Genomic DNA, 115343 nt, shown 5'->3' on the forward strand with positions numbered 1-115343 from the left:
CTCCGGTGGACGTGGTGGTTCCGGAGTGGGCTCCGGGGTGGGGACCGGGATCGGCGGCTCCGGTGGAGGCTCGGGGATGGGCTCCGGCGCCGGGGTCGGCTCCGGAGGTGGAGGCGGGGGAGGAACGGGTTGGCCCATCGCACAACTCCTTTCGCGCCGAGTCATCGCGAGCGGTGCTCGACTCATCGCGTCCGGGCCACGAATGCGCGGCCCGGATCCCAGCTGTACTGCCGACGGCCGACGGACTCGGGCCGTACCACCGACACTACGCCTGAAACCCGATGCCCGACGTTTGGTCGGAACCACGCGTCGACCCGTGCGCCCGTGGCGCGTGCCAGTCGGATGGTCACTGGCGATAGTTCGCCAGGAACTTTCCGATCCGACCGATGATCGCTTCGAGATCGTCGGCGTGCGGCAGCGTGACGATCCGGAAGTGGTCGGGTCGTGGCCAGTTGAACCCGGTTCCCTGCACGATGTGCAGCTTCTCCTGCAGCAGCAGGTCGAGGACGAACTTCTCGTCGTCGTGAATACGGTAGTGCTCCAGGTCGATACGAGGGAACACGTAGAGCGCTCCCTTCGGTTTCACGCAGGTGATACCCGGGATCGCGTTGAGTGACTCCCACGCACGGGTGCTCTGCTCGTAGAGCCGACCACCAGGTGCGGTCAGCTCGAAGATGCTCTGACGCCCGCCGATGGCGACCGGGATGGCCTGTTGAGCCGGGACATTCGCGCACAGCCGGAGTCCGGCCAGCATGGTCAGGCCCTCGATGTAGCTCGCGGCGCCCGAGGTCGGCCCCGACAAGACCATCCAACCGGCCCGTAGTCCGGCGCTGCGGTAGACCTTGGACAGCCCGGAGAAGGTCACGCACAACACGTCCGGCGCGAGGGCAGCGGTGCTGGTGTGGGTCGCGCCGTCGTAGAGGATCTTGTCGTAGATCTCGTCGGAGAACACCACGAGCTCGTGTCGCCGGGCGATCTCGAGGATCTGTTCGAGCACCTCGGTGGGGTAGACGGCCCCGGTCGGATTGTTGGGGTTGATCAGCACGATGGCCCGGGTGCGATCGGTGATCTTGGCGGTGATGTCGTCGAGGTCGGGGTACCAATCCGACTGCTCATCGCACAGGTAGTGCACCGCCCGACCGCCGTTCAGCGCGGTGGCGGCCGTCCAGAGGGGGAAGTCGGGGGCGGGTACGAGTACCTCGTCACCGTTCTCGAGCAGTGCGGTCATCGCCATCATGACCAGCTCCGACACCCCGTTGCCGAGGAAGACGTTCTCGACGTCGACGTCGGAGACCCCGCGCGTCTCGTAGTACTGCACGACGGCCCGACGGGAGTGGAGCAACCCCTTGGACGTCGAGTAGCCGGTGGAGGCCGGCAGCGAGCGCACCATGTCGGAGAGGATCTCCTGTGGGGCCTCGAGTCCGAACTCCAGCGGGTTGCCGGTGTTGAGCTTGACGACGTGATGCCCCTCGGCCTCGAGTCGGGCAGCCTGCTCGGCCACCGGGCCACGGATCTCATACGAGACTCCAGAGAGCTTGCTCGACTGTGTGACCTGCATTGTCGTTCCTTCCGAGGGTGTCGCTGACGCAAGAGTACTTGGAGTCTCCAAGCATATACTTGGAATTTCCAAGTGTCCGTCTACGATGGTGAGCATGCCACGTCGGAGCTATCAGCACTACTGCGCCATCGGTCGGGCGCTCGATGTCGTCGGCGACCGGTGGAGCCTGCTGATCGTCCGGGAGCTGTGCGGAGGCGCGCGCCGCTACAGCGACCTCTTCGCAGATCTGCCCGGGATCAGCACCGACGTGCTGGCCACGCGCTTGCGTGAACTCGAGGGCGACGGACTCGTGGTGCGGCGGAAGATCGGCCCGCGGGCGGGGGCGTCGGTCTACGAGCTGACGCACGAGGGTCGCTCACTGCGTCCGGTACTCGCGTCGCTCGGGGATTGGGGAGCGCACCGACTCGGTGAGCGGGGTGATCAGGATGCGGTTCGCGCGCACTGGCTGGCGTTTCCGCTCGGTGGTCGAATCGCGGAGCAGATCGGTGCCGGGACGGTCAACGTGCGCATCGGCGCCGAGCAGCCGTTCCATGTGGTGGTCGGCGACGGTGCTGTGGAACACCGTGACGGTGAGATCGACACCGCCGATGTGGATCTCGAGCTCGACCTCGACGCCGCCATCGCCGTCGTCCGCGGTGAGCGATCCATCGACTCCGCTCGAAGCGGTGGTACGGAACGACTGTGAGAGCGGTCTCGCGCTACGAATCCGGCCGGGCGAGCGCCCGCATCTGCTGCACCACCTGATCTCGACGGGCAGCGGGATCGGAGGTCCCGAGCACCGACTCGGCGATACCGCCGAGTGTCCACGCGCCGACGACCACCGTGATGGCGGTCAGCAGGAGATGCTGTGCCGCTTCGTGATCCAAGCCGGACACCGCGCTCTCGAGCCGGGTGACCTGCGCTGCGCACATCGACTGCCGACGATCGAGCGCGACGGCATGCCCGACCTCGAGGCTCTCCCAGGCCAGTAGTCGGGGGAGTGTCGGCTGCCGACGGCATCGGTCGAACAGGTCGCCGGTGAACCGTCCGGCCGCGTCGGGATCGGCGAGGCTGCCCTCGAGTCCGTCGAGCAGCGTCCCCAGTTCGCGCGAGAGCACCGCATCGAAGAACCCCTGCTTGTCGCCGAAGTACTTGTAGACGCGCTCCTTGTTCACGCCCGCATCGCGGCCGATGGCGTCCATCCGGGTCCCGGCGAACCCGTGCTCCGCGAACTGCCGGGCGCCGGCATCCAGCAGTCGCTGTCGCGTGCCCTCGGTGTCCCAGGCCATCCTGCGATCGTAGTCGATCTCCAAACAAATGGTTGCAATTGCCCGCGGACGCTGCGTAGCCTCAATTCCAACCGAACGTTTGGAGTTTCTGATGAAGAGTCTGGTGCTGGGCGCGCGAGGAGCCGTCGGGCGAGTGGTCGTCGACCGGCTGCGCAGCGACGGGGTCGAGGTGGTGCCCGCGGGTCGCACCCCTCCCTCGGGCGGTGTGCGGGTGGATCTCGGCGCATCCGACGGCCTGTCCGCTCTGGCACGGGCAGCGCGCGGGGTCGATGTGGTCGTCAACGCGTCGGGTGTCGAGGACCCACGGATCGGCATGCACGTCGGATCGACGCCGCTCGTGGAGATCTCGGCCACCGCGGCGTACCTCGACGCGCTCGCCACCGACGCCGCGGCCGACGCGACCGTCGTGCTGGGAGCCGGGCTCGCGCCCGGCCTGAGCACGGCGATGATCGATGCACTCGCCGTCGAACCAGGTGACGAGGTCGACATGCTGATCTCACTCGGGTCAGGTGAAGCACACGGAGCCGCGGCCGTGGAGTGGACCGCGCGGCTGATCGGTGCGGATCTCCACGACCCGCCCGAGAGACGTCCGGTCCGCAATTTGATCGACGTGCACCGCGGTGAGGATCCCGGCGGACGGCGACGTCGGTACCTGCGCGCCGACTTCCCCGACCACCTGTTGCTGGGCAGGTCGCGAGACGTCACGGTCCGTAGCCATCTCGCGTTGAGCTCCCCGCTCGCGACGGCGTCGCTGGGGCTGGTCGCCCGCGTGCCCCGGCTCGCCCCGCTCGTCGCCCGATCACCACACATCGGAGGTGCCGACTGGCATCTGGTCGCCGACGCTCGGCGCAGCGGCGAGCGGGTCGTCGCGACGGGGGTGGGTCAGTCGATCGCCACGGGTGTGCTCACGGCGTTGGCCGCCCAGCGGATCGCCGATCGCCCCGGTGCAGGACTGGTCACCATGGCCGACGTCCTCACGCTCGCCGAGATCGCAGGGCAGGCCGCCGACGCCGTGGCACTCGAGCCGGCGGTGAACCGGTCGCGCCCGATGCGCTGACCGCGCTCAGCGGTGCGCGACGACGAAGGTGCGCTGGAACGGCAACACGGTGCCGAACTCGCGCCGCGGATAGGCCTGCTGCAACTCCGCGGACACCTCGAAGGCGTATTCCTCGCGGAGGTCGTCGTCGAGAGCCTGCAGGAAGGGGCGTGCACCCGTCCCCGACAGCCACTCGAACACGGGGTTGTTGTCGCCCTGCAGCACATGGAGATACGTCGTCGACCACGCGTCGACCGACCATCCGCGGGTCGCGAAGAACTCCAGATAGTCGGCCGGCCCGCTCCGCGGCAGGCGACGGACGCCCGACAGGAACTGCTCGAACCGTGGACGTGCTGCGACGTCCGAGAGGATGCGATGAGTCGGGGACTCGGCGTTGTCGGGGACCTGGATCGCGAACGCGCCGGCGTCGGCGATGCTCGTCGCGAGTCGTTCGATGACGGTGAACTGATCGTCCACCCACTGGAACATCGCATTCGAGACCAGCAGGTCGATCGGACCGTCGGGGTGCCAGGTCGCGGCGTCGCCCGCGACATACGACGCCCGCGGGTCCTGGTTGTCTGCCTGAGCACGCGCGATCATGTCGGGCGAGGAGTCGACACCGAGGATCTCGGCATCCGACCACCGTGCGCGCAGGTGCTGCGTCAGATGTCCAGGACCGCAACCGAGATCGACGATCGTCGACGGATGGGTGGGCACCCGCGCGATCAGATCGAGGAACGGACGCGAGCGGTCGTCGGAGAACTGCAGATACCGGCTCGGGTCCCACGAGGTCATGACCTCAGCCTACGACCGTGTCCGGCCGCTGCAGTAGCCTTCGATCCGTGACGGATGTGGCGAACGAAGCGGCGGCCGACCCCGCCGACGATCTCGTGGAGATATCCACCGACGGCGCGTGCCTGGGTAATCCTGGGCCGGGCGGTTGGGGTGCCGTGCTGCGCTATCGCGGCAAGGAGAAGGAGATCTCCGGCTCGGATCCGCAGACCACAAACAACAAGATGGAGCTCACCGCCGCCATCGAGGCGCTCGCGGCACTGAACCGGCCGTCGACCGTGATCCTCTACACCGACTCGAGCTACGTGCGGAACGGGATCATGAAGTGGGTCGCGGGATGGCAGTCGAACGGCTGGCAGACCCGCGACAAGAAGCCCGTCAAGAACGTCGACCTGTGGCAGCGCCTCCTCGAGGAGGAGAAGCGCCACACCGTCGAGTGGCGGTGGGTCAAGGGGCACGCGGGGGACCACTACAACGAGATCGCCGACACCCTGGCGACGTCTGCCGCGCGCGAGGTCGCGTCGGGATCGGTGAGCCGATGACCACCCCTTCCACGCCTGAGCTGACCGTCGCAGTCGAGCCCGAGCACGAACCGCATCTCGTCGAGGCGGTCCGCGCGGCCGGCGGCGCGATCACCGGCCTGGCCGATGCCCGGGCCCTCGTCTGGGTCGGCGGCGGCACCGACTTCCCGGCCCTCCCCGACACTGTCGAATGGGTGGCTCTCAAAACCGCAGGCATCGAGGAGTTCGTGACTGCCGGCGTCATCGACGACAAGCGGCTGTGGACCAACGCGTCGGGCTTCTACGCCGACAACGTCGCCGAGCACGCGCTCGCGCTGTTGCTCGCCGGGTTGCGGCAGATCAACACCTCGGTGCTGCGTCATTGGGACAAAGAACGGATCGATGCGTCGGTGCGGTCGCTGCACGGATCGACAGTCACCATCATCGGTGCGGGTGGCATCGCCACCTCGTTGATCCCGCGGCTGGATGCCGCAGGTGCGAAGGTGATCGCGGTGAACCGCTCCGGCCGCGAGGTCCCCGGTGCGGCTCTGACCCTGCCGTCGGCACGCATGGCAGAGGTGTGGACGGCCACCGATCATGTGGTGCTCGCCGCACCCTCGACGCCGGAGACCCGCCACCTGATCAATGGCGACACCCTCGCCGCGCTGCCCGAACACGCCTGGATCGTCAACGTCGCGCGGGGGCCGCTGATTGATCAGGCGGCGTTGATCACCGCGCTTCGGGAGGGTCAGATCGCCGGTGCCGCACTCGATGTCACCGACCCGGAACCACCGGACCCAGACGACGAGATCTGGTCGCTGCCGAACGTCATCATCACCCCGCACGTCGCCAACCCGGCGTCGGGACTGACACGCACCATGGCGCCGTGGCTGGCCGAGAACGTGCGTCGGTTCCGTGCCGGTGAGCAGATGTTGTCGGTCGTGGCAGCCGGCCGCGACTACTGAGCATGATGTCCGACGACCAGGCGAGCGGGATGTTCCCGCCGATCGTCGTGATGGGGGTGTCCGGCAGCGGTAAGTCGTCGGTCGGGGCGTTGTTGGCCCAGTACCTCGAGGTCCCGTTCGTCGACGGCGACGACCTGCACTCGGCAGCCGACATCGCGTCGATGGCCGCGGGCCACCCCCTCGATGACGCGGCCAGGGAGCCGTGGCTCGATCGGTGCGCCGACTGGCTCGCCGAACACCGGGCCACCGGAGCAGTGCTGCCCTGTTCGGCACTTCGGCGGTCGTATCGCGATCGCATCCGCCGAGGCTGTCCGACAGCCGAATTCGTGCACCTGGTCGGCAGTCGGGACCTGATCGCATCGCGGATGGTCGACCGCACCGACCACTTCATGCCCGTCGAGCTGCTCGAATCGCAGTTCGAGACCCTCGAGCCGCTGGAAGCCGACGAGCGAGGTATCGAGATCACCATCGACCGTCCCGTCACCGCGATCGTCGAGCGGATCGTGGAGCAGCTGATCCCGTAGTCGGTATCCACGTCGGCCCGCCTGCCGAAATCCGTGCTTGCCTTGGAGTGCGCTCAAAGGCCTAGCGTTTGTGCCATGAGTACCGATCACCTCATGGAGAAGGCCCTCGCCGCACTCGGCGAGGTCGACGGTCCGCTGTCGGTCGAGGTCATCCACAAACTGGTGGACGCCGAGGACTACGACACCCCGATGGGTGTCGCCGAGCTCGCCGACCTCCTCGACGTCTCCCCGCACACGCTCCGCTACTACGAGCGGATCGGTCTCATCACAGTGGCCCGGGACAGCCACGGTGCACGCAGCTACGACGCCGACGCTGTCCGTCGACTCGTCTTCCTCACCCGGATGCGGCTGTCGGGCATGGCGATCCGCGACCTTCAGCACTACGTCGAACTCGTCGACCAGGGCGAGATCACAGTGCCGGAGCGGCTGGAGATGCTGCTCGAACACCGTGACACCATCCGGCGGCAGATCGCCGAGCTGACGCTGTCGCTGGCCGCCACCGAATACAAGATCTCGACCTACGGAGGGAACACGCAACCATGACAACACCATCCTCGACCCCCGTCGTGCCGCGCCGCCGCATCGGAGATCTCGAGGTCTCCGCCCTCGGGCTCGGATGCATGGGCATGAGCTTCGCGTACGGCCCGGCCGATCAGACCGAGGCGGTCGCGACCCTGAACCAGGCCATCGACTCCGGTGTCGACTTCCTCGACACCGCAGACATCTATGGCGCGGGCGCCAACGAGGAACTGCTGGCGCAGGTCCTGGCCGACCGTCGCGACGAGGTGGTGCTGGCGACGAAATTCGGCATCCTGCTCGACGAGGAGACCGGCCGGCCCAACGGGCAGGTGGACGGCTCGCCCGAGTACGTCCGCGCCGCCGTCGATGCCTCGCTGCGCCGTCTGGATGTCGACGTCATCGACCTGTACTACGTGCACCGCGTCGATCCGAACCGGCCGATCGAGGAGACGGTCGGGGCGCTGGGCGAGCTGGTGCAGGCAGGCAAGGTGCGCAATCTGGGACTGTCGGAGGCGAACGCGGCGACACTGCGCCGTGCCGCGGCCGTGCATCCGATCGCGGCACTGCAGTCGGAATGGTCGATCTTCAGCCGCGATGTCGAGATGGGTGCGGTCGACGCGGCACGCGAGGTCGGGGCGACGGTGGTCCCCTACAGTCCACTCGGACGCGGACTGCTGACCGGCTCGTCGTCGGCAACCGATCTGGCCGACAACGACTTCCGTCGGACGCTGCCGCGCTGGCAGGGCGAGAACCTGGACCGCAACCTGGAACTCGTGGCCCGGGTCCGGACGATCGCCGAGGAGGTCGACGCGACGCCGGGGCAGGTGGCGCTCGCGTGGCTTCTCGCGCAGGGCGACGACGTGGTGCCGATCCCGGGCACGAAGCGGCGGAAGTATCTCGTCGAGAACATCGGCGCGGTCGCGGTCGAGTTGACCCCGGCGCAGCTGGATTCGCTCTCGGAACTCGAGGCGGTCGGCGACCGCTATCCCGACATGGACTGGGTGGCCGGCCGCTCCGCGTAACTCGTATCCAACGGGTACAGACACTCGCTCGTCTCGGACCCCGGCGCCCGTACCGTGCCGGGGTCGCGACGCGTTTTTAGAACATGTTCTCGTTTTGCGGCGATCCATGGCAGAGTTCGAAGCGTGATCCTGGACAGATTCCGCATCGACGACACGGTCGCCATCGTCACCGGCGCCGGACGAGGGCTGGGTGCGGCGATCGCCGTTGCCTTCGCCGAGGCCGGTGCCGACGTCGTGATCTCCGCACGCAGCGAGGATCAGCTCGACGAGGTCGCCGCCCGGGTGCGAGAGGTGGGTCGGCGCGCCCATGTGGTCGCGGCCGACCTGGCCGATCCCGATGCTGCGGCCTCGCTCGCCGAGACCGCGGTGTCGACGTTCGGCCGGCTCGACACCGTGGTCAACAATGTCGGAGGAGCGCTGCCGCGCCCGCTGATGGACACCAAGCCGAAGCACCTGACCGCGGCCTTCGACTTCAACGTGACCAACGCCCACGCCCTCGTGCTGGCCGCGGTCCCCCGGATCCTCGAGACGGCCGACGGCGGTTCGATCATCAACATCACCTCGGCGGTCGGCCGGTTGCCCGGGCGCGCGTTCGCGGCGTACGGAACGGCCAAGGCCGCGCTCGCCCACTACACGCGGATCGCGTCGCTCGACCTGAATCCGCGTATCCGCGTCAACGGCATCGCTCCCGGATCGATCCTGACGTCGGCACTCGACATCGTCGCCGCCGACGACGGCATGCGGTCGGCGGTCGAGTCCGCGACCCCGCTGCGCCGCCTCGGCGACCCGGAGGACATCGCAGCCGCCGCGCTGTACCTCGCCTCACCGGCCGGGGCCTATGTCACCGGCAAGGTGCTCGAGGTCGACGGCGGACTGATCGCGCCGAACCTCGAGATGCCGATCCCCGACCTGTAACCGAGGTCGTCGGTCACGGGCGCTCGTCGCGTGCAGCTTTCGCGACGAGGTCTGCGATGCGCTTGGTCTTGGTCTCCGGCTTCTTGGCGAACGCGAGCTGGCTGAGGCCGAACTTGCGTGCGCTGGGTGGGAAGGCGTCCCAATTGCGCCGGGCGTCGGGGACCGCATCGAGGGCCGCCGCGAGCTCCGGAGACTCGATCAGTGCCTCGGCGTCGTCGAGCAGGTTCCAGAGTCCGCGCGCCTTGGCGTCGTCGATGACCGCCTGTCCGGCCGGTTGCATCCGTCCCTGGTCGAGGAGTTCGGCGACGCGGGCCTTGTTCGACGCCGCCCACGCACTCGTCCGCCCGCGACGGGTGAACCACATGCCGCGACGGTCGTCGTCGATGGTGCGCGTGTGACCGTCGATCCAGCCCCAGCACAACGCCTCGCGGACGGCCTCGTCGTAGTCCTGCGGGCCGAGCCCGGGTCGGTCGTCGTCGACGGCCGTCCGCCAGAAGACGAGCCACACACCGGCCGATGAGTCGTGATGGTCGGCGAGCCAGCGGTGCCACTCCGGGTGATCCGCGGGGTGTACCCGTGGTGCATCGGGGTCGGCCATCTGCGCAGCGTAGCCGCTGTGGCGATCGGCTCGGTAGCATTCTGGTGTGGGCGAAGTGCTGGATTGGTTGTCGCACAACTGGTGGGTGATCTTCCCCGTCGGTGGCGTCGTCGGCGGCTGGTTCGGCAGCATCGCCAAGTACAACGAGAAACGTCGTCGCGACAAGATCGAGCTGGCACGGGTGAAAGCCGGCGCCGAGACCGAGCAGCTGCGGATCACCCAGACCGGTCGGGAGCAGATCCGCAAGCAGCTCGCCACGCACGACGACCTCGATCAGCGCTGGTTCGACTACGAGCTGGATCTCGCGACGCTCATCGACTTCCCGCTGATGACCGACATGCGGGAGCCGCTGACCCTGGCATTCCACAAGGCGCGGGTCCGAGCCGACGATCTCCGGCCGAGTGATCCCGACGAGCTGCTCGACCCGGTGCGCTTCGCCGACTACCGCGAGGCCGTCCAGGACTACGCCGCAGCCTTCGACGCCGCCGAGCGCGAATCGCGCCGGCGCAAGCAGTCGAACTTCTCGCCGGTGGAGCGTGAGGCGTTGGCCCGCGCCCGCAAGCTGGTGTCGGTGGCACTCGACGAGGCCGCGACCCCGGCCGAGCGGCAGTCGGCGTACCGGCGAGCCCGCCGCGAACTCGACGGTCTCATCGACGTGCCCGCCCCGGCGTCGGCGCAGCTCGAGGGTCGGATCGCTGCCGCCCTCGAACCCGGGCAGGGTGGGGCTTAGGGGCGTTTGCGAGCAGAACTCCCATCTGCGAGCAAAGCTCTGCTCGCAAACGGTAGTTCTGCTCGCGTCGGCGGCCGGTAATCACGCGGCGATTCCGAGTCGGCCCAGCCACTCGGCGATCATCGGGACGACCAGACCTCGACGAAGCGCATCCCACGTCCAGCGGACGACCATGATGCCCATCCGTCGGAGCGCGTCCTCGCGGTTCTTCTCGCGACGCATCGCGTCGAAGGATGTCTCACCCGGTGAGAGGTGTCGCTGGTACTTGGCCCATCCGTCGAACTCGCCGACGAGCCGACCGTCCCAGTCGTAATCGCTGCGAGCGACGAATACGCCCGTGCCATCGACGAACTCATGCTGCAGACGAGGGACCGGCAACCCTGCCTCGATCATCTGCGCGCGACCCCACGACTCGCCGGCGTTCTCCGACAGCGGGTCGGCATGGCCAAGGGCTCGTCGTGCCCGCGCGACCCCGGTCCTGGTGCCGACCAACTTCTCGGCGATCACCTCGGGATCGGCTCCGAGACGCAACGCCGAGTCGAGCACGGCGAGAGCCTGAGCGAAGGTCCCTGCGCAGGCGATGTCGGCCGCGGTGCGCTCCATCGACGTCACGGCGATCCCGTCCACGACCACGATCTCGCTCTCATCGAGGAAGCCCGCATGGAGGTGGCGGCGCTTCTCGACGCGGCCGCCACTGGCCAGTCCGGTGCTGAAGTGGACGCGATCCATGGCGGGCTCGAGCATCGACAGTCCCAGCATCATCCCCGACGATTGGTGGCTCAGGGTGTTGGCCCCGTCACCGAGTTCCGCCGCTGCGATCGACTGCAGACGGTACCGCTGTTGAGGCGAAAGCTCTTCGGTTGCGGAGACGGAGGCGCCGGGCCAGATCCGGATGAGATCCCCGGATCTGTGCGCTCGCGCGAGCTGATTGTCGGAGAAGCCGGCGTCGACGGCAGAGCGGCGGAAGACAAGGCCGTGGCGGTCCGTGGGGTATTCGATCATGTGCGTTGGACGCACCCGACCTCGAAACGGTCTCACTGCGAGCAGAACTCCCATCCGCGAGCGAAACTCTGCTCGCGAATGGGAGTTCTGCTCGCAAATGAGCGAGGACAGCTGAACGATCTACGCGCGCCACTCCGGGGCACGCTCGGGAGAGGCCTCGGCGAGAGCCGCCTTCGTCTTCTCGACGTCGAAGTCCTTGCCGTAGACCGGGGTTCCCGGCTGCTGGCGCCAGGACTCGGCGAGCGGGCCTGCGTCGACCGGGTCGAAGCCCAGCTCGTCTACCAGGTCGGAGACGATCTTCTTGCCCGCGGCGTCGTCACCGGCGATGGGCAGCGCGATCCGACCGTCGGTGCCGCCGGGAACACCCTTCTCCAGCAGGTGCTTCCAGTAGATCCCGTTGAAGATCTTGTAGACCGGGACGCCCAGCAGATCCGACACCCAGACGCTCTCCGGCGTCCCGTTCTCGATCGCGTCGATCTTGCCGTCGCGCTGCTGTGGGTAATAGTTGTTGGTCTCGATGACCGGTGCGCCCGGCTTACGCGCGGCGAGGATGCCCGCGGCCAGGTCCGGGGTGTTCTTCTGCGGGATGCTGACGATCACGACATCGGCATCCTCGGCCGCATCGGCGGCCCATACCGCGGTGGCGCCGGTCTCGGCGGCCAGGTCGGCCAAGGTCTCCGGTGCGCGCGAGTTGGCGACGCGGACGTCGTGGCCCAGCGAAGTGAGGCGTCGGGTCAACGTCCCACCGATGTATCCAGCTCCGATGATCCCGATCTTCACGATGTGTACCTCCAAACGACGCTGTTGACCTTCGGCGCAACCTCGGGGCGTCGGGGAGCATTCCCGGACGTCGCGTACGTCACGCGGCCGCGCCCCTGTCAGGTCACGTCCGCGTCGACCTCCGCCGGCCCGACGAACTGACTGTTGTAGAGCCGGAAGTACGCGCCCCGCGCGGCGAGCAGCTCGTCGTGGTCGCCCTGCTCGACGATCCGACCGTCCTCCATCACGACGATGACGTCGGCGTCGCGCACGGTCGACAACCGGTGTGCGATGACGAAACTTGTGCGGTCCGTCCGCAACGCGGCCATAGCCTTCTGGATGAGCAACTCGGTGCGTGTGTCCACCGAACTGGTCGCCTCGTCGAGGATCAGGATCGTCGGGCGCGCGAGGAATGCGCGGGCGATCGTGATGAGTTGTCGCTCACCGGCACTCACGCCGCCGCCCTCTTCGTCCAGTACGGTGTCGTAGCCATCGGGCAGGATGCGCACGAAGTGGTCGACGTGGCTCAGGCGCGCGGCCTCGATGACCTCGTCGCGGCTCGCGGTGGGGTCGCCGTAGGCGATGTTGTCGAAGATGGTCCCGCCGAACAGCCACGAGTCCTGCAGCACCATCCCGGTGCGTTCGCGCAGGTCGTCGCGGGTCATCGCGCGGGAGGGGACACCGTCGACGCGGATGGTGCCGGAGTCGACGTCGTAGAACCGCATGATCAGGTTGACCAGCGTGGTCTTACCCGCTCCCGTCGGCCCGACGATCGCGACCATGTGACCAGGCCGGGCCACCAGGGACAGGTCCTCGATGAGCGGCTTGTCCTCGCGATAGCGGAACGAGACGTCGTCGAACTCGATGTGGCCGCGATCGGAGTCGGGCGTGCGGGGCCGGGCCGGGTCCGCCGACTCCTCGCCGGCGTCGAGGATGGTGAAGATGCGCTCGGCCGACGCGACTCCGCTCTGCATCAGGTTGATCATCGAACCGATCTGGGTGAGCGGCTGCGTGAACTGGCGCGAGTACTGGATGAAGGCCTGGACCTCGCCGAGGCTCAGCGAGCCCGACGCGACCTTGAGCCCACCGACGACGGCGACGGCCACGTAGTTCAGGTTGCCCAGGAACATGATGACCGGCATGACGATCCCGGAGATGAACTGTGCGCGCCAGCTCGACTCGTAGAGCTTCTCGTTGCGCGCGTCGAACGCTGCCTCGACCTCGGCCTGCCGCCCGAATGCGGTCACCAGCTCGTGGCCGGTGAAAGCCTCCTCGACCTGGGCGTTGAGAGCACCGGTGGACGACCACTGCGCCATGAAGTGCGGCTTCGACCGTCGGGCGATGAGGGTCGTCGCGCCGAATGCCAGCGGCACGGTGACGACTGCGATCAGCGCGAGCAGCGGCGAGATCCACAACATCATCACGAGCAGGGCGATGACGGTCAGCACCGAGTTCACGAACTGCGAGATGGTCTGCTGCAGACTCTGCGAAAGATTGTCGAGGTCGTTGGTGACCCGACTGAGGAGGTCTCCGCGCGCGGCCGCGTCGTAGTAGCTCAGGGGCAGACGGTGGATCTTCTCCTCGACCTCGGCGCGCAGCGACTCGATGGTCCCCACCACGACGATGTTCAGCAGGTAGGCGCCGAGCCAGCCGAGTGCCGCCGACGCCAGGTAGACCACCAGCGTCAGGATCAGCACCTCTCCCACCGCCCCGAAGTCGACGCCCACGCCGGGCGTGAGATCCATCGACGCGACCATGTCGGCGAAGGTGTCCTGCCCACGCTCACGGAGTCCGTCGACGGCCTCTGCCTTGCTGATGCCCGCGGGCAAGGTGCTGCCTATGACACCGTCGAAGATGAGGTCGGTGGCGTGTCCGAGCAACCTTGGTGCGATGGCGAGCAGGATCACCGACCCGACCACCGACGCCAGGGTGACGGTCATGTGCAGGCGGTATCCGAACAGCAGCCGCAGGAGCCTGCGCAGCGACGGCAGGAATATCGTCGCCTTCTCCAGCGGCATCGCCGGTGCGCCTCCGGGGCGGGTCATGACGCATCCACCGAGAGCTGCGATTCGGCGATCTCGGCGTAGGTGCCGCAGGTCGCCAGGAGTTCGTCGTGTCGGCCGATGCCGGTGATCCGTCCCTTGTCGAGGACGATGATCTGGTCGGCCTCGATGATCGTCGAGATACGTTGTGCCACGACGATGGTCGCCGCCTCGGTGGTGGCGGGTCGGAGAGCTGCGCGCAGGCGGGCGTCGGTGGTGAGATCCAGTGCCGAGAAGGAGTCGTCGAAGAGGTAGACCGATGGTCGCCGGATCAGGGCGCGAGCGATGGCCACTCGTTGACGCTGACCACCCGACACCGTCGTGCCGCCCTGCGAGATCGGTGATTCGAGCCCCTCTGGCATCCGGGCTACGAACTCCTCGGCCTGGGCGACACGCAGGGCTTCCCAGATCTCCTCGTCGGTCGCGTCCGGCCGACCGTGCCGGATGTTGGAGGCGACGGTGCCGGAGAAGAGATATGGCCGCTGCGGCACCAGTCCGATCGCCGACCGCAGCCGCGACGGATCGAGCTCGCGGACGTCGGTGCCCCCGACGAGCACCTGTCCGCCGGTCACGTCGATGAGTCGCGGGACGAGTCCGAGCAGCGTGGTCTTGCCCGATCCGGTGGACCCGACGATGGCGGTGGTGGTGCCGGGCGCCACGCGGAAGTCGATGTCGCACAGGACCGGATCGTCGGCACCGGGGTATCGGAACTCGCCGCCCGAGAACTCGACGTTCGCCGGGTCGGTGCGGAAGTCGACGGGATGAACCGGTGGGGCGACCGAACTCTCGGTGTCGAGGACCTCGCAGATGCGCTCGGCGCACACCGCGGCCCGAGGTGCCATCATCGCGAGGAAGGAGGCCATCATCACCGACATCAGGATCTGCATGACGTAACTCATCATCGCGGTGAGCGCGCCGACCTCCAGAGTGCCGTCGGCGACCTGATGTCCGCCGATCCAGACGATCGCCACGATGCTGACGTTGGAGATGAACAGCATCGTCGGGAACATCAGCGCCATCATCCGACCGACGCGCCGGGTCGCATCGGCGAGATCGGTGTTGGCCGTGGAGAAGCGGGCGATCTCGTGCCGTTCGCGGACGAATGCGCGCACCACGCGGATGCCGGTGATCTGCTCGCGCAGGACCCGGTTGACGTTGTCGATACGCTCCTGCATGACCCGGAAGCCGGGGATCATCCGCGCGATGATGGCACCCATCGCACCACCCAGGACCGGGACCGCGATCACCAGCACCCAGGAGAGTCCGGGTGCCACGTGGACACCCATCGCGATGCCGCCGATGCACATGATCGGGGCCATCACGAGGATCGCCGTGCTCGTCACCAGCAGCATCTGGACCTGCTGGACGTCGTTGGTGGTGCGGGTGATCAGCGACGGGGCCCCGAACGTACCGACCTCGCGCGCCGAGAACGTGTCCACCCGGTGCAGGAGGTCGTGGCGGATGTCGCGGCCGACGGCCAGCGCGGCCCGCGCCCCGAACCAGTAGGCGATGACGGTGCTGACCACCTGGGCGACCGACACCGCCAGCATCCATCCGCCGGCGCGGAGGATGTAACCGGTGTCGCCCTGGGCGACGCCCTTGTCGATGATGTCGGCGTTCAGGGTGGGCAGGTACAGCATCGCGCCGGTGCCCACCAATTGCAGCACGATGACCGCGACGACGGAGGAACGGTATCGGCCGATGTAGCCGCGGACGAGCCGGATCAACATGAGCGATTCACGCCAGCCACGCTAGCAACAGTCGGTGACAGCGGCGATTGCATTTCCGCTGTGACCTGCAGAGAATCGGACCTATCGGTCAGAGGCGCTGCTCCAGTGAGACGGCAGCCTCGGCGGTGTAGGTCAAGAAGGTGAAGGACTCCTGGAAGTAGAGGTTCACCGCGTCGCCGTCGTGTGAGTCGTAGCCGATCGACACGTCCTGGCCGATGGTGAGCTCGAAGTCGCCGCCACGGGTGCTCAGCACGAACGCGCCGGAGATCGCCGGTGCCCACACGATCTCGCCGTCGAGCAGGCGCTGCAGGTGCTGGCGGATCGGGTAACCGTGGTTCGACGTCTCGTTGACCAGTGAGAAGACCTCGGCCGACAACGCGATCGAATACGGACCGTCGACCGAGGCGAGACGCAGGGTGCTCAGTGCCTGACTCAGCGCCTCCGGGTAGTCGCGGACGTCCTCGGGAAGCGGGATGGGGGTCGCCGACGACTCGGCGCGGATGCCGGCGATCCCGGCGGCCTGGTAGCCCTCGAAGATCGCGCGGTCCTCAGCGAGCGCGAGTTCACGTGCGGCATCGACCACCGGATCCCAATCGGAATCCTGTGCGCCGCGGTCGACGTCGTCGATGGCCTCACGCGTGACGGTGAACGGCACCTTGAGTTCCACCAGCGGTTGGGTGTGTCGGGTGAAAGCCTGGATGCCGTCTGCGGGCGAGTCGATCTTGCTGCGGTGGCCCAGCGTCACCGACGACGTCGCGTCGCCCAGTGGTCCCTTGACGTCGACCAGGCGACGTCCGGCGACGTTGCGTTTGAACGACCGGGACGCCTCCTGTTCGATCTCGGCCCAGGCGGCCTCCGAGATGGGCGCGAGTTCGCGATGCAGGTTGCTCATGTCGGTCTCCTCGATCGGTCGGTGCGGGGCGGTCGCGTGTCGGTGGTGGTCGGTTCAGTCGGGGTCGGTGCAGTCGGCTCGGCTCAGTGCAGGGAGCCGATGCCCAGCGAGCCGTCGGCGGCGCGCGTGGCGGTCTCGGTTCCGGGCGCCGTCGAGGACTCACCGTCGGCGGGCGCCGGCGGTGGGTCCTCGAGGAACTCGACAGTCGGGGCGAAGAACTGGGAGCCCGTCACCGCGGTGGTGAAGTCGAGCAGGCGATCGTGGTTGCCGGGCGGGTCGCCGATGAACATCTTGCGCAGCATCTCCTCGACGACGTCGGGCGCCGACGAGTAGGCGATGTAGAAGGTCCCGCTCTCGCCGGTACCCGACACGTCGCCGTACGGCATGTTGTCGCGCACGATGTCGATCTCCTCGCCGTCCGCATCCTCGACGACGTTCAGGGCGATGTGGGAGTTCGAGGGTTTCACATCGTCGTCCATCTCGATGTTCTCGAGCTTGGTCCGCCCGATTGCGGCCTCCTGGTCCTCGACGGTCAGCGAGTTCCAGGCCGACATGTCGTGAACGTAGCGCTGGATCGCGACGTAGCTCCCGCCGGCGAACCCGGGGTCCTCGTCGCCGACGGTCACCGCGTCGATGGCCGCCTGACCCACGGGGTTCTCGGTGCCGTCGACGAATCCGATCAGGTCGCGTAGGTCGAAGTAGCGGAACCCGTGCACCTCGTCGACCACCGTGACGGAGTCGCCGAATGCTCGGGTGAGCGCGGTACCGAGCTCGAAGCAGAGGTCGAGCTGGTCGGCTTTCAGGTGCAGGAGCAGGTCACCCGGCGTTGCCGGAGCCGTGTGCGTCTCGCCGTCGACCTCGGTGAACGGGCGCAGGCCCTGAGGACGCGGACCGTCGAAGAGCTGATCCCAAGCCTGCGAACCGATTCCGACGATCCCGGCCAGGGCCGCATCCGGTGCGCGGGACGACACCGATCGGGTGAGTCCGGGCAGGCCCGACACCACGTCGCGTACCCGATCGACCCCACCGTCGGTGATCGTGAGGACGAGGAAGATCGCGTATCGGGTCTTGCGGGTGAGGATGGTCTGCGGTGTCACCACCGGTACACCCTAACCGCGTTCGGTGCTGCCGCGTGCGACCGCGCGGCCCGCCGCCCGACCGGAGAAGATGCAGCCGCCCAGGAACGTTCCCTCCAGCGCGTTGTAACCGTGCACCCCGCCACCACCGAATCCGGCGACCTCACCCGCGGCGAACAGCCCGTCGAAGGCGCTGCCGTCCGGTCGCATGACCCGTGAGTTCAGGTCGGTCTCGATGCCGCCCAGAGTCTTCCGGGTGAGGATGTTGAGTCGGACGGCGATCAGCGGACCGTGCTCGGGGTCGAGCAGGCGATGCGGCTTGGCCACGCGCACGAGTTTGTCACCCAGGTACTGGCGCGCGTTGGTGATGGCCATCAACTGCGCGTCCTTGGAGTACTTGTTCTCGATCTCGGCATCGCGTGCCGAGATGATCCGCTCCACGTGTGCGAGGTCGAGTTTGGGGCCGCGGGTGATCTCGTTCATGCCGGCCACCAGGTCGGGCAGGTTGGACCGCACCACGAAGTCGACGCCGTGTTCGGCGAACTTCGCCACCGGGCCCGGTGCCCCCTTGGCGAAGCGGCTCTTGGCGGCGAACTTCAGGTCCTTGCTGGTGATGTCCGGGTTCTGCTCGGACCCGGACAGCGCGAACTCCTTCTCGATGATGCTCTGCGTCAACACAAACCACGAGTAGTCGTACCCGGTCGCGAGGATCGCCTTCATCGTGGAGTTGGTGTCGAAGCCGGGGAAGTTGGGTGGCGCGAGTCGGTTGCCCTCGGCGTCGAGCCACAGCGAGGACGGTCCCGGGATGATGCGGATGGCGTGGTCGGGCCAGATCGGGTCCCAGTTGTTGATGCCCTCGGTGTAGTGCCACATGCGATCCCGGTTGACCAGGTTCGCCCCCGCCTCCTCGGTGATGGAGAGCATCCGACCGTCGACGTATGCGGGTACGCCCGAGATCATCGTCTTGGGCGGCTCGCCGAGGCGGTCGACCGGCCAGTTCGCGCGGATCAGGTCATGGTTGTGCCCGATGCCGCCGGTGGTGACGATCACCGCGTCGGCGTGGATCTCGAAGTCACCCACGATGTCTCGTGAGCTCGCCACCCCGCGTTCGGCGTCGTCCGGCGCCAGTACGGCACCCCGGATGCCGGTGGCGGCACCGTCATCGACGATGATCTCGTCGACGCGGTGACGGAACCGGAACTCCACGAGGCCCTGACGCTCGGCCTCCAGCACCGGCTCGGCGAAGACCCGGACGACCTCCGGCCCGGTTCCCCAGGTCAGGTGGAAGCGTGGGACCGAGTTGCCGTGACCGTCGGCGAACCCGCCACCTCGCTCGGCCCAACCGACCACCGGCGTGATGCGGAGTCCGAGGTCGTGCAGGTACTGACGCTTCTCACCGGCCGCGAACTCGACGTACGCGCGCGCCCACTGACGAGGCCAGAAGTCCTCGTCGTCGCGGTCGAAGCCGGCCGACCCCATCCAGTCCTGCAACGCCAGTTCGGCGGAGTCGCGGATGCCGAGGCGACGCTGTTCCGGGGTGTCGACCAGGAAGAGACCGCCCAACGACCAGAACGCCTGACCGCCGAGATTGGCGCGGTTCTCCTGATCGACGACGATGACCCGACGCCCCGCCTTGGTGAGTTCGTAGGTGGCGACCAGGCCCGCGAGCCCGGACCCGACCACGACCGCATCTGCCTGTTGGGTCATGTTCGCTCCTCGCAGCCGCACCCGGTGATGCACACCACAGTAGTTGCCGTGGTGACGGTCCCGCGAGGTGCCGTCACACGCGGACGTCGGCGTAGCGGTGGAACCACGGCGCGGCCTCCTCCAGCTGTGCCGCGAGCGCGAGGAGCTGACCGTCGGCGCCCAGTCGGCCGACGAACTGGACGCCGAGAGGCAGGCCGGCCTCGGTCCAGTGCAGCGGCACGCTGATGGCCGGACGTCCGGTGAGGTTGGCGAGCTGGGTGTAGGGCACCCAGCCCAGGCTCTGGACGATCAGGTCGTCGAGGATTCCGGTGCGGCCCAGTAGCTTTCCGCCGTGGACCTTCGCGATCACCCGCGACCCGCGCTGGAGCGCCGGAGGAGTGCGGGTGGCGAACACCTCCAGCGGCGGGGTCGCGAGGGTCGGGGTGAGGAACAGGTCGAAGCGCGAATGGAAGTCGTCGATCTGCTGGACATAGGAGTTGACGTTGTTCGCAGCGGTCACGAAGGGCACCACACCCGCCGACCGTCCCAGCTCGGCAACCGCGAGGGTGTCGGATTCGAAGTCGGCATCGGTGGCGCCGGTCGCCACCCGCGCCGCCTCGACCTGGGCGGCCAGCGAGCCGAACCAGATGGTCAGGAAGTCCCGCGACAACGCAGCATCGTCATACGGCGTCGGCACCTCCTCGACCCGGTGACCGAGCTCGGTGAGCAGTGTGGCCGCGCGCTCGACCGCGGCGATGGCCTCCGGGTGCGGGTTCGGGTTGATGGTCGACGCCGTGGAGTACCCGATGCGCAGCGCCGTCGGTGCGGTGCGGATCTGTTCGACGAACGGGGTGTCGGGGACCGAGGTCGGATAGGTCGACGACGGGGTCGGCCCGACGATGGCGTCGTAGATCGCCGCGGCGTCACGCACCGTGCGGGTCACCGCACCCTCGACGGCCATCCCCAGGGTCGATTCGCCCTCCTGCGGGCCGAACGGGGTGATGCCCCGGGTGGCCTTGAGTCCGACCAGGCCGTTGCACGCGGCCGGGATGCGGATGGAGCCACCGCCGTCATTGGCGCCCGCGGCCGGGACGATGCCCGCGGCGACCGCCGCGCCGGAGCCGCCGGACGAGCCGCCCGGTGTGTGGTCGGTGTTCCACGGGCTGCGGGCCGGTCCCCAGAAGTCGGACTCGGTGATGCCCTTGGCGCCGAACTCGGGGGTGTTCGTCTTGCCGAAGACGACCAGCCCCGCGTCGAGGAAGCGCTGGGTGATGGTCGCGTGCTCGGTGGCGATGTGGCGGGCGAGGGACTTGGAACCACTCGCTGTCGGGTAGCCCTTGAGCTCCTGGCCGAGGTCCTTGATCAGAAACGGGACACCTGCGAGCGGCCCCTGGGGACCGGCTGCGATCTGATCTCGGGCGAACCCGTCCGTCGGCACGACGATGGCGTTGAGGCGGTGGTTGACGGCTGCAGCCCGCGCCTGGGCGAGTTCGAGTAGTTCGGTCGCGGTGACCTCCCCGGTTCGGACCAGCCCGGCCAGTGCGGTGGCGTCGTGACGGAGGTACTCGCTGAGATCCACCGGCTCAGACTAGGTGGGCGTGCTGCCCGGGTGGAAGAGCAGTGGGCGGTCGGTCACCGGCAGCTGAGCAAACGCATAACGGGCAGATATCGGACGCTCAGTCGGGCCGCACGGAATTCTCAGACATGACGACGGTCACACCCGGAGTCGGTCATCTGCCCAGGTAGTCGGCGTGAGCCGGGGCGGTATGCCGGTTTGCCTGCGCGGGGGCGCCGCGTCTGTGCCTTTGCCGGTGTGTTATCGAGCCGTTACACTGCCAACCGATGGGGATCGACCAGGTCATCGCACCTTAGAATCCCGTAGGAATGCCATCGGAACGCGGCGATGTCGCGGGTCACTGTCGTAAGGAAAACCTGAATGCTCACACGCGCCCGTAAGCGCATGGTCGCGGGGATGGTCGCCCTCGTCGCCGCAACCAGCGCCACCCTGGTCGCCGCCCCGTCAGCCCAGGCGGCCGGAACGACCGAATACGTCTACTCCGCCTCGATGGGACGCAACATCCCCGTCCGCATCGTCGACGGCGGCGGCAGCGGCCCCAAGCCGACGCTGTACCTGCTCGACGGACTGCGTGCGCCGAACAACACCAGCGGCTGGCTGCAGAACACCCGCGTCGACGACTTCATGGTCGGCAAGGGCACCAACGTGGCGATCCCGTTCGGTGGCGGCGGCAGCTTCTATGCCGACTGGGAGCGCGTCGACCCCAAGCTGGGTAAGAACCGCTGGGAGACCTTCCTGACCCGCGAACTGCCGCGCTACATGAAGGCACGCCACAACAGCGACAACCGTCGCAACGGCATCGCCGGTCTCTCGATGTCGGGAACCGCGGCCCTGAACCTGGCATCGCGGCATCCCAACTTCTACAAGGCCGTCGCCTCCTACAGCGGCTACCCGACCGTCACCTTCCCCGGCTTCAACCAGGGCATCCAGGCATCGGTCATCGAGATGGGCGGTAACCCCATCAACATGTGGGGCATCTACCCCGCGGGCCAGTGGGCCGCCAACGATCCGTTCCTGCTCGCCGGCAACCTGGTCGGCAAGCGCGTCTACGTGTCCTCGGGCACCGGCGTCGGCAGCAAGTACGACGCGTCGGTGAACCCGGCCAGCGCGTCCTTCAACCCGGTCCGCTTCTCACAGATGGTGCCGCTCGAGGTCGCCGCGTCCACCTCCAGCCAGCTCTACATCGCACGTCTGCGGACCCTGCCGGTCCAGCTGACCACGCACATCAGCCGTGACGGTGTGCACTGGTGGGACTACTGGCAGGAGCGTTTCAAGGAGTCCTGGCGCACCACCTTCGCGCCGGCGTTCTTCTGAGTCGCTCGCTCGACAGCCTCTGATCACCGCGGCCGGTGACCTTCGGGTCACCGGCCGCGGTGTTTTTGTTGGCGGGGCTTGGGTTCGGGCCGGCCGGGGGCGCCGGAGTTTGGTCAGAATCTGCCGTGGAGCGGGGAGTGGCGTGGATATTGCACGCGGCTCGCTGCTGGGGAGCAGTTTTTGGTCACGGGAGCCGGCCCAGGGTGCGGAGGCGGGGGAGCAGGGGCTAGGGGTGCGGTGGCCGGTGCGCGGGTCTGGTCACAATCTGCTGTGGAGCGGCCTGCCGCGTGGATAGTGCACACGGCTCCCTGCTGGTCGGCAGTTTTTGGTCAGCTGGAAACGGTCCGGGCGCAGAGAGAGCACGCCCGACCCGAAACCCGAACCCGGAAACAACTCCGCCCCGACCTCATCCGTCGCCTGTGGCGAGCGGACGAGACCGGGGCGGAGCCGACAACCGAAAGCCGACAACCGAAAGCCGACAACCGACGGCCGACAAACCGTCGGCGAGAGCGACTACCTCCGGGGTGAGTCCGGACCGTCGGGACGCTCGAACTGAGTCGTCTCACGCGAGAGCGGCTCGAAGCCGTCGGCGCGAGGCGGGTCCTCGACCCGGGGGATCTGTTCGGTCGGGCGCTCCCACGGATTCGCCGACCGATTGCCGACGTACGCCGTCGGCGCATCGTCGACCGGTCCGAGATCCCGACGGGTGGCATCCTGGTCCGGATCGGGTCCGTCGTACGGATCGTCCGGGTAGCCCCCATCGTCACCCCGACCACCCTCGGAACGTCGTGTGCGCCAGAACAAGACGGCCCACAGCGCGAGCAGCAGGACGCCGATGACGCCGAGGATGATCGGCAGCCAGAGGTTGCCGAGCTTCAGTTGGCTGTCGTAGTCCTTGGCCTTGGCGGCCTGGTTCGCGATTGTCTGATCCGACCACTGGAACGTGCCCTTGAGCGCGTCGAGGCGGAAGTCCCGCACCGGTGCGGGCGTGTCCTCGCTCTGGTCGGGCGACTGGAAGTACTGGTGCTGCTCCTCGCGACCGTTGATGACGGTGCCGGTCTTCGGCTCCACCCACACGTGCCGCTTCGCCGACGCGTAGCGATGCATCGTGATCGACGACTTCGGCGAGATGCCCCGACCGCTGATGCCCCACCAGCTCGCCGGCTGGGTGAGCATCGTGCCGAGGGCTGCCTCGCCCTGTGCGTTGGGCAGGCTCGACAGATCGGTCTCAGGGACCTCGCTGACGAACTCGTAGGTCTGGACGCCGTCGATCGTCTTCTCGCCGACGTATTTCGCCGGCAGGTCCTGGCGCGTGTTGCTGTCGAAGTAGAGGTAGTCGCGCTTCTTGACGTTGAAGCCGAACTTGTACTGGAAGCCCTTACGGTCGGGCAGGTCCACCGAGACGTCCTTGACGTCGACGCCCTCGGGCGCCGCCTCGAGCTGCAGCGAGCTGACCGTGCCGTTGGGCACCGACGTCTTGCGGTTGAGCGAGACGCGGTCGATGGTCGCGCTCAGCAGACCGTCGGAGCACTCGCGCTCGGCACCGACGTCGCCGACGCTCGGCTCGGTCTCCTTGCCGGCGGCGTCCCGGGTGCGGTCGATCTTCACGGTCTGCGCCGACTGCACGGTCGCCTGGCGTCGATCGGACGGGTCGACGACCACCGAACGGCGCTGCTGGGTCAGGTTCGCCTGCAAGGTGCGTGCCTTGGACTGGCGGATGGAGCACCGGTCGAAGATGGTGGCGGGGTAGCGATCACCCGCGGACCCGTCGGGTCCCTGCGTGCTGGCCACCGACGTGATGTCGAGATCCAGTGGCACCACCCGCAGCTGGGGGACCAGATAGGCGGGAACGGCGATGGCCGCAGTGATGGCTGCAACGCCGAGGAAGGCCGGCAGTGCCAGCCAGACTCGTCTCATTCTCGACTCCTGTGATTGCTCGACGCCCCACCCCGGTGCCTCCCCATGGAGACACCCTCGGCGATCACGGCGCCCATTCGGGACCTTCCGGACACGGTACCTGCCGGTATCCCCCCAGCTGCAGCAGATCGGTCCCGGGCGGCTCGAGTGGCGTCAGCCGATTGCGACGCGGCGTGCCCGACGGTCGCGTTCGGCCTCCTTCATGATCCCGGCCATGTAGCCGAAGATCTCGCGGTCGGCCATCGCCTTCCAGCGCGGGGCCAGCAGTTTCATGTACTTCTCGACGTAGAGGAGCTGCTTGCCGACGAGCACCAGCTCACGCGGGAGCCGAGCGTCGTGCGCACGTGCGACGGCGGCCATCTGCCTCCCGAGGTCTGCATACGACATCGAGCCCAGTTCGGCGCTGCCCAGCGGCATGGTGACCTTCTTCAGGTCGGCCGCACCCCGGTCGGTCGACCCCGGCTTGTGCACGGCGCCGAGCAGGAAGATCGCGCGACCTGCCGACTCGTAGTCGCCCTTCACCATCAGGTCGACGACGAGTTGGCGGAGGATGCGCCGCGTGCGGGTGTCGAAGCGACCGACGATGCCGAAGTCGATGAGGACGAGCGTGCCGGTGTTGTCGACGAGCACGTTGCCGGCATGGAGGTCGCCGTGGAAGAGGCCGCCGTGGAAGGCGGAGTCCAGCAACGAGAGCAGGAGGTTGCGGCAGAGTGCGACACCGTCGTGGCCGGCCGCGCGGACGGCTCGGGCATCGTCGATGCGGACGCCATGGATGCGCTCCATGGTGAGGACGCGGGCGGTGGTGTGGTCGTCGTACACGTCCGGCACGCGGACCCGACTGGCGTACGGGCCCTCGGCGAGACAGGCGTACCACTCACGCATGGTCGCGGCCTCGTTACGGAAGTCCAGCTCGGCGTCGAGGCCGTCGGCGAAGTCCTCGACGACGTGTCGGGCGCTGAGCATCCGCCCGTACTCCGACACCTCCGCCAATCCGGCGAAGCGTTCGAGCAGTGCGACGTCGGGGGACAAGCGGTCGGTGATGCCGGGACGCTGGATCTTCACCACGACGTCGGTGCCGTCGTGCAGCCGGGCGGTGTGCACCTGCGCGATGGAGGCCGATGCGATGGGTGTCGGGTCGAACTCGGCGAAGACCTCCTCGGGCGGCCGCCCGAAGTCGTCGACGATCACCTGACGGATGGCAGCCGGATCGGCCGGGGCCACACGATCGAGCAGCGACTCGAACTCGGTGGCCAGGCTCTCGCTGAACACTCCGGGACTCGAGGCGATCAGCTGGCCGAGCTTCACATAGGTCGGGCCCAGGTGCTCGAAGGTGTCACGGATCTCGCGCGCGATGTCGCCGGCCGTCGGAGGACGGCCGCGCACCAGCTCACCGGCGGAATGCAGGAGGAAACGTCCGACGCCGGCGGCCGCATGCGCCGACGTCGTGCCGAATCGGGTGATCTCGGCGAACGTCGACACCGACGGCAGCTGCGAGCGTCGAACCTGGTCTACGCGTTGCTGGGTCGTCGTCACCATTGCGGATAGTAACGATCCGGGCGCGTCAGGTCTCCCCTTGCGAGCCCGACAACGTGCTCAGATGGCCGGCTGGACCTCTCGCCGCGATGCGAATGCCCTGCTCAGCAGGCCATTGCGAGGGGCGAACAGATAGATGGCGGCAAACATCACACCTTGGGTGACGACCACCATCCCGCCGGGCGAGACGTCGGCGCCGTAGCTGATGTAGATGCCCGCGACGGTCGCCACCAGGGCCAGGGCGGGTGCGATGAGCAGCATCCGGTCGAAGCGGTCGGTCAGCAGATGGGCGCTGGCCCCGGGGATGATCAGCATCGCCACCACCAGGATCACGCCGACCACCTGCAGGGCGACCACACAGGTCAGCGCGAGCAGACCGAGGAGGATCGCGCCCAGCAGGCGTCGGGACATACCGATGGCGTGGGCGTGGATCGGGTCGAAGGCGTAGAGCGTCAGGTCCCGACGTTTGATCGCGAGCACCAGGACGACCAGCGCCGCGAGTGCCAGCAACTGCCAGAGGTCGGCACCCGACACACCGAGGACGTTGCCGAAGAGGATGTGGTTGAGGTCGGTCTGGCTCGGTGTCGCCGACACCAGCACCAGGCCGAGCGCGAACAGCGTCGTGAAGACGATGCCGATCGCGGCGTCTTCCTTGACCCGGCTGGTGTCGCGGATGGTGCCGATCAGGGTGACCGCGAGGAAGCCGAAGATCACCGCGCCGATCGCGAACGGAACGCCGACGATGTAGGAGAGGACGACGCCCGGGAGCACGGCGTGGGAGACCGCGTCACCCATGAGCGACCAGCCGATCAGCACGATCCAGCAGCTGATGAGCGCGCAGACCACGGCGGCGACCCCGCTGGCGAGGAACGCATCGCGCATGAACGACAACGACCACGGTTCGACGAGGAAGTCGATCATCGGGCGGCCTCCGCATCGGAGCCGGCGCCGCTCGGAGGCGACGTCGTCAGTGGTTCGTCCGCGCCGAGGCCGAACGCGAGCGCCAGCTGTTCGGGCCGGAGCGCCTCATCGGCGCTGCCGTGGACCAGTATTCGCCGCATCAGCAGGACCGCCTCGTCGGCGAAGTCGGGCAGCGCGGAGAGGTCGTGGGTGGAGATGAGCACCGTGGTGCCCTGGTCGGCGAGGTCGCGGAGAAGGGCGAGGATGGTTGCCTCGGAGCGCTTGTCGACGCCCGCGAACGGCTCGTCGAGCAGCAGGATGTCGGCGCCCTGGGCGATGCCGCGGGCGACGAACGCGCGTTTCCGTTGTCCACCTGACAGTTTGCCGATCTGACGGTCGGCGAGGTCGGTGAGCCCGACCCGCTCCAGCGCGGAGTCCACTGCCGCGCGGTCCTGGGAGCGGATGCGTCGGAAGAAGTTCTGCCGACCGTAGCGGCCGGTCATCGCGACCTCGCGCACCGAGATGGGGAAGTCCCAGTCCACGTCCTCCGACTGTGGGACATACGACACGATGCCCCGCGAACGCGCCCGAGCCGGGTCGAGCCCATGGATGGACACCGAGCCGGAGGTCGGAGTCACGAGGCCCATGATCGACTTGAAGAGGGTCGACTTGCCGGAGCCGTTCATCCCGATGAGTCCGCAGATGCGGCCGGGCAGCAACTCGAGGTCGACGCCGTCGAGGGCGACAACGGACCCGTACCGCACCGACAGGTCGCTGATGCGGATGGCCGGAACCTGCTGCGGGGCAGTATTCCCCGGTGGTCGGGCAGCCTCGGCGGACCCGGTTGTCTCTGCTGCCACCGGCTCACTCCGTGCCACTGTGCTGCTCCTTCCCGGTGAGGCCGTCGATGATGGTCGCGATGTCGTGTCGGATCAGTCCGAGGTACGTCGGCACCGGTCCGTCGGGCTCGGAGAGCGAGTCGACGTAGAGCGTGCCGCCCATGCGTGCCCCGGTCGCGCGGTGCACCTGCTGCATGGGGGCGTCGGAGACGGTGGACTCACAGAAGACCGCGGGCACCCGACGTTCGTCGACGAAGTCGATGGTGCGGCGCATCTGCTGCGGTGTCGCCTGCTGTTCGGCGTTCACCGGCCAGATGTAGCGCTCGGTGAGTCCGGCGTCGCGCGCCAAGTAGCTGAATGCGCCCTCACAGCTGACCAATGCCCGCTGGTCGGGGGCGAGGCTGTCGACCGCTGCGCGCAGCCGCGCGTCCTCGGCGTCGAGCTCGTCGGTGTACCGCTGGGCGTTTCGCCGGTACTCGGCGGCGTGTGCCGGGTCGAGCCGGGTGAAGGCTGCGCGGATGTTCTCGACGTACACGCGCGCCGACCGCGGCGACATCCACGCGTGCGGGTTCGGCTTGCCCGCGTAGGCGTCCTCGGTGATCGACATCGGGGCGACTCCGTCGCTGAGCGTCACGCGCGGCACGTCGATGTCGCGGATGAAGCGTTCGAACCAGGCTTCCAGGTTCAGTCCGTTGACCAGGATGACGTCGGCATCGACGGCCTTGTGGAGGTCGCCCGGTGTCGGCTCGTAGCCGTGGATCTCGGCGCCGACCTTGGTGATCGACCGGACGTCGACGTGTGAGCCGCCGACGTTGCGGGCCATGTCGGCCAGCACGGTGAAGGTCGTCAAGGCCTGCAGCTTGCCGTCGTCGCGGCCCGTCGAACTGCACCCGGTGAGCATCGACGCGCCGACCGCCAACGTCACGGCAGTCGAGATCAGCGCAGCGATGCGTCGACGACGGGCCTGGCGAACCATGAACCGAGCGTAGTTTCGGGCGACCGAACTTTCAAGTTCTTGATGGCGAAAACAGACTGAGGGCGGTGATCAGCCGGAGTCCGTGTCGCCGAGCGCGCCGGTCTGATAGGCCACCGCATCGGCGAGGAACGGTCGGCGGAACCGGTGTCCGGCATCGAGGAGTTCCGTCGGCCGGGTGCCTGCCGGGTCCCAGGGGCTCTCGCGCTGCCGGCGAGGATCTAGTCCACCGAGCCGCCGCAGACCCGCGGCCGACGAGCGGATCACCGCTTCGATCTCGTCCCCCGAGGCAGGTGCCGGCGCCGCGGCCACCACGTCACCGGAGAGGTGGGGGTCGCCGATGGCCCGGACGACGACGTCGAGCAGGTCGTCGAGGTCGATCCACGGCAGGACACCTTTGCCCGAGACGCGCGGCGGTGGGCCGTCGGTGACCACCCATCCGGTCTGCAGACGGACGCGGCGGGTGCTGCCCGACGGCAGGGTGCTCACCGCATGCGAACCGCCACGGGACACGGAGACGATGACGCGCACGCCAGGCGACGCCTCTGCGGCGGTGACGAGGTCGGAGAGTCGCCCGGGTTCGCCGAGGACGACCACCGCGACGTCCGGTCGGCCGGATGCGACGGCATCGAGTGGGTCGTCGACCACCTCGACGCCCGAGGTGGTCAGGTGCGCCCGCAGCATCGCGGCGACCGCCGACGTCGGGTCGGCGGCGGCGATGGTCACCGTGGTCGGCGGTTCGGCGAGATCAGCCCACCGGGCGCGCGCATCGAGGTCGTCGGCGAGCTGCTGGTGGCGATAGGCGAGCGCCGGCAGCAACGCGGTCGCCGGGAGCGGTGCATCGATGTCGTCGATGAGCCTGGTGTGTCCGTCGTCGAGGGCCTCGAAGCGATGCGTGTGCCGCCACGGCATCACCGACGTCGGCAGCGATCGCACTCCGCCGCGGGAGACCTCGTCGACGAACCGGCTCGGCGGGTCGTAGGCGTCGGGGTCGTGCCGGGCGACCCATCGCAGCCCGCCGGGCAGGGCGAACACCGCGGTCCCGTCGGCCAGCGACGCGGCTTCGTCGACGATCCGGAAGGGCATCCACAAAGGCATCAGTCGGCGGACCGCGCCCGGTCGGGCGTGCCAGGCGAAGACCTCGTCGCGAGGATGGGCGACGACGAACGTGCGGTGCAGCGACATCGGTTCCAGCGTAGGCCGATCGCCGGCGGCCGGCCGTCATCCGCGCCGACGCTCATCCGCCGACCGTGCGCTCGAACGCGTCGACTGTGCGCTCGAACGCGTCGATCGTGCGCTGCTCGACCGCTGTCCGCGCCGTGCGGGGACCTAGAACGCACGGTCGACGGTCTGAAGCGCACGATCGACGGATCAGAGCGCACGATCGACGACTCTCGCGACCGCCCATGCATGCACGCGCATACGGCTGGCAGACTCGATTCCGGAGGACGCCCGACATGAGTCGGCGTCTCGATCCGGCGCCCCCACCCGGTGCGGCCGGATCGCCGCACCCCGAGAAGGAGTCGATCATTCCTGCTGCAGTACACGCCTACATCGCCACCGCGGCCGACCAGCCGCTGGTGCCGACCACCATCGAGCGTCGCGAACTCGGTCCCAACGACGTGTCCATCGACATCGCCTTCGCGGGGATCTGTCACTCCGACATCCACACTGCCCGCGGCGAATGGGGACGCACCGCGTACCCGGTGGTGCCCGGACACGAGATCGCCGGAGTCGTCGGCGCCGTCGGGCCGGAGGTGACCAAGTACAAGGTCGGTGACCGTGTCGGCGTCGGTTGCTTCGTCGACTCCTGCCGCGAGTGCGACGCCTGCCTCGCCGGCGAGGAGCAGCACTGCGTCAAGGGCATGACCGGCACCTACAACGCCGTCGGTCGCGACGGTCAGCCGACCCACGGTGGGTACAGCACCGCGATCGTGGTCGACGAGAACTACGTCTGCGGCATCCCCGAGGGCATCGGTCTCGACGAGGCCGCCCCGCTGCTCTGCGCGGGCATCACCCTCTACTCGCCGCTGAAGCACTGGAAGGCCGGACCCGGGACCAAGGTCGCGATCATCGGCCTCGGCGGACTGGGTCACGTCGGCGTGAAGATCGCCCATGCGCTGGGCGCCGAGGTGACGGTGCTCTCGCAGTCGCTGAAGAAGCTCGAGGACGGTCTGCGTCTGGGCGCCGACCACTACTACGCCACCAGTGATCCCGAGACGTTCACGAAGCTGCGCAACGAGTTCGACCTGATCATCAACACGGTGTCGGCGAACCTCCCCATCAAGAAGTACCTCGGTCTGCTGGCGCTGAACGGCACCCTCGTCGAGCTGGGGCTGCCCGAGCACCCGATCGAGGTCCCGGCCTTCGCGCTGACCTTCAACCGTCGCAGTTTCGCCGGTTCCAACATCGGCGGTATCGCCGAGACGCAGGAGATGCTGGAGTTCTGCGCGGAGCACGGCATCGGCGCCGAGATCGAGGTGATCTCCGCGGATCAGATCAACGAGGCCTACGAGCGCGTCGTCGCCAGCGATGTCCGCTACCGCTTCGTCATCGACACAGCGACCCTGACCGGCGCGTGAGGCGCAGAACGGGACCGGACGTGTCGTGACCCCAGCCTTCCGGTTCGCCGACATCCGCGGGACCCGGCTCGCCTGGAACTCCACCGGGCGGGGCCGGCCCGCGGTGTGGGCTCACGGGATGAGCGCGAACGCGTACCTGCAGGAGAGCGGCGGCCAGTTCGATTGGCGCCCGGTCAGTTCCGGTGGTCATCGACTGATCCGGTACGACGCCCGAGGCCACGGTCGATCGGATGGTGGCCGCACGCCCGCGGAGTACACGTGGCCGGAACTGGCCCTCGATCTCCTCGCCTTGCTCGACGACGTGGGTGTCGACGATCCCGTGGACGCGATCGGGTCGTCGATGGGTACGGCCACGATCCTGACCGCAGCGCTCGACCGGCCCCGGCGGTTCCGTCGGCTGGTGCTCACCACGCCGCCGACCATCTGGGAGACCCGCCGCGCCCAGGTGCCGATCCGCGAATCGACCGCCGTCTTCGTGGAACGTCGCGGAGTGCGTGCCCTGGAGCGGTTGTCGGTCGATGCTCCGGCCTCGCCCGCGCTGGCCGACGCCCGGCGCTTCGTCAACCCGATCGCGGTCAGCTCGGCGCGGTACCCGGCGGTACTGCGCGGATCGGCGGTCTCCGATCTGCCTGCCGCGGAGCGACTCTCGGCCGTCGGTCACCCCACCCTGATCCTCGCCTGGACAGGCGACGAGACCCATCCGGTGAGCAGTGCCGAGGCGCTCGCGGCCGCGCTGCCGAACGCCGACGTCCGGGTCGCGGCCACTCCCACCGAGCTGGCGACGTGGTCGGGCCTCACCCGCGACTTCCTCGCGTAGTCGCCGACCGCCCGGTGTGACGCGCAGGACCCGGCCCGTGCGGCCCCGGCGGCGAAAGCCTCTCGACCCGCCTGCGGTCTCGGCGTACGCTCGCTCTCGAGGTTTTCGACTGGGAATCGAAAACGGGGCGCGATGGTTGTGCCAGGTGAACAGCCGCTCGTGAGAGGCACTGCGATGAACGACGGAGTGATGGACGACGTGACCAGGGCCGACCTGGTGGTGGTCGGCGCAGGCGTGGCCGGGCTGACGGCGGCGATCCGTGCCGCAGAACTAGGCCTTAGCGTCGTGATCCTGAACAAGGGCCCACAGTGGGACGCGCACCGCGTCGAGCAGTCGACGTCGACCTTCTACGCGCAGGGCGGTATCGCGGTGGTCGACCCGCGATCGGACACCGACACCGTCGCCGATCACCTCGACGACACCGTTGCGGCCGGCGCCGGACTCACCGTCCCCGACGCCGCCGCATCGATCCTGGCCGGCGGCTGGTCGGCGGTCGCAACGCTGATCGATTGGGGCGCTCGGTTCGACCGCGACGCCGACGGTCGACTGTTGCGCACACTCGAGGGTGGGCACCACGCCCGTCGGGTCATCCATGCCGGCGGTGACGCCACCGGGGCAGAGGTTGCGCGCACGCTCGGTCGACGACTCGGAACCGCGGTCCGCGACCTCGGCGTGGTCTGTGTCGACGACGCGGTGGTCACCTCGATCCTGCTCGCCGACGGTCGAGCGGCGGGTGTCGCCTATCGCACCGGAGGTCGCACCGCGGCCGTGACCGCACCGTCGGTCCTCCTCGCGACGGGCGGCGTGGGGCACCTCTACGTGGCCACGACGAATCCGGCCGGCGCCACCGGCGACGGGATCGCACTGGCGCTGCGTGCAGGCGCCGACGTCGCCGACCTCGAGTTCATCCAGTTCCACCCGACGATGCTCCACGTGCCCGGCGCCCGTGGTCGGCGGATGTTGATCACCGAGGCGGTCCGCGGTGAGGGCGGTCGGCTCATCGCCGTCGACGGCCGGTCGGTGACCGACGGTGTCCACCCGCTCGGCGATCTGGCGCCGCGCGACATCGTCGCCGATGCCGTGACCGACGCGATGGCGCGCACCGGCCACCCGTGTGTCTACCTCGACGTCTCCGCTGTCGACGACTTCGCGCGGCGCTTCCCGACGGTCGCCGCCGGTGTGACCGCCCTCGGCGCGGCGACCCCGGACGGCCGGATCCCGGTGGTCCCCGGAGCCCACTATCTGTGCGGCGGAGTGCGTACCGACGCCTTCGGTGCGACCACCGTGCCAGGACTGCTCGCCGCGGGTGAGGTCGCGCGGACCGGTCTGCACGGCGCCAACCGACTCGCGTCGAACAGCCTGCTCGAAGGTCTCGTCGTCGGGTGCCGTGTCGCCGATCATGCCGCCGCCCACCGTCGGGACGGGATCAGCACGACGGTCGGCGTGCCGGTGCACGGTCACCGAGACGTCGGCCGACCGATGATGGCGCGCGCCGAACTGCAGGACCTGATGACCGCGCTCGTCGCACTCCGCCGGGATGGCGAAGGCCTGGCCGCCGCGGCCCGTCGGCTCGACGCCGCGCCGCGCCGAGTCGCCGACGGGCCGTCCGCGCTCGAGGACGTGAACCTCACCCTCGGCGCGCGGGCCGTGGTCGCCGCGGCAGCCGACCGCGACGAGTCGCGGGGCAGCCACACGCGGATCGACCATCCGCGGACCGAGTCGGTCGGGTCGTCGACGACATACCGTCTGATCGACGACGAGATCGTCGGCGTCGGTGTGGAAAGCCCGGTGACGCAGGAGGTCCTGGCGGTAAGCTGACCGCCGATGACCGCGCCGACCCACCAGACCATCGATCTCGGCCACATCCGACTCCAGGCACTGACGTGGGGACCCGACGACGGTCCCCTGGCCCTGTGTCTGCACGGCTTCCCCGACTCGGCGTGGACCTGGCGTCACCTGGGGCCGGTACTGGCCGACGCCGGCTACCGCGTGGTGGCGCCGTTCACCCGTGGGTACGCGCCGTCGGAGATCCCGGTCGACCGCGACTACCACGTCGAGGCGCTGATGTACGACGCGCTGGCGTTGCACCATGCGCTCGGCGGCGGTGACGACGCCGTACTCATCGGCCATGACTGGGGGGCGCTCACCGCCCACGGGGTCGGCTTCCACGCCGGCACGCCGTTCCGGGCGATGGTCGCGATGGCGGTACCGCCGGTCCCGGCGCTCCGGCGTGCGGCGCGTGGCCGTGGCCGGGTTCGGATCTTCGCCCGGCAGGCGCTGATGAGCTGGTACATGGTGTTCAACCAGTTACCGCTCGTCGCCGAGTTGAGCATCCGACGACTGATCCCGCTGCTGTGGCGGCGATGGTCCCCGCGAGGTGCGATCGACGAGCTCCGGCCCGACGTCGAGAACGCGCTGGCTGCCGTGCCGGGCCGCGAACACGCGTCGGCGGTTCTCGGGTACTACCGCGCGACCCTGCGCTCGCCGCGGCCGGGCCGACGGTACGAGCACCTGGCGGGAGAGTGGTTGCAGGCACCTCGGGTTCCCACGCTCTATCTGCACGGTTCCGACGACGGCTGCATGCAGGCCCGCTTCGTCGACACCGTCCGCGAGGTGCTTCCACCCGACGGGCGGGCCGTGGTCGTCGCCGGGGCCGGACATTTCGCACACCTCGATCGTCACGACGAGGTCGCGGCTCTGATCACCGACTTCCTCGGCCCGGTCTGACCTCGCCGGTCGCCGACACACCCGACACGCGGTCGGTAGCGTGGTCGGTGCCGTGTGCGGTGGAAGTCGACGTCTTCGATCCCTAGACTCACCGGCAGGGAAGTGTGCCGCGGGGGAATGGTTCGGCCGGTCGAGGCGTGCCGTCGGCGGTTGCACCCGACCTCTCGTGGCGTCGGATGGGTTCGTCGACGTCCGATGCGACACGAGACGACGGGTGTGTTCGGGTACCGACTCGCTGAGGAGGCCAGATGGACGGCGCGGGATGTTGGTCGACTGTCGTGTGCACTGCGCAGGAGCGCGCAGCCCTGGGTCTGACCTCCGATTCCGAGTGGTTGCTCACCTGTCGCCTGGGTGCCGGCCACCGCGGCAACCACGCAACCGACGCGAGCTCCCGTCCCCGTGCTGATCGCCGACTGTGGTTGGAGTGGAACGACTTCGACGATCACGCGCAGTCGTTGATCGAGCGCAACCCCTGCTCGATCCGCAACCCCTCCGGTGCCGCCTGCCTGTACTTCGAGGGGCACGGCGGGCCGCACTTCTACGCGCCGACCAACGGGCACGCCCCGACCGCGGTGCGTCCGCCCTCGCAGGGAACCGGACCGGTACCGCCGCAGGCCGGACCCCCGATGCCGCAGCACCAGAACTTCACGCCGCCGAACCATCCGCCGCAGAACGCGCCGAACCCGGCCGGGCAGCCGCAGTACTTCCAGTCGGCACCCGGGCAGCCGCAACCGTTCGGGCAACCCGGCTCCCATCAGCCGTACCCCCAGCAACAGCCCGGCCCCCAGCAGCCCTTCCAGCCGCACATCTCCCAGCCCCATGTGGCCCAACCGCACATCTCGGCACCGCAGCCCGCCGCGCCGATGCCGTCCGTCCGGCCGGCTCACTCACTGCCGCCCGAGGCTGCCCCGCCGACACCCGCACCGCGGCCCGCGGAACTCCCGCAGCAGGCGACGGTCGGTGCCGGCGCCGGACACCACCGCCATCCCGGCGTGACCGGACCGGGCATCATCGCGCCCGGTGACACGCCCGGAGGCGGTATCCCCGCCGATTCCGACACTTACCGCGGCGGTCGGCGCTCGACCAATGTCGAGCCGCCGTCGACCACCATCCCGCGATCGTCGCGGCGGCATCGGCTGCCGGAGTCTGACTCCGGTGCGGGATCACCCCCGGAGTTGCCGCAGCCTGCCGACCGGTCCGCGACCCCGTCCGACTCATCGGCCCATCAGCCGACCCCGTCGCGTGACGACGCACGCGTCGCCCAGGCACTGACCGAGCTCGCGGCCGCGGTCGCCAAGCTCGCCGAAGCGCTCCGCCCGCCTCGCTGAACGGGATGACCCCCGCCTCTGTCGGATGCTCCCATCAATACCCCATGGGGGTAGCGGTATCCCTCGCTGAAGGGTATACCGGTAGGGGGTATCACGACGCCACGAGAGGTCCGGCATGGAACACGCACAACACGGGTACATCGGTAACAAGGACGACTACCTGAAGCGACTCCGTCGGATCGAGGGGCAGGCCCGCGGTCTGCAACGGATGGTCGAGGAGGAGTCGTACTGCATCGACATCCTGACCCAGGTGTCGGCCATGACCAAGGCATTGCAGGCGGTGAGTCTCGGGCTGCTGTCCGAGCACATGAACCACTGCGTGGTGAACGCCGCGCAAGAGAGTGACGCCGCAGGTCAGGAGAAGGTCGACGAGGCGATGCAGGCCATCGCACGTCTGGTGCGATCCTGATCGCACCACCCATCTCCCGTGTGGGACACGGGAATTCCACGATCGAGAGGACAACACCATGAGCTCAACCGCCGAATTCACCGTCTCGGGTATGACCTGCGGACACTGCGCGGCATCGGTTCGCGAGGAGATCGGTGAGATCGCTGGCGTCGAGAAGGTCGACGTCGATGTCGTCACCGGTCGCGTCGAGGTGATCAGCGCGTCGCCGGTCGATGCGGGCGCGGTGGCCGCGGCGGTCACCGAAGCCGGCTACTCACTGGCATGACCGTAGCCGTTCGGCTCGGCGGCGCACTCGCCGCACTCGTGCTGGTGTTCGTCGTCGCCTTCGGGGTCGGTCGGGCGGTCGGCCCGATCGGCACCGACCAGCCGACCAACGGTGGCACCGAGGTCGTGCACCAACCGGGTCACCACGGACAGCACTGATCGGAGGGCGGGCGGATGACCGTCGACACCCAGTCCATCGATTTCGACATCGGTGGCATGACCTGCGCCTCGTGCGCCAATCGCATCGAGCGCAAGCTCAACAAGTTGGACGGTGTGACGGCCTCGGTCAACTATGCGACCGAGCAGGCGCATGTGCGGTTCCCCGATGCGATCGACACCGACACCCTCGTCGGTGTGGTGCGCGACGCCGGCTACGCGGCCACACCCGTACCGGACCCGACAGCATCGGGTGACCCGGAGGGTGCGAACGGGGCAGCCTCGACGGACTCCGACCCCGAGGTCGAGGCGCTGCGGCAACGCCTGATCGTCTCGGCGGTCCTGTCGGTGCCGGTAATCGTTCTCGCCATGGTCCCGCCCTGGCAGTTCACGTACTGGCAGTGGCTGTCGCTGACATTGGCTGCGCCCGTGGTGGTCTGGGGCGGGTTACCCTTCCACCGCGCAGCGTGGGTCAACCTGAGGCACGGCGCGACCACCATGGACACCCTGGTGTCGGTGGGCACGCTGGCGGCGTTCGGCTGGTCGCTGTACGCACTCTTCCTCGGCACCGCGGGCACTCCGGGATTGCGTCACGGATTCGACCTCATCCCGCAACGTTCCGACGGCACGGCGCACATCTACCTGGAGGCGGCCGCGGGCGTCACCACCTTCTTGCTGGCCGGTCGCTACTTCGAGAAGCGTTCCAAACGTCGTGCCGGAGAAGCGCTCCGTGCGCTGCTGGACGTCGGCGCGAAGGATGTCGCGGTCCGGCGCGACGGTGGCGAGGTGCGCATCCCGGTCGGTGAACTCGTGGTCGGCGACGAGTTCGTCGTACGCCCCGGCGAGAAGATCGCCACCGACGGCGTGATCGTGTCCGGCGCCTCCGCCGTCGACGCCTCGATGATCACCGGCGAGTCCGTCCCGGTCGAGGTGACCGCGGGTGACGAGGTGATCGGCGCGACCGTGAACAGCAACGGACGACTCGTGGTGCGTGCCACCAAGGTCGGAGCCGACACCGCATTGGCGCAGATGGCACGACTGGTCGCCGCCGCACAGTCGGGCAAGGCAGATGCGCAACGCCTGGCCGATCGCATCTCGGCCTTCTTCGTGCCCGCGGTGATCACCGTCGCGATCGCGACGCTGGGCTTCTGGCTGGGCTCCGGTAGCGCGGCCGGCGGTTCCGGGGGTGGCGTCACCCTCGCGTTCACCGCAGCGGTCGCGGTGCTGATCATCGCCTGCCCGTGCGCCCTCGGGCTGGCCACGCCCACCGCGCTGATGGTCGGTACCGGGCGTGGGGCTCAGCTCGGAATCCTGCTGCGCGGCCCCGAGATCCTCGAGACCACCCGACGCGTCGACACGATCGTGCTCGACAAGACGGGCACCGTTACCACCGGCGAGATGTCGGTGAGGTCAGTGCACGCGGCCGACGGGCAGGATCGCGATCGGGTGCTCCGGATGGCGGCTGCGGTCGAGGCGGCGTCCGAACACCCGGTGGGGTCTGCGATCGTCGCGGCCGCGCGTGCGGCCGCCGACGCCGACCTGCTCGACGTCGAGGAGTTCCGCTCGACGCGCGGTGCGGGAGTGTCGGGAACCGTTGACGGCACCGAGGTCTCGGTGGGTCGGCCGGAGAGCCCCGATTCACTGCCCGCAGAGTTGGCCGAGGCACTGACCGCAGCGCACGCTGACGGCGCGACCGCGGTGGTCGTCGCCCTGGATGGGAAACCGGCCGGACTGATCGTCGTCGCCGACGAGGTGAAGGCGACATCGGCAGAAGCCATCGCCGAACTCCGGGAGATGGGTCTGAACCCCGTGCTGCTGACCGGTGACAATCGAGCGGCCGCCGACCGCGTTGCCCGTGAGGTCGGTATCGAGACGGTCATCGCCGACGTCCGCCCCGAGGGCAAGGTCGACGCGATCACCGAACTACGCAGCGCCGGTAAGTCGGTCGCGATGGTCGGCGACGGTGTCAACGATGCCGCGGCGCTGGCAACCGCGGATCTCGGCATCGCCATGGGCACGGGTAGTGACGTCGCCATCGAGGCCGCCGACGTGACGGTCGTCAGCGGCGACCTGCTCGCCGTCGTCGACGCGGTCCGGCTCGCGCGTCGCACTCTGTCGACCATCAAGGGCAACCTGTTCTGGGCATTCGCGTACAACGTGGCGGCCCTGCCCTTGGCCGCAGCCGCGTTGCTCAACCCGATGATCGCCGGCGCGGCGATGGCTCTGTCGTCGGTGTTCGTCGTCGCCAACAGTCTGCGGCTGCGGCGGTTCCGGCCACGCCGACGCTGACGGCGATCGCGTCGACCGTGCGCTCGAGATCGGCGACCGTGCGCTGCAACTCGTCGATCGTGCGCCCGAAACCGTTGATCGTGCGTTCTGACTCGTCGACTGTGCGTCCTCGGTAGTCAGCCGCGCACGGTCGACGATCTGGGGCGCACGATCGACGATCTGGGGCGCACGGTCGACGATCTGGGGCGCACGGTCGACGGGTCAGGTGCGACCGAGTGGTTCGGGCGCCCAGGACGGAAGCCACGTGGACTCGGGGACGCGCGGCTGTCGATGGAAGTGGTCGACGATCGCGTCGAGCCCGGCGTGCGGATCCGAGCTAGGCATGATGATCGAGATCGGGTAGGCCAACGGGGGATCGGCGATCGGTATCCGCCGGAGATCATGGGTCGACGGCCAGACGTACCGATCGCGACTTCCGACCAGGGTTGCGACGTCCGGTGATTCGGCGAGTTCGTCGATGAGCACCTCGGTCCCGAAGTTCGGTCCCGCTGCATCGATCGACAGATCGAACGCCTCGGTCAGCTCGTCGTAGAACTCCGACCATTCGGTGCGGGGTGCCATACCCGGTATCCAGATCCGTTGGCCGCGGAGCTGTTCCGGTGTCACGACCCGGACGGCGGCCAGCGGATGCCGCGGGCCCACCAGCAATTCGAGTGGTGAATCATAGGCGCGCACCATCCGGAGTCCGTCGGGTAGCCGACCGCGGTCGGTGACCGTGCGAAAGGCGGCGTCCACCTCACCGGCTCGAACCGCGGCCGCGACCTCGAGCGGGTCGTCGACCCGGATGCTGACGACGTCGAGGTCGATACCTGGAGTGCTGCGCCAGAACTCGTGCAGGATCACCGCCTGGGCCGTGCGCAGGCCGAGTACGTCGACGCGCAGCGTGCGAGAACCGGGCCGGACGGCAGCGACCGCGCGATCGAGATGAGCGACCACGGTGCGCGCGTGTGCGAGGAAGGCCTGACCGTCGAGCGTCGGCTCCACACCTCGTGCGGTGCGCCGGAAGAGGCGGACGCCGAGCTCTCGCTCGAGTCCCGTGATGCGCTTCGACACCCCCTGCTGAGTGACGCCGAGTTCGTCGGCCGCGTGCTGCAGACGGCCGAGATCGGCGGCGAGGACGAACGAGCGGATCGCGTTGGTGTCCACCCGGCGATGGTACCGAGACCCAACCATCGGTTGTGGCTGCTGATCGTCGCGTTGTTGGACCCGGTGGTCGACGGCCTGGTGTCATCTCTGCACCGTGACGGGGAGTGGGGGAGCCTGGTGACCGAGTTTGGGCGCGATGTCGATCGACTCTGGTCGGCGTACGCGATCAGCACCTATGGGACCTGGATCGCCTTCGGCGCGTTCCCCTTGATCGCGGTGGGAACACTGCAGACCTCCGCATGCGCGGTGTCGCTCCTCGAGTCGGTCGGGCTCGCGGCCGCGGCCATCTGCGCGGTCGCGATCGGTCCCCGAATCGCATGGCACCGAAAGCGACCGGCGATGATCGGTGCCGACTGTGCACGATTCGTCGCGATGGCCTCGATCCCGCCCGCCTACCTCGCGGGGGTGTTGACCTACGGCCAACTACTCGTTGTGTCGATCATCGGCGGCACCGCGAGCATCGCCTCCACTGCGGCGTCGGGCGCCTATCTCAAGCACATCGTCCCGGCGGGACGTCTGCTCGCCGCCAACGGCAGGTTCGAGGGTGCCATGTGGATCGCGACGGCGACCGGACCTCCACTCGGTGGACTGGCGATCGCCGTACTCGGGCCGGTCGTCACCGTCGCCGCCGACGCGGCCAGTTATGCGGTCTCGGCGCTCACCGTCGGGCGGATCCGCGGCGCCGACGTGGCCACACCGTCGGCGAGGGGTGATCGGCGATGGGCGGCCGAGCTCATCCGGGGATGGAGCGTCATCGCCACTGATCGGGTCTTGCGCCGGCTCTTCGTGAACCAGATGGCCGTCAACGGGCTGATCATGGCCACCGGTCCACTGCTCGCCGTCCTACTGATCGGGGAGTATCACTACGCGGCCTGGGAGTACGGCCTCGCGTTCGGTCTTCCCGGCGTCGCAGGTTTCGTCGGTGCCCGACTGTCGGCACACCTCGTCGAACGCCATGGTCGGGACCGCGTGCTGACCATCTCGGGATGGTTGCGCTCGGTCGTGCCGCTCGGTCTCGCCGCGGTGCAGCCGGGGGTGCCGGGACTCGTCACGGTCATCGTCGTGGAGGCTCTCCTCATCGGCTGCATGGGCGTCTTCAACCCGATCGGCGCAACCGAGCGTCTCCGGCGGGTGCGCGCGGAGGACGTACCCCAGGTCCTGGCTGCGTGGAGCATCACCAGCAGGCTGAGCCAGGCCACGTTGATCGCACTGTGGGGAGCTCTGGCGACCCTCGCCGACCCGCTGTCGGCGATCACCGCGTCGGGGGTGCTGCTCCTCGCCACGCCGCTGCTGCTCCCGCGTCGACGGCAGTTGGGACAGTCGCGGACCGAACCCGAGTCCGACCAGAACTAGAACAGGTTCTAGTGCGTCCGCTACTCTGACGCCATGGCTACCGCAGACGTCCCGGGCACCGTCGCACTCGACTCGGTGGACGATTTCACCGACGAGGTCGACGTGCTGGTGGTCGGCTGTGGGATCGGTGGAGGGTGCGCCGCGGTGGAAGCCGCCGCAGCAGGGGCGCGCGTGCTCGTCCTGGAGCGAGCCGCCGACGCAGGCGGCACCACCTGCATGGCAGGCGGGCACTTCTACCTCGGTGGCGGCACGGCCGTGCAGAAGGCGACCGGTCACGAGGACTCCGCCGAGGAGATGGAAAAGTACATCACCGCGGTCTCCCGCGAGCCCGAGCCCGACAAGATCCACGCGTACTGCCAGGACAGTGTCGAGCACTTCGATTGGCTCGAGGCGCTGGGATTCGAGTTCGAGCGCAGCTTCTATCCGGAGAAGGCGGTCATCCAGCCGCAGACCCAGGGCTTGATGTTCACCGGCAACGAGAAGGTGTGGCCCTTCAAGGACATCGCGAAGCCCGCACCGCGCGGTCACAAGGTGCCGGTCCCGGGCGACACCGGCGGCGCCGCGATGGTCATCGGATTGCTGGTCGACCGCATCGCCGAGCTCGGTGGCGAGATCCGCTACGAGACCGGCGCGCGACAACTGGTCGTCGACGATGCCGGACACGTGGTCGGGGCGACATGGAAGAGCCTCGACGGGGCCGGCGCGATCCGTGCCCGCTCGGTCGTCATCGCCGCGGGCGGGTTCGTGATGAACGAGGAGATGGTCGCCGCCCACGTCCCGCAGATGTCGGAGAAGCCGTTCGTCCTCGGCAACACCTACGACGACGGTCTCGGTATCCGACTCGGACAGTCGGTCGGCGCGGCACTCAAGCACATGGATCAGGCCTTCGTCACCGCACCGGTCTACCCGCCGAGCATCCTGTTGACCGGAATCGCGGTGAACAAGAACGGCGAACGCTTTGTCGCCGAGGACTCCTATCATTCGCGCACATCGGGTTTCGTGATGGATCAGCCCGACGCCGCCGCCTTCCTGATCGTCGACGAGGCCCACATGGAGCGGCCCGAGTTCCCCCTCGTGCCGTTCATCGACGGCTGGGAGACGGTCGCCGAGATGGAGACCGATCTGGGCATCCCGGCGGGCAACCTGCAGCGAACGCTGAACCGCTACAACGAGAACGCCGCCCACGGCGAGGATCCGGACTTTCACAAGTCGGTCGAATACCTTGCGCCGCAATCGAACGGACCCTGGGCAGCCTTCGACATGAGTCTCGGCAAGGCGATGTACGCAGGGTTCACGATCGGCGGCATGGCGACGTCGGTGGACGGTCAGGTGCTCGACGAGTCGGGTGCGCCGATCGACGGTCTCTACGCCGCCGGTGCCTGCGCGGCCAACCTCGCGCAGGACGGCAAGGGCTACGCGAGTGGGACCCAGCTCGGCGAGGGGTCGTACTTCGGTCGGCGCGCCGGCCGGCATGCGGCCCGGCACGCCACCGCGGGCGCGGCAGCCGCGAGCTAGTCGGTCCGACCGAGGGGCGTCGTCCGTCGCGGTCCGCTCCGAAACCACACCGCATCGACATTTCGAGCCCGATCCGCGGCCTTTCGAGCGAAATCTGTGTGGTTTCGGTCGACCACGGTCCACCCGCCCGCCACTCGCCGGGCCTGTAACCGACAACCAGTGAGACACCGTCCGGTCACCGGTCGCCCACCGGGTGTCTCATCCGCCGCCAGGTGCCCGACCATCCGGCGAGAACCCTGCTCCCAACCGAGGCTTCCCGGTCGGTCATTTGTCCCACATCGCCTCGCCCCGTTCGCGATCGGCGGGCCGCTGCTAACGATCGTTCTTCCGACGACGACTCATGTGTGGGCTGGTTAGACTCAGCTCGCCGATTCGTGAACAAGGGAGAACCAGGGTGCGTCGAATCCTGCTGTCGCTGACCGTCTTCGTCGTAGCCCTAGGACTGTTCTTCCAACCCGGGTTCATGTCGGGCACCGCGCACGCACTGCAGATCGGACCGATCAAATTCCCGGACATCGATCCGCCGGTCACGGTCAGTCCCCGACCGACAATCGTCGAACGTCCGCAGTGGATGCCCGAGCTGTCGGCCGCCCGCGGCGACACCGTGGTGCTGATCCCGGGCACCACCGACTACGACGGTGAAGATCAGTTGAATCGCACACGCGACATCGGCATGTTCGGTAAGGAGACCACCGACCGTCCGGCCATCAAGGTCGTCGACTACCCGGCAGCGTTCGGGTTCACCATCGGTGACTTCCCGATCTACCTCGCCGGCGACGGCACCTTCAACGACTCGGTCGAGATCGGCACCGCCAAGGGTGTGGCCGCAGCCGAGGCCGCCTACGACCCGAACAAGCCGGGGCAGAAGATCGTGATCAACGGCTACTCGCAGAGCGCGCCGATCGCGATGAACGTCGCCTACATGCTCAAGCAGCGCGGGACCATCCCCGAAGATCAGATCGTGGTCGTCACCGGCGCCGACTCCCGGTTCCCGAACACCGGTGTGGAGAACGTCGTGCCGAGCTTCATCCCCGGCATGTACACCAACGGCGACCGCAACCCCGCCGACACCGGCGACATCCGGGTCGAGTCCTACTGCGTGCGCGGTGACGCCACCTGCGGGGTCGGCAACCCGTTCGCCGACCCGTTCTCGACCTTCTTCTACCTGGTCCCCGGCTTCTACGTGCACGCATTCCTGACGTACCGGATCAACGAGTACGACATCGAGAAGCAGTGGATGAGCGACACGGGCAACACGCAGTACACCGTGTACAACGGCGGTAACCCGTGGGGGATGATGCTGCGCGACATCGGCATCCCGATCCCGACCGAGTTCGACGACATCCTCGATGAGCTGGTGCCGGTCCCGATGCCGGGCGAGAAGACGACCAAGACCATCGGCGGTCGCCCGATCCCGACGCCGCGCGAGCTGCAGGACATCATCTTCGACCGGCTCGGCTGGACCGTCCCCACATTCGACCCGGATGTCAACCAGGACACCCTGGATCGGCTGCTGGACGACACGTCCGAGGACGACTCGACGACCGCGCCGCCGACCGATGAGGACGATTCGACGACCGGCGGGAAGAAGGCCGCTGCCGTCGCGACGTCGGCTGCCGAGACGACCGCAGCGGAGACGACTGCCGCCGGGACCACGGCCACCGAACCGACCGCCACCGTGACGAGCCCGGCATCGGACTCGACACTCGCTGAGCCGACCACCGGCGAGCCCGTCGCGCCGGCCGCCACCGAGTCGGCGCCGACCGAGCAACCGGCGACCGAGCAGCAGGAGACCGAGCAGCAGGAGACCGCGGCACCCGGCGGCGAGGTGCCCACCGCGACCGGGCCGTCGAACACCGACGACTCCGATTCCGACACCACCGACAGCAAGGGCTCCGAGAGCAAGGACACCGGCAGCAAGGGCACCGGCAGCAAGGGGTCGGACAGCTCGAGTTCGGGTAGCAAGGACTCGACCGCGAGCGATTCCTCCGACCGGGGTTCGGGCGCCTCCGACAGCTCGTCCGGCAGCGGCGATTCCGGACGCCGTTCGTCGTCGGATTCGAGCCGCTCGGCGGATACCACCAGCGGGTCGTCAAGTGATAGTGAGCAATCTGACTGATCGGTGGTCGAAAACTGAGGGCATGCTATGTTCCCTTCAGTTTTGTGACCGGGGCGACAGCGTCGAGCTGTGCCACACGCACCGCCAGAAGACCGGGTGACCTGCGATTTCGCTGAGCCGTCACCCCGGTAGGGCGGCGTGACCAGACAAGGTGAAGACATGAGTGTGGGTGTCGTGCGCGAAACGGCCGATGGGGAGCGCCGCGTGGCGCTGGTCCCCAAGGTGGTCGCTTCGCTCGTGTCCAAGGGCGTGGATGTGGTGGTCGAGTCCGGTGCCGGCCTCGGGGCGTTGATCCCCGATGACGAGTACACCGCGGCCGGCGCCACCATCGGCGACCCGTATTCGGCCGATGCGGTGGTGCGGGTGGCACCTCCGTCGGACGCCGAGGTAGGCAAGCTGCGTGACGGGCAGAAGCTCATCGGCTTCCTGGCCCCGCGCAACGCGGAGAACCAGATCGGTGCGCTGAAGTCGGCGGGCGTCGAGGCCTACGCGGTCGAGGCGATCCCCCGCATCTCGCGTGCCCAGGTGATGGACGCGCTGAGTTCGCAGGCGAACGTCGCGGGCTACAAGGCGGTCATCGTGGCCGCCGACAACGCCACCCGCTTCTTCCCGATGCTGACGACCGCCGCGGGCACCGTGAAGCCGGCGACCGTATTGGTCCTGGGTGTCGGCGTGGCCGGGCTGCAGGCGCTGGCGACCGCCAAGCGTCTCGGTGGTCGCACCACCGGTTACGACGTGCGTCCCGAGGTCGCCGAGCAGGTGAAGTCGGTGGGTGGACAGTGGCTCGATCTGGGCATCGATGCGGCCGGTGAGGGCGGGTATGCCCGCGAGCTCACCGAGGACGAACGCGCCCAGCAGCAGAAGGCCCTGGAAGAGGCGATCAAGAGCTTCGACGTGGTGATCACCACCGCGCTCGTGCCCGGTCGCCCGGCACCTCGCCTGGTGACCGCCGCCGCGGTCGAGGGCATGAAGCCCGGCAGCGTGGTCGTCGACCTCGCCGGCGAGACCGGCGGCAACTGCGAGCTGACCGAGCCGGGCGAGATCGTGGTCAAACACGACGTCACCATCGTGTCGCCGCTGAACCTGCCGGCCACGATGCCCGAGCACGCCAGCGAGCTCTACGCGAAGAACCTGTTGGCGCTGATCGAGCTCATGCTCGACGAGAACGGCGCCATCGCACCGGATTTCAGCGACGAAGTGCTGGCCTCCGCGTGCGTCACCCGAGAAGAGGTGTCTGCCTGATGTACACCGGACTGCTGGCGAACATCGCGATCCTGGTCCTGGCCGGGTTCGTGGGTTTCGCCGTGATCTCCAAGGTGCCCAACACCTTGCACACCCCGCTGATGTCGGGGACCAACGCCATCCACGGCATCGTCGTGCTCGGCGCGCTCGTCGTGCTGGGCAAGCTGCCCGCCGACGCGAACTGGGGCGTGCGCATCATCGCCTTCGTCGCGCTGGTCTTCGGCACGCTCAACGTGATCGGTGGCTTCGCGGTCACCGACCGCATGCTGGGCATGTTCAAGGGTAAGAAAGAGGCCGCCAAGTGAACCTCACGACCACTGTCCTGGCCGCGGGGGCGCACACGCCCAGCCAGGGGCTGTCCTACCTGGTGATCGCGCTGTACATCCTGGCGTTCTCGCTCTTCATCTATGGGTTGATGGGCCTGACCGGCCCCAAGACCGCCGTCCGCGGCAACTGGATCGCCGCGGTCGGCATGGCCGTCGCGGTCGCCGCGACCCTGCTCTACGTCTACAACGCCGGTGCCGCGGGTGACGACGGACATTCAACCGTCGGCGTCCCGACGATCAACTGGATCCTCATCGCGGTCGGCCTGATCCTCGGTGTGGTGCTGGGCATCCCGCCGGCGCTCAAGACCAAGATGACCGCCATGCCGCAGCTCGTCGCGCTGTTCAACGGTGTCGGCGGCGGCACGGTCGCGCTGATCGCCTGGGCCGAGTTCATCGAGACCTCGGGCTTCTCGACCTTCCACAACACCGAGCCCGCATCGCCTCTGGTGGTCGGTTCGCTGATCGCGGCGATCATCGGCTCGATCTCGTTCTGGGGCTCGCTGGTCGCGTTCTCCAAGTTGCAGGAGATCCTGCCCAAGGGCCTGGAGAAGGCGTTCGTGGCGAACGCGAAGATCTTCCAGGCAGCCAACATCCTGCTGCTCGTCGGTTCGCTCGCTGTCGCGGTGTACCTGGGCATCGATGCTGCCAACGGCGGCGGGGCCAGCGGATGGTGGATGGTCGGACTGCTCATCGCCGCGGGCATCATGGGACTGTTCGTGGTGTTCCCGATCGGTGGCGCCGACATGCCGGTGGTCATCTCGCTGCTGAACGCGATGACCGGATTGTCGGCTGCCGCAGCGGGTATCGCGCTGGACAACACGGCGCTGATCGTCGCCGGCATGATCGTCGGTGCGTCGGGCTCGATCCTGACCAACCTGATGGCCAAGGCCATGAACCGTTCGATCCCGGCGATCGTCTTCGGCTCCTTCGGCGGCGGCGATGCGGGTCCGGCGGGTGCCGCAGGCGCCGACGGCGGCACGGTGAAGTCGACCTCGGCTGCCGACGCCGCGATCCAGATGGCCTACGCCAACCAGGTGATCGTGGTGCCCGGCTACGGTCTCGCGGTCGCGCAGGCACAGCACGCGGTCAAGGAGATGGCGACGCTGCTCGAGTCGAAGGGTGTGGAGGTCAAGTACGCGATCCACCCGGTCGCCGGTCGTATGCCTGGACACATGAACGTGCTGCTGGCCGAAGCCGACGTCGCCTACGACGCCATGAAGGAGATGGACGACATCAACGGTGAGTTCAACCGCACCGATGTCGCGATCGTCATCGGCGCCAACGACGTCACCAACCCGGCGGCGCGCAACGATCCCAGTTCGCCCATCCACGGCATGCCGATCCTCAACGTCGACGAGGCGCGATCGACCATCGTGCTGAAGCGCTCGATGAGCTCCGGCTACGCCGGCATCGAGAACCCGCTCTTCTTCGCCGACGGCACCAGCATGCTGTTCGGCGACGCCAAGAAGTCGGTCGACAGTGTCATCGAGGAACTCAAGGCGCTGTAGCCACCTCTCCACGCTGAATCTGTCTCCGTTGCTCCCGCTTGCCGGGAACAACGGAGACAGATCTCTTTGTGGGGACGATCCGGTCAGGAATCGAGAAGCCCCCCCGGGGCGCTGCGGCATTCCGTGATCGCAGAACGTCCGACGAGAGAGGAAGACGATGTCGCTGTCACTCTGGTTCCAACGAAAGATGAACGCCCGCACGACCACTCGCATTCGACGCAAGGGTGGTTCGATGATGGGGATGGAGGTGCTCATCCTGCACACGGTCGGCCGCCGCTCGGGTGAACGCCGCGAGACGCCGGTGAGCTGGTTCGCCGATGGCGCGGACCGCGTACTGGTCGCATCGGGGGGCGGTGATCGGAATCCCGACTGGTACGCCAACCTCATCGCCAACCCGGCGGATGCTGCCGTCGAACTGCACGGAGCCGGCCCGGTGTCGGTGACCCCGGTGGCGCTCACCGGAGACGAGCGCGCGGCGGCGTGGGATCGGATCACCGATGCCCAGCCTCGCTACGCCAAGTACCAGGCGAAGTCCGATCGAGAGTATCCGCTGGTCAAGCTTGTTTCTCGATGAGATGACCGTCCGCCGATGAGTTTTCCGCGGATGCGCTGTCTATACCGGCACAACCGCTTCGACTCATCCACCCGGAGGACATCATGGCCGCTTCGACCGCCCCCGCATCCACCACCGACACCATCGACGCACGTCCGGCCCGCAACTGGCGCCACATCGCAGGCGTGGTCATCAGCGTCGTGGTCGGCGCATTCCTGCTCTTCGACGTCATCGGCAAGCTCACCCGACCCGAGGCCGTGGTCGAGGGCGTCGAGAAGCTCGGCTTCCCGGTCGGGCAGGCCACTGTCATGGGTGTCGTGCTGCTGATCTGCCTGGTGGTCTTCGCCATCCCTCGTACCGCCGTCCTCGGGGCAGTCGGCATCACCGCGTACCTCGGTGGTGCAGTCACCGCGAACATGCGCATCGAGTCGCCGCTGTTCGACACCACGTTGTTCGCCGTGTACTTCGGAGTGGTCCTCTGGGTCGGCCTGATCCTGCGTCGGCCGGAGTTGCTGAAGGTCGCGGGTATCCGCCGCTGACAACCGATCTCGCGTTCGCCACTCGACGCCACCGCGCCCCAGGGTCGCGGTGGCGTCGGCCTGCGGGGTCTGGTTCTGAGTGGCTTTCCTTGGGCTTCGCTCGCGGCCCCGGGTTTTCGGATTTCTGACACGTGACAGCTGGACGGTGTGGATATCGGGAAGCGCGGCTCGCTGTGGTGTCAGAAATCCGAGGATCGACGGTCGTCGACGTGGCCGGCTCGGGTGGGCAGTCCTCCGGATTTCTGACACCCGGCAGCTCGACGGTGTGGATATCGGGAAGCGCGGCTCGCTGTGGTGTCAGAAATCCGAGGGAGCCGCGGATCGATGGCTCGGTTCTGCCGAGGTGCCCGCGGTCGGTGCTTCCGGATTTCTGACACGTGACAGCTGTGCGGTGTGGATATCGGTGAGCGCGATCCGCTCTGGTGTCGGAAATCTGGCGGAGACCCCAAGCGTCCGGGGATCAGGCACTCACAAGACCGCGCTCCGCGGCGTCGACAGTATTCGAGATCAGGACCGCGATCGTCATTGGTCCCACGCCGCCGGGCACCGGTGTGATGAGGCGTGCACGTTCGGCCGCAGTCGCGGTCTCGACGTCTCCGAGTCCGCCGGGGTGGTATCCGGCGTCGACAACCACGGCCCCGGCGCGAATCCACTCGCCGCGGATGAGTTGCGGTCGACCGACCGCCGCGATGAGGACGTCGGCCCGCCCGATCTGAGTGGGTAGGTCTTGAGTGTGCGAATGGCAGTAAGTGACCGTGGCATCGGCACAGAGTGACAGCAGCCCCACCGGCAGACCGAGAATCTCGCTGCGTCCGACGACCACGACATGCAGTCCGGAAAGAGCTACGGCATAGGAGTCCAAGAGGCGGAGTATGCCTGCGGGTGTGCATGATCGATGCGTCGGCGTTCCAAGCGCCATCGCTGCCAAGCTCGCGCTGGTGACGCCGTCGACGTCCTTCGCGTGACTGATCGTCTCGAACACCGCGCGTTCATCGACGGGAACGGGCACCGGATGCTGCACCAAGATTCCGTCGACCATCGGATCAGCGTCGAGGCTGCGCACCGCGGCGGTGACCTCTGCGGTCGTAGATGACGCGGGCAGCGTAACGGCCCGCGAGTCGACGCCGTTCTCGGCACATCGGCGTTGCTTCATCCGGACGTACGTCGCCGACGCAGGGTCGTCGCCGACCAGGACCGTTGCCAGACAGGGCCGATGACCGCGGTTCAGGGTGACAGCGTCCGCGCGTCGACGCGTCTCGGCGTGCAGTTGCTGTGCGAGTCGGGTGCCGTCCATCAACTGTGCGTTCAAAGGCTCTCTCCCCTCGATGGAGAGGGCACCCAGGCGGTCGATGCGCTCGTTGAGACTTCCCGGTGGTGGCCCACCCGCGCCAGTCGTCGGGTCCATTCTGGCAGAGCTCCGCTGATCGGGTAGGGATGAGGCGCCGGTGGGGCTGCCCGCTGCGAAGTCGGTTGAAGTGCGCGGGAGTTTCGACAGCCTTCTGGGCCGGTTCATCGGATTTCTGACACCTGACAGCTGCGCACCGTGGAGAGCGCACAGCACGACCCGCTCACGTGTCAGGAATCCGCCGAGCCGCGCCGGCGACCCGCTCACGTGCCAGGAATCCGTAGCCCGACACGACCGCGCACCGCGACACACTCCACCCTCGACCGCCCGAGACGTCGTTATCGATCCGCAACTGCACAGGTGTGGCGCTGTAGCAGAACCCGCTTACTGTTACGCGAGTGACAATTGGGGTCAGAGTTACTCGGATGCGCGCTCTCGCCATCGCTGCTGTCGCCACGGCGGCTGTCGGTGGGGCGGCGGTGGCGGCACTGCCTGTCATCGACCATTCGCACGTGCAGACGGTGGCGACCACCATCGACCCGGCGGAGCTCTACAACGCGGCGCAGAAGAAGTTCGCCTCCGGCGATGTGACCGGCGGTCTGGACGGAATCCGCCAGACACTCGCCGTCGCGCCCGCCGACGGTGACGCGCTCGCGCTGCAGGCGATCTGGTCCGAGCAGGCCGAAGACGCGACCACCAGGGACGCTGCCCTCCGACGCCTGGGACTGGTCAACCCCAAGCTCGCAGCGACGGCACGCGCGGTGATCTCCGGCGTGACCGCAGGCGCGGCCATCGTTCCCGACACCACGCCCAAGGATGTGCGCGGCAAGGTCGCGGTGGTGGTGCTCGGCTTCGGGCTCGGCAAAAACGGCACGATGGCGGCCGAACTCGTCAACCGTGTGACCGCCGGACGTGCGCAGGCGCAGGCGACCCCGACTCTTCCGATCGTGGTGTCGGGCGGCGTGCCCCGGGCGGGGATCACCGAGGCGGCCGCGATGCAGAAATGGCTGGTCAGCAACGGGGTCGAGGCCAATCGCATCGTCGCAGAGGGTAAGTCCGGATCGACGGTCGCCAACGCGCAGAACACCGCCGAGATCCTCGGGGCGAAGGGGATCAACGACATCGTGCTCATCACGTCACCGAGTCACATCCGCCGCGCCGCAGCGGATTTCGGCGCGACGGGTCTCCGTATCGTGGGTACCGTGACCACGGCGACCGAGCTCGACAAATACGCAACGCCGCTGAAGCTCAGCCAGCAGAAGGGGATTCGACTCGAAGCGACGCGCACCGCGCGAATCCCGGCCACCCATCAGGTGGGAGTCGCGGTGCCCGACCCGCTCCCCGATCCTGGTCCGGGCATCATCGGTGAGTACGTCGGCCCGCTGCTGCAACAGTTGCTCGGCAGTGGTTCTGCGACCGAAGAGTCACCGTGACGGTTTGCCATCCGCAGACCTGATTGTGGGATCGCTTGACGAATGACCATGCGCGGAGCCATATTTGAGATGATAAGCGCAATTGGGTGACTTGCGTAACATGTCTGAATTGTCGTTGTTGTTCTCACAGAACCGCGTCGTCGTATGTAAGCCGCCCTTAACAACCCGTGGGTACGTTCGTGAACATGCAGATGTCACTCGCGTCACCACAGATCAACGCCCGAGACATCCTCCGCTATGACGTCCCGGCGTCGTTGGTGGTCTTCCTCGTGGCACTCCCGTTGTCCCTCGGCATAGCGATCGCGTCCGATGCGCCCGTGATGGCGGGCCTGATCGCCGCCGTGGTCGGTGGCATCGTCGCCGGTCTCCTGGGGGGCAGTCCGCTCCAGGTGTCCGGACCGGCGGCCGGACTCACCGTCGTGGTCGCCGAACTCGTCGCCAATTTCGGTTGGCAGCTCACATGTTTCATCACCGCATGTGCCGGTGTGTTGCAGATCCTCTTCGGGCTCAGTCGCAAAGCCGGTGCGGCGTTGGCGATAGCGCCGACCGTGGTACACGCGATGCTGGCCGGTATCGGGATCACCATCGCGCTCCAGCAGATCCATGTGCTGCTCGGTGGCGAGTCGGGCAGTTCGGCCTGGGAGAACGTGACGCAACTGCCGCAGAACATCGTCGACATCACCTGGCCCAGCGCGCTGATCGGCGCACTGGTGATCGTGATGATGCTGACGTGGACCAACCTGCCGGTCGCTGTGCGCAAGGTGCCCGGACCGCTGGTCGCGATCGTGGCCGCCACCGCCCTCACCGTCGTCCTCGGGTTGAACATCGAGCGGATCTCGCTGGACGGCAACTTCTTCGAGTCGATCTCGCTGCCGGCGCTACCGACCGGCAACTGGGGTGCGGTCATCATGGGTGTGCTGACGGTCGCGCTGATCGCGAGTGTCGAGTCGCTGCTGTCCGCGGTCGCGGTCGACAAGATGCACACCGGTCCCCGCAGCAACTTCAACCGCGAGATGCTGGGCCAGGGTGGCGCGAACATCACTTCCGGTCTGCTGGGCGGACTTCCGGTCACTGGCGTCATCGTCCGTAGCACCACGAACGTCGCGAGCGGCGCACGGACGCGGGCATCGGCCATCCTGCACGGCGTGTGGGTCCTGGTGTTCGCGGTCCTGCTGACGGCACTGGTGGAGCAGATCCCGACAGCGGCACTCGCCGGCCTGCTCGTGGTCATCGGCATCCAGTTGGTCAAGCTCGCCCACATGAAGAAGGCCCTCAAGACCGGCGATCTCTGGGTCTATGCGGTCACGGTGGGATCGGTCGTGTTCCTCAACCTCCTCGAGGGTGTCGCGATCGGACTCGCGCTCGCGGTCGCCCTGGTGGTGTGGCGGGTCGTCCGCGCCGACATCACGTCCGAGCCGTTCGGGACGGAGGGCTCGCGACAGTGGGTCGTGCGTATCCGCGGTTCGCTGAGCTTCCTCGCACTGCCCAAGCTGAACAAGGCGCTGACCGCGGTCCCCGAGGGAGCCCACGTCACGCTCGAGATCGACACCGACTTCCTCGACCACGCGGCCTCGGAGGCCATCGAGGACTGGAAGTGGGCTCATGAGGCGGCGGGTGGCACCGTGCTGGTGCACGAGCGTGGCAAGGCCCGGCTCGCCGATGCTCCCGAGGCGCCGCCGCGTCGACACACCAATCCGCTGATCGGTGTCACCCCGTGGCGTAGCCGGCGTCCCGCGGAGGCGGCACCGGAAGCGGAGACGACCCCCGCGACACTGCGCTCGATCATGGGCGGCGTGCAGGAGTACCACCGCGACCACGTGGACACGCTGCGTGCGGTGACCGCCGACATCACCCATCAGCAGGATCCCGACTCGGTCTTCCTCACCTGCGCCGACTCCCGGCTGATGCCCAACATCATCACGGCCAGCGGGCCCGGTGATCTGTTCACCGTCCGCAACGTCGGCAACCTCGTCCCGGGCGAGGACTCGACCGACACGTCCGTCGGGGCCGCGCTCGAGTTCGCGATAGGCGAGATCGGTGTGAGTTCGGTTGTGGTGTGCGGACACTCGTCGTGTGGCGCGATGAAGGCGATGATGGCCGGACCCGAGTCGATCGAGGGCAGCATCGGATCGTGGCTGGGCCATGCCATCCCGAGTGTGGTCGCCTACCGCGCGGGACATCCCGCCGGACGCAGTGCTGCGGAGGCAGGTTTCCCCGAGGTCGACCAGTTGGCAGTCGTCAACGTCGCCAAGCAGGTCGAGAACCTGTCACGGCATCCGGTTGTCGGCCGGGCCGTCGCCGATGGGCAGCTGCGAGTGGTCGGGCTGTTCTTCGACATCCCGACGGCCGAGGTCTACGAGGTCACGGCCACCGGTGTCCGCAAGGCGGGCGGCGACCAGCCGACCACGTCCGAACTGGATGTCCCGACCGTCCGCTGATCTGCGGGCGACTGTCGTTCCGTTCCTCCGCCCCGAACCTCTTCTTCCGCGCACTGCAGCCGGCGGAAGAAGCAGTTCGGGGCGGAAGAACGAGCGCGGGCCTACGGAAGATACGCGCGGGCCGCGGAAGAACGAGCGCGGGCCGTTGAAGAACGACTGAGCTAACCGACCACGGACCGGAAGTGGGTTGTGAACCGCGGACCGTCGAGGACGTGGAAGGCGAGACCGGGCGGCTGACCCTCGTTGATCACGTCCTCGCCCTCGAAAGGCAGGTTCAACGTCGACGAGACGCCGGGCGCCGTGCACAGCGGGCGGTCGGCGAATCGGGTCACCGCGGGCGTGTGGGCATGTCCGCACAGGAAGGCGGTGATGTTCGGGTGCCGTGTCACGAGTTCGGCCAGACGGTCCTCACCGGTCTGCCGAATGCTGTCCATGAACGGCATGGCGAGGCTCACGGGTGGGTGGTGGAACGCCACCAGCACCGGCGCATCCGCGGGGGCTCGGTCGATCTCGTCGGACATCCACGCCAGCGTCTCGTCGGTCAGGTAGCCGTCGTTGCTGCCGGGGATCGAGCTGTCGGCGACCAGCAGGAGCACATCACCGACGGTGCGGGCGGTGTTGACCGGGGCCGCGCCGTCACGCCCGAGCAGATGTCGCTGGAGCGGTGCGCGGTCGTCGTGATTGCCGGCGGTGACCAGCATCGGCAACGGACTGCGGAGCACCTCGGCCGCCTCGCGGTACTCCGACTCCAGGCCCTCGTCGCCGATGTCCCCGGTCACGAGCAGCGCATCGATGCCTGCGGCGCGGTCGTTGATGTACTGCAGCGTCGACTCGATACGGCCGCGGTTGTGCGTGGTGCCGTTGAAGTGGAGATCGCTGATGTGGGCGACGACGAACACGAAGCTCTCCTCAGGCGTCCTGGTTCTCACCGAGGCTAGTCGGGTCGAGGTACCCCGCGCCGACGGGGGTTGCCCGGCGCCGACGCCTGTCGTCCGGTGCCGTCGCCGGTGATCCGGCACGGCGCCCGGTCGCCACCGACGTCAGCGCGGCACCCACCGGGTCATCGTCACGCAGCCGCACACACTGCTGTGGCCGCCCCGGTTGTTCTCGACTGTCGTGACGTACTCGCCGCACTGACCACACCGGATCGGTTTCGGGTCGGGCGTCCACCCGATCAGCATCGCCGAGTGTCGGGGGCAACTGCGGTAGAGGATGCCCTCCCGCAGATTGCACGGACCGTGGCACAGGTTGTCGCGCCCCTCGGGTAGATGCGCCAGTTCGCCCGCCACGTAGGGGTGGTCGAGGGCGAACACGATCCGATCCTCCGACGGAGAGGTCATCGGTCACCCGCGGGACAGTGTCCGCGCGAACAGTGCCCGGAGGTCGGTGAAGTGCTGTTCGGTCGCCTCCGGATGGAACGCTGCCGTGTCGGACATGGTGTAGCCGTGCGCGGCATCCGGGTAGACCGACGCGTGATGAACGACGCCCGCGGAGGTGAGCGCGTGCTCGAACTCGGCGACCGCCGCGGGCGGCAGGGAGTGGTCGTTGTCGGCGTGTTGCGCCAGCAGTTCGGCCCGGACCTCGGACAGTCGTCGGTGCGGGCTGGTGGGTTCCTCGGTGACCAGACCGCCGGTGTGGAACAGGCCGATGGCGCCGACGTCGTCCGGCCTGGTGGCCGCGGCGAGAAGTGCGAGTCTCCCGCCCATGCAGTAGCCGGTGGCACCGAGGTCGCCCGGCGCGACGTCAGGGAGTCCGCGGAGCGCATCGAGGTACGCCGACAGATCAGGGGTCACCAGGTCGTCGGTCAGCGCCCGCACCCGTGGCATCACGTCCGCGAAGAACGCCTCACGCGCCTCCGGGGTGGTGAGCGGCTCTGAGGGGGCGAGATCGGCTGCCGTTCCGTCCCGGTAGAAGAGGTTCGGTGCCAGCACGACGTACCCCCACGATGCGATGCGGTCGGCCATCTCCTCGATACGGGGCCGGAGCCCGATGGCATCGATCAGGAACAGCACGCCGGGCCAGGGCCCGTTGCCGGAATCGGGGTGGGCGAGGAACGCCTCGGCCGATCCGGCGGAGGCATCGATGGTGATGTTCTCGTGGGTCACAGGATTCCTTTGTACGCCCCGGGGCGCGTGAGGGGTGGGTACGCCCCGGGGGTCGCGTCAGAGGTCTCCGGGGAGTTTGTCGCGGCGGATCCCACGCCACGACGGATGGCGCAGGTGGCCGGTGGTCGTCCAGTCCATGAAGCGCACCTCGCCGACGAGCTTGGGCAGCACCCAGACGGCACTGGACGCGACCGGACGGTCGAGCTTGTCCAGGAACGGGCAGGTACGGATGACCAGTGGCTCGAGTTCCTCGGCCAAGGCGCGTAACTGCGCATCGGTGAATCCGGTGCCGACCCGTCCGACGTAACGCAGTCCCGTCTCCTCGGGGAGTCCGAGTAGCAGAGATCCGATGGTCGACGATCGGTTGCCCCGCCCCGGTCGGTAGCCGCCGATGACCACCTCGATGTCGGACCAGTTCTTGTGCTTACGCCAGTTCGCCGACCGGCGACCCTGCTGATACGTCGACGAACGCCGCTTGGCGACAACGCCTTCCAGGTTCCTCTCGGTGCTCTGCTCGACCGCCCTGCGTCCCGGTCCGTCGAGCAGCGGAGGGATCTCGGCGTAGTCGGAGTCGCGGAAGGCGGGCGCGAGTTCGTCGAGGAGTTCGCGACGCTGTGCCCACGGTGTCCGGATGAGGGAGCTGCCGTTGAGGTAGAGGATGTCGAAGAGCAGCAGTTTGAGTGCGTAGTCCTCATCGGCGTGATTGCGCGCGGCCAACAGGGTGAAGTTGGTCCGGCCGGTCGAGTCGACCGCCACCACCTCGCCGTCGAGCACCACGTCGAGCAGTCCGAGTTCGTCGGCAACCGAGCGGAGTTCCGGGAAGTCGGCGGTCATGTCGATACCCGACCGGGAGGTGAGCCGGAAGTCGCCGCCGATGTACCGCAACAGGATCCGGTAACCGTCCCACTTGCCCTCGAACGCCCAGTCGCGTCCGTCGAGGTTGTCGATGGTGTCGTCGGTGGCCAGCATCGGACGTGGGTCCTTGAGACTATCGGGCAGGATCGGTCGCGGCTCGTCGCTCATCAGGTGCGCCAGCCAGTTCTTGTCGCCGGTGCGGATCAACGCGTAGCGCCCTTGGATACGCTCACCGTGCAGGCGGACGATTATCTCCTTGTCGCGCCACTTCTCGGTCTCGTACGTTCCGCGATCCCAGATCTCCACGTGCCCACCGCCGTATTCCCCTGCGGGGATATCGCCGGCGAACTCGGCGTAGTCCATCGGGTGGTCTTCGGTTTGTACTGCGAGCCGGTTCTGGGCCGGGTCGTCGGGCAGGTTCTTGGGGACTGCCCACGACACCAGCACGCCGTCACGTTCGAGCCGGAAGTCGTAGTGCAGCCGACGTGCGTGGTGTTCCTGGATGACGAAGATCGGTGTGCCAGGCGCAGAACCGTCGCGCGTCCCACCGCCGTCGGAGTCGTCGACGTCACCCCGACTCCGTCGCCGATGCTGCTCGTCGCCGAACGGCTCCGGGGTCTTCGACGAGTCACGCTTGCGGCGGTACTCGTGCAGGTCGACGACCGCGCGTGAGGGGGACGCGATCACCTCGACACCCGTTTGATCGGACTTCTCCTCGGCCTCGGCGACGAGCGCCGGTTCGGTGTTGACTTCGTGGCCGTCGTCGGTGTCGAGTGGATCGTCGTACGGGTCGTCGAGTCCGTCGAGGAGGTCACCGTCGGCGTCGACCCGCTCGAGCACCTCGGTGAACAGCAACTGCTCGATGTCGGGGTCGGCGAGTTCGTCCCAGCTGCGCGGCGCAGCGACCCACGGCTGTTCCCGGCCGCGTAGCGAGTACGGCGACAACGTGGTCTTCGATCCGCTGTTCTGACTCCAGTCGATGAACACGCGCTGGTCCCGCACCGACTTCGACATCGACGCGGTGATCTCGTCGGGATGCGCCTTCGCCAGGGTGGTGGCGATCTGTCGGGCGACGGTACGGGCCGAATCCGGCGAGACCGGGCGTGGGAAGCGGGCGTACACGTGCAGGCCCTTGCCGCCGCTGGTCACCGGCCAGGACTCGAGCCCGGCTGCGGCCAGCATGTCGCGGATCATCAGCGCGACCTCGGCGCAGCGGTGCAACGGCACACCCGGTCCGGGGTCGAGATCCAATACGAGGCGGTTCGCCTGGCCCCGCCATCGACCCGTCTTCTGATCGGTGCGCTGCTCGTCGGCGCCGTCGTCGGCGATCGGCACGGCGTCGTCGCCGTCGGTGGCGTCCTGCACCGGCACACGCCACTGCGGCGTGTGCAGTTCCAGTGCGGCCATCTGCGCCATCCAGACGAGGTCGGCGCGCGACCGGGCCAAGGGGTAGGTGATCACCCGACTCGTGTGCTCGATCCCGTAGCGGGCGATCCATGCGGGCGAGCTGTCGGGCAGATCCTTCTCGAAGAACGGGGTCGACTCGATGCCGTTCGGCCATCGCTTACGGGTGATCAGTCGGCCGGCGAGGTGCGGGAGCATCGTGTCGGCGATGCGGCTGTAATAGTCGATGACCTCGAACTTGCGGGTCCCGGACGCAGGGTAGAGGACCTTGCTCAGATTCGTTATCGAGATCCGATGCCCGTCCACCTCCAGGCTGTCACCGCCACCCATGCGCCCATTGTCCACGCTCGAGAACCTGGTTGTACCCCGACGAGGGACGTCGGCAATGGCAGAATGACGGCATGCGCTCGATCTGGAAAGGCGATCTGAGCTTTGGGTTGGTCAACGTGCCGGTCAAGGTCTATTCGGCGACGGAGAGTCACGACCGGAAGTCGTATCAGGTCGACTCGAAGGACGGCACCCGCATCCGCTATCGGCGCGTCCGGGAGGGCACCGACTCCGAGGTCGACTACTCCGACATCGCCAACGCCTACGAGTCCGACAACGGCGAGACGGTCATCCTGACCAAGGAGGACCTGGCGACGCTGCCGGTCCAGAAGAGTCCGGAGATCTCGATCCTGGAGTTCGTACCCGTCGAGCAGGTCGACCCGATCTACTTCGACAAGCCGTACTACCTCGAGCCCGCTTCCAAATCGCCCAAGGCGTACGCGTTGTTGGCCAAGGCGCTCGACGAGACCGATCGCCTGGCCATCGCGACGTTCACGCTCCGCAACCGCACCCGGTTGGCGGCGCTGCGCGTCGTCGACAACGTGATGACCTTGCAGACATTGCTGTGGCCCGACGAGGTGCGCAAGGCCGACTTCTCGTTCCTCGACGACGACCTCACCATCCGACCGCAGGAACTCGAGATGGCGTCGTCGCTCATCGACACCATGGCCAAGGACTTCGACCCGAGCGAGTTCGAGGACACCTATCAGTTGGAGTTGTCGAAGCTGGTGGAGGCCAAGGCCGATGGGGCCGAGGCCTTCCCGGAGGAGGAGGAAGAGGACTCCGACACCGACGACGATTCCGAGGTCGCTGATCTCCTCGCCGCGCTCCGGGCGTCGGTGAAGGACAAGGACTCCGGCGATTCGGGTTCGGCCCCGGCGAAGAAGACCGCGGCGAAGAAGGCGCCCGCCAAGAAGGCCCCGGCGAAGAAGGCGCCCGCCAGGAAGACCGCAGCCAAGAAGGCGCCCGCCAAGAAGACCGCCCGCAAGAAGGCGAGCTGACCGCGATCTCGTAGTACGAAACGACCTCAGGAGCCGCGTCGTACTACCGAATCGGCACGATAATCGGTGGCCGAGCACTCCCGGGATCGGGCATCCTCGGAAGGTGACCGCCCCGCTCGACACCCGTCTGCCCACAGCGCTGAAGCCTTTCGCGCTGCGGCAGTACCGGCTGCTGGCGGCCGGGTTGGTGCTGGCGATGTTCGCCGATGGCGTGTGGACCGTCGGCGTGGTGTGGCAGGTCATCGCGATGGACGGCGGACCGGTCCAGGTGTCGATGGTGACCGGTGTCGCGGCCGTCGCGATGGTCGCGTCGACTCTCGTCGGTGGCGTACTCGCCGACCGTGTGTCGCAGCGACTGATCATGATCGCGCTCGAGGTGGTAAAGCTGCTCGCCTTCGTGATCGTCGGGATCACTGCTCTCGCAGGTTCTCTCACGTTCTGGCATCTGATCCTGGCTGCGGTGGCAGGCGGCATCACCACCGGCATGTACTACCCGGCATATTCGGCGATCCTGCCCAGCATCGTGCACGCGACGCAACTGCAGGCGGCCAACGGGATCGAAGGGTTCCTGCGTCCGGTCGTCTTCCAGGCGGTCGGCCCGATGGTGGCCGGTGGTGTCATCTCGGTGGCGGCCCCCGGTCTGGCAATCGCCCTGGCCGGAATCGCGAGTCTCGCCTCGGCGCTGTTCTACGTGGCGATGTCGCCGGTGGCGGTCCGTCGGGACACCTCAGGACTCGCCGCGCATCCACTCCGGTCGGCGATGACCGACCTGGTGGAGGGGTTCGTCTACATGTGGCGCACGCCGTGGTTGTGGGCGACGCTCTTCTACGCCTGCATCCTGGTGCTCGCCACCATGGGACCGATCGAGGTGTTGGTGCCGTTCGCACTTCGCGAACGGGTCGACGGCGGGGCCGGCGACCACTCGCTGGTGCTCGCCGGATTCGGCATCGGAGCCGCGCTCGGCTCGCTGGCGTTCGCCTCGTTCCCGATGCCGCGGCGCTACCTGTCGGTGATGTTCGCGATCTGGGGGTGTTCGAGTGTGCCGCTGGTGATCATGGGGCTCGCCGGTCAGACCTGGATGTTCGTCGCGGCCGGATTCCTGATGGGCATCTTGTTCGACGGTCCGATGGTGCTGTGGGGAACGCTCTTACAGCGTCGTGTGCCTCCTGCGTTGCTCGGCCGGATCGCAAGCCTCGACTTCTTCGTCTCGGTGGCGCTGATGCCGGTGTCGATGGCGATCGCGGCGCCGGTCAGCGAGGCCATCGGACTGACCGCGACCTTCGTGCTCGCAGGCGTGCTCCCGGTGCCGGTGGCGGTCGCGTTCTACCTCGCCGCGCGGCTCTGGCGCGACGAGATCGCCAACTCGCTCGACGATGCGTCGGTGATCACGGAGCCGGTGACTGCGGCCTGACAGTGTGGTCCGACCGTGGGTGATCGTCAGATCTGGACCAGCTCACGCCGAGCCGCGTCGACGACCGCAGTCGTGAGAGCGGCCAGCAACGGTGAGCTGAGCGTCCAGAACTGCCAGTGCAGCGGGACGTCGACGTGGCTGTCGACGATCGGGACCAGCGAGCCGTCGGCCAGGGCGTCGGGGACCTGGGCGATCGGTACCGCGCCCCAGCCCATTCCGGCTGCGATGGCGCGATGGTATTCGGTCGACGCCGGGATGTAGACGATCGGTGGGTCGATCGTCCCCGCCGTGACGGTCCGCAACGTGTCGCGCTGCAGGTAGTCGTTGCGGTCGAACATCACCATCGGGGCGCGGGCGAGGTCTCGGTCGGTCGGGCCGTCGGGGAGCCAGGTCTCCACGAACTCCGGTGTCGCGACCGGCAGGTATCGCATCGCACCGAGTGGGACGATGGTGCACCCGCGGATCGCGATCGGATCGGAGGTGATGGCGCCCAACACCTCTCCTGACCGGAGCAGCAGGCTGTTCTGACTCTCGTCGTCGCGCATGACCTCCACCGCCATCGGGTGGTCGCGGTGCGCCTGTGCCAGGACCGGTAGCAGCCAGGTCGCGAGGGAGTCGGCGTTCGCGGCGATCGGCACGTGGACCCGAGGTCGGTCGCGGGGGTCGGAGGCCGACGAGTCGGGCAGGCCGACCAACTGCGACTGCGCCTCGTCGACCAACAGGGTCCACTGTTCGGCCAAGCGGACCAACACCTCTCCGTCCGGCGTGGCGGTCGCCGGCTTGGTGCGGCGCACGACGATCCGGCCGACCGCGGTCTCGAGCGCCTTGATCCGTTGGCTGACGGCGGACGGCGTGATGTGGAGGGCCTTCGCCGCGGCGTCGAAGGTGCCCTCACGGAGGACCACGGCCAGGGTCACGACTCCGTCGTGCGAGATGTCCATGAAGTCATGCTAATGATTCATGAAAAACATTCGCTGGCCTGATGGCGGATCGGCTCGTAGCGTCGTGCCTCGTGACCACGTACTTCTTCGCCGCGATGGCCGGACTGCTGACCGGCGCCGGACTGATCATCGCGATCGGACCACAGAACGTCTTCGTGCTCCGACAGGGTGTCGCCCGCGCCCACATCACGCCGGTGATCGTGGTGTGCGTGGTCAGCGACGTCCTGCTCATCGCCGCAGGCGTCGCCGGGCTCGGCGCGTTGGTGGCCGCGCACCCGGGCGCAGTCACCGTCGCGAAGATCCTCGGCGGCGCATACGTCATCGTGCTGGGACTGATGGCTGCACGCCGAAGCCTGCGGTCATCGGAGGCGCTGACGGTCGGCGCGCCCTCCTCGGCGACGGCGAGCCGGTGGGCAGCCGTCGGTGCGGCATTGGCGCTGACCTGACTGAACCCGCACGTCTATCTCGACACCGTGGTGACCATGGGTGCCATCGCGAATGGACACGGCAGTGCTCGATGGGCGTTCGCGATCGGTGCCTGCGTGGCAAGCGTGCTGTGGTTCGCCGCGCTCGGACACGGCGCCCAACGTCTCGCGCCGCTGTTCGCTGCACCGCGGGCATGGAAGATCCTCGACGGCGTGGTCGCCGTCGTCATGCTGACGATGGGCGGGATCCTGATCGCGTCGGTGTGAGCGCGAACGAAAGCCGAGCCCGGCCACACGTTCCTCCGCCCCGAACTTCTTCCTCCGCTACCTGCAGGCGGCGGAAGAAGGAGTTCGGGGCGGAAGAGTGCGCGGGTCGGGGTCAGGCGCCGGCCGGCACCGGATCGCGCTTGTCGTCGGTGTCGTCGATCGGGATCTCGCGAATCCGGGTTCCCTCGATGTCGACGTTCGGCACGATCTTGTCGAGCCACTTCGGCAGCTTCCACGCTGCGTCGCCCAGCAGGGTGATCACTGCGGGAACGACGATCATGCGGATGACGAAGGCGTCGAAGAACACCGCGGCCGCCAGCGCGAAGCCCATCATCCGGGCGATGGTGTCCGGGGCGAGCATGAACGCGGCGAACACCGAGATCATGATGACCGCGGCCGATGCGACGACGCGGGCGCCGTGTTGGTACCCGACGACGATCGCCTCCTTGGCCGGTACGCCGTGGACGTACTCCTCGCGCATCCGCGTCACCAGGAACACCTGGTAGTCCATCGCGAGGCCGAACACCACGCCGATCAGGAAGATCGGCAGGAACGAGATGATCGGCTTGGTGTGCTCGATCAAGCCCAGGTGGCCCTCCTGGAAGATCCACACCGTCGCGCCGAACGTGGCGAGCACCGAGAACAGGAACCCGATCGTCGCGATGAGCGGGACCAGGATGGACCGGAACACGATCACCAGGATGATGAACGCCAGACCGACCACCAGGATCAGGAACGGGATCAGCGCCGAGCTGAGCTTCGACGAGATGTCGGACATGATCGCGGTCTGACCGCCGACGTTCACCTGGGCCCCGTCGACCGACCGTGAGTAGTCGCGGATCTGTTCCATCAGATCGTGCGTCGCCGGTCCGCTCGGGGACTGCTCCGGTGTCACGGTGATCAGGGCCGCGGTGGCGCCTTGCTGCGGCTGGGCCGGGTTCGACCCATTGCCCACCCACACGATCTGGTCGGGGGTCGCGACGTTGCCGAGCGTCTTGACGTGCTCGACGACCGCGTTCGCCGCGGGCGCCACGTCCTGACCGTCGGACGACTTGACGGTCACCAGCAGCGGTCCGTTGACGCCCTCGCCGAAGCCCCGCTTGAGCAGCTGCGATGCCGCGTATTCGCGGTCGGTGGTCGACTCCAGGCCGAGCTGCAGGTTGGTGACCGGGATGGCCGCGATCACCAGGACCGCGAGACCGACGAGGGCCACCGGGAGTGGGAAGCGCGTCACGAATCGCGCGAAGCGCAGACCGTTGGACGGCTGCTCGTCGGGTTCGTCGCCGTGACGGATGCCCGGGATACGCGGGCTGAAGGCGAAGCGGCCGAAGACGCCGAGCAGGGCGGGGATCAGGGTGATGGCGCCGAGGACCGCGACCAGGACGGCGACCGCCGCAGCCACACCCATCTGGGTGATGAACGGGATGCCGACCACGGCCAGCGCGGCCACCGCGATCATCACGGTCAGGCCGGCGAAGACGACCGCGGAACCCGCCGTCCCGACGGCTCTGCCCGCGGCGGCCTCCCTGCTGCCGCCCAGGTTCAGCTCGGACCGGTACCGCGACACGATGAAGAGTGCGTAGTCGATCGAGACCGCGATGCCGAGCATCGTGATGATCGCCGTCGCGCTCTGCTGGACGTTCATGAACTCGGAGCTCAGTGTGACCAGCATGATGGTGATGCCGACGCCGAAAATGCCGGTGACCAGCGGGATGAAGGCCGCGACGAGCGCGCCGAAGGCGACGATCATGATGACGAAGGCGACGGCGAATCCGAGAAGTTCGGCGGCTCCGCCCTGTTCGAACACCTGCATCAGCGAACCGGTGCCCTCGACCTCGAGCCCGTTGCCGCGATGGTCCGCGAGCAGCTTCTCGAACTGCTCCATGTCCGGCGCAGTCAGGTCCTCGACCGGGATGTTCTGCCGGATCTGGATCAGGCCGACCTTCCCGTTGTCGCCCAGCACCTTCGATGCCAGCGCGGGCTGGGCCTGGGCTGCGGTCACCGGGTTGAGGATCAGCTGCGGGTCGACCACCTTGGGCAGCGTCTTCGCCTGTGCGACGAGGGCGTCGATCTGCTGCTGATGCGCGGCCAGTCCGTCGTCGGCGGACAGGACGATGCTCGTGGACGCGGTCAGCTGCTGCTTGTTCGCATCCGGGAACTCTTCCTGCAGAACGGACATCGCGCGGTCGGAGTCGGTCCCCGGCAACTCGAAGTCGGTGGCGAACTTGGGTTGGAGCGCACCGACGAGGGCGCCCAGTGCGATGAGGATCGCGACCCAGACCGACACGAACCACCACTTGCGGCGGAACGCGAAACGGCCCAGTCGATAGAGCGCGAGTGCCATGGCAGACCTTCCGTCGTGATACCCGGTCAGGGTAGCCGGTCGATGTCCGACTCGACGTGGCGCAGGCCACTCCATCCCTAAGATGGCCCGTATGGACGACGCTGCTCCGCTTCCCACGCCCGGCGCCGGGCGAATCCGCCAGAACGACATCTACACCGCCGGTATTCACGGTCGAACGCCGCGTGTGCCAACCGATTTCGCCGAGTTGGAGCGGCGTGCGCACGATGCGATGTCCGATCGGGCTTGGGCGTACATCGCCGGTGGGGCCGGTGAGGGCACGACGATGACATCCAACCGTGCGGCGCTCGACAGATGGGCGATCGTGCCGCGTGTCCTGCGCGACGTGTCGGTGCGGTCGCTGGGGATCGAGTTGTTCGGGCGGCGCCTCCCGGCGCCGGTCCTCATCTCCCCGGTGGGTGCGGGCGGTCTGGTCCGACGACGCGCCGACGTCGAGATCGGCCGCGCAGCAGCCGAACTCGGCGTGCCCTACATCTTCTCCAACCAGGGGAGTGCGCCGATGGAAGACGTCGCCGCCGAGATGGACCGGGTTCGAACCGGCGCGCCACGCTGGTTCCAGCTCTACTGGTCCACCGACGACGACCTGGTCGACAGTTTTCTCGGACGAGCGTCCGCGGTCGGGGCCGACGCGGTGGTGGTCACCCTGGACACCACGATGCTCGGTTGGCGGCCGCAGGATCTCAACATCGGCTCGCTGCCGTTCGCGCGGGGCGAGGGCATCGACCAGTACACATCCGACCCCCGGTTCCGGGAGATCGTCGCCGAGCGGCTGCGATCCGCGGTCGGAGGGGATCGGCCGGAGGTCTCACTCGGGGCGATCCGGACGCTCGGCTCCATCGCGCGCAACGCGCCGGGGCGGTTCCTGCGCAACCTGACCGCACCCGAGCCGCGGGCATCCGTGCAGACCTTCCTCGACATCTATTCGCGTCCGTCGCTGAACTGGGACGACCTCGCCGGCCTGCGCGACCGCACGTCACTGCCCATCGTCCTCAAGGGAGTCCTGCACCCCGACGACGCACGGCGAGCCGTCGATGCCGGCGTCGACGGCATCGTCGTGTCCAACCACGGCGGGCGCCAGGTCGACGGGGCGATCGGTTCGATCGACGCGCTGGCCGAGATCGCACCTGCGGTCGACGGTCGGGCAAAGGTTCTCGTCGACTCCGGTATCCGGACCGGTGCCGACGTGCTGAAGGCGCTGGCACTCGGTGCTGACGCCGCCTGCATCGGGCGTCCGCACATGTACGGGCTGGCGCTGGCAGGGGCCGACGGTGCCCGAGACGTGGTCGCCAACATCATCGCCGAACTCGACCTGACGCTGGGGTTGTCGGGGTACACCGCCGTCGCCGACCTGGACACGGACGTACTGCGCAAGATCGGGTGAGTGCGTCGATCGTGCGCTCTGATGCGTTGATCGTGCGCTGTGATCCGTCGACTGTGCGCCGAGAGTCGTTCGCCGCCCGCGCACCGACACTGTGCGGGCGGCGGCTGGTTCCCGGAGGCGCACGGTCGATGATCTGGAGCGCACGGTCGACGGTTTGGCGCGCACGGTCGAAGAGGGAACTCAGACCAGGGGACGCCCGGTCCGCATGCGCCACCGGACGTCGGTCAGGAGCACGTTGTACGGGAACTCCGCCAACGGTTTCGGCAGGTATCGCGCCACGAAGCGGGCGATCCGGTTGTGCGCCGTGAACAGCAGTCGTTGCCAGGGGCGGAACGTGTAGTCCATCTTGTCGCGGAACTCCGGTGGCAGGAACCCGATGGTCAGGATCTCGAACCACCATCCGAAGAGTCGGGTGAACAACGGCCCCATGAACTCGGCGCGGCCGATGCTCTTGAGGTGGTCGCGGATGACGGGATCGATCTCGAGTGATGCGACGGTCTCCTGCCAGTACTCCTCGAAGTCCGCTCTGGTCGCCGGCCACATCTCGAGCGGCATCTGCAGGGTGGTGCCCATCAGCGCGCCCTGGCGATAAAGATCTTCGGTGATGGCGGACTCGTCACCGTAGGTCCGGGCGATGTCCTCGAGCCCCTTGTACATGCAGGCCGCGACCCAGAGCTGCAGCTTGGGGTCGAAGGCGTTGTACTCGACCGGGCTGGACTCGGTGCTGCGCACCTGAGCGTGTGCCCGACCCACAGCTCGGCGGTACGCCTTGCGATCCTCCGGCGAGCCCATCGTCGCGACCGCGATGTAGGTCAGCGTGGTGCGGGTCCGCTTGATCGGGTGCTTGAAGAGGTTGCCGGAGTCGACCCGACTCTCGTAGACCCCGTACCCGACCGCAGGCAGAGCGAGCTGCATGACGACATTGGCCGACCCGGCGGTCAGCCCGATGCCGTGGATGTCGCCCGTCCAGCGCAGCGCATCGAGTTCGGCGCGGCTGGTCCGCGCGGCGCGCGGAAGGTACTCGGTGTCGGGCTGCGGCGCGTCGTACACGGCCGCGTCGGCGGCGGTGAGCGCGACGCCGCGGGCGCCTTCATCTGCGTCGACCGCGGTGTCGGCGTCTGCACTGATCGGTTCGGTGGTCACCATCGACTCCATCTGACAACGGCTGTTTCCCCTTTCATTCAACGTCGCCGACGGGTGGGGTGTCAAGATTGGAGTCGTGACACCTCCGTCCGAATCGCCGCGCGCCACGTCGAGCGCGCTCAGCGCCGCCGCGCGCAGCGGGGTGGAGACGCTGCGTTCGTATGGCGGCGAGGAGGGCGACGCGCGGATCGCGCGCCGTCGGGCAGCGCTCATCGACGCGGCCCTCGCCCTGCTGGGCGCCGACGACGGGGGAGCGATCTCGGTCCGCGGGGTCTGCCGGCAGGCCGGTCTCACCGCGCGGTACTTCTACGAGAGCTTCGCCTCCGTGGACGATCTGGTCGCGGACACCTTCGACGAGGTCATCCGCGAGATCTCCGATGCAGGCCTCGCGGCCTTCGACCATGGCGCGGACGTCGAGCAGAAGGTCGCGCTGGCGGTCGGTGCGATCGTCGACGTGATCGACGCCGATCGGCGCAAGGGGCGGCTCCTCTTCTCCCAGTCGCTACTCAGCCCGACCGTCGCGGCCAAGCGGATGGAGTCGACCGAACTCTTCGCATCGTTGACGCTGCAGACCGCATCGGGCGTGCTCGATGTGGAGACCGGACCCGACGCTCTGGCCGCCGCGCATTTCCAGGTCGGAGGTCTGGGTAGGGTGCTCGCGGCCTGGCTCGACGGCCACCTCGACCTCGACCGCGACTCGGTCGTGTCGGTCAGTGTGGGCCTGATGGTCTCGCTCGGCGAGGGTCTGAGCCGCGCGCATGCCTCACGCGCCGACGAGTCCGAGGGGCGCTGAGGCTATGTTGGAAGCCATGAGCGGCGGGGCTGGAGAGGCAGAGATCCGTTCGCGAGCGCTCGGCAGCTGGCGCGACTACGGCGAGCCCGAGTTGCCCGTGCCGTTGGCGGCTGCCCTGGCGGCCTTCGCCGAACACGGCTATCACGGCACATCGGTGCGGGAGATCGCCGCGCGGGCCAACCTGTCGGTGCCGGGGCTCTATCACCATTACCCGTCCAAGCAGTCGCTGCTGCAGGGTTTGCTCGAGCGCACGATGACCGACCTCCTGCACCGCTCCGAACTCGCGGTCCGGGAGGCCGGGGATCAGCCGGTCGATCAATTCGACGCGGTCGTCGAGTCGCTGCTGCGTTTCCACATGTACCGCCGCGAGCAGGCGTTCGTCGGGTCGACCGAGATCCGCAGTCTCGACGACGGCTATCGCGACACCTACATCGGACACCGTGATCGGCAGCAGCGGATGGTCGACGAGATCGTCTTCGCCGGCGTCGCTGCGGGTGACTTCACGACGCAGTACCCCAAGGACGCCAGCCGCGCAGTGGCGACGATGTGTGTCGGTGTGTCGACCTGGTTCAAGCTCGACGGCGAACTCGCGGCGGACGAGCTGATCGCGCGGAACCGTCAGATCGCGCGTGACGCGATCGGGTACACCGCGCCCTGAACGCCCGGTCGACACACATCCGCGCTGACTTGACCCCGTGCCCCCTGGTCTGACACTCTGCGTTATGCCGAACGATCGCTCGGTCGGCATCGTTGATCACGGTCACCCGTGGACCTGATCCAGAGGAGGGAATCAGTGCCGATCGATCTGAGCTACGGCCCCGAGGTCGAGGATCTCGTTGCGCGGACCCGTGAGTTCGTGCGCACCGAGGTGTTGCCCGTCGAGGACCGATTCGGCGGCGACATCACCGCGGCGGGAGGCGACGACCTCCGGCGAGAACTCAACGCAAAGGCCAAGGCCGCGGGGGTGTTCGCGCCGCACGCGCCCGTCGAGTTCGGCGGACACGGGCTCGACATGTCCGATCGCGCACCGGTGTTCGAGGCCGCCGGATACTCGACCTTCGGCCCCGTCGCACTCCACATCGGCGCCCCCGACGAGGGCAACGTGCACATGCTGGCGCACATTGCGAGCGACGAGCAGAAGCAGAAGTATCTCGCTCCGCTGGCGACCGGTGAAGTCCGGTCGGCATTTGCGATGACCGAGCCGTCGCCCGGTGCGGGCTCGGACCCGTCGGCACTGCGCACGGCCGCCACCAAGGTCGACGGTGGCTGGAAGATCAACGGCGAGAAGCGGTTCATCACCGGAGCCGACGGCGCCGGCTTCTACATCATCATGGCGCGCACCGCGGGTGAGCCCGGCGATCGCGGCGGCGCGACGATGTTCCTGGCGCCGGCCGACACCGCAGGCATCTCGGTCGACCGCCACATCGTCACCACCGACCGTTCGATGATCGGCGGACACTGCGAGGTCAGCTTCACCGACGTGTTCGTCCCGGACGAGGACATCCTCGGCGAGGTCGACGAGGGCTACCGCTATGCGCAGGTCCGCCTGGGCCCCGCTCGGATGACCCACGTGATGCGGTGGCTGGGCGCGGCGACCCGTGCACACGACGTCGCCGTCGACTATGTCTCGCAGCGAGAGGGATTCGGCGGTCGCCTCGGTGATCTCGGGATGATCCAGCAGATGGTCGCCGACAACGTGATCGACCTGTCGGCGACGCGTGCGCTCCTGGTCCGGGCCTGCTACGAGCTCGATCACGGTAACCACGCGAGCACAGAGACGTCGGTTGCCAAGACGTATGCCGCAGAGGCGTATTCGCGCATCGTCGATCGCAGCATCCAGATGTGTGGTGGTCTCGGCGTGTCCGACGACCTGCCGTTGGCGCGGCTGCAGCGTGAGCTCCGTCCGTTCCGCATCTACGACGGCCCGTCCGAGGTCCATCGCTGGGCGATCGCCCGTCGCGAGATCGGACGAGCCACCAAGGCACGTCGTGCCCAGGGCGGCGATGGGAACGCTCGATGAGCCGGACTGGCGGGCATCCGGCGATGGATGCCGGGCTGCTGCGCGGGTTCCTGGTCGACCGAGGTGTTGACGTCGCAGGCGATCTCACGGTCGAGCTGATCAGCGGCGGCAAGTCGAATCTGACCTTCACGGTGACCGACGGCGTGCATCACTGGGTGGTTCGACGGCCACCGACGAGCGGACTGACACCGTCGGCGCACGACATGAACCGGGAATGGGCCGTCACGAGTGCCCTGCAGGACACCGACGTCCCCGTCGCGCCGACCATCGCGATCGACTCCGAGGGCGAGCTTCTGGGTGCTCCGTTCACCGTCGTCGGATTCGTCGACGGTCAGGTCATCCGTGATCGTGGCGATCTGGAGTCGTTGTCGGACAATGATGTCCAGCGCAACTTCGACGCTCTGGTCGACACGCTCGCGAAACTGCACGCGGTGGACCATGAGGCCGTCGGGTTGGGCGAGTTCGGTCGTCCGGAAGGGTTCGCGGCACGCCAGGTCAAGCTGTGGGCGCGACAGTGGGGTCACGTGAAGACGCGGGAACTCGACGACGTCGACCGGCTCGTCGCCGCACTCTCCGAACGCATCCCGACCTCCGCCCGGGCCACGATCGTGCACGGCGACTACCGGGTCGACAACACCATCGTCGATTCCGACGACCCCGCGATCGTCCGCGCGGTGGTCGACTGGGAGCTGTCGACCCTGGGTGACCCCATCACCGACGTCGCCCTGATGTGCACGTATCGCCAACCGTTCTTCGACACGGTGCTGGGCTTCTCTGGGGCATGGACGAGCGAGCGATACCCGGCACCCGACGAGATCGCACAGCGCTACGCCGCCGCGACCGGAAGTGATCTGGGCGACTGGGACTTCTACCTCGGGCTGGCGAACCTCAAGCTCGGCGTGATCGGCGAGGGCATCACGCACCGCGCACTGTCCGGGTCGTCGGCGGGTGCCGGCGCCGAGAAGGCAGCTGAGGCGACCGCCGAGTTCATCGCGGCCGGACTGCGGCACGTGAACGGGGGCAAGTGATGTCCGATCGGCGAGTGGCCTTGGTGACCGGTGCGTCCCGCGGCATCGGAGCCGCCATCGCAGAGCGGTTCGCCCGCACCGGGTGGGACCTCACCATCAGCGCGCGAGGTCGGGAGGCGCTGGACGACCGCGCCGAGCAACTCCGTGCGCACGGTGGTCGGGTCGAGGTGGTGACCGCCGACATGAGCGACGACGACGCGATCGGCTCCCTGGCACAGGCGCATGTGGCGGCATTCGGTCGATGCGACGCGTTGATCATCAATGCCGGTATGGGACAACGGGGTCGGATCGAGGACTTTCCGGCGCGGCGCTTCGACAAGCTCTATGCTGTCAACGTCCGGGCCCCGTTCCTGCTGTTGCAGCAATTGTTGCCGACGTTGCGGGCGACGGCCCGGGAGCACTCCGCGGCCAAGGTCGTCGCGCTGGCATCGAGTACCGGCGTATACCCCGAGCCGGGATACACCGCGTACGGCGCCACCAAGGCGGCGCTGATCAACCTGTGCGAGACGTTCAATCTCGAGGAGTCCGAGAACGGCATCAGTGCAACGACTCTCGCGCCCGGCTACGTCGACACCGACATGACCGAATGGACCAAGGACGCCATCCCGGCCGAGGAGATGATCTCCGCGAACGACATCGCGGTGCTGGTCTCGTCGATCACCGACCTGTCGAGGTTCGCGGTGGTGCCGAACATCGTGGTGACCCGACCGGGGACCTACCTGCATCGGGCCTGATCCGGCCTGGCCGTGGCGCCGGTCCGACGGCGCGGCCGGCGGGCTCCTCCCTGTGCAAAATCTGTACGTGGGAGGCCCGTGGGCGGCACTACGTCGTTGGCGGCCTTGAGGCGTACAGATTTTGCCCGGACGGCCGCCGAAGGGGAGCAGCAGTAGTCGCCGGAACCAGCCTCGACTCAGCGGAAAGTCGCGACGCCGCCTTCGCGGTCAGAGAGGTGGGCGTGCTCGTTGACCGACACCACGGTCGCACCGCCGCGACCGATCAACACCTTGGTCACCGACGCGTTGATCATCGTGCGGGCCAAGACCGGCCACCGTGCCGGTGGGACGTCCCACAGTTGGGAGATCCACTGCGTGATCGTGCCCGCTGACGAGACCACGACCACGGTCTGACCTGATCCGGCCAGTTCTCGGGCACGTTGGGACGCCGCCACGACGCGATCGCGGAAGCATCCGAAGGCCTCGCCTCCGGGGTCTGCACTCTCGGCGGTGATCCACGCCGTCAGGCCGGCGTCGAGTTTCTGCTGGTAGGCACGGCCGTCGCGGTATTCGTCGGCGGTCGCGACACCGACCGACGGAGGCAGCGCGTACTCGTTCCACCCGGCATCGACGATCGGCTCGGGTGCGGTGTCGAACTGGTCGAGGATGGTCGCCAGGGTCTGCGACTGTCGGGGCAGGTCACCGCTGATGGCCGCGGTCACCTTCTCGACCTGACCCGCGAGCATCGTCCCGGTCAGCGTCGCCTGCATCACACCGAGGCTCGTCAGACCGCCCGGACCATGCGGTGCGGCCGCTGCATCCGCATCCACGATCCCGTAGGCGCCGGCATCGGCCTGACCGTGTCGGACCAGGTAGATCACTCCCATGTCGATCAGCCTATGCGGCGCGATGATCGACCCGACACCCGGACGCCGCCGGTCGAGATGTCGCTCTCCTCCGTCGATGGCCTCCCCCGATGCCGATCCCACGTGCCTCGCACCGATGAGTTCCCGACACCTGGTCGGTCAGTATCTCGGTGGGGGCTCCCCGGGTCGCCGTCTCCGCACTGATCGCCGACCAACCGTCGGTTCCGTCGCACCCCTGAGCGTCGACGAGCCGGCCCGAATGCCGAGGAGGTCGTGACGTGCTGCCGATGATGTTCGTCAACCTCGCCGTCGCCGACGTCGACAAGGCCCGCGACTTCTTCACGCGCGCCGGATTCAGCTTCGACGAGATGTTCTGCGATCCCGGCACGCTGTGTATGACGATCAACGAGAAGACCAAGGTCATGCTGCTGCATCGACGCCGGTTCGCGGGCTACTCGGCTGGGCCGGTCGCCGATCCGGATGACGGCCGGGAGGTGTTGCTGGCCCTCGAGGCCGGCTCGCGGGCCGAGGTCGACCGACGGGTCGATGCCGCGCTCGAAGCCGGGGCCACCGAGCTGCGCCCGGGCGAGGACCTGGGGTTTCTCTACACCCGTACCTTCCGTGACCTCGACGGTCACGGATGGGAGGTCCTCTTCATGGACCCGGGTGCCATTCCGCAAGACGCCGACAGCTGAGGCCGACGCGCACGACCTCTCAGTGCCAGGGACTCGGCGCCGTGCGCGGCTCCGCCTCGTAGGGCGTGGCCGGGAGACCGAAGCGGGCGAAGTCGGCTTCGAGATCGTCGCTGAAGAAGGCGACGACGTAGGACACCTTGCCGTCGGCGCCGAAATCCACCACCTGCAGCTGGAACGGACGGTGCACACCGTCGGGCTCGCGCATATAGAGGCCGAATGCCGGCTGGCCGTTGGCCACCGTCGGTAGCAGGATCTGGTCGCCGGGTCCCTCGGCCGGGCAGTTCTTGCGGATGAGCGCACCGATGGCGTCGGGGCCCTGATACCAACCGGTGAAGGGCGGCATCTCCCAGATCGCCTTGTCGGTGAACAGTTCGACGATCGCATCGACGTCGTAGCGCTCGAACGCTGAAACGTACTTGCCGAGCAGTTCGCGCTTCGCGTCGTCGTCGAGGTCGGTCGGCGAGTCCTCGTGCGGTGAGGCGTTCTTCAACTGTTCGCGAGCACGCTGCAGCAGACTGTTCACCGTGGCGGTCGTGACGCCGATGGTGTCGGCGACCTCGGCCGCCTTCCACTGCAGGACGTCGCGCAGGATCAACACTGCGCGTTGCCGCTCGGGCAGGTGCTGCAACGCGGCGATGAACGCCAGGCGGATCGATTCGCGAGCACCGACGACGTAGGCCGGATCGGCGTCGGCGCCCGGTGAGATCTCGTCGACAGTGCCCGAGTACGGCTCGAGCCACGGCACCTCGTGGTCCTGCAGCAGATCGTCGGCCGGATCGAAGGCATCGCCGCCGAGCCCGGACGGCAGCGGACGACGCTGACGACTCTGCAGCGCGGTCAAGCAGGTGTTGGTGGCGATCTTGTGCAGCCACGTCCGCACCGACGCTCGCTGGTCGAACTTCCCGTACCCGCGCCACGCGCGCAGGTACGTTTCCTGCATCAGGTCCTCGGCGTCGTGATGCGACCCCATCATGCGATAGCAGTGGGCGAGGATCTCGCGCCGGAACGGCTCGGATACCTCGAGGAATTCTGCGTCCGAGCTGGTGTCCGCCGCGATGGTCATGTGTCCCAGATTACGTCACGGGTCCGACATGATCAGCGCTTCTCCACCGCCTGCGCCACCCGTCGTGGGCGGACAAGCGGGTCGGCGACCTCAGGAGGCGCCGGCCGGGGTCACCGACGAGAGGAAAGCACTCCGCACGGGCTCGTCGGAGGTCGCGCCCTGTTCGGCGAGCCCCAGACGCTCGAGGCGTGGCCGGACCCCCTCGCCGAAGTGGTAGGCCTCCTCGACGTGCGGATACCCGGACAGGATGAAGTGGTCGAGTCCGAGCGCCGCGTACTCCGCGATCCGCTCGGCGACCTCGTCGTAGGAGCCGACCAGCGCGGTCCCCGCACCCCCGCGTACCAGTCCGACCCCGCTCCACAGGTTGGGATAGATCTCCAGGGCGCGGGCGTCGGCGGCGTTCTCGAAGGCGGCGCCGCTGCCGTGCAGCGCGCGCATCCGACGCTGGCCCTCGCTCTCCGAACGTGCGAGGTTCTCCTGCGCACCTGCCACGACCGCGGGATCGAGGGCCTTGAGCAGACGGTCGGCCTCGGCCCACGCCTGCTCGGACGTCTCCCGTGCGATGACATGGAGGCGGATGCCGTAGGTGAGCGATCGTCCTGTGCCGGCCGCCAGCCCGCGGACCCAGTCCAGCTTCTCGGCGACCTGCGCGGGCGGCTCGCCCCACGTGAGGTAGGTGTCGGCGAAGTTTGCGGCGACCGTGCCGGCGGCCGGCGACGACCCGCCGAAGAAGATCGGCGGCAGCGGATCGGGGATCCGTGCGAGGGTCGCCCCCTCCACCCGAAGGTGCCGTCCGGTGAAGTCGACCGGGCCCTCATCCGCCCAGAGCCGACGGATGATGTCGAGATATTCGCCACACCTCTCGTAGCGCCCCTCCTTGGTGAGGAAGTCGCCGAAGGCTCGCTGTTCGCTCGATTCGCCTCCGGTGACGACGTTGAGGAGGAGTCGTCCCTTGGACTGCCACTGGAAGGTCGACGCCATCTGGGCGGCCAGGGTCGGACTCGTCAGACCGGGTCGGAGAGCGACGAGGAACTTCAGCGTCTCCGTCGTCTCGATCAGCGCGGCGGTGCTCAGCCACGCATCCTCGCACCACAGGCCGGTTGGCGTGAGCACGGCCTCGAACCCGTTGATCTCGGCCGCGCCCGCCAGCTGATTGAGATACCGCAGGTCAGCGGGCCGGTCGCCATTCATGTTGCTGCCGTGACCACCGGCGATGAGATTGCGTGAATCACCATAGGTCGGCAGGAACCAATGGAAGTGGACGGACACGGTTGGCATCTCCTCGACGACGATCGGCCACGGCTGCGAACTCGCTGCCGCGACGACGGACTGTGGGCATCACGCTAGTGCGGTCGCGCTCCGCCCTGTCAACGCGACGAGTCGGCGTCGGGCGCCGTTGGGATCAGGCTGAGTGCAACCCGCGCGGTGAGCGCTGAACGGACCTATAGTCGCCGGTGAACGCCCCTGACCATGCAGGTCAGCGGGGTGCGAAGCGGTACTGCGCCACCCGTCACCGGGTTGCGGCCCCGTCCGCGACGTTGCTAGCTTCATCGACATGACGAGCAGCCGGTCCTACATCCCGGAGGTCACCTATGTGACCACCGCGCTGGGATGTCGCCTGCCGCTCGCTCGTGTGCTGTGTTGCTGTCGAATGCGCTGAGCCAACTCGTTCTGCCGGCCCCTTTCTGGCCGATGCCCGCATTCCACGCTGCCGCCCGTATGTCGGGCCGCTGTGGCACATTCGACTGAGAGACACCCATGACCACCACGCTCGATCTCCGTTCCGCCACGTCCACCCGCCCCCAGGGCGCGCGATTGTCGAGTGGTCGGGGCACCCGCCCGCTCGTCTACGGCGCACGGCCCACCGCGGCCGACGTGACCACTCCCAAGAAGGGGGTCCCGCCGATTCACATCGCGACGCCCCAGCTCCAGCTGTCGACGAAGCCGGCGGCTCTCGTCCTGCGCACCGCCCGACTCTCGGGTCCCATCTTCCGCGACGATGCCGCCGCCCAGACCGGCCTGAGCATCTCCACCGTCAACCGGCAGGTCGGTGCACTCCTCAAGGCCGGCCTCATCCGTGAGCGCGCCGACCTCGCACCGGCCGGTGCCATCGGCCGACCGCGACTCCCGTTCGAGCTCAACGTCGCCGACTTCCTGACCCTCGGTATCCACATCGGTTACAAGGTCACCTCCATCACCACCCATGACCTGCTGCATCGCGTGGTCGGTGCGATCCAGATCCCGACCCCCATCGCGGAGAGTCCGGAACAGACCCTCAACGCCATCGGTGTCAGCGCACGTCGATTCGTCGCCCGCTGGGCCGGACGTCGGGTGCTCTGGGCAGGCGTCGCCATCGGTGGTCGCGTGAGAGAAGGCGGGTTCGTCGACCATCCGCGGCTCGGTTGGGCGGAGGCGCCGGTCGGCCGGGTCATCGCCGAATCGGTGGGCCTCCCCGTCTCGGTCGCATCGCATGTCGAGGCGATGGCCGCCGCGGAACTGGTCGTCAACCCTGACGACAAGCGCGCCAACTTCCTCTACTTCTACGCCCGCGAGATGGTCGGTATCGCATTCAGCGTCGATGGCACCGTCTACACCCCGACCGCCGGACCCCCGGTGATCGGCCACTTCCCGACCGGCGCGACAACGCTGCTCGACCCGGAGAACACCGGTCAGCTCGAGCCGGCGACCAGCGACACCGGCGTGGTGAACGCCGCGCGCGCCGCGGGACTGCCAGTCGGCGAGATCGAGGAGGTGCACGAGCTCGCTCGCAACGGCGACACCACCGCTCGCGCGTTGCTCGAGGAGCGCGCCGAGGTACTGGGCCGCACCGTCGCACTGATCTCCGACATCTTCAACCCGGACCACATCATCCTCGGCGGCCAGGCCTTCACCGACTTCCCCGCGACGCTCCCGACGGTCGCCAAGTCGGTCAAGACCACCTCGGTGCTGCCGAACCGCGATGTGCGCGTGTCGCACTCGGGCACCACCGTGCAGCAGCAGGCCGCCGGTGCGGTCTCGCTCGACTCCATCTACAGCGATCCGCTGGAGGCCCTGGCCTTCACGTCCTGAGCCTGCCACTCCGGGATCACGCTACAAACGACGAGCCGCCGGCATCCATCGAGGATGCGGGCGGCTCGTCGTCGTACGGCGGGAGCGAGGTCAGTCCGCGGTGCGCTTGTTGTACGCGCGCAGGGCGAATGGTGCGAACACCAGGGTGAGCACGATCGACCAGATGATGGTCGAGAGCTCCGGATGCCGCAGCGGGAGCGCCGCTGTCTCCGCGGCATCGGGACCGTTGCCCCACAGGACTCGAAGTGCCTGTACCAGAGACGAGATCGGATTCCAGTCGGCGATGGTCCGCAGCCAGGTCGGCATCCCCTGGGTGGGGACGAAGGCGTTGGAGAGGAAGGTGATCGGGAACAGCGTCGAGAACATGAAGCCGTTCACCGCCTCCACCGACCGCAGCCATGAGCCGACCAGGATGCCGAACCAGATCATCGCGAAACCGAACAGCAGGATCAGCGCGAAGGCGAGCACCGCTTCGGCGAATCCGTTGCGGATGCGCCACCCGATGAGCAGACCGGTGATCGCCATGACGACGATGCCGATCGACGAGTGCAGGAGGCTGGCGATGCTGCGGCCGACGATCACCGCGGAGCGTCGGATGGGCAATGACCGGAATCGGTCGATGACGCCCTTCTCGAGGTCGGCGGTGATGCCGGTCGACACGATGAACGCGGTGAACGCGATCGTCTGGCCCATGATGCCGGGGAGCAGGAACTCCTTGTAGGACGCACCGCCGGGCACGCTGATCGCCGCGCCGAAGACGTATGCGAACAGCAGCACGAACATGATCGGCTGGATCGTGACGTCGGAAAGCATCTCCGGCATCCGCTTGGTGTGGATCATGTTGCGCTTGACCATGATCCACGACTGCTGCCAGATGTTGGTCTGATGTGTGGTGGGGCGTTGATGGGCGAGTGCGTCGCCCGCGGTCACGGAGGTGGTCATCGGTCCTGCTCCTCGTCGGTGGTGTCGCCGGTCTCGTCCTCGGCCCGGTGGCCGGTCAGGGACAGGAAGACGTCGTCCAGGCTGGGGCGTGCGAGTCCGAGGTCGTCGACCTCGATACCGCTCTCGTCGAACCATCCGACGACACGGGTCAGGTCGGCCAGTCCGTTCGCCGGGGTGGTGAGCTTGCGGGAGCTGTGGTCGATGAAGACCTCGCCGCCGGTCTTGCGCAGCAGCGCCTCGGCCGCCGGGATGTCCGCGGCGTCCGAGACCGTGAGCACCAGGCTCGCGGCCCCGGCCTGCTCCTTGAGCTCGAGCGATGTCCCCTCGGCGATGATCGTGCCCTTGTCGATCACCACGATCCGGTCGGCCAGATGGTCGGCCTCCTCGAGGTACTGCGTGGTCAGCAGCAGCGTGGTGCCTTGTGCCACGAGTGACCGCAGCACCTCCCACAGCTCCGAGCGGCTCCGCGGGTCGAGTCCGGTGGTCGGCTCGTCGAGGAACAGCACCGGCGGCGCAGCCAGCAGGCTGACCGCGAGATCGAGGCGTCGGCGCATACCGCCGGAGTACTCGCGAACCGGCTTGTTGCCGGCTTCGGTGAGATTGAACTGTTCCAGCAGATCGGTTCCGCGCGTGCGGAGTTCACGGCGGTTGATGCCGTAGAGTCCGCCGATCATCTGGATGTTCTCGCGGCCGGTGAGGATCTCGTCCACCGTGGCGGCCTGGCCGGTGAGGCCCATGCTGCGGCGTACGAGATCGGGTTCGGCCTGTACGTCGTGCCCGGCGATCCGGGCGGTGCCGCTGGTCGGCGGCGACAGGGTGGTCATCATGCGCACGGTCGTGGTCTTGCCGGCTCCGTTGGGGCCGAGCAGGCCGAGGACCGTGCCCTGGGGGACGGTGAAGCTGACGCCGTCGACCGCGGTGAAATCACCGAACTTCTTGACCAGGTCGATGGCTTCGATCGCGATGTCGTCGCGCGGGTCGGAACGACCGGCGGTCACGGCGGGGGCTGCGGTTGAGCTCATGTTTCTCCACGTTATCGATGGGGTCGGACAAGGGCGATCGAATATTCGGCGAACATCTCGGCGGTTCGCGGTACCTCCTCATGTGGTGCAGACCCGGGTGGGCTACGGAAGTCATCGGTGATCGGCGGAATCGAACCGGGCCGGACCATGTACGACTCCGTACAGCGTACGTATAAAATCGATGCAGTGCGTATGACCGACATGTCCGATTTCTTGCGATGACGATAAGACCTCGAGCGCGGTTGAGGTCAAGGGTCGGCGGATGTGGGCTGCCTCGACCGGGCGCCAATCTGTACGAGAGCGGTCGGCCGTCGACATATCGCCGGCGGCAGGCCGCTGGTGTACAGATTTCGTGCGGGATGTGGGATGCGGAGTGCGGATGCGAGGCCCAGGCAATAGGGGCCGGGAGGCGGTTCCAGGACGGGGTCGATGACCCGATCGCGGGTCTAGCGGGTCGAGTTCCCGGTCTCCGGATCGTAGTACTTGTTGTGCTCCAACGTCTTCGCGCGGAGGCGCTTGTAGCCACGGACGTTGAGCGACGAGATGGACTTCAGGTAGAACCGCGGATCGTCCTCGAGTGCCGCGGCCGTGCTCTCGTCGACCAGGGTCGTCCTGGGTCGGGCGGACCCACACAGGCGGGCGGCGATGTTGACCGGCTCGCCGAACACGTCGCCCAGGCGGGACAGGACGACGCCGGACGCGAGACCGACCCGCAGCGGCGGGATGGTCTCGCCGCTGCTGAGTTCGTGCACCGCGAGGGAGATCGCGGCGGCCGCGCCCGGCGAGCTGTGGGTGAACATCACCGCGTCACCGAGCGTCTTGACCACATGTCCGCCCTCGACGGTCACGATCTCGTAGGTCCGCTCCTCGAACTCCTCCAGGAGCTGCTCGAGGTCGGCGAGATCGATCCGGCGCGACAGCGAGGTGTATCCGACGATGTCGGCGAACCCGATCACCGACTCCAGCCGTTCGTCCGACTCGTGGACGACGTCCTTCTCGAGCGCCATCGCCAGGTGCCGGCGCCAGATCAGCTGCTGGATGCGGCCGAGGGCCGAGCTCATCTGCTCCAGCGACCAGGGGACGGCCGGGTCGCGATCGAGTTCGAGGAGTTGGTCGGCCTGCCAGTCGGCGAGCCGGGACATCGTCTGGCCGATCGCCCTGGCCGTGGCGACCTGAGCGTTTTGCGGCATCGTCGTCTCGGAGTCCGCGAAGAGCTGGAGGGCGATCAGATCGGCCTCGTCGAAGATCTTGTCGTCGGTCGTCTTCCGCGCGAATCCGAAAGCGTTCCAGAGCTTGTCGGCATACTCGGTGGAGATGCCCAGTGCGGCGACGAGTTCGTCGCGGGTGTAGCGGCGCTCGTCCTCGGCGGACCCGGAAGACATCCGGCGGCTCCCGTCGTCGTGGGTGGGCGCCAGCTTAGCAAGTGGGCGGATCTGCACCGGGCAGTCGCCACCGGTGCGCGGTCAGAGGTCCAGAACGCCTTGCATCAGATACGCCATCTGATCGGGGAACCTCGCGCGTGTTCGCCCGCGGCGCATCCGCACCGCATCGTTGACGATGCTCAGCGCCGCGTGGACGGCGACCGCAGCCTGGGGTCGCCGCAGCTCGGGGTCGATCTCGCAGAGGAGGTCGATCCAGCGGCCGACGTAGCGGCGCTGGACGTCGAGCAACTCGGTGCCGGCCAACTCGCCGTGCAGGACGCCGGAGCTGTTGAACGAGACGGAGAGGTCCGCGGTGGAGGTGATCACCGAGACGTATGAGTCGACCAGCAGGGCAAGAAGTTTCGACTGATCCGCGGTCGACGCGTACGCGGCCATCACGCCGGCCTCCAGTCGGGTGCCGCTGCGTTGGCCGATGCTCACCAGGATCGCCATCTTGGACGGGAAGTGTTTGTAGACGCTGGGGCCGGTGATCCCGACCGCTGCGCCGATCTCGTCGACGCCGACGTCGGCGTACCCGCGCTCGGAGAAGAGGGCCGATGCGGCGTCCAGGATCTGGTCGCGACGATTGGTCGACACCGGTGAGAGCGAGGGGAAGTCGGGCAACGGTGGCGCCTCGTCCGGACGCAGCGTCATGAGTCGCCCCACGAGTCGTCGCAATTCCTCGTGTGCGCGCGCCGGTGCGATGCGGGTCTTGTGGACCGACAAGCTGCCGATCACGCTCAGGATGGCCCAGGTGATCTGCACCGATTCGCGGTGCGACACATCCGGATCGTCGGCGAACAGTGCCGCGGCCCAGCGGTGCAGGACGGTTCGCGTCCGGAGGGCGACCTCCTTGTTCTGCTCCTCGGTGAGGTGGGTGCTCGACCATCGCCACAGTGAGGCCGTCACCGGCCGCGTGACGCCGATGTCGCAGATCGCGTCGACCAGATGCGCCGTCGACGGGCCGGTGTCCTCGGCGCCGGGCTCGGCTGCGCCGTCGGCGGTCGCGGGTCCGACGACCTCGTCGGTGAACGCCTCGAGGTCGTCCACCCCGGCCAGCACCGCGGCCGCGAGCAGCGACTGCTTGTCGGTGAAGTGCCGGTACACCGACGGCGCCGTGACACCGGCCGCGCGGGCGATGTCGGCGACCGAGACATGCGAGTACCCACGCTCGAGGAAGAGCGTCGCGGCGAGGTCGGAGAGCTGGCGCTTCCGATCGGCGGGGCGGGCGCGCCCGGTGGCGTTGCGGCTGGGCATGGTAAACCGACCATAGCGCAGAGTTGGACAACAAAGAACTGTCTGAGCGGCGGGTATGGTCAAACAAGTTATTCCGCGTTAGCCTCATCAAGAGACCACTTCATGGTTCATGTGAAAGGAACACCTCGTGCCTGATCAAGCATTCATCTACGAGGCGCTGCGTACGCCTCGCGGAAAGCAGCGCGGCGGCTCGCTGCACAGCATCAAGCCCGTCGACCTCATCTCCGGGCTGATCAAGGAACTGACGGCCCGTCACGGCCAGCTCGATCCGGCCACCATCGACGACATCGTGCTCGGTGTCGTGTCGCCGGTCGGCGAGCAGGGCGCAGTCATCGCGCGCACCGCCGCCCTGGTGAGCGGACTGCCGGAGAGCGTTCCCGGCACCCAGATCAACCGCTTCTGCGCCTCGGGCCTGGAGGCCAGCAACCTGGCCGCGGCCAAGGTCGCTTCCGGCTTCGACGATCTCGTCATCGCCGGCGGCGTCGAGTCCATGTCGCGCGTGCCGATGGGCAGCGACGGCGGCGCACTCTTCACCGACCCGACCACCGCGTACGACAACTACATCGTCCCGCAGGGCATCGGTGCCGACCTCATCGCGACCATCGAGGGCTTCACCCGCGAGGACGTCGACGCATTCGCCGCCGAGTCGCAGGCGCGTGCCGAGAAGGCATGGAACAGCGGCTACTTCACCAAGTCCGTGGTCCCGGTCAAGGACATCAACGGTGTGACCGTGCTCGACCACGACGAGCACCGCCGTCCCGGGTCGACCGTCGAGTCGCTCGGCAAGCTCAAGCCCGCCTTCCAGGCGCTCGCCGACATGGCCGGCTTCGACGATGTCGCGCTGCAGAAGTACCACAGCGTGGAGAAGATCAACCACGTCCACACCGGCGGCAACAGCTCCGGCATCGTCGACGGCGCCGGCCTGGTGCTGATCGGCAGCGAGGAGGCGGGCAAGCGCAACGGCCTGACCCCGCGCGCCCGCATCGTCAGCTACGCCGAGGTCGGCAGCGAGCCGACCATCATGCTCACCGGCCCCACCCCGGCCACCGAGCTGGCGCTGAAGAAGGCCGGCCTGACCGTCGGCGACATCGACGTGTTCGAGCTCAACGAGGCCTTCGCCTCCGTCGTCCTGAAGTGGATGAAGGACCTGAAGATCCCGCACGAGAAGGTCAACGCCAACGGTGGCGCCATCGCGATGGGCCACCCGCTCGGCGCGACCGGCGCGATGATCCTCGGCACCGCGGTCGACGAGCTCGAGCGCACCGGCGGCCGCTACGGCCTGGTCACCCTCTGCATCGGCGGCGGCATGGGCGTCGCAACCGTCATCGAGCGCGTCTGATCGCCACCCGACGAAAGAGAACTGAACTGATATGAGCAAGAACATGTTTGGGTGGGAAAAGGACGCCGACAACGTCGTCATCCTGACCATGGACGATCCCGACCAGGGCGCCAACACCATGAACGAGACGTTCATGAACTCGGTCGCCGAGATCGTGGACCGTCTCGAGGCCGAGAAGGACGACTTCGCCGGCGTCGTGCTCACCTCCGCGAAGAAGACCTTCTTCGCCGGTGGCGATCTCAAGGACATGACCAGCGACCGCAGCTCGCAGTCCAAGGAGGAGATCGCCGCGGCGATCACCGAGCGGACCAACGGCATGAAGAAGGTCCTCCGTCGTCTGGAGACCCTCGGCAAGCCGGTCGTCGCGGCCATCAACGGCGCGGCCCTCGGCGGCGGCCTCGAGCTGGCGCTGCACACCCACCACCGCATCGCGGCGGATGTGAAGGGCAACCAGCTGGGTCTGCCCGAGGTCACCCTCGGTCTGCTGCCCGGCGGCGGCGGCGTCACCCGTACCGTGCGTCTCCTCGGCATCCAGAACGCCCTGATGAGCGTCCTGCTGCAGGGACCGCGTCTGAAGCCTGCCAAGGCCAAGGAACTGGGCCTGATCGACGAGGTCGTCGGTTCGGTCGAGGAGCTCCTGCCGGCCGCCAAGGCATGGATCAAGGAGAACCCCGAGGCTGCACAGCCGTGGGATGTCAAGGGCTTCAAGATCCCCGGTGGCGCACCGACCAGCCCGGCCCTGGCGCAGACGCTCCCGGCCATCTCGTCCATCCTGCGCAAGCAGATCAAGGGCGCGCCGATGCCGGCTCCGCGTGCGATCGTCGCCGCTGCGGTCGAGGGTGCCTACGTCGACGTCGACACCGCCGACATCGTCGAGACCCGCTACTTCGTGTCGCTGGTGACCGGCCAGGTCGCACAGAACATGATCAAGGCGTTCTTCTTCGACCTGCAGCACATCAACAACGGTGGCTCGCGGCCCGACGGCTACGACAAGTACACCGCCAAGAAGGTCGGCGTCATCGGCGCCGGCATGATGGGTGCGGCCATCGCGTACGTGTCGGCGAAGTCCGGCATCGACGTGGTGCTCAAGGACATCGACATCGATGCTGCCAAGCGTGGCAAGGGATATGCCGAGAAGCTGGAGGCCAAGGCCCTCGAGCGCGGCAAGACCACCAAGGAGAAGTCGGACGAGCTGCTCGCCCGCATCCACCCGACCGTCGATCCCCAGGACTTCAAGGGTGTCGACCTCGTCATCGAGGCCGCGTTCGAGTCGGTCGAGGTGAAGCACAAGGTGTTCCAGGAGATCGAGGACATCGTCGAGCCCGACGCCATCCTCGGCTCGAACACCTCGACGCTGCCGATCACCAGTCTCGCCGAGGGGGTGAAGCGGGCCGAGGACTTCATCGGCATCCACTTCTTCTCGCCGGTCGACAAGATGCCACTGGTGGAGATCATCCGTGGCGCCAAGACGTCGGATGCGGTGCTGGCCAAGGTCATCGACTACACCCTGCAGATCCGCAAGACCCCGATCGTCGTCAACGACAGCCGTGGCTTCTTCACCAGCCGCGTCATCGGCACCTTCATCAACGAGGCCATCGCGGCCGTCGGTGAGGGCATCGAGCCTGCGTTCATCGAGCACGCGGGTTCGCAGGCCGGTTACCCGGCTCCGCCGCTGCAGCTGTCGGACGAGCTGACGCTGACGCTGATGCAGAAGATCCGGAACGAGACCACGGCTGCGGCCGAGGCCGAGGGCAAGGAGATCCCGACCCACGGCTCGACCGCGGTGGTCGACTGGCTCGTCGAGGCAGGCCGCACGTCCAAGAAGGACGGCAAGGGCTTCTACGAGTACGACGAGAGCGGCAAGCGTCAGCTGCTGTGGTCGGGTCTGCGCGACCAGTTCAAGTCGGGCAGCACCGAGATCCCGTTCCAGGACATGATCGACCGGATGCTCTTCGCCGAGGCTCTCGAGACGGTGAAGTGCTTCGACGAAGGTGTGATCACCTCCGTGCCGGACGCCAACATCGGCTCGATCTTCGGCATCGGGTTCCCGGCCTGGACCGGTGGCGTGGTGCAGTACATCAACCAGTACGAGGGCGGCCTGCAGGGCTTCGTCGACCGCGCTCGCGACCTGGCATCGAAGTACGGCAAGCACTTCGAGCCGCCGCAGTCGCTGGTCGACAAGGCCGCCAAGGGCGAGAAGTTCTGATCTCGACCCGCTGAGGCTGTTCGACGGCCCCGATCGGATTCGTCCGATCGGGGCCGTCGGCGTCTGCGGGGCATCGCGTCTGCTCCCACGACCTCGTTTCGTTTCCGCGACATCGGCCGAAGTCGCGTCGTCGAGATGTGGTCGCGGCATGGGATGCGACGAGGAGGCCGGAGCCGATTGTCGGCTGGTGCACGTCTTATGTTCATGACGGAACTCCCCAACCGATGGCCACGGGCTCATCCGCCGCGACAGTGCCCTCGGTCGACATTATTCGCCGGGATAGGATGATGTAATCGATTGTGGGACAATATATCTAGCAACACATAGACGACTCATCGCCGCGCTCGCCGTAAGGACCAAGCTCTGCATCGACCCCAACACCGGCGTCGTGCGAGAAGTTACCGACTGGGCACGGCTCAGCGACGCGGATCTGCGGATGTGGCGAGAACGCCTAAGCGCCATCGGCGACCGCGGCGGCGAGATCATCAACTAGCGGGGCGGACAACACGTCATGTCATCCGTCGTCATTGCCAGAATCGACCACCGCGCCCACGCCTACCGCACCTAGCCAGGTACTCCGGGTGATGTGACATGACATCAGCGAAGAGGCCACTCAGGCGGCCTGCCGGGCGTCAGCGAGGGGGTTCGGTGGTGTCGAACAGTCACGAGCCGAAACATAGTGAGCTGGTGCATGACTGGGGGGTTCGGGTTCGATAGGTGATGGTGATCCGCGGCGCCGTGCCGCGTTCGGCGAGGTCAAGGACGCCGCTGGTTGGTACGAGGGAGGAGCCGCCGCCACCGGCGCACTGCACGCTTCCGCCTCCGCCTCCGTAGAGCCCGCCGCCACCACCTGCACCGCCGGCATAGGCTGTGGCGCCTGCGCCTCCGTGGCCTAACCGTCCGGGTGAGCCATCCCAGCCTGGTTCGGAGTGGTCCGGATCGTTCGCTCCGCCCGCGCCGCCAGTGGTGGGTGTTCCCGGTTGCCCTGCCGATGGGGTCAGGTCTGGTTCGTTGGCGGAGCCGGGGGCTCCGGCGTCGCCGCCATCGCCACAACGGGACGGCGTCGCGCCGCCCCCGCCCGCGGCGACGAATAGCCGACTGCTCAGGTCGCCGGCGGTGGTGCGGATGTCGGAGGCGCCGCCGCCACCGGCGCCGGCAGGGTTCGCGTCGAAGGTGTTCGATCGGCCGCCGTCACCGCCTCCGTTGCTCCCGCCTTGCCCAGGTATCTGGTTGTTCCAGCCGCTGGTGTCGTGTCCTGGGCTGCCGACGATCACATGCAGCGTCCTCGCCGACGACGGGAGGTTGAGGTTTGCGGTGACCTGGGCACCGCGCCCACCGAGGTGGGGGTGCCGGTCGTCGACAATGTTGCCGCCGGCGGCGCCGATAGCGGTGGCTTCTACGGTGCGAATCCCGGCGGGCAGAGCGAGGGTGTGGCTGCCCTCGGTGTAGACACATCGCACACCAGCGTCGCCGGCGAGTTGTTCACAGCCTGCGGGTAGGGCTGGGGCCGAGGACGCTGCCCCGGGTGCAACGGCCGCAGCGCCGATAGCGATCGCAAACACCGCAAGCGCTGCCGCCGGACGACGTGATGCATGCCCGATCCTGGTGGGCGACATGAGGTGTCCGATCTGTTGGTGCAGGATTCCTGATCCTGAATGGATGAAGGTCTGGGGGTGTGTCAGGGGTATGGGACGCTCCCGGGCGTCTGGGACGTGTGCCTCGTGAAGGCTTCGGAGTCCGACGCAGGGACTCGCCGACAACGGCCGACTCCCACGAACACGAGAACCGATCGCCCTGCTGTCACCATGCGGCATGATCCAACGCGACTCGCCCATCCTCCTTCCCGTCCCGCCGGCCCCCATTTAGCTACTGCCGAAACATACTTGCCAGGGGCACGGCGGATTTGGTGGCGTGGGTGGTTGATAGGTGATGGTGATTGATGGGTTCTTGTCGCTGCGGGCGAGGGTTCCGCCGGCGGGGGTCAGAGACGAGCCGCCACCGCCACTGCCCACTATCGTGCCGCCGCCGCCACCGTAGAGGCCGCCGCCACCACCTCCCCCACCCGCGGTGGTTCGGACAGTCGGTTCTGGCTGGTGCGGCGCGCCGGATCCGCCCATGCCCAGGGTTCCTGGCGAACCGGTGACCGCAGGAACAGGCGGGTAGATTCCCCCGGCGCCGCCGGCAGTGCTCGCTCCAGCCTGGGCTGCAACCGCACCGCTGAATGGCACGACAGTGCCGGGCTCGCCCGCGCTGCCACCATCACTATTGCGGGATGCGCCACCACCGCCGGCCGCGATAAGTACCCGGCTCTTCAGATCATCACCCGCGATGCGGATGTCTGACGCGCCGCCGCCTCCTGCCCCGGGGGCTACCGCCCCATCGGGGTTGACGGGAGTGCCACCTTTGCCACCCCCGCCTATCCCCCCTGCGCCGCCATCACGGATAGAACCCGGCTCAACATCGCCACCGTCACCAGCGACCACGGCGACCACGGCTCGCGATTCAGCTGGTACCGCAACAGCGGCGGTCACTACGGCACCCTGACCACCGGAATAGCTTACGAGCCCACCGACGTGCCCACCGTGGCCGCCGATCGCGGTCACCTGCACCGACCCCACCCCGCTGGGCAGCTCCAGTGTGTGTGGGCCCGCCGCGGTGTAGGTGCACGTCACCACACCAGCAGGATCAGCTTGCTCACACTCGGCCGGCAAAGCTGCCGACGCTGAACCGGGGGCCATCACCAACGCGCCAACCATCACCGCCGCACCCGCAGCACCACCCACAACGTTTCGTCCACCCCGGCGTAGTCCTTGAGAGCGTTGAGAATGGTTGGACAGCATCATGATTGACCACTCCGCCTCGTCATCGGGTACGGCGCTTCCGTTACGCAACCGCCCCCTTGCACGAGCGTAGAGCGCGCCGCGACACCGCCAGCAGTCCCCAAACTAGGACTTCCACGACCAGGCGCTTTCGGGTCTGGGGGCTAGGGCCTGGCTTGCCACGCTGCGTCGATCATCGTGAAGACGTCAGCGACCGCCTTGAGTGGTTCGGGGCTACGGCGAGCCAAGTCGAAGCTATCGAGTGCAAACCGCGCAACTGTGCGGCAGGCGATGGTCGGGTACGGCAGTCCTTCACTTCGAGCGATGGCGTCGGCCAGCGTTATGGCGTGCCGAGACCTCATGCGTTCTTCGAACACGCGCAGGTCCTCGGTGGCATCGATCATGCTCCAGAGCGGTGCTGCCTGCGAAGACGTGCAGTGTTCCAACATCTTCTCGAGTTCGCTCTTTAGCGCAGCGACGAGCGAAACGTCTGCGGATCGGTGCGAGACGGCGTGATTGAGACGGAACTCGAACTCGTGGTCGTTCTCGAACACCAGCGCTTCCTTGCAGGCGAAGTGCGCGAAGACCGTGGTCACCGCCACGTCCGAATCGGATGCGATATCACGTATGCCGACATCGTGGAACCCATGGCTGAGGAACAGTCGACGTGCGCTCTCGGCAATCGCGCGCCGTGTTGCAGCCTTCTTGCGTTCCCGACGCCCGGGTGAAGCCTCATCCATGGTGTCGAGCGTAGTTGATAGTAGATCGAAACTGTTACAAAAGACTAACCGTTAGTCTAATGTGGGCTCGGTGAAGATGATTCGTTACGCACGATTCGGTCCACCAGAGGTCTTGGAGATGGTTGAAGCTCCGCAACCGCACGCGGGTCCCGGGCAGATACGCATATCCGTAGAGGCCGCGGGCATCAATCCCCACGATTGGCGCTCGCGCCGAGGCCAGTTCGAGCGCGTTCGACCGCTCGACCTACCTGCTGGGGTGGGGCAAGATGCGGCGGGTGTTGTCGACGAGATCGGACCGGGGGTGCATTCGGTTTCCATCGGTGACGAAGTCTTTGGTCGGGGCACCTCGACGTATGCCGAGTACGCGGTTCTGTCTTCGTGGGCACCCAAGCCGGACACGCTGACGTTCGCCCAGGCCGCGGGCTATCCGTCGGTCAGCGAAACCGCGTTGCGGGTCCTTGATGAGATCGACGTGCCGCCCGGTGGCACATTGTTGGTCAGCGGCGCGGCTGGAGGCGTAGGAAGTGCGGTGGTGCAAATTGCCATTGACCGGAGTATCGACGTCATCGGCATTGCGGGCGCACAAAACCAGGAATACCTTCACGCCCTTGGTGCGCGAGCCACCACGTACGGGACGGGATGGGTTGATCGCGCCCGTGCCCTGGGCCCAGTCGACGCCGCGCTCGACCTCTCGGGATCGGGGGTGCTGCCGGGTCTGCTTGAGCTGGTCGGAGATCGCCACCGGGTCATCACCATCGCCGATCTCGAGTCCGCGATGCTCGGCATCCGCTTCTCTGGCGTCGGAGGTGATATGACGATCGCCCTGAACACAACAGTCGATCTCATTCGACGGGGGGTCCTGTCGATCCCCATCTCTCAGACTTACCCGTTGTCCGATGCCGCACGCGCGCATGAGGACAGCGAGGCCGGCCATACCCGCGGCCGCCGAGTTATCGACATTCGACGCGAAACAGCACCTACCTGACAGGCACCTCGACAGGTGACAACCAGCGCGTCCAACCCGCTGTCGGGTCGGTGATGACGAAGCATCGCCTGGGCGTTGCGTATGCGACCGCACGCCCTGTCTGGTCATCGTGACGTCGCCGCCCCTCGTCGGGTGGCCAATGAGTTCTTTCGCCCCGCTGCTCACATGCAGGGTGGATGAACTCGTGTCAGGGCGGCGGAATCGCCAGCGCCCGCACACCACGTGTCGCGACGGCGCGAACTGTCCCCGGGATGACGACCAGAGCCGGTCCCACCCGATTAGTCGGATTGATCCCACGCCGCAAGTGGCATCGCGAGATAGACCCCCGCAGTGCACGACGGTGCCACAGATTCGACGGCGGCAAGTATCGTCGCTGTGCGCGATTGGCGAGTCGCGGCACGGTCCTCGAACCACTTGGACCTGACCTCGACGAGGATGTCCAGATCGAAGCGATCGAATGGACCTGGCTGGTGAAACCGGACGACAACGTCCCCCGGTTTGAGTTCGCCGTCATACGGTTCGTCATCACACGCAACGGCCACTGATACATGGTGGGGCAGCTCGGCCGACAAGCTCTGTTTCTCCGCGTCTGTTACCCGTGGCGAGCAAGTGACATCGACGAGAGGCATGCAGCCAGTATTGCGGCAAACGCTGTCGGCGAGGTCTCAATCCCAGTGAGGCCAGGGCTGGCCGTCATCCCGGGGCCTCTCCGAGTGGTCGTAGCCACCGTGTGCGCGGTCGTTCAGGCGACGCACGTCATAGCAGCTGGAGCAGTGGTTCTCCCGCATTGTGGGCGCTGACCTGGCAAGCGGCCGGCCACTTCGAGCGAGGCGCGTTCGGCCGATCGTGTTCGGTGGACATCGGGGTGTTCGGTAATGGAGGTATCTGCCTGAACGCACACCCGCGACCTCGTTTCGTCCCCGCGACCCCAGCCGAAGTCGCGGGACCGAAATGAGGTCGCGGGAACGAAATCGGTGAGCAGGAGCCCGACAGGTTGTGGAGCCTATCGGGTGAGGAACGCCCGGACGGTCGCCTCGAAGGCGTCCTTGGCCTCGATCATCACCCAATGGCCGCACTTCGGGAAGATGTGCAGTTCGGCGTCGGGGATGAGCCGGGCGGGCACGGCCGACATGTCCGGCGGGCTGACGCGATCGTCCCGCCCCCAGGTGAGCAGCGTCGGGCAGGCGACCTTGTGCATGGTCGCCCAGTACGGCGGGTTGTCCGACTGGGCCAGGAACTGCTGCTGCATCTCGAAGGCGGCCGAGCCGTACATCATCTGGGCGGTCTTCTGCGCGTCCGGGTTGATCGCCGCCTCCCAGCGCTCCGCGATGAGCTCGTCGGTCACGAGCGACCGGTCGTAGACCATCGACCTCAGCCAACGGACGAGCTTGTCCTTGTCAGGGTAGTCGGTGAACTCCTGCAGCAGTCGCAGTCCCTCGCTGGGGCTAGGACTGGTGAGGTTGGGGCCGACACCACCGATGGTGACGAGCTTGTCGATGCGGTCCGGCTTCTTCATCGCCAGGTTCACGCCGACGACTCCACCCATCGAGTTGCCGATGACCGCGGCCGAGGGGATGTCGAGTGCGTCGAGGAAGCGGATCACCGACGACCCGGCGGTGAGCACCGGGTGCCCCTCGACTGCATCACTGACCCCGAAGCCGGGGAACTCGAGCACATAGGTGCGGTGGGTCTCCGCGAAGAAGCCAAGATTGCCCCGGTAGTTGCGCCACCCGGTCACTCCGGGGCCGGAGCCGTGCAGCAGCACCAGCGGCGGGGCATCGGGGTCGCCGGCCTCGTGATAGCGCAGGGTGCCCTGATCGGTGGTCAGTTCGCGTCGGGTCGCGTCGAAGGAGACATCCACCCGTACAGAGTAGAACGTGTTCTAATTCCTGACCAGCGGGTGTCGTCACCCACCCAGCGCGGCCAGGTCCTCCTCGCCGAACTGTTCCTCGAGGACCTCAGGGGAGTAGTCGAGGTCGATCTCGGCGACGGGCCGTCCGCGCGCCGATCCGATCGCCGACAGCCGGCGTTGACCGCGATCCGCGGCGTAGGCGATGAACTCGTCGTTGTCGAGCCCGAACGGCTGCACCTCGAACTGCTCGTTGACCCAGCTGATCATCCCCAGCGCCAGCGGCATCAGTTCACCCATCCGCTCGGCGATGACCTCCCAGAGGGAGTCGTCGGCCGCGACATGCCGTCGGCATGTGAACGTGCCCCACGCCATGTGCCGACGCTCGTCGTCGCCGATGAACTTGATGAGCCGCTGCATCCCCGGGAAGATCCCATACGAGCTGCAGACCTTCTGCCAGGCGAAATAGCCCGTCAGGGCAAGGCTGCCCTCGATGACGTGGTTGTAGGTGACGCTCGCGCGGACCTGGTTGCGTGGTGACGGGTCAGAGCTCAGCACCGACAGTGCCGACGGCAACTCCTCGTAGAACAGGCTGCGGTAGTACGGGTTGTCGCCGACGAACGGGTGCAGATCCTGGGTGAGTCCGACGCTGTCCATCCACAGACGGAAGACCTCGGTGTGCTTGGCCTCCTCGAAGCAGAACTGCGTCAGGTACATCTCGTCGGCGAACCGCCCCTCGGCGGCCATCGCTGCCATGAACGGTTGGATGTCCTGCGTCACCGCCTCCTCGCCGGCGATGAACTGGGCGACCAGGAAGGTCGCGCTGCGACGCTGCTCGTCGGTGATCTCCTGCCAGTCGAGACCGTCCTGGCGGAAGTCGATGGCAGCCGGATCCCAGAACCGGGCGTTCCCTTTCGTGAAGAGACGCAACGGGAACGAGTCCCAGTTGAGTCCGCCTCGACGGAGGGAGGAGAACCCCTCCCGTCCCGCTGCCTGCTGTTCGGCAAGAGTCATGTCGACCACCATCGGAGAGCTCGTACTGATGTGACGACCGTAGACCCGGATCGGATGAAACGTGTTGGATTCACCGAACTCTCAGGATCTGCGTGGCATCGGATCGGCGGCGGGGCGCTTACGGCCGCTCGCGCCGTCCGGATGGTGAGGGAAGCGCCAAAGGTGCTGTGGTGCAGCACATCAGAACGTCCATACACCTCCGGTGGGCATCGTCTGCGAATCGGACGATCCGGTCCACCCGGGCAGGGCTGACGGACGCGACAGGGGGAGTGGACTAGCAGGTCGCCTCCGTCGACGCACCCGACGACCAGACATGCCGAATGCTGCATACGGACCGCACTGAAACGTGTCCGCGGTCACAACGACCCGCGTAGTTTCGAGAGCAACGATCTCCACGATCGGAATCTGACGATGCCACCTCGGCACGAGAAGGAGCACACGGATGAAGACCAAGGGCGCGGTGCTGCGCAATCCCGGCGAGAAGTGGCAGATCGAGGAGATCGAGGTCGGTGATCCGGTCGCCGGCGAGGTGCAGGTCAAGCTCGTCAGTTCCGGCCTCTGTCACTCCGACCATCACCTGCGGACCGGCGACAGTCCGGTCTCGTTCCCGGTCATCGGCGGCCACGAGGGTGCGGGAGTGGTGCACAAGGTGGGGCCGGGGGTCACCTCGGTCAAGGAGGGCGATCACGTCGTCACCGCGTTCATCCCGGCATGTGGTGTGTGTGAGCCGTGTTCGCGCGGCCAGCAGAACATCTGCGACGAAGGTGCACGTCTGCTGAGCGGCCAGGCGATCTCCGACGATTCGTTTCGGATCAAGGACAAGGACGGCAACTCGCTGACCCAGATGTGCCTGCTCGGCACCTTCTCGCCGTACATCACGGTCAACCAGGCCTCGGTGGTCAAGATCGAGGACGACATCCCCCTCAAGTCGGCTGCGCTGCTCGGTTGCGGCGTCGCGACCGGGTGGGGATCGGCTGTCGAGGTCGGCGGCACCCATGCCGGTGACACCGTGGTCGTGGTCGGCATCGGCGGCGTCGGCATCAACTCGGTGCAGGGGGCCGCGGCCGCAGGCGCGCGCTATGTGGTCGCCGTCGACCCGGTGCCGTTCAAGCTCCAGATGGCCGAGAAGCTGGGTGCCACACACACCTTCGCGTCGATGGAGGAGGCTCTCCCGGTGGTCGGTGAGATCACCTGGGGCCGGATGGCGAACACCACCATCCTGACCGTCGGTGAGATCGACGGGTCGATGATCCAGCCGGCGCTGTCGCTGACCGGCAAGGGCGGGCAGGTCGTCGTGGTCGGCATGGGCAACTTCGCGGCGTCCGACGCCCAGCTCAACCTGTTCGAGCTGACGCTGTTGCAGAAGCGGGTCCAGGGCGCGATCTTCGGCGGCGCGAGCCCGCGTACCCAGGTGCCCACACTCCTCAACGAATACCGTTCGGGCAAGCTGAATCTCAGCGACCTCGTGACCAACACCTACAAGCTCGAGCAGATCAACGAGGCCTACGACGACATGCTCGCCGGCAACAACATCCGCGGGCTGATCGAGTACACCGACGCCGACTACTGACGTCGCCGACACCTACGGCAGATGAGGGCGGGCCGCACCGGGATGGTGCGGCCCGCTCTCGGTCGCTTGCTTGACCGCGTCTGGCGCCCCCGGTGACGTGGGGTTCAGCGACGCGCGACCCGATTGTTGACCAGGATGTTGAGGAATCGGATGCCGACGCCCAGCAGGACCAGCGTGCTCGCCATCTGGATCGACACCGCGATCCGGGCGGGCTGCGAGACGGCGGCGATGTCACCGAAGCCGGTCGTCGTGAAGACCGTGAGACAGAAGTACAGGGCATCGACCCGCGTCAGGTGTTCGTTGAAGCTTCCGGCCGCGTACTCGGAGAACAGGAAGTACGTGGCGGCGAAGGTCACGATGTAGAAGCCGGCGAGCGCGACCAGCATCTCCACCGCCGTGGCGACCGGATGCACCGACCGGGTGAACCGACGGATCTCCCAGGCGCAGAACGCCGCCAGCAGCAGTCCGCCGACCACCAGGCCGATGTACCGTACCGAGCTGGCCTGCTCGAACGGCAGCAAGAAGTAGCCGATCAGCAGCAGGAACCCGGCGACGAGGGGGCGTACCAGCGCGATGACCACGTCGCGGCGTCCCACCTGAATCGCCGATCGGGTAGGCGCCCCGGACCCGGCTGATGCGTCGGCCGCCGAGCCGTCACCGGTGTCCGACGTCGAATCCACACCGCCGTCGGACACCGAGGGTCACCAGATCCGGACGCGGTCGGACTCGTCCAGGTAGAGCGAATCGCCCGGTGAGACGTCGAAGGCAGAGTAGAAGGCGTCGATGTTGCGCACCACCCCGTTGCAACGGAACTCCGGTGGCGAGTGCGGGTCGATCGACAGGCGGCGAATGGCCTCGGCGTCACGGGTCTTGGTCCGCCAGATCTGTGCCCAGCTGAAGAACACCCGCTGTTCACCGGTGAGACCGTCGATCACCGGCGGCCCCGCTGCGTCCCCGGTGGCCGCGTCCCGGGTCGCCAGGTCGTAGGCCACCAGCGCGATGGACAGACCGCCCAGATCGCCGATGTTCTCACCGATGGTGAAATCGCCGTTGACCTTGTGCTCGGGGTCGAGGCCGGCGGGGGTGAACTCGCCGTACTGGTCGATCAGCTTCTTGGTGCGAGCACCGAACTCGGTGCGATCGGAGTCGGTCCACCAGTCGACCAGATTGCCGTCGCCGTCGTACTTGGCTCCCTGATCGTCGAATCCATGGCCGATCTCGTGACCGATCACCGCGCCGATGCCGCCGTAGTTCGCCGCGTCGTCGGCGTCGGGGTCGAAGAACGGGGGCTGCAGGATGGCCGCCGGGAAGACGATCTCGTTCATACCCGGGTTGTAATAGGCGTTCACGGTCTGCGGGGTCATGAACCACTCGTCGTGGTCGACCGGCTGCCCGATCTTGGCGAACTCGCGATCCTGCTCGAACGACGATGCGCGTGCGACGTTGCCGATCAGGTCACCGCGATCGACGGTCAGCCCGGCGTAGTCCCGCCAGGTGGCGGGGTAGCCGATCTTGGGGGTGAACTTGCCCAGCTTGACCAGGGCCTTCTCCCGGGTCTCCGGTGACATCCAGTCCAGGTCGCTGATGTTGCGGCGGTAGGCCGCGACCAGGTTGTCGATGAGCTCGTCCATCCGAGCCTTGGCCTCGGGAGGGAAATGCTTGGCGACGTACAGCTTCGCGACCGCGAAACCGGCTGCGCCCTCGACGAATCCGACGCCGCGCTTCCACCGCTCACGGTTGGTCTCGGCGCCGGTGAGGGTGCGGCCGTAGAAGTCGAAGTTCGCATCCACGAACTCCGCCGACAGATACGGTGCGGCCGACCGCAGCAGTCGCCAGGTCAGCCAGTTGCGCCACTCCGACAGTTCGCGCCCGGCGAGCAGTCCGGCCGCGCCGGAGATGAACGACGGCTGGCCGACGACGATCTCGGCGAAGACCGGGTCGGCCGCATCGAGCCCCTCCAGCCAGGCCGCGACGTCGAAACCGGTGGCGGTGTCGGTGAACTCGGCGAGTGTCTGCAGGTTGTAGGTCAGCTCGGCGTCCCGCCGGCGGACCACGTCCCAGTGCTGAGCCGCGATCTCGGTCTCCAGCGCGAGGACCGCGGCGGCGCTCCCCTGCGGATCGTCGACGCCCGCGAGTGTGAACACCGTGGTGATGTGTTCGACGTAGGCGGCCCGGGTCTGGGCGTGCTTGTCCTCGCGGTAGTAGGACTCGTCGGGCAGGCCGAGCCCGGACTGGACCACGTGGACCAGGTAGCGGTCGGACTGCCGCGCATCCGTGTCGACGTAGAAGCCGAACAGACCGCCGATGCCGCGGCGCTGCAAGCGGCCGAGCAGCCCGCTCACCGCCGAGGTCGAATCGACCGCCGCGATCTCGTCCAGGGTCTCCCGGATCGGATCGATCCCGAGGGCGTCGATCCGCTCGAGGTCCATGAACGAGGCGTACAGGTCACCGATCTTCTGCTCGTCCGACCCGGCGGCGGGGTCCGATGCGGCGGTGGACTCGATGATGTCGCGCACGTTCTCTTCGGCGCGATCGCGCAGCACGTGGAAGGCGCCGTCGACCGATCGGTCATCGGGGATGACATGCGACTCGAGCCACTTCCCGTTCACGTGGGCGAAGAGGTCGTCTTGGATACGGATCGTGTCGTCGACCCACTCCAGGTCGAGTCCGGAGGACAGGCCGGGTTCTGTGTTCGATGCAGTCACGCACACCATCCTGGCACTGCTTCTCCGATCCGTCAGCCATCGACCGCGCGGGGTTTCTACGGTGGGTACATGGCTCCCACATCGGACACGGATTCTGCATCGGACACCTATGACGTCATCGTGATCGGCGCCGGCCCGGTCGGCGAGAACGTCGCCGACTACGCGATCCGGGGCAGTGATCGGACGGCGGTGTTGATCGAACACGAGCTCGTCGGCGGCGAGTGCTCGTACTGGGCGTGCATGCCCAGCAAGGCGCTCCTGGGCCCGGGTGCGGCTCTCGCGGCGGCGCGTGGGCTGCCGGGAGCACGCGAGCGCGTCGGCGACGAGCATCCAGACCGTGATGCGGTCTTCGGCTGGCGCGACGCGATGACGCATCGCCGGGACGACGGTTCGCAGGTCGACTGGGCGCGCGGGGCCGGGCTCGACGTCGTCCGCGGACACGGCCGGATCTCGGCCGAACGGACCGTCACCGTCGGCGATCGCACCCTGCACGCGCGCGAAGCGGTGGTGATCGCCACCGGCAGCACTGCGTCGATACCGCCCATTCCGGGCCTGCGCGAGGCGTTCCCCTGGACGTCACGGGACGCGACCAACATCGCGGAGGTGCCGGACCGCGTCGTCGTACTCGGGGGTGGTGTGGTGGCGTGCGAGGCGGCCACCTGGCTCGCCGACCTGGGCGTCCGTGAGATCACCATGCTGGTTCGGGGGGACCGTCTGCTGCCCAAGACCGAACCGTTCGCCGGTGAGCTCATCGCCGACGGCCTCCGGTCGGCAGGCGTCGACATCCGATTCGGCACGACGATCGGGTCCGTCGATCGACCCGATGCGGCCGATACCGGCTACGGCCGTATCCACGGCGGCACCGCCACGATCGGCCTCGTCACCGCCGATGGTGAGCCCGCAGGCGAACTGGTCGTCGACGAGGTGTTGGTGGCTGCCGGTCGTGCTCCGGCGAGCACCGACGTCGGACTCGACGTGGTGGGGCTCGAGGCCCGCGGACCGGTCGAGGTCGACGACTCGCTGACGGTTCCCGGGCATCCGTGGCTCTACGCGGTCGGTGACGTCAACGGTCGGGTCGCCCTCACCCACATGGGCAAGTACCAGGCACGGGTCGCCGGCGACGTCATCGCGGCCCGAGCGGAAGGAAAGGACCTGTCGGGCAGCAGGTTCCGCGCGACCTCCGATCACGGTGCAGTGCCACAGGTGGTGTTCACCCGACCCGAGCTGGCGGCGGTCGGACGAACCGAGGAAGAGGCGCGGGCCGACGGCGTCGACGTCGAGGTGGTCGCCGCCGACATCGCGGTGGCCGGATCGGCGGTGCTCCGCGAGGACTACCGAGGCCGGGCGCAACTGATCATCGACCGGGCGCGTGACGTGATCGTCGGTGCGACCTTCGTCGGTTCCGGCGTCGAGGAGTTGGTGCACTCGGCGACCGTCGCCGTGGTCGGCGAGGTGCCGCTGGAGAAGCTGTGGCACGCGGTGCCCTCGTATCCGACCGTCAGTGAGATCTGGTTGCGGTTGCTGGAGCAGCGTCGGGTCTGACGCACCACCGTGGGTGTCTCGGGTTGCGCTCGGCGTCCCATGGGTACCCGTTCAGCATGAGCACTCATCCGAACGCATCCTCGGATCTCGGCCGGCGCGACGTCGAGAAGCGGTGGCGCGACCCGGCTGCCTTCCGAGCCGCGGTCGGGTTCGTCGTGGCGGTCGGTATCGTCGACGCGGCGGCTGCAGCGGTGTTCCTCTCGGTCGATCGCCACAATCTCCTGCTCGCCGGTCTCGTTCCGGCGGTCCTCTTGCTCGGTGGACTCGGGGCGTCGGTGCAGGCGTATCGCGTCTATCGACGTGGCGGGACATGGCCTGCGTGGCAGGGCGCATCGTGGTTCCTGTTCGCGCTGATGCTCGTGGCGCTCGGCTTCCCCGCGCTGGCGGGCGATCCCGGCTGACGTCCTGATCTCAGCGGTACCGAGAAACAGACCGACCACCGACCGTGTGCGAAATCTGCACGTCAGCGGGTAGGCGCTGACGTTATGTCGTCGGTCCGGTCCCCTCGTGCGGATTTCGTACCGGGGCCGAGGCGGGGGGGCTGCGCGGGGGCGCGGTGCCGGGTCGCGGCACGGTGGCAGGTCGTCGGAGAACTGACACGTGAGCGCGCCGTACCGTGCGCATTCCTGAGTCGATCCCGCTCTGGTGTCATTTGTCCGATCGCGGCGTTCCGACCGGGGTACACCGGGGAGGGGTCGCTGTCGTGGGACCGCCGCCCGCCCTCGTACGAAATCTGTACGTCAGCGGGTAGGCACTGACGATATGTCCTCGGTCCGGCTCTCTCGTACAGATTTCGTACTGGAGTTCGGCCGACAACTGGTATGACCACTTGACCACCGGACCAGTCGATCATACGGTCAGTGCATGCCGTTCGAGCCGATCGCCCGCCGCACCGTGTCCGAGGATGCGTACGACCAGATCCTCGACGGGATGCTCTCCGGCGACCTCGCCGCAGGTCAGACGCTGCCCAGCGAGCGTGAGCTGTCGCGTTTGCTGGGTGTGTCCCGACCCGCGGTCCGGGAGGCGCTGACCCGGGTGGCGGCCGCCGGACTGATCACCGTCCGACACGGCGAAGGCACCCGCATCCGGGATCTCGCGACCGCGGGGGGACTCGACCTGTTGCCGCGTCTTCTGGTGCGCGATGGTTCGGTGGTGCCCGACGTCGCGCGGTCGGTGGTGGAGGCGCGTGCCGAGATCGGGCCCGTGGTGGCCGGTCTGGCGGCGCGCCGGGCGACGGACGAGGACGTCGAGCGTATCCGGGCCACCGTCGACGGGCTGACCGCGGAGCTCGACCCGATCGCGCAACAGGTTGCCGCGCTGGAGTTCTGGAGCCGGATCATCGACGGGGCGCACTCGATCGCCTTCCGGCTGATGTACAACTCGCTGCGCGCGGCCTACGAACCCGCACTCGACGCGCTGGCCGCGGTGCTCGAACCGGAAGTCGGTAACGCCGCGGGGTATCGCGCGGTGCTCGACGCCGTGGCCGACCACGATCCCGACTCGGCGCGCGTCGCAGCGGGTGATCTCCTGCAGCCGGCGACCACCACCCTGCTCGGCCTCTTCGACGCCATGACGGCCACCGAGCCCCAGCCCGAGCCCCAGCCCGGGCCCGAATAGCCCGGACCCGGACAGTCCGAAACCGGAAGCGGCGGGAACGAACCGCCCGCACCCCGATCCGATGGGAGCCCACGATGACCGCCACCGACGATGCGGCACGCGCATCCGGACGTCCGGATGCGGACGGGCCGGGGTCAGAGCACACGGCAACCGATTCCGCGCCGGGATCGTCGGGGGACGCGCGTCGACGCGTCGCCTCCGACGAACGCCGTCTCCGTCGATCTCGCCGTGACCTCACGTTGCGCGTGGCGTTCGTCGAGTTCGTCCGGCACCCGTCGCCCTGGATGATCACGATCCTGCTCGTCGCGGCGCTCGCCGCACGCCTCGCGCTAGGTGGTTGGGGGCTGGTCGACCTGCTGGTCCCGCTGGTGATGGTCGCGGTGTTCCCGTTGGCGGAGTGGCTGATCCACGTCTTCATCCTGCATTGGCGGCCCAAACGGCTCGGTCCGGTGACCGTTGACACCCTCTTGGCGCGCAAACACCGTGAGCATCACAACGATCCGCGGGACATCCCGCTGATCTTCATCCCGTGGCGGGCGCTGATCTGGGTGATCGCGGCCGCGGTGCTGATCGGCGCCTTCGCATTCGGCAGCATCCGGCCCGGTCTGACATTTCTGGTGATACTCGGCGCCTTGGGCATCGTCTACGAGTGGACGCACTACCTGATCCACACCGACTATCGGCCGCGGTCGCGTCTGTACCGCGCTATCTGGCGCAACCACCGCTTCCATCACTATCGCAACGAGCACTATTGGTTCACGGTGACGACGTCGGGCACCGCCGACCGACTGTTGCGCACGCATCCCGACCCCGACTCGGTCGAGAAGTCGCCGACCGCGAAGAACCTGCACGCGCTGGGCTGAATTGTCGGCCCGGCGCGTTCGTCACTCGCCGAGAGTCGTCGCCATCGCCCACATCAGGATCTCTGCATCGCGGACCGCGGTGACGGGTTCGCCGCCGAGATCGGACCCGCGCAGCGTGTCGCCGACGGTGAGCTCGGTGTCGGCGAACCGTACCGAGCCGGCGGTGACGAACAGATGCAGGAAGCGCGCCGTCGGGACGATGACCGCCTGACCGCGTCGGAGACGGGCGGCGTGCAGGGTCGCCGACCGGTTGGCGATACGGATGGCCGAGTCGAGCGTCGGGTCACCCGAGGCCACCGCGACCAGCCGGCCGGGCGTCAGGTCGGCGGCGATGTCGTGTTGGTCGTAGGACGGCGTACGGCCGTGCTCGTCGGGCAGCAACCACATCTGCACGTAGTGGGCTGGCTCGGCGCCCGCAGAATCCCGATGCGGCCAGGTGTCGTTGCGCTCCGAGTGTTCGACCCCCGTCCCCGCGCTCATCGCCTGTGCCAACCCCGGGTACACGACCCCCGAGTGGCCCGCGGAGTCCTGGTGCACCAGTGATCCCGAGGTGACCCAGGTGACGATCTCGGTCTCGCGATGCGGATGCGCGTCGAAACCCTGCCCGGGGAGCACGATCTCGTCGTTGTGCACCAGCAGCACGCCGTGGTGGGTGTTGGCCGGGTCGTAGTGGTCGCCGAACGAGAATCCGTGCCGCGAGGTGAGCCACTCGGTCGTTGTCTCCGCTCGATCGCCGCTGCGGATCACCGAATAGGACATGGACCCATTATGGGCGCGTCGCGTGGTCGGCGTGTCCGCGCCCGAAACGGTCCGTCCATGACCGGGGCCGGGCGGGCAGAGTGGCCGGAATCCCAGGCCCGAGACCCTTTCGTGACGGGTCGGATCCCCGAATGGAAGCCGCGAACCATCGCTATTCGGTGTTACACGAGTGAAAATTGTGACTATGAAGATCTGGGTCAGGCGCGCGCCTGCGGTGGCGTGTGCAGCGGTGGCGTGCGGGGTCGCCCTCTCCTCGTGTGGCATCTCCCTCGCCGACAACGGGGCAGGTGCGGTGGCACGGCAGTTCGCCGCTGCACTGGAGCGGCAGGACGCCTCTGCGGCCGCGGCGTTCACCACCGCACCCGGGCAAGCAGGCGACGCCCTGACCTCCACGCTGCAGGCGATGCACCCCGAGAAGGTGGACGTCGCGGTCCACCGACCCGTCGAGTACAGCGACGGCACAGCGTCGTTCTCGCTGACGACCACCTATTCGTGGCCGGAAGGACGCACGTTCGAGACCACCAGCAACGGCACCGCCCGACACCTGTCGTCGGGCTGGAAGGTCTCCTGGGAGCCGTCGATCATCTATCCGGGTCTGCCGGTCGGCGGACAGCTGCGGCAGATCCGCACCGACGCCACGCCGTCGCCCTCCGTCCGTAGCAGGTCGGGGAAGACCTTCATGTATCTGCAGCCGGTGAACGAGATCGTGCTCGATCCGACCCGCACCACCGACGTCGGTCGGTCGACCCGGGCGCTGGCCCGCAGCCTCGCGCCCATCGCACCGCTGATCACCAGCGACGTCATCGCGGCCAAGTTGTCGAAGTCGGAGGGGCGGGCGATCACCGCGGTGACCCTGCGCGACTCCGACATGGAGGTGCTCACCTCCAGCCCGTCGGCGGTGCCGGGCGTGACGGTTCGCAAGGCCGGCAAGCTGGTGATGGCCGACCGTCGCCTGATGTCGCCACTCGAGACCGGACTGACGAACTACTGGCAGGCGATCCGCGACGCGACGTCCGGCTGGCAGGTGCAGATGACTGCGCCCGGACTCGTGCCGCGCAAGCTCACCGGTGCCCAGGGGCCTGCCGGACCGAATGTGCGCACGACCGTCGACCAGGGCATGCAGCTGACGCTCGGTGACGCGGCGGTCGAGGTCGGCCAGCCGGCGACCATCCTCGCATTCGACGCAGGCACCGGCGCCGTGCTCGGGATGGCGCAGAACTCGTACGCCGTCGACCGTGGCATCAACATCGACGACGCCTACCCCGCCGGCAGCACGCTGACACCGGTGTTCTCGACCGTGGAGCGGGTGGCGAACGAGCAGAAGCAGTCGTCGGCCGAGCTGCTCGACCGACTCGGGCTCGGCGTCCAGTTCACCGTTCCCGGCGCCAGCGCCCCCACCGCGAAGCGACCGGGTGTCCAGACCGTCGACTTCCGTCCCGGCGACCTGAACGTCTCGATGCTCAACATGGGCGCGTTGGGAGTCGCGCTGTCGCGCAGTGTATCCGGCACGATGTCGTCGGTTGCGCCCTACGTGATCGACGGCGTCCCGACCAAGGTCGCCGGCGGCAGCCTCGGCGAGCTCGACAGGTCGATGACGGCGCCGATCCTGAAGGCGATGTCGGCGACCGCCAAGAACGGTGACGCCAGTGATCTCACGCGAGCCCCCGGATTGCGTGCGCTGGTCGGCACCAACGGTCCGCAGGGACCGGGCTGGTTCGTCGGTCTCCAGGACCGCAAGGTGATCGTCGTCTACTGCGAGGGCGAGAAGTCGGGTACCGCGGCGCTCCAGGTGGCGCAGAAGTACTTCCGCATCCGCTGAGCGTGATCGAGGGCGTTGCCGCCCCGGGAAGTCCGCGAACTCAGCGGGCAGCCCGGCGGCGGAGCACCGTGCCGACGATCACGCGCCAACCGATCAGGAACAGCCCGAGCGCGATTGTCGCCACGATCACGAAGCTGACCGCGACGCCCTGGTGGAGGATGTAGCGCAGCACCATCCCGACGGCCACGGCGCAGACCCAGATGACGATCCCGGCCGGCCCGATGCGGTCGGGCGCGAAGTCGTGGCCGAACCAGTCGTCGGACTGGACGTGAGAGTAGACGTATGCGATCGACCAGCCGGCGGCCGCGCCGACGACGAACGGCCACAGTGTCTGGAGCACCCCGACCAGCGCGAAGCCGTCATGGTGATTTGCACGGCCGATGAGGACGAAGACGGTCACGGCGACCAGGTCCAGCAGCGCGGCCACGGTCATCGGCACCCGCGCACGCGTCGTGCGGGCCCCGACGTCGTCGATGGTCTGCGACTCCGGCATGGCCCTTACGGTAGCGCCTGCCCGCGGCCCGGGGAATCGCCGTCCCCCGACTCGGGAGAGGGTGCGGCGGGGGGCTCCGTGGATTGGTCCGATCGGATGACATTTGGCCGGTCGACGTGGTCGTCCGGTCTGGGGGGAGGCCGCTCGTCGTCGGGACCACGGGCGGTCGTCTCGGCCGGGTCCGATCCGGTCTCCGGCCCGAGGTCCTCGGTGATCTCGGCGTCGAGGTCGTCCCCGGTCTTGATGGTGGTCCGGAACATCACCATGATGATCACCCAACCGACGGCGGCCACCAGCACGTAGCTGATGATGCGGTAGACGAGGACGGCGAGGATGGCGTCCGCCGCTGGCATCCCGGCACTGGTCAGAGCCGGCACCAGCACTGCATCGACCACGCCGATGCCGCCGGGCAGGAGCGGCACGGCGGTGCCGACGGCCTTGGATGCGGCGTACGCGACCATCAGGCCGGCGATGCTCGGCTCCGCACCGACCGCCCAGCAGGCGAACATCAGGCAGCCGACGTCGGCTACCCAGTTGAAGAAGCTCCATCCGAACGAGATGGCGGTGTCACGACGATTGAGCTGCACCGCGCGCAGCTGCTCGAGGGTCTCGCGGAGTCGGGCGATGCCGTGGTCGTCGGACTTGTTGCGTACCTGGTTGAGCCAACCGAGCATCCGTATCCCGGTGTTCTCCAACGACTCCGGATGGCTTGCGAGATATTGCAGGATCACTGCGACGGCGATGAAGCCGACGACGGAGAAGACCACCGAGAACGGACTGGTCTTGGCGCCGGCCAACAGCGCACCACCGAATCCGAGGACAGCCAGTCCGACGCCGGCGAGGAGTCCGGACATGACGACCTGCCAGGACGCCACCACCGGCGTAGCGCCCCATTTCCGCGTCTCGCGGTAGGTGAAGGCGGGGGCGAGGACCTGTCCGCCCGGCATGGTCTGCGACACCGAGTTGGCGGCGAGTACCACCGAGAGCGACTTCCACTGGGATACCCGCACGCCTGCCGACCGCAGTAGGGCTCGCTGGACCTGCGCGAAGCTGTCCATCGATGCGAGGGCAGCGACGATGCAGGCCGCGATCCACACCCAGTTGAGCTCGCCGACGCGGTCCCACGCCTGCTCGAGCTTCGGCCAGATCAGGAACACCTCGACGGCGAGGACGGCCAGTACGACAGCGAGGAGTACCCACCGCAACCACCAGAAACGTGGTCGCGGCGCGGCGATGTGACCCGCCGACTCCTCCGACGACATAGTGCACACCATATCCACAGCTACGCTTACTCCCGTGAGCGATGCCGACTCGGTAGGACGGTCGAGCCGCGATCTGGCGGCGATCGATCGTGCCAAGGTGCATCCGCTGGTGCGGGCAAGCGCCGAATGGGCGTGGCGACTGCTGCTGATCGTGGCGGCCGTGTACGTGTTGCTGCAGGTCTTCCGGCACTTCGAAGAGGTGCTGGTCCCGGTGGCCCTCGCGATCCTGGGTGCCGCGATGCTGGTCCCGGTCGTCGACGAGATGGATCGACGCAAGGTGCCGCGGTCGCTCGCGGTCCTGCTCACCATCATCGTGTCGCTCGGCATCCTCGCCGCGGTACTGACGTTTGTGGTCAAGGAGTTCATCCGCGGCTTCCCGGCGCTGACCCAGGAGATATCCGGAACCGTCGAGAGCGTCCGTGACTGGCTGATCACCGGGCCGTTCGGGGTCGGTGAGGACCAGGTCCGCAACATCGGCAACGACATCCTCGACTTCATGCAGCACAACCAGGACAAGGTCACCAGCGGTGCCCTCGCCACCGCGGGGACGGCGACGGAGATCGTCACCGGGGCACTGCTGGCCTTGTTCCTGCTGATCTTCTTCCTCTACGGCGGCGGCCAGATCTGGACCTTCACCACCAAGTTGGTCCCCACCCCGAGTCGCGGAAAGGTGCGATCGGCGGGGATCGCCGGCTTCGGGACGCTCGTCGGATACGTGCGGGCCACGGTTGCAGTCGCATTCGTCGACGCCTGCGGCATCGGTGTCGGCCTGGCGATCCTGCAGGTCCCGCTCGCATTGCCACTGGCGTCGCTGGTCTTCCTCGGCGCGTTCATCCCCATCGTCGGCGCGCTGATCACCGGCACCCTCGCGGTGCTCGTCGCATTGGTCACCAAGGGCTGGATCGCGGCGGTCATCGCAACGGCCATCGTCGTCGGCGTGATGCAGTTGGAGAGCCATGTGCTGCAGCCGTTCCTGCTCGGTCGGTCGGTGCGGCTGCACCCCGTCGCCGTGGTGTTGGCGATCGCCGCGGGCATCGTGTCGGCAGGCATCATCGGTGGGCTGCTCGCGGTTCCGTTGATCGCTTTCGGCAACACATTCGTCCGACACCTGTCGGGTGCCCGACACCGGTCGCACGAGAACTCGTCGGAGAAGATGTACCCCGCCGCGCCGGATGCGCCGCGGTGGGAGCTCACCGACTCGGAGGACGACGTCGTCGACGACCTCACCGACGACCTCGCCGACGACGCGGCCGGCGCTGACGGGCCGGACAGCAGCGACGGGCCGGACAGCAGGAACGAGTCGGGCAGCAGCAACGGTTCAGGCGTCGACGACTCGGCCGGCCGTGACGAGTCGCGCAGCAGCGACGACCCGGATCCCGACACCACACCCCCCGCGAACGGCTGATCGGCGCACCGGATGTCGGCCGTCACGCCGGAGGGCCGCGTCCGTGCTGTCGTGGTCGGTGCCGACACCGACCCGGTGGGGCCGCTCTGGCGGGGTGCGCAGATGTTGCGGGTCCTGTCGTTCCTCTATGCACTCGGCTTCCAGATAGCGGTCAACGACGACCTCGCACATCCGGCGGTGACCTGGGCGCTCTTCGGTGTGCTCGCAGCGTGGACGATCGCGTGCGGCGTTGCCTACTACGTCGGTTTCGGGCGCAATCGATGGTGGGTGGGCGCCGAGATCGTCGTCGTCTGCGCGCTGATGATCTCCACGCCCTTCGTCGCGGGTGGTGACTGGGCCAATGACAATCAGAGCTGGCCCACCACGTTGTGGGCCACCAACGCCGTGGTGTCCGCGGCCATCCTCGGCGGACCGATCTGGGGCATCGTGGTCGGGCTGGTGGTGGGTGGTACCAGCACATATGTCAAGGGACACTTCAGTTTCGACTTCGGACGCAACGCGACCGTCATCGTGATCGTGGTGACCGGCATGGCGGTCGGACTCGCATCGGCGAATGCTCGACGGGCGGCGACGGCATTGGCGACCGCCGCCCGGATCGCGGCGCGGACCGAGGAACGAGAGCGGTTGTCCCGCGAGGTCCACGACGGTGTCCTCCAGGTCTTGTCGTTGATCGCCAAGCGCGGCCGCGAGATCGGGGGACCGACCACCGAGCTCGCCGAGCTGGCAGGCTCCCAGGAACAGGCTCTCCGACAACTGATCTCGGAGACCGGCAGCACCATAGGGGTCGACGGCGATGCCGAGGACCTCGCGGCCGTGTTGCGCGCGATGGCCCGCCCGGGGGTGTCGGTGAGTGCACCCGCGCGTCCGGTGGTGGTGCCCCGCACCACCGTGGTAGAGATCGCCGGAGCCGTGACGAATGCCCTGGACAATGTCACCCGCCACGCAGGAGTCGGGGCGCGCGCCTTCGTACTCCTCGAGGATCTCGACGACCGGGTCGTGGTCAGCGTGCGCGACGACGGGGTGGGGATCGCGGACGGGCGGCTGGCCGAGGCCGAACAGCAGGGACGGATGGGTGTCTCGAAGGCCATCGTCGGACGGATCGAGAGTCTCGGCGGCGCAGCGGTGCTCGACTCCGAACCGGGCGTCGGCACAGAATGGGAACTCACGGTTCCGGTGGAGCGGGAGGTCGGATGAGCGAGGCGGCACTGCGGGTCATGGTGGTCGACGACCATCCGATGTGGCGCGACGGGGTCGCCCGTGACCTGGCCGACGAGGGCTTCGAGGTGGTCGCGACCGCCGACGGTGTCGGCAGCGCGGGTCGTAGGGCAGGCGCGGTGACCCCCGACGTGGTGTTGATGGACATGCAGCTGCCGGACGGCACCGGCGCGGAGGCCACGGCTGCGGTCCTGGCGGTGTCACCGGCCAGTCGGGTGCTCGTGCTGTCGGCATCGGAGGAGCGGGACGACGTCCTGGAGGCCGTGAAGGCCGGTGCGAGTGGCTATCTGGTGAAGAGTTCGTCGCGCACCGAGCTGGTGGACGCGGTCCGCGCGACCGCCGACGGTCAGGCGGTCTTCACGCCCGGTCTGGCCGGACTCATCCTCGGTGAGTATCGGCGGATGTCGCAGGAGCCGACCACCGATCCGGCCATGCCCCGGCTCACCGATCGCGAGACCGAGGTGCTGCGATACGTCGCAAAGGGGTTGAGCGCCAAACAGATCGCACGCAAGCTGTCGCTGAGTCACCGGACCGTCGAGAATCACGTGCAGGCGACCCTGCGGAAGCTGCAATTGGGCAATCGTGTCGAGCTGACGCGGTACGCGATCGAACACGGCCTGGACGAGCCGCCCGCCTGAACGTCGACGGTCGGGGTGCCGCCGACCGACCACCGGGTTCGCCGGTGACCCCTAGGGTGGAGTCGTGCCACATCTGATCCGTGACGACGACGTGTACGTGCTCCACCTCGACGACGCCGACGGCGACGGAACGGGTGAGAACGTGATCGGCCCGCCCGCTGTCCGGCAGATCGGCGAACTCCTCGACGAGGTGGCGGCCGCCGACGGAGCATCCGGGCTGGTGACGACCGGTGCTGGCAAGTTCTTCTCCACCGGCCTCGACACCGCCTGGGTACTGCAGAACGTCGAGCAGGTGGACGCCTACACCCAGAGTGTGCAGGAGTTGCTGGCGCGGTTCCTCAGCTTCCCGATGCCAACGGCCGCCGCGATCAACGGCCACGCCTTCGGCGCCGGGGCCCTGCTGGCATTCGCTCACGATCGGATCGTCATGCGCGCCGACCGGGGCTTCCTGTGCATGCCCGGGGTGACCATCGGCGCGAGCTATGCGCCGGGCAGCGTCCGCTTGGTGGCGGCCAAGGTGCCCGCCCCGATCAACCACGAGGTGCTGGTCACGGGTCGGCGTTACGGGGGTGCCGTCGCCACCGAATTGGGCATCGTGCACGAGGCGGTCGCCCAGGACGAGGTGGTACCCGCCGCGACGAAGTGGGTGCGTGAGCACGGCCATCTGAGCGGCCGGACCATCGGCGAGATCAAAGCGTCGCTCCATGCCGACGTGGTTGACGCCCTGCGTGCCGAGGTCAGCGGTGTCGGTGATCAGGCGGCTATCGCGGACAGTTGATGCGATCCACCGCCGAGCGGCCAATACCGGTCGCCCTGTCAGGCACCGGGAGTCGCGAACACGAATAGTGCCATGAACGCGATGTTGATGAAGTACGAGGCTTCGACGAGGCTGACCGTGATGAAGAACGGTGTGAATAGGCGGGTCTGGGCTTCGGGTTGACGAGCGACGCCTTCGATGAGTCGAGACCCTGCTACGCCGTTGCCGATACCTGCAGCCATCGCGCCGCCTGCGAGGGTTATCGCGCCCGCGAGCAGGGCGTCGCCGATGAGTGCTTCGCTGGCCATGATTGCTTCTCTCGAATCGCGGAACGTGGACTGCCGTAGCGATGTCGACAGTGACGTCCTCATCGCGACGACTAGTCTGTGGTCGTTTCGGTGGGTCAGAGTTCGACCGATTGGTCTAATCATAGACCAATCGGTCGAATTCTGCGAGCGCGGTGATGATCCGGGACACCCTGCGGGTTTGCCGACGCCCGCCAGGCGTTGCTGGCGATCAGCTGGAGTCTGTCGATGATGGGGGACCTCGATCTCGACGACGGTGACAGTCGCGCGGCTGCTGAACAGCTGGCCCAGGACATCATCGTCGCTCGTTTGTAGGTCGACTTCCTCGCTGAACGTGTCGGGTGTCGATGGCTGTGCCTTGGTCGGTGCCGACTAGATTGAGCGGATGCGGCCTGGACGAGGATCGATCCGCCTCACCCTCACCTGCCAAGCAGCAATTCTGATAGTTCTGGGGACGATGATCGCTGCCTGCGGCGATCAGGCTCCGACGGGCCCGAGCCTCCCTTCCGTCAACGGAGGGGGTGCAAGTTGGGAACGCCGAAATGCCTCGCTGCCCTCCCCTGTTCCTACACAACAGAGTGAGTTCGTAGGTAGGTGGACGGGCCACCTCAGGGACCTCAGTTTGAACGGCGACGGTACTGGTTCGATCGGAGTTCGAAAGCCCGCCAAGCTCCCTGACGGCCGCGTCGTCGGCGAACGATGGTCGTTGCGGTGGTTTCACGACGGGCACTCGATCATTGTCACGTTCGGACAGCGAACAGCTTTCGACGGCGACGGATCGAGCGGCCTCATTGAGGCGAACTCCAGTCACTCGGCATCGTTGGCTACAGCGTCAGATTCAGCAGACACCACGTTCATGCTGATGTCCGGGTTCGGTCGGCCTGCGCTGAGCCTCGCATGGTGCCGGGTAGATGCTCCACTGGGCATCTGCGGCTAGAGCCGTGACGCTTCACATGGCCGCCGGAGTTGTTTTGGCGCTATCCGCTGAGGCCCGGGCGAACGCCGAAAGTCACGCTCGACGCGGAGGTTGACGGCTCCGAGTAGTCCGATCAGCGCTCCGACTGCACTGAGGTGCACGGTGAGCGCTCGGTTCGAGAGAGTCACCTGTGCGACGTTACGGATCATGGGCGTACGAATCGCACATGCCGCCGCCACCTCTAGTCAGGGCCACAGCCTCCGAGTTCGCAGCCCATCCATACGAAGGCGACGACGGTGGTCAGCGGGAGGTAGCCGATGAGGAATGGGACGACGAACCATCGGCTGGATGTCCATCGCAGCGCGACGAGTCCGCAGACGACGATGACGGCTGCCAGGGGGATGATCCAGGACATCCAGTACGTGGCGGGTGGTGGTTCTGGAGCTGGGGGAGGGTCGGCGATGCCGAACAGGTCTCGGAAACCCTGTGGCACCCACACGACCGTGGCGGGACCGAGAACGGGTCCGCAGATCAGCCCAGCGATGGCGAGGACCGCGCGTAGTGTCTGCTGCGCGTTGCTCGAATGATGCGACGTCATCCTGGGTAGAACTCGCGACGGGTGTGTCCGGTCAATCCGCGATCTCCTGATCCGACGGTGGGCTGTACGGCCCGGAATCGCAGCGAGGATCGCCCGATGGTGAATCGGACCCCGTCCCATGCCCGTTGACGGTGCGGCCTCGTGCGTTCTCTCGCTGTGTGTTCCGGCCTCGTTGTCTCCCAACAGCACTGCCTCTTCTGACAGGGCCAGGCTGGCCAAACGGCTCGGGCCGACTGTGCTTCTGGGACTGGTGGCGAGGCGTGGAGGTTAGGCTAGCGGTGACACTATCGCGACGTCGAGGTGAATGTCGGCACTGTGAAGCGATCTGCTGACACTCACTCTGTGGCGATCATCGTGATTTGCGACCAGATGTGAGGAGGGGATTGGTGTGGGCGCTTCGACCGGCGGAATGCAGGAGCGTGGAATTCATGGCGACATCGAGCGACTGGCACGTGACCTTCACGGTGCCCCTGGGCAGATGTGGACGACTCCGGATACCTTGTTGGCCGATGTCACGCAGGCTGCAGTAGACATCTTGCCCGGCGTCGATCACTCCGCTGTCACCTTGGTTGTCAAGTCAACGCACAAGTCGCATCGGCCCAGTTTGGAATCTACCGCGGCCACCAGCGCGGTCGCTGTTGCAGTTGATCAGATTCAACACACCCTCGGAGAAGGGCCCTGTGTTGCAGCGGCATGGAGACAGCGCAGCGTGCGTATCGATGACCTCGCGGATGAATCTCGCTGGCCCCGTTTTGCGCTCGCGATCATCGAGCAGACACCGGTCCGTGCTGCCATGGCCATCCAGCTGTTCACCAACGGCGAAGAGTTGGGTGCATTGAACCTGTACTCGGAGACTCCCAACAGCTTCTCCGACGATCTCGAAGATCTTGCGCATCAGCTGTCGACACACGCTGCGATCGCACTATCGGGATCGCGCAGAGGTCAACAATTCCGCAGCGCGCTGGCCTCACGCGACACCATAGGCCAGGCCAAGGGCATCATCATGGAGCGCTTCGGAATCGACGCTGTCGCGGCATTTCAGCTACTGCGGCGGCTATCCCAGGAAAGCAACACCGCCCTAGCAGTGATCGCCGAACAACTTGTCAGTGGCGTGCATAATCCGTGACGAACGACGTCTCGGTGCATCGCGGCAGAGCTGACGGCCCCACAGTTGCGAGGGTGGTGATGAACTCACCGCCTTCCAGCAACGGCCGAAGACACCGCTTCAGGCCTGCGGCGAGAAGGGTCTCGTGCGATAGCTGATCGCGTGGAGCTGACAAGCACCAGAGGATCTACGTCTCCCTGGTGCTGGCTGACCGTGCCCTCGCGCCATGGACACCCACTCGACCCGGCGAACACACGCTGATCGACACTTGGACCTACCGAGGGTTGTCCAACGCGAACTATCGCTGTTCATCCCGCCGCCGCTATCGGCCTCGGATGCCGCACTCGGTAGAACCCGATAGTGCCGACGCATCTGGCGGGGACTGTGACGGCGGTGCGACAACCCGTTCGCCAGTTGGGTTTCCGACGCAACCGACCATCGAGTGTGAGTCGTGATCGCCGTCGGCAACGGCGCTCATGAAGTGCGGGGAAGTCGACGGCGGGGATCGGCTACTCGGGTACACAGGGGCGATTGGTCCGACGACGTCTCCGTGGCAACGCATCTGAGACAGAACGGGATACACGGTGCCGTGACAGTCTGACAGCGTCCCCATCGTTGCCGAGGACCGACGAACGGAGCCATCGGAGGCGGACGCCTCCGCAGACCCGGTCGCGTGGTGGGCGGGCGTCCTGGTTTGGGGACTGCCGGCGGAGTGATGGTGCACTTTACGCTCATCCGCGGGTGGCGTTGCGTAACGGGCGTGGTGCCCCGGTGATGGAGTGGAGCGACTGATCATGATGCGGTCCAACTATTCTGAAGGCCATCGAGACCATCGAGGCTGGTGCGGGCGGGGCGTCATGGGCGGCGCCGCGGGCGTGGCGATGACGGTCGGCGCGCTCGTGATGGCACCGGGCTCAGCTTCGGCGGCGTTGCCGGCTGAATGCGTGCAGCCCGATCTCGCCGGGGTGGTGACGTGCACCTACACTGCAGCAGGCCCACACACGCTGGAGCTCCCTGCTGGTGTGGGGTCGGTGCAGGTGACCGCGATCGGTGGCCACGGCGGCACATCCCAGAACCGTGCCGGTGGCAAGGGTGCGGAGGTGACCGGCACCATCGCGGTGCCCCCTCGGTCACGAACCCTGGTTGCTGTGGTCGCCGGCAACGGCGCTGATACCCAGCCTGGCCCCGACCGGACCGGCGGGGCTGGTGGGGTCGGCGGCGGAGGCCGCGGCGGGACTCCACCTGAGAATGCGGCGACACAGCAGTTCGTACCCGGCGCCGGAGGCGGGGGCGCCTCAGATATCCGCACCGCAGGTGATGATCTGGACAGCCGAGTACTCGTCGCCGCCGGCGGCGGTGGAGGGGCGTACAACGCTGCTGGCGGCAACGCGGGCGATCCCGGACCCATATCGAACAATGGTGATCGGGTGGCGGCACAGCCCGGAACAAGCACCGCCGGCGGCGCCGGCGGAGCGTTTCTCGGATTTCTCGACTGGGCCGGGTCTCCTGGAACCAAGGGTAACGGTGGGACCGGCTCGCCCAGCCAGCCGGATACA

100 protein-coding genes, 1 pseudogene and 1 riboswitch (1 of these 102 running past the window's edge) are annotated in these 115343 nt (G+C 67.6%); of the genes and pseudogenes, 55 read left to right on the forward strand and 46 right to left on the reverse strand.

The window, feature by feature from the left end:
- Positions 1-346: 346 nt before the first annotated feature.
- Entirely contained in the window at positions 347-1558 is a 1212-nt protein-coding gene (locus GS4_RS04045; protein WP_007617761.1) for a pyridoxal phosphate-dependent aminotransferase, read from the reverse strand.
- Between the two features lie 94 nt (positions 1559-1652).
- Here GS4_RS04045 and GS4_RS04050 point away from each other — a divergent pair, with 94 nt between their 5' ends.
- Positions 1653-2243: a winged helix-turn-helix transcriptional regulator gene (locus GS4_RS04050; RefSeq protein WP_007617762.1), complete on the forward strand. Its 591-nt coding sequence runs from the start codon at positions 1653-1655 to the stop codon at positions 2241-2243.
- 13 nt (positions 2244-2256) lie between these two features.
- On the opposite strand, the gene GS4_RS04055 is transcribed toward GS4_RS04050, so the two are convergent.
- Complete coding sequence (locus GS4_RS04055) at positions 2257-2826, reverse strand: TetR/AcrR family transcriptional regulator (protein ID WP_007617763.1); 570 nt, start codon at positions 2824-2826, stop codon at positions 2257-2259.
- A gap of 91 nt (positions 2827-2917) precedes the next feature.
- Between GS4_RS04055 and GS4_RS04060 the strand changes: the two genes are divergently transcribed.
- A complete protein-coding gene (locus tag GS4_RS04060; RefSeq protein WP_007617764.1) occupies positions 2918-3883 on the forward strand; it encodes an NAD-dependent epimerase/dehydratase family protein in 966 nt (321 codons plus the stop codon).
- A 6-nt stretch (positions 3884-3889) separates the two neighbouring features.
- On the opposite strand, the gene GS4_RS04065 is transcribed toward GS4_RS04060, so the two are convergent.
- Positions 3890-4657 (reverse strand): methyltransferase domain-containing protein, encoded by a 768-nt coding sequence (locus tag GS4_RS04065; protein ID WP_007617765.1) that lies wholly within the window; start codon positions 4655-4657, stop codon positions 3890-3892.
- Positions 4658-4704: 47 nt separating this feature from the next.
- On the opposite strand from GS4_RS04065, the gene rnhA reads away from it, so the two are divergent.
- The 6 genes from rnhA (at position 4705) to GS4_RS04095 (ending at position 9099) form a co-directional block, all read left to right on the forward strand.
- Positions 4705-5196 (forward strand): ribonuclease HI, encoded by a 492-nt coding sequence (rnhA, locus tag GS4_RS04070; RefSeq protein ID WP_007617766.1) that lies wholly within the window; start codon positions 4705-4707, stop codon positions 5194-5196.
- Positions 5193-6119: a D-isomer specific 2-hydroxyacid dehydrogenase family protein gene (locus tag GS4_RS04075; protein ID WP_007617767.1), complete on the forward strand. Its 927-nt coding sequence runs from the start codon at positions 5193-5195 to the stop codon at positions 6117-6119. Before rnhA ends, GS4_RS04075 begins: the two co-directional genes overlap by 4 nt.
- A gap of 5 nt (positions 6120-6124) precedes the next feature.
- Positions 6125-6643 carry a gluconokinase gene (locus GS4_RS04080; RefSeq protein ID WP_007617768.1) on the forward strand — a complete coding sequence of 173 codons (519 nt, stop codon included), beginning with the start codon at positions 6125-6127 and terminating at the stop codon, positions 6641-6643.
- Between the two features lie 75 nt (positions 6644-6718).
- A complete protein-coding gene (locus GS4_RS04085; RefSeq protein ID WP_040509434.1) occupies positions 6719-7186 on the forward strand; it encodes a MerR family transcriptional regulator in 468 nt (155 codons plus the stop codon).
- Entirely contained in the window at positions 7183-8184 is a 1002-nt protein-coding gene (locus tag GS4_RS04090; RefSeq protein ID WP_007617775.1) for an aldo/keto reductase, read from the forward strand. Before GS4_RS04085 ends, GS4_RS04090 begins: the two co-directional genes overlap by 4 nt.
- Positions 8185-8307: 123 nt before the next feature.
- Positions 8308-9099 (forward strand): SDR family oxidoreductase, encoded by a 792-nt coding sequence (locus tag GS4_RS04095; protein WP_007617777.1) that lies wholly within the window; start codon positions 8308-8310, stop codon positions 9097-9099.
- Positions 9100-9112: 13 nt separating this feature from the next.
- On the opposite strand, the gene GS4_RS04100 is transcribed toward GS4_RS04095, so the two are convergent.
- Positions 9113-9697, reverse strand: a complete 585-nt coding sequence (locus GS4_RS04100) for a YdeI/OmpD-associated family protein (protein WP_007617779.1) — start codon at positions 9695-9697, stop codon at positions 9113-9115.
- 46 nt (positions 9698-9743) lie between these two features.
- Between GS4_RS04100 and GS4_RS04105 the strand changes: the two genes are divergently transcribed.
- Complete coding sequence (locus tag GS4_RS04105) at positions 9744-10427, forward strand: hypothetical protein (RefSeq protein ID WP_007617780.1); 684 nt, start codon at positions 9744-9746, stop codon at positions 10425-10427.
- Between the two features lie 81 nt (positions 10428-10508).
- Here GS4_RS04105 and GS4_RS04110 read toward each other — a convergent pair whose 3' ends face one another.
- The 8 genes from GS4_RS04110 to GS4_RS04145 all read right to left on the reverse strand — a co-directional run bounded on the left by GS4_RS04110 (position 10509) and on the right by GS4_RS04145 (position 21193).
- On the reverse strand, positions 10509-11429 hold the full coding sequence (locus GS4_RS04110) for a hypothetical protein (protein WP_007617781.1): 921 nt from the start codon (positions 11427-11429) through the stop codon (positions 10509-10511).
- Between the two features lie 120 nt (positions 11430-11549).
- Positions 11550-12224: an NADPH-dependent F420 reductase gene (locus GS4_RS04115; protein ID WP_083862634.1), complete on the reverse strand. Its 675-nt coding sequence runs from the start codon at positions 12222-12224 to the stop codon at positions 11550-11552.
- Between the two features lie 83 nt (positions 12225-12307).
- Positions 12308-14233 carry an ABC transporter ATP-binding protein gene (locus GS4_RS04120; protein ID WP_007617784.1) on the reverse strand — a complete coding sequence of 642 codons (1926 nt, stop codon included), beginning with the start codon at positions 14231-14233 and terminating at the stop codon, positions 12308-12310.
- Positions 14230-15960, reverse strand: a complete 1731-nt coding sequence (locus tag GS4_RS04125; protein ID WP_007617786.1) for an ABC transporter ATP-binding protein — start codon at positions 15958-15960, stop codon at positions 14230-14232. Before GS4_RS04125 ends, GS4_RS04120 begins: the two co-directional genes overlap by 4 nt.
- 88 nt (positions 15961-16048) lie before the next feature.
- The gene (locus GS4_RS04130; protein ID WP_007617788.1) at positions 16049-16852 is read right to left on the reverse strand and encodes a family 1 encapsulin nanocompartment shell protein; all 804 of its coding nucleotides are present in this window, start codon (positions 16850-16852) and stop codon (positions 16049-16051) included.
- 83 nt (positions 16853-16935) lie between these two features.
- Positions 16936-17952, reverse strand: coding sequence for a Dyp-type peroxidase (locus GS4_RS04135; RefSeq protein ID WP_007617791.1), 1017 nt, complete (start codon positions 17950-17952; stop codon positions 16936-16938).
- 9 nt (positions 17953-17961) lie between these two features.
- Positions 17962-19635: an FAD-binding dehydrogenase gene (locus tag GS4_RS04140; protein WP_007617792.1), complete on the reverse strand. Its 1674-nt coding sequence runs from the start codon at positions 19633-19635 to the stop codon at positions 17962-17964.
- A 73-nt stretch (positions 19636-19708) separates the two neighbouring features.
- Entirely contained in the window at positions 19709-21193 is a 1485-nt protein-coding gene (locus GS4_RS04145) for an amidase (protein ID WP_007617794.1), read from the reverse strand.
- A 357-nt stretch (positions 21194-21550) separates the two neighbouring features.
- Here GS4_RS04145 and GS4_RS04150 point away from each other — a divergent pair, with 357 nt between their 5' ends.
- A complete protein-coding gene (locus GS4_RS04150) occupies positions 21551-22504 on the forward strand; it encodes an alpha/beta hydrolase (RefSeq protein ID WP_007617796.1) in 954 nt (317 codons plus the stop codon).
- A 513-nt stretch (positions 22505-23017) separates the two neighbouring features.
- Here GS4_RS04150 and pgfA read toward each other — a convergent pair.
- From pgfA to GS4_RS04180, 6 genes are all read right to left on the reverse strand, one after another.
- A complete protein-coding gene (gene pgfA, locus GS4_RS04155) occupies positions 23018-24421 on the reverse strand; it encodes a cell envelope lipid trafficking protein PgfA (protein WP_007617798.1) in 1404 nt (467 codons plus the stop codon).
- A 153-nt stretch (positions 24422-24574) separates the two neighbouring features.
- A complete protein-coding gene (locus GS4_RS04160; protein ID WP_040509437.1) occupies positions 24575-25957 on the reverse strand; it encodes an ABC1 kinase family protein in 1383 nt (460 codons plus the stop codon).
- 57 nt (positions 25958-26014) lie between these two features.
- Positions 26015-26875 (reverse strand): metal ABC transporter permease, encoded by an 861-nt coding sequence (locus GS4_RS04165; RefSeq protein ID WP_007617800.1) that lies wholly within the window; start codon positions 26873-26875, stop codon positions 26015-26017.
- Positions 26872-27639, reverse strand: coding sequence for a metal ABC transporter ATP-binding protein (locus tag GS4_RS04170; protein ID WP_051989619.1), 768 nt, complete (start codon positions 27637-27639; stop codon positions 26872-26874). The genes GS4_RS04165 and GS4_RS04170 overlap by 4 nt, the downstream gene beginning before the upstream one ends.
- A 79-nt stretch (positions 27640-27718) precedes the next feature.
- Positions 27719-28669: a metal ABC transporter substrate-binding protein gene (locus tag GS4_RS04175; RefSeq protein ID WP_007617802.1), complete on the reverse strand. Its 951-nt coding sequence runs from the start codon at positions 28667-28669 to the stop codon at positions 27719-27721.
- Between the two features lie 69 nt (positions 28670-28738).
- Positions 28739-29851, reverse strand: a complete 1113-nt coding sequence (locus GS4_RS04180; RefSeq protein WP_007617803.1) for an SRPBCC family protein — start codon at positions 29849-29851, stop codon at positions 28739-28741.
- A gap of 344 nt (positions 29852-30195) precedes the next feature.
- Here GS4_RS04180 and GS4_RS04185 point away from each other — a divergent pair, with 344 nt between their 5' ends.
- The 9 genes from GS4_RS04185 to GS4_RS04220 all read left to right on the forward strand — a co-directional run bounded on the left by GS4_RS04185 (position 30196) and on the right by GS4_RS04220 (position 39238).
- A complete protein-coding gene (locus GS4_RS04185) occupies positions 30196-31248 on the forward strand; it encodes an NAD(P)-dependent alcohol dehydrogenase (protein WP_040509560.1) in 1053 nt (350 codons plus the stop codon).
- Positions 31249-31273: 25 nt separating this feature from the next.
- Entirely contained in the window at positions 31274-32065 is a 792-nt protein-coding gene (locus GS4_RS04190) for an alpha/beta fold hydrolase (protein ID WP_007617807.1), read from the forward strand.
- 174 nt (positions 32066-32239) lie between these two features.
- Positions 32240-33883, forward strand: a complete 1644-nt coding sequence (gene nadB, locus GS4_RS04195) for an L-aspartate oxidase (protein ID WP_007617808.1) — start codon at positions 32240-32242, stop codon at positions 33881-33883.
- Positions 33884-33889: 6 nt separating this feature from the next.
- Positions 33890-34792, forward strand: coding sequence for an alpha/beta fold hydrolase (locus GS4_RS04200; protein WP_007617809.1), 903 nt, complete (start codon positions 33890-33892; stop codon positions 34790-34792).
- A 248-nt stretch (positions 34793-35040) separates the two neighbouring features.
- Complete coding sequence (locus GS4_RS26095) at positions 35041-36120, forward strand: hypothetical protein (protein ID WP_007617810.1); 1080 nt, start codon at positions 35041-35043, stop codon at positions 36118-36120.
- Between the two features lie 115 nt (positions 36121-36235).
- Complete coding sequence (locus GS4_RS04210; protein ID WP_007617811.1) at positions 36236-36529, forward strand: metal-sensitive transcriptional regulator; 294 nt, start codon at positions 36236-36238, stop codon at positions 36527-36529.
- 58 nt (positions 36530-36587) lie between these two features.
- Positions 36588-36794: a heavy-metal-associated domain-containing protein gene (locus GS4_RS04215; RefSeq protein WP_007617812.1), complete on the forward strand. Its 207-nt coding sequence runs from the start codon at positions 36588-36590 to the stop codon at positions 36792-36794.
- Positions 36791-36952: a hypothetical protein gene (locus GS4_RS25825; RefSeq protein WP_007617813.1), complete on the forward strand. Its 162-nt coding sequence runs from the start codon at positions 36791-36793 to the stop codon at positions 36950-36952. The genes GS4_RS04215 and GS4_RS25825 overlap by 4 nt, the downstream gene beginning before the upstream one ends.
- Before the next feature lie 15 nt (positions 36953-36967).
- Positions 36968-39238, forward strand: a complete 2271-nt coding sequence (locus tag GS4_RS04220) for a heavy metal translocating P-type ATPase (protein WP_007617814.1) — start codon at positions 36968-36970, stop codon at positions 39236-39238.
- A gap of 201 nt (positions 39239-39439) precedes the next feature.
- Here the strand turns inward: GS4_RS04220 and GS4_RS04225 are convergent, their stop codons facing one another.
- Complete coding sequence (locus tag GS4_RS04225) at positions 39440-40384, reverse strand: LysR family transcriptional regulator (RefSeq protein ID WP_007617815.1); 945 nt, start codon at positions 40382-40384, stop codon at positions 39440-39442.
- Between the two features lie 6 nt (positions 40385-40390).
- Here GS4_RS04225 and GS4_RS04230 point away from each other — a divergent pair, with 6 nt between their 5' ends.
- The 8 genes from GS4_RS04230 to GS4_RS04265 all read left to right on the forward strand — a co-directional run bounded on the left by GS4_RS04230 (position 40391) and on the right by GS4_RS04265 (position 49539).
- Positions 40391-41737, forward strand: coding sequence for an MFS transporter (locus tag GS4_RS04230; RefSeq protein ID WP_083862635.1), 1347 nt, complete (start codon positions 40391-40393; stop codon positions 41735-41737).
- Positions 41738-41770: 33 nt separating this feature from the next.
- On the forward strand, positions 41771-43252 hold the full coding sequence (locus GS4_RS04235; RefSeq protein ID WP_007617817.1) for an FAD-binding protein: 1482 nt from the start codon (positions 41771-41773) through the stop codon (positions 43250-43252).
- Positions 43253-43646: 394 nt separating this feature from the next.
- Positions 43647-45371, forward strand: coding sequence for a PE-PPE domain-containing protein (locus GS4_RS04240; RefSeq protein WP_007617818.1), 1725 nt, complete (start codon positions 43647-43649; stop codon positions 45369-45371).
- A gap of 159 nt (positions 45372-45530) precedes the next feature.
- The gene (locus GS4_RS04245; RefSeq protein ID WP_007617819.1) at positions 45531-46613 is read left to right on the forward strand and encodes a Re/Si-specific NAD(P)(+) transhydrogenase subunit alpha; all 1083 of its coding nucleotides are present in this window, start codon (positions 45531-45533) and stop codon (positions 46611-46613) included.
- Positions 46613-46918: an NAD(P) transhydrogenase subunit alpha part 2 gene (locus GS4_RS04250; protein WP_007617820.1), complete on the forward strand. Its 306-nt coding sequence runs from the start codon at positions 46613-46615 to the stop codon at positions 46916-46918. Before GS4_RS04245 ends, GS4_RS04250 begins: the two co-directional genes overlap by 1 nt.
- A complete protein-coding gene (locus tag GS4_RS04255; RefSeq protein WP_007617822.1) occupies positions 46915-48447 on the forward strand; it encodes an NAD(P)(+) transhydrogenase (Re/Si-specific) subunit beta in 1533 nt (510 codons plus the stop codon). Before GS4_RS04250 ends, GS4_RS04255 begins: the two co-directional genes overlap by 4 nt.
- Positions 48448-48604: 157 nt before the next feature.
- Positions 48605-49021 carry a nitroreductase family deazaflavin-dependent oxidoreductase gene (locus GS4_RS04260; protein ID WP_007617823.1) on the forward strand — a complete coding sequence of 139 codons (417 nt, stop codon included), beginning with the start codon at positions 48605-48607 and terminating at the stop codon, positions 49019-49021.
- 83 nt (positions 49022-49104) lie between these two features.
- Positions 49105-49539, forward strand: a complete 435-nt coding sequence (locus GS4_RS04265) for a DoxX family protein (protein WP_007617824.1) — start codon at positions 49105-49107, stop codon at positions 49537-49539.
- A gap of 460 nt (positions 49540-49999) precedes the next feature.
- Here the strand turns inward: GS4_RS04265 and GS4_RS04270 are convergent, their stop codons facing one another.
- Positions 50000-50848, reverse strand: a complete 849-nt coding sequence (locus tag GS4_RS04270; RefSeq protein ID WP_007617825.1) for a bifunctional 5,10-methylenetetrahydrofolate dehydrogenase/5,10-methenyltetrahydrofolate cyclohydrolase — start codon at positions 50846-50848, stop codon at positions 50000-50002.
- A 20-nt stretch (positions 50849-50868) separates the two neighbouring features.
- A riboswitch (ZMP/ZTP riboswitch) is annotated at positions 50869-50945 on the reverse strand.
- A 364-nt stretch (positions 50946-51309) separates the two neighbouring features.
- On the opposite strand from GS4_RS04270, the gene GS4_RS04275 reads away from it, so the two are divergent.
- Complete coding sequence (locus GS4_RS04275) at positions 51310-52317, forward strand: YdcF family protein (RefSeq protein WP_007617827.1); 1008 nt, start codon at positions 51310-51312, stop codon at positions 52315-52317.
- 185 nt (positions 52318-52502) lie between these two features.
- Entirely contained in the window at positions 52503-54755 is a 2253-nt protein-coding gene (locus GS4_RS04280) for a SulP family inorganic anion transporter (protein ID WP_007617828.1), read from the forward strand.
- Positions 54756-54916: 161 nt separating this feature from the next.
- Here GS4_RS04280 and GS4_RS04285 read toward each other — a convergent pair whose 3' ends face one another.
- The 4 genes from GS4_RS04285 to GS4_RS04300 all read right to left on the reverse strand — a co-directional run bounded on the left by GS4_RS04285 (position 54917) and on the right by GS4_RS04300 (position 59449).
- On the reverse strand, positions 54917-55654 hold the full coding sequence (locus tag GS4_RS04285) for a metallophosphoesterase family protein (RefSeq protein ID WP_007617829.1): 738 nt from the start codon (positions 55652-55654) through the stop codon (positions 54917-54919).
- 141 nt (positions 55655-55795) lie between these two features.
- Positions 55796-56095, reverse strand: a complete 300-nt coding sequence (locus tag GS4_RS04290; protein ID WP_007617830.1) for a hypothetical protein — start codon at positions 56093-56095, stop codon at positions 55796-55798.
- A 3-nt stretch (positions 56096-56098) separates the two neighbouring features.
- The gene (locus GS4_RS04295) at positions 56099-56860 is read right to left on the reverse strand and encodes a dienelactone hydrolase family protein (RefSeq protein WP_007617831.1); all 762 of its coding nucleotides are present in this window, start codon (positions 56858-56860) and stop codon (positions 56099-56101) included.
- A gap of 57 nt (positions 56861-56917) precedes the next feature.
- Positions 56918-59449: an ATP-dependent DNA ligase gene (locus tag GS4_RS04300; RefSeq protein ID WP_007617832.1), complete on the reverse strand. Its 2532-nt coding sequence runs from the start codon at positions 59447-59449 to the stop codon at positions 56918-56920.
- A 71-nt stretch (positions 59450-59520) separates the two neighbouring features.
- Here GS4_RS04300 and ku point away from each other — a divergent pair, with 71 nt between their 5' ends.
- Together ku and GS4_RS04310 are read left to right on the forward strand one after the other, a co-directional pair.
- Positions 59521-60447 carry a non-homologous end joining protein Ku gene (ku, locus tag GS4_RS04305; protein WP_040509444.1) on the forward strand — a complete coding sequence of 309 codons (927 nt, stop codon included), beginning with the start codon at positions 59521-59523 and terminating at the stop codon, positions 60445-60447.
- Between the two features lie 103 nt (positions 60448-60550).
- Entirely contained in the window at positions 60551-61858 is a 1308-nt protein-coding gene (locus GS4_RS04310; RefSeq protein ID WP_007617834.1) for an MFS transporter, read from the forward strand.
- 26 nt (positions 61859-61884) lie between these two features.
- Here the strand turns inward: GS4_RS04310 and GS4_RS04315 are convergent, their stop codons facing one another.
- The gene (locus tag GS4_RS04315; RefSeq protein ID WP_007617836.1) at positions 61885-62799 is read right to left on the reverse strand and encodes a LysR family transcriptional regulator ArgP; all 915 of its coding nucleotides are present in this window, start codon (positions 62797-62799) and stop codon (positions 61885-61887) included.
- Positions 62800-62870: 71 nt separating this feature from the next.
- Here GS4_RS04315 and GS4_RS04320 point away from each other — a divergent pair.
- A pseudogene (locus tag GS4_RS04320) lies at positions 62871-63491 on the forward strand (LysE/ArgO family amino acid transporter).
- A 112-nt stretch (positions 63492-63603) separates the two neighbouring features.
- Here GS4_RS04320 and GS4_RS04325 read toward each other — a convergent pair.
- A complete protein-coding gene (locus tag GS4_RS04325; protein ID WP_007617849.1) occupies positions 63604-65835 on the reverse strand; it encodes an MMPL family transporter in 2232 nt (743 codons plus the stop codon).
- Between the two features lie 91 nt (positions 65836-65926).
- On the opposite strand from GS4_RS04325, the gene GS4_RS04330 reads away from it, so the two are divergent.
- Entirely contained in the window at positions 65927-67234 is a 1308-nt protein-coding gene (locus GS4_RS04330) for an alpha-hydroxy-acid oxidizing protein (protein WP_007617851.1), read from the forward strand.
- 180 nt (positions 67235-67414) lie between these two features.
- Here GS4_RS04330 and GS4_RS04335 read toward each other — a convergent pair whose 3' ends face one another.
- Positions 67415-68377 carry an oxygenase MpaB family protein gene (locus GS4_RS04335; RefSeq protein ID WP_439644593.1) on the reverse strand — a complete coding sequence of 321 codons (963 nt, stop codon included), beginning with the start codon at positions 68375-68377 and terminating at the stop codon, positions 67415-67417.
- Positions 68378-68453: 76 nt separating this feature from the next.
- Between GS4_RS04335 and GS4_RS04340 the strand changes: the two genes are divergently transcribed.
- From GS4_RS04340 to GS4_RS04360, 5 genes are all read left to right on the forward strand, one after another.
- The gene (locus GS4_RS04340) at positions 68454-69170 is read left to right on the forward strand and encodes a TetR/AcrR family transcriptional regulator (protein WP_007617855.1); all 717 of its coding nucleotides are present in this window, start codon (positions 68454-68456) and stop codon (positions 69168-69170) included.
- 16 nt (positions 69171-69186) lie between these two features.
- A complete protein-coding gene (locus GS4_RS04345) occupies positions 69187-69828 on the forward strand; it encodes a TetR/AcrR family transcriptional regulator (RefSeq protein ID WP_174343992.1) in 642 nt (213 codons plus the stop codon).
- A 135-nt stretch (positions 69829-69963) separates the two neighbouring features.
- Complete coding sequence (locus GS4_RS04350; protein ID WP_007617859.1) at positions 69964-71190, forward strand: acyl-CoA dehydrogenase family protein; 1227 nt, start codon at positions 69964-69966, stop codon at positions 71188-71190.
- Positions 71187-72218, forward strand: coding sequence for a phosphotransferase family protein (locus tag GS4_RS04355; RefSeq protein WP_007617861.1), 1032 nt, complete (start codon positions 71187-71189; stop codon positions 72216-72218). Before GS4_RS04350 ends, GS4_RS04355 begins: the two co-directional genes overlap by 4 nt.
- Positions 72218-72952, forward strand: a complete 735-nt coding sequence (locus GS4_RS04360; RefSeq protein WP_007617864.1) for an SDR family NAD(P)-dependent oxidoreductase — start codon at positions 72218-72220, stop codon at positions 72950-72952. Before GS4_RS04355 ends, GS4_RS04360 begins: the two co-directional genes overlap by 1 nt.
- Positions 72953-73128: 176 nt before the next feature.
- On the opposite strand, the gene GS4_RS04365 is transcribed toward GS4_RS04360, so the two are convergent.
- Positions 73129-73818, reverse strand: coding sequence for a histidine phosphatase family protein (locus tag GS4_RS04365; RefSeq protein WP_007617866.1), 690 nt, complete (start codon positions 73816-73818; stop codon positions 73129-73131).
- A 266-nt stretch (positions 73819-74084) separates the two neighbouring features.
- Between GS4_RS04365 and GS4_RS04370 the strand changes: the two genes are divergently transcribed.
- A complete protein-coding gene (locus tag GS4_RS04370) occupies positions 74085-74492 on the forward strand; it encodes a VOC family protein (protein ID WP_369403299.1) in 408 nt (135 codons plus the stop codon).
- 19 nt (positions 74493-74511) lie between these two features.
- Here the strand turns inward: GS4_RS04370 and GS4_RS04375 are convergent, their stop codons facing one another.
- Together GS4_RS04375 and GS4_RS04380 are read right to left on the reverse strand one after the other, a co-directional pair.
- Positions 74512-75555: a sigma-70 family RNA polymerase sigma factor gene (locus GS4_RS04375; protein ID WP_007617873.1), complete on the reverse strand. Its 1044-nt coding sequence runs from the start codon at positions 75553-75555 to the stop codon at positions 74512-74514.
- Between the two features lie 90 nt (positions 75556-75645).
- A complete protein-coding gene (locus GS4_RS04380; protein WP_007617874.1) occupies positions 75646-76824 on the reverse strand; it encodes an LLM class flavin-dependent oxidoreductase in 1179 nt (392 codons plus the stop codon).
- A gap of 489 nt (positions 76825-77313) precedes the next feature.
- Between GS4_RS04380 and GS4_RS04385 the strand changes: the two genes are divergently transcribed.
- On the forward strand, positions 77314-78624 hold the full coding sequence (locus GS4_RS04385) for an ROK family transcriptional regulator (RefSeq protein ID WP_040509446.1): 1311 nt from the start codon (positions 77314-77316) through the stop codon (positions 78622-78624).
- 90 nt (positions 78625-78714) lie between these two features.
- On the opposite strand, the gene GS4_RS04390 is transcribed toward GS4_RS04385, so the two are convergent.
- The 4 genes from GS4_RS04390 to GS4_RS04405 all read right to left on the reverse strand — a co-directional run bounded on the left by GS4_RS04390 (position 78715) and on the right by GS4_RS04405 (position 83266).
- Positions 78715-79566 (reverse strand): ABC transporter permease, encoded by an 852-nt coding sequence (locus GS4_RS04390; RefSeq protein WP_007617876.1) that lies wholly within the window; start codon positions 79564-79566, stop codon positions 78715-78717.
- A complete protein-coding gene (locus tag GS4_RS04395; protein WP_007617877.1) occupies positions 79563-80588 on the reverse strand; it encodes an ATP-binding cassette domain-containing protein in 1026 nt (341 codons plus the stop codon). The genes GS4_RS04390 and GS4_RS04395 overlap by 4 nt, the downstream gene beginning before the upstream one ends.
- 446 nt (positions 80589-81034) lie before the next feature.
- Positions 81035-81970 (reverse strand): adenylate/guanylate cyclase domain-containing protein, encoded by a 936-nt coding sequence (locus tag GS4_RS04400; protein WP_040509448.1) that lies wholly within the window; start codon positions 81968-81970, stop codon positions 81035-81037.
- An 81-nt stretch (positions 81971-82051) separates the two neighbouring features.
- Positions 82052-83266: a TetR/AcrR family transcriptional regulator gene (locus GS4_RS04405; RefSeq protein ID WP_007617880.1), complete on the reverse strand. Its 1215-nt coding sequence runs from the start codon at positions 83264-83266 to the stop codon at positions 82052-82054.
- A gap of 127 nt (positions 83267-83393) precedes the next feature.
- Between GS4_RS04405 and GS4_RS04410 the strand changes: the two genes are divergently transcribed.
- Entirely contained in the window at positions 83394-84605 is a 1212-nt protein-coding gene (locus GS4_RS04410; protein ID WP_007617882.1) for an acetyl-CoA C-acetyltransferase, read from the forward strand.
- A gap of 31 nt (positions 84606-84636) precedes the next feature.
- Complete coding sequence (locus GS4_RS04415; protein WP_007617885.1) at positions 84637-86811, forward strand: 3-hydroxyacyl-CoA dehydrogenase NAD-binding domain-containing protein; 2175 nt, start codon at positions 84637-84639, stop codon at positions 86809-86811.
- 662 nt (positions 86812-87473) lie between these two features.
- Here the strand turns inward: GS4_RS04415 and GS4_RS25075 are convergent.
- The 3 genes from GS4_RS25075 to GS4_RS04425 form a co-directional block, all read right to left on the reverse strand.
- Complete coding sequence (locus GS4_RS25075; RefSeq protein ID WP_369403297.1) at positions 87474-88673, reverse strand: glycine-rich protein; 1200 nt, start codon at positions 88671-88673, stop codon at positions 87474-87476.
- Complete coding sequence (locus GS4_RS25080) at positions 88674-89654, reverse strand: glycine-rich protein (protein WP_157226486.1); 981 nt, start codon at positions 89652-89654, stop codon at positions 88674-88676.
- A gap of 140 nt (positions 89655-89794) precedes the next feature.
- Positions 89795-90370 carry a TetR/AcrR family transcriptional regulator gene (locus GS4_RS04425; protein ID WP_007617903.1) on the reverse strand — a complete coding sequence of 192 codons (576 nt, stop codon included), beginning with the start codon at positions 90368-90370 and terminating at the stop codon, positions 89795-89797.
- Between the two features lie 70 nt (positions 90371-90440).
- Here GS4_RS04425 and GS4_RS04430 point away from each other — a divergent pair, with 70 nt between their 5' ends.
- Positions 90441-91355, forward strand: coding sequence for an NADP-dependent oxidoreductase (locus tag GS4_RS04430; protein ID WP_007617904.1), 915 nt, complete (start codon positions 90441-90443; stop codon positions 91353-91355).
- 1003 nt (positions 91356-92358) lie between these two features.
- On the opposite strand, the gene GS4_RS04435 is transcribed toward GS4_RS04430, so the two are convergent.
- Together GS4_RS04435 and GS4_RS04440 are read right to left on the reverse strand one after the other, a co-directional pair.
- Positions 92359-93216 carry an alpha/beta fold hydrolase gene (locus tag GS4_RS04435; protein ID WP_007617906.1) on the reverse strand — a complete coding sequence of 286 codons (858 nt, stop codon included), beginning with the start codon at positions 93214-93216 and terminating at the stop codon, positions 92359-92361.
- 45 nt (positions 93217-93261) lie between these two features.
- Positions 93262-94218, reverse strand: coding sequence for a R2-like ligand-binding oxidase (locus GS4_RS04440; protein ID WP_040509567.1), 957 nt, complete (start codon positions 94216-94218; stop codon positions 93262-93264).
- Positions 94219-94660: 442 nt separating this feature from the next.
- Between GS4_RS04440 and GS4_RS04445 the strand changes: the two genes are divergently transcribed.
- Complete coding sequence (locus GS4_RS04445) at positions 94661-95788, forward strand: NDMA-dependent alcohol dehydrogenase (protein WP_007617909.1); 1128 nt, start codon at positions 94661-94663, stop codon at positions 95786-95788.
- A gap of 104 nt (positions 95789-95892) precedes the next feature.
- Here GS4_RS04445 and GS4_RS04450 read toward each other — a convergent pair whose 3' ends face one another.
- Positions 95893-96483 carry a potassium channel family protein gene (locus tag GS4_RS04450; protein WP_007617911.1) on the reverse strand — a complete coding sequence of 197 codons (591 nt, stop codon included), beginning with the start codon at positions 96481-96483 and terminating at the stop codon, positions 95893-95895.
- Between the two features lie 6 nt (positions 96484-96489).
- Positions 96490-98493, reverse strand: coding sequence for a M13 family metallopeptidase (locus tag GS4_RS04455; RefSeq protein ID WP_007617912.1), 2004 nt, complete (start codon positions 98491-98493; stop codon positions 96490-96492).
- 69 nt (positions 98494-98562) lie between these two features.
- On the opposite strand from GS4_RS04455, the gene GS4_RS04460 reads away from it, so the two are divergent.
- The 4 genes from GS4_RS04460 to GS4_RS04475 all read left to right on the forward strand — a co-directional run bounded on the left by GS4_RS04460 (position 98563) and on the right by GS4_RS04475 (position 102515).
- On the forward strand, positions 98563-100035 hold the full coding sequence (locus GS4_RS04460; RefSeq protein ID WP_007617915.1) for a dihydrolipoyl dehydrogenase family protein: 1473 nt from the start codon (positions 98563-98565) through the stop codon (positions 100033-100035).
- 56 nt (positions 100036-100091) lie between these two features.
- Positions 100092-100436 carry a hypothetical protein gene (locus GS4_RS04465; RefSeq protein WP_007617916.1) on the forward strand — a complete coding sequence of 115 codons (345 nt, stop codon included), beginning with the start codon at positions 100092-100094 and terminating at the stop codon, positions 100434-100436.
- Between the two features lie 463 nt (positions 100437-100899).
- Complete coding sequence (locus GS4_RS04470) at positions 100900-101652, forward strand: FadR/GntR family transcriptional regulator (RefSeq protein WP_007617918.1); 753 nt, start codon at positions 100900-100902, stop codon at positions 101650-101652.
- A 74-nt stretch (positions 101653-101726) separates the two neighbouring features.
- Complete coding sequence (locus GS4_RS04475; protein WP_007617920.1) at positions 101727-102515, forward strand: sterol desaturase family protein; 789 nt, start codon at positions 101727-101729, stop codon at positions 102513-102515.
- A 21-nt stretch (positions 102516-102536) separates the two neighbouring features.
- Here the strand turns inward: GS4_RS04475 and GS4_RS04480 are convergent, their stop codons facing one another.
- The gene (locus GS4_RS04480) at positions 102537-103274 is read right to left on the reverse strand and encodes a pirin family protein (RefSeq protein ID WP_007617922.1); all 738 of its coding nucleotides are present in this window, start codon (positions 103272-103274) and stop codon (positions 102537-102539) included.
- Between the two features lie 184 nt (positions 103275-103458).
- Between GS4_RS04480 and GS4_RS04485 the strand changes: the two genes are divergently transcribed.
- A complete protein-coding gene (locus GS4_RS04485) occupies positions 103459-105093 on the forward strand; it encodes an NTF2-like N-terminal transpeptidase domain-containing protein (RefSeq protein ID WP_040509455.1) in 1635 nt (544 codons plus the stop codon).
- A 40-nt stretch (positions 105094-105133) separates the two neighbouring features.
- Here GS4_RS04485 and GS4_RS04490 read toward each other — a convergent pair whose 3' ends face one another.
- The gene (locus GS4_RS04490) at positions 105134-105586 is read right to left on the reverse strand and encodes a DUF3054 domain-containing protein (protein ID WP_007617929.1); all 453 of its coding nucleotides are present in this window, start codon (positions 105584-105586) and stop codon (positions 105134-105136) included.
- Between the two features lie 5 nt (positions 105587-105591).
- Positions 105592-106848 carry a lysylphosphatidylglycerol synthase transmembrane domain-containing protein gene (locus tag GS4_RS04495; protein ID WP_007617931.1) on the reverse strand — a complete coding sequence of 419 codons (1257 nt, stop codon included), beginning with the start codon at positions 106846-106848 and terminating at the stop codon, positions 105592-105594.
- Positions 106849-106882: 34 nt separating this feature from the next.
- Between GS4_RS04495 and GS4_RS04500 the strand changes: the two genes are divergently transcribed.
- From GS4_RS04500 to GS4_RS04515, 4 genes are all read left to right on the forward strand, one after another.
- Positions 106883-108253, forward strand: a complete 1371-nt coding sequence (locus GS4_RS04500) for an AI-2E family transporter (RefSeq protein ID WP_007617933.1) — start codon at positions 106883-106885, stop codon at positions 108251-108253.
- Positions 108254-108265: 12 nt separating this feature from the next.
- Positions 108266-109447 carry a MacS family sensor histidine kinase gene (gene macS, locus GS4_RS04505; RefSeq protein WP_007617935.1) on the forward strand — a complete coding sequence of 394 codons (1182 nt, stop codon included), beginning with the start codon at positions 108266-108268 and terminating at the stop codon, positions 109445-109447.
- On the forward strand, positions 109408-110106 hold the full coding sequence (locus tag GS4_RS04510; protein ID WP_040509457.1) for a response regulator: 699 nt from the start codon (positions 109408-109410) through the stop codon (positions 110104-110106). Before macS ends, GS4_RS04510 begins: the two co-directional genes overlap by 40 nt.
- Positions 110107-110170: 64 nt before the next feature.
- Positions 110171-110884, forward strand: a complete 714-nt coding sequence (locus GS4_RS04515; RefSeq protein ID WP_007617939.1) for an enoyl-CoA hydratase-related protein — start codon at positions 110171-110173, stop codon at positions 110882-110884.
- Positions 110885-110922: 38 nt separating this feature from the next.
- On the opposite strand, the gene GS4_RS04520 is transcribed toward GS4_RS04515, so the two are convergent.
- Positions 110923-111171, reverse strand: a complete 249-nt coding sequence (locus GS4_RS04520) for a F0F1 ATP synthase subunit C (RefSeq protein WP_007617942.1) — start codon at positions 111169-111171, stop codon at positions 110923-110925.
- 1154 nt (positions 111172-112325) lie between these two features.
- On the reverse strand, positions 112326-112682 hold the full coding sequence (locus GS4_RS24725; RefSeq protein WP_007617944.1) for a hypothetical protein: 357 nt from the start codon (positions 112680-112682) through the stop codon (positions 112326-112328).
- Positions 112683-113070: 388 nt separating this feature from the next.
- On the opposite strand from GS4_RS24725, the gene GS4_RS04530 reads away from it, so the two are divergent.
- Positions 113071-113808: a GAF and ANTAR domain-containing protein gene (locus GS4_RS04530; protein ID WP_007617945.1), complete on the forward strand. Its 738-nt coding sequence runs from the start codon at positions 113071-113073 to the stop codon at positions 113806-113808.
- A gap of 881 nt (positions 113809-114689) precedes the next feature.
- Positions 114690-115343, forward strand: the 5' portion of a protein-coding gene (locus tag GS4_RS25090; RefSeq protein ID WP_245555567.1) for a glycine-rich protein. The gene runs 234 nt beyond the window's last position; only the first 654 of its 888 coding nucleotides appear in the window; its start codon is at positions 114690-114692; its stop codon lies off the right edge, out of view.

The sequence above is a fragment of the Gordonia soli NBRC 108243 genome (genome assembly GCF_000334455.1).
Classification (GTDB): Bacteria; Actinomycetota; Actinomycetes; order Mycobacteriales; family Mycobacteriaceae; genus Gordonia; species Gordonia soli.

Coding starts and splice junctions, on each gene's coding strand:
- GS4_RS04385 (WP_040509446.1), top strand. CDS start 77,314: ATGACCACCACGCTCGATCTCCGTTCCGCCACGTCCACCCGCCCCCAG.
- GS4_RS04080 (WP_007617768.1), top strand. CDS start 6,125: ATGTCCGACGACCAGGCGAGCGGGATGTTCCCGCCGATCGTCGTGATG.
- GS4_RS04085 (WP_040509434.1), top strand. CDS start 6,719: ATGAGTACCGATCACCTCATGGAGAAGGCCCTCGCCGCACTCGGCGAG.
- GS4_RS04510 (WP_040509457.1), top strand. CDS start 109,408: ATGGGAACTCACGGTTCCGGTGGAGCGGGAGGTCGGATGAGCGAGGCG.
- GS4_RS04175 (WP_007617802.1), bottom strand. CDS start 28,669: ATGGTTCGCCAGGCCCGTCGTCGACGCATCGCTGCGCTGATCTCGACT.
- ku (WP_040509444.1), top strand. CDS start 59,521: ATGCGCTCGATCTGGAAAGGCGATCTGAGCTTTGGGTTGGTCAACGTG.
- GS4_RS04495 (WP_007617931.1), bottom strand. CDS start 106,848: ATGTCGTCGGAGGAGTCGGCGGGTCACATCGCCGCGCCGCGACCACGT.
- GS4_RS25075 (WP_369403297.1), bottom strand. CDS start 88,673: ATGGGGGCCGGCGGGACGGGAAGGAGGATGGGCGAGTCGCGTTGGATC.
- GS4_RS04050 (WP_007617762.1), top strand. CDS start 1,653: ATGCCACGTCGGAGCTATCAGCACTACTGCGCCATCGGTCGGGCGCTC.
- GS4_RS04475 (WP_007617920.1), top strand. CDS start 101,727: ATGACCGCCACCGACGATGCGGCACGCGCATCCGGACGTCCGGATGCG.
- GS4_RS04330 (WP_007617851.1), top strand. CDS start 65,927: ATGGACGACGCTGCTCCGCTTCCCACGCCCGGCGCCGGGCGAATCCGC.
- GS4_RS04445 (WP_007617909.1), top strand. CDS start 94,661: ATGAAGACCAAGGGCGCGGTGCTGCGCAATCCCGGCGAGAAGTGGCAG.
- GS4_RS04520 (WP_007617942.1), bottom strand. CDS start 111,171: ATGGCCAGCGAAGCACTCATCGGCGACGCCCTGCTCGCGGGCGCGATA.
- GS4_RS04360 (WP_007617864.1), top strand. CDS start 72,218: ATGTCCGATCGGCGAGTGGCCTTGGTGACCGGTGCGTCCCGCGGCATC.
- GS4_RS04250 (WP_007617820.1), top strand. CDS start 46,613: ATGTACACCGGACTGCTGGCGAACATCGCGATCCTGGTCCTGGCCGGG.
- GS4_RS04065 (WP_007617765.1), bottom strand. CDS start 4,657: ATGACCTCGTGGGACCCGAGCCGGTATCTGCAGTTCTCCGACGACCGC.
- pgfA (WP_007617798.1), bottom strand. CDS start 24,421: ATGAGACGAGTCTGGCTGGCACTGCCGGCCTTCCTCGGCGTTGCAGCC.
- GS4_RS04045 (WP_007617761.1), bottom strand. CDS start 1,558: ATGCAGGTCACACAGTCGAGCAAGCTCTCTGGAGTCTCGTATGAGATC.
- GS4_RS04275 (WP_007617827.1), top strand. CDS start 51,310: ATGCGCGCTCTCGCCATCGCTGCTGTCGCCACGGCGGCTGTCGGTGGG.
- GS4_RS04110 (WP_007617781.1), bottom strand. CDS start 11,429: ATGATCGAATACCCCACGGACCGCCACGGCCTTGTCTTCCGCCGCTCT.
- GS4_RS04180 (WP_007617803.1), bottom strand. CDS start 29,851: ATGTCGCTGCACCGCACGTTCGTCGTCGCCCATCCTCGCGACGAGGTC.
- GS4_RS04060 (WP_007617764.1), top strand. CDS start 2,918: ATGAAGAGTCTGGTGCTGGGCGCGCGAGGAGCCGTCGGGCGAGTGGTC.
- GS4_RS04165 (WP_007617800.1), bottom strand. CDS start 26,875: ATGATCGACTTCCTCGTCGAACCGTGGTCGTTGTCGTTCATGCGCGAT.
- GS4_RS04100 (WP_007617779.1), bottom strand. CDS start 9,697: ATGGCCGACCCCGATGCACCACGGGTACACCCCGCGGATCACCCGGAG.
- macS (WP_007617935.1), top strand. CDS start 108,266: ATGTCGGCCGTCACGCCGGAGGGCCGCGTCCGTGCTGTCGTGGTCGGT.
- GS4_RS04120 (WP_007617784.1), bottom strand. CDS start 14,233: ATGACCCGCCCCGGAGGCGCACCGGCGATGCCGCTGGAGAAGGCGACG.
- GS4_RS04490 (WP_007617929.1), bottom strand. CDS start 105,586: ATGCCGGAGTCGCAGACCATCGACGACGTCGGGGCCCGCACGACGCGT.
- GS4_RS04485 (WP_040509455.1), top strand. CDS start 103,459: ATGAAGATCTGGGTCAGGCGCGCGCCTGCGGTGGCGTGTGCAGCGGTG.
- GS4_RS04465 (WP_007617916.1), top strand. CDS start 100,092: ATGAGCACTCATCCGAACGCATCCTCGGATCTCGGCCGGCGCGACGTC.
- nadB (WP_007617808.1), top strand. CDS start 32,240: ATGAACGACGGAGTGATGGACGACGTGACCAGGGCCGACCTGGTGGTG.
- GS4_RS04160 (WP_040509437.1), bottom strand. CDS start 25,957: ATGGTGACGACGACCCAGCAACGCGTAGACCAGGTTCGACGCTCGCAG.
- GS4_RS04480 (WP_007617922.1), bottom strand. CDS start 103,274: ATGTCCTATTCGGTGATCCGCAGCGGCGATCGAGCGGAGACAACGACC.
- GS4_RS04150 (WP_007617796.1), top strand. CDS start 21,551: ATGCTCACACGCGCCCGTAAGCGCATGGTCGCGGGGATGGTCGCCCTC.
- GS4_RS04300 (WP_007617832.1), bottom strand. CDS start 59,449: ATGGGTGGCGGTGACAGCCTGGAGGTGGACGGGCATCGGATCTCGATA.
- GS4_RS04470 (WP_007617918.1), top strand. CDS start 100,900: ATGCCGTTCGAGCCGATCGCCCGCCGCACCGTGTCCGAGGATGCGTAC.
- GS4_RS04215 (WP_007617812.1), top strand. CDS start 36,588: ATGAGCTCAACCGCCGAATTCACCGTCTCGGGTATGACCTGCGGACAC.
- GS4_RS04075 (WP_007617767.1), top strand. CDS start 5,193: ATGACCACCCCTTCCACGCCTGAGCTGACCGTCGCAGTCGAGCCCGAG.
- GS4_RS04345 (WP_174343992.1), top strand. CDS start 69,187: ATGAGCGGCGGGGCTGGAGAGGCAGAGATCCGTTCGCGAGCGCTCGGC.
- GS4_RS04365 (WP_007617866.1), bottom strand. CDS start 73,818: ATGGGAGTGATCTACCTGGTCCGACACGGTCAGGCCGATGCCGGCGCC.
- GS4_RS25825 (WP_007617813.1), top strand. CDS start 36,791: ATGACCGTAGCCGTTCGGCTCGGCGGCGCACTCGCCGCACTCGTGCTG.
- GS4_RS04290 (WP_007617830.1), bottom strand. CDS start 56,095: ATGACCTCTCCGTCGGAGGATCGGATCGTGTTCGCCCTCGACCACCCC.
- GS4_RS04140 (WP_007617792.1), bottom strand. CDS start 19,635: ATGACCCAACAGGCAGATGCGGTCGTGGTCGGGTCCGGGCTCGCGGGC.
- GS4_RS04265 (WP_007617824.1), top strand. CDS start 49,105: ATGGCCGCTTCGACCGCCCCCGCATCCACCACCGACACCATCGACGCA.
- GS4_RS04315 (WP_007617836.1), bottom strand. CDS start 62,799: ATGGACATCTCGCACGACGGAGTCGTGACCCTGGCCGTGGTCCTCCGT.
- GS4_RS04325 (WP_007617849.1), bottom strand. CDS start 65,835: ATGGCACTCGCGCTCTATCGACTGGGCCGTTTCGCGTTCCGCCGCAAG.
- GS4_RS04125 (WP_007617786.1), bottom strand. CDS start 15,960: ATGTTGATCCGGCTCGTCCGCGGCTACATCGGCCGATACCGTTCCTCC.
- GS4_RS04130 (WP_007617788.1), bottom strand. CDS start 16,852: ATGAGCAACCTGCATCGCGAACTCGCGCCCATCTCGGAGGCCGCCTGG.
- GS4_RS04245 (WP_007617819.1), top strand. CDS start 45,531: ATGAGTGTGGGTGTCGTGCGCGAAACGGCCGATGGGGAGCGCCGCGTG.
- GS4_RS24725 (WP_007617944.1), bottom strand. CDS start 112,682: ATGACGTCGCATCATTCGAGCAACGCGCAGCAGACACTACGCGCGGTC.
- GS4_RS04200 (WP_007617809.1), top strand. CDS start 33,890: ATGACCGCGCCGACCCACCAGACCATCGATCTCGGCCACATCCGACTC.
- GS4_RS04400 (WP_040509448.1), bottom strand. CDS start 81,970: ATGTCTTCCGGGTCCGCCGAGGACGAGCGCCGCTACACCCGCGACGAA.
- GS4_RS04370 (WP_369403299.1), top strand. CDS start 74,085: ATGATGTTCGTCAACCTCGCCGTCGCCGACGTCGACAAGGCCCGCGAC.
- GS4_RS04280 (WP_007617828.1), top strand. CDS start 52,503: ATGCAGATGTCACTCGCGTCACCACAGATCAACGCCCGAGACATCCTC.
- GS4_RS04230 (WP_083862635.1), top strand. CDS start 40,391: ATGGTACCGAGACCCAACCATCGGTTGTGGCTGCTGATCGTCGCGTTG.
- GS4_RS04405 (WP_007617880.1), bottom strand. CDS start 83,266: ATGCCCAGCCGCAACGCCACCGGGCGCGCCCGCCCCGCCGATCGGAAG.
- GS4_RS04395 (WP_007617877.1), bottom strand. CDS start 80,588: ATGAGCTCAACCGCAGCCCCCGCCGTGACCGCCGGTCGTTCCGACCCG.
- GS4_RS04355 (WP_007617861.1), top strand. CDS start 71,187: ATGAGCCGGACTGGCGGGCATCCGGCGATGGATGCCGGGCTGCTGCGC.
- GS4_RS04375 (WP_007617873.1), bottom strand. CDS start 75,555: ATGACCATCGCGGCGGACACCAGCTCGGACGCAGAATTCCTCGAGGTA.
- GS4_RS04415 (WP_007617885.1), top strand. CDS start 84,637: ATGAGCAAGAACATGTTTGGGTGGGAAAAGGACGCCGACAACGTCGTC.
- GS4_RS04425 (WP_007617903.1), bottom strand. CDS start 90,370: ATGGATGAGGCTTCACCCGGGCGTCGGGAACGCAAGAAGGCTGCAACA.
- GS4_RS04460 (WP_007617915.1), top strand. CDS start 98,563: ATGGCTCCCACATCGGACACGGATTCTGCATCGGACACCTATGACGTC.
- GS4_RS04235 (WP_007617817.1), top strand. CDS start 41,771: ATGGCTACCGCAGACGTCCCGGGCACCGTCGCACTCGACTCGGTGGAC.
- GS4_RS04090 (WP_007617775.1), top strand. CDS start 7,183: ATGACAACACCATCCTCGACCCCCGTCGTGCCGCGCCGCCGCATCGGA.
- GS4_RS04210 (WP_007617811.1), top strand. CDS start 36,236: ATGGAACACGCACAACACGGGTACATCGGTAACAAGGACGACTACCTG.
- GS4_RS04055 (WP_007617763.1), bottom strand. CDS start 2,826: ATGGCCTGGGACACCGAGGGCACGCGACAGCGACTGCTGGATGCCGGC.
- GS4_RS04220 (WP_007617814.1), top strand. CDS start 36,968: ATGACCGTCGACACCCAGTCCATCGATTTCGACATCGGTGGCATGACC.
- GS4_RS04440 (WP_040509567.1), bottom strand. CDS start 94,218: ATGACTCTTGCCGAACAGCAGGCAGCGGGACGGGAGGGGTTCTCCTCC.
- GS4_RS04390 (WP_007617876.1), bottom strand. CDS start 79,566: ATGACCACCTCCGTGACCGCGGGCGACGCACTCGCCCATCAACGCCCC.
- GS4_RS25080 (WP_157226486.1), bottom strand. CDS start 89,654: ATGATGCTGTCCAACCATTCTCAACGCTCTCAAGGACTACGCCGGGGT.
- GS4_RS04260 (WP_007617823.1), top strand. CDS start 48,605: ATGTCGCTGTCACTCTGGTTCCAACGAAAGATGAACGCCCGCACGACC.
- GS4_RS26095 (WP_007617810.1), top strand. CDS start 35,041: ATGGACGGCGCGGGATGTTGGTCGACTGTCGTGTGCACTGCGCAGGAG.